The organism is Ruegeria sp. C10, assembly GCF_056537805.1.
In genome coordinates, this window is sequence record NZ_JBQFSC010000002.1 from 1 (window position 1) to 114534 (window position 114534).

A 114534-nucleotide genomic window follows, 5' to 3' on the forward strand; every position below is an offset into this window, starting at 1 on the left:
CGCACCTGCCTTTCCGACGACGCGAACGCGCCATGCAACGTTTCAGGCGGATGCGAAGTTTGCAGAAGCTCGCCGCCGTCAACTCCTCTGTCTACAACCACTTCAACGAGAAAGAGCGCTTGCCAGCCGAGGCACCTTCAAGCTGATACTCACCGCCGCTCTCGCCGAGTGGCGGGGTCTTTGTGACGAATGAAGGACAGCTATACTGGCCTAGCTGAGACTGGTTCGAATTCGCCTGACTGCACTGTTGCAGTTAAAAAACTGTTCCCCGGGTCGGTCGGTTGTTTTCGATATTGAACTTCATTCCGTCTAGCAATTCTTCAAGATCCGGGCGCGCAGCAGGGCCATTCGAAATGTCGACCAACATCAAACTGCCATCTGGCCGAATTCCGAATGCGCCGGGCTCTGCAAACAATGTGGTTGTCTCAGCCTCCGAAAGAGGGTCCGACACGTAGAGGCCAAGTGATCGCATCTGCGTTTCGGTCAATCCAAAGCCCAAGTTAAATGTCCAACCGAACTCTTCCTTGTCGGCCAAAGCCTTTTCTTTAGAGTCAGCAGAAACGACCACTACATCCATGACGCTGCTCCAATCAGCCAGCATGGCGTTCAATTTGTTGAGAAATCGCTTGCATCTGGGACAGTGACGCCCGCGATAGACGAAAAGCATCGTCCATCGATCTTTGGGCCGACCAATCTCTATTTCGCCACCGCAGACATCAAAAACACTGATCTGCTCGACGGGAGCATTCACTTTGGGTTTTTGCGACATGTCAGCTTCCTTTTTTCATTAAGAGAGAAACTCGAACCCAAGCTTAGCTTCAAGTGTCTGCCTTTAAACTTGAATGTACTTTATTCACCCAACCAAGCTTGGCAGTGTTAGTGAAATCGCGGGTACAAAAGTGATAAGCATTAATGCGAAGAGAATTGCCAAGTAGAAGGGCCATATTGTTCGCACGGCTTTCTCCATTGGCAATTTACCCACGGCGCAACCGACAAACAGGCACGATCCGACCGGTGGTGTGCACAATCCTAATCCCAAATTCACGAGCAAGATCATCCCGAATTGCAGCGGATCAATCCCAAGGCTGTTGGCAACGGGTAGAAAAATGGGTGTGCAGATCAGAATTAGAGCTGCCATATCCATAATCATTCCAAGCAACAACAAAACCGCATTTACCATCAGCAGGATGAGTATCGGATTTTCTGTCAACCCAGTAAGCAGATCTACGGTTCTGTCCGGAACTCTGTAAAAGGTCAGCATGTAGGCAAACGCACCAGCGCATGCGATTAATATCATTACCATCGCCGTCGTGCGCACAGCAGAAGAGACGGCAATACAAAAGTTTTCCCACGTTATGCTTCTGTAGACGATCAGAGTGACCACAAATGCGTAAATGGCCCCAAAAGCTCCGGACTCCGTAACGGTGAAAATACCCGACAACACACCGCCGACGATAATCACAGCCGTCAAAAGTCCTGGAATTGCACTGAAGAAGCTCACTACGAGCGCTGACCAACCCGGGAAAGTCTCAGCTTGATAACCTCTGCGCACCGCTACAAGGTACGCCGCCACAGCAAGGCAAAGGCACATTAAAACTCCTGGAACAACGCCCGCAAGAAACAGCTTCGAGATCGATATTCCACCCCCGGCTGCGATCGCGAAAATGATCATATTGTGACTGGGTGGAATAATTATACCGGCAATCGAGGACGTGACGGTCACGTTTACGGCGTAATCTGCATCGTAACCTTTCTCTTTCATCACAGGAACCAAGATAGACCCCAGTGCGGAAATGTCTGCGATGGCCGATCCTGAAATCCCCCCAAAAAGCATCGAAGAAAACACGTTTACAATTCCCAAGCCGCCGCGCACGGCCCCGACAGCGGCCGAAGCAAACCTGACGAGACGCATGGCTATCCCGCCGTGGAACATCAGTTCACCTGCAAAAATGAAGAAAGGGATCGCCATCAACGAGAATACATTGATCCCGGAGACGATCCGCTGAAATCCGATCATCAAGGGTAAGCCTTCGAACCAAAATGCCGAAATGGCCGCTATTCCAAGCGCGAATGCTACAGGCGTTCCGATCAGAACGCAGAGGGCGAACACGCCAAGCAACAGAAGTATTCCCATCATTCGCCTCTATTCGATGCTGTCATTGCGCTCGTCAAAACCGACATAGAGGCGGATTAGATGACCAACGGAAAAGAGTAATATAAGTCCTCCGCCAATTGTGAGAGGCAATGAACGCAAGCCTTCGGGGACTTGAATCAATGGGATTAGCGATCCCCACTTAAAGATCGTAAGTCGAGCTCCGAACCACAGCATCAAGGCGCCGAACCCAGCCATAAGCACGTCTGTGCAGATAACCAAAATGGTCCTCACACGTGGAGGAACTGCAGAACGCACGAGAGACACGGACAAGTGCGTGTTATCGTGTACACCTACTGCCGCACCGAGAAACGCAATTGTCATGACGAGAAGCAAGGCGACTTGCTCGACCCAGGTCGGCGTCGCATTCAGAACATAGCGACCAAATACTAGCCATCCGAATATGACCGTGATGACAACCAGTGCGACACCGGTCAAAACCCGGCACACGTCGGCGATCCAATCCAGGATCTGGATCATCTTGCGCACAGATGTCGGGGTCAGGGAAGTATAACTCATTGGCTCACAACTCTTGATCAGGCGTCCGGACCCGCTTGTGCGGGACCGGACAATATCAGACCCAATGTAGCTAAATCAGTCCGTCGCCTGGATAGTCTCGACAAGCGGGCGTAAATCGGGGTTCGTAGCAAAGTAGGCTTCGTAAACCGGGCCCATAGCCGCTTGGAACGGGGCTTTGTCTGCCACTTCATTCACGACCACACCAGCTTCTTCGACGGCTGTACGGCTGGCTGCTTCGCGCTCGGCCCACAATTGCCGCTGAAGTTTTGCAGATTCCTGAGCTGCCTCTCGAACCGCGGCCTGCATCTCAGGTGAAAGTGCGTTGAACGTGTCGGTATTAATGCAGATACATTCGGGTATGATCAGGTGCTGAGACAGCGAATAGAAACCTGCAACTTCGAAGTGGCCAGTTGACTCGTACGATGGCCAGTTGTTTTCGGCACCGTCGACGACACCGGTTTTCAGGGCCTGATAAACTTCGGCAAACGCCATTGGCGATGGGTTGCCACCAAGCTCAGAAATCATGCCTGTAAACAGGTCGTTGTTCATGACCCGAACTTTCATTCCCTCGACATCGGCAGGTGCGTTGATTGCCTTTGTTCCGTTGTAGAAGGAGCGAGCGCCAGCGTCATACCACGCAAGAGGTGTCAAGCCTTTGGCTGCCATACCCGCCGCAATTGCCTCGCCACCCTCACTGTCCAAGACGCGGAACATGTGCGGGACGTCTTTGAATATAAAGGGCAACGATACAACATTGGCCTCGGCGACAATCGGGCCAATTGGGCCCAGGTTAAAGTTGCCGACTTCCAATGCGCCTGCGCGGACCTGTTCAACCGCGTCGGGCTGACTGCCCAGTGTGCCCCCATGGAACATTTGAAGGCTGATTTCACCGCCAGTTTTTTCCGTAATGAGTTCTGCGAATTTGTCCATTGCGATGGTGTTTGGGTAACCATCCACGTGGATATTCCACCCGCGCCAATCCTCTGCGAAGGATGCGCTTCCGGTAATTGCGACCACGGTCGCGGCACTCATCAGCGTTTTAGTCAGTTTGATATTCATATTTTCCTCCCTAGAAAACAGACAGTTGACTCGATGCCCGGCGAAGGCCGGTTATGAAAAGAGCAGGCCTCCGTTGATGTCGATGTTCGCGCCCGTAATGAAAGCAGCGGCGTCTGAGGCCAGATAGGCGACCAGATTGGCGACATCCTCGGATGTGCCTTCGCGTTTAAGCGGCGTGGCGCCGGCCACGTTGGTCCGCACTTCGCTTTTTGTGAAGACATTGTGAAAATCGGTGTCGATCATGCCCGGGCAAACCGAATTTACCCGGATGTCCGGCCCCAGTTCTTTGGCCAATCCACGCGTCATCGTCATGACCGCACCCTTCGAGGCCGCATAGGCGACCGCGCCTGGGCCACCCCCGTCACGCCCCGCCTGACTCGCAAACCCGACGATCGCGCCGCCTTTTTTCATATGCGGCAACACGGCCTGAACAGTGCGGGCAAAAGAAGTGGTGTTCAGGTCCATGACATGGCACCAATGTTCCATATCCATCTCAGACAGGGTCTTCCGGGCCAGCAATCCGCCGGTCACGTGGGCAAGAATGTCGATCCGAGGTCCGAATGTCGCAATAGTCTCCGAGATCAGCCTTTCCACATCCGCACCGGAGGTCATGTCGCCCTGTATGGCAATCGCCTTACCTCCGGCAGCCGTTATTTCCTGAACCGCCGATTCCGCACCCGAAGATGAGCTGTGATAGTTGATCGCGATCGACGCTCCAGCCTTGGCCAGTTTCATGACGCAGGCGCGGCCAATGTCCCGTCCGCCGCCGGTTACGATCGCAACCTTCCCTGCCAGTTCCAAGTAAGGGCCAATCTGTTCAGCGTTCAATTCGGTCATTTTCCTGTCCCTTTGGGTCCCCGGTCATCCAGTCAGTGCGCCCGTTTTGGTCTTTGAGCCTTAACGAGCATTCAGCCGTGTTGCCTATTGTAGTCGACTAGGATACTAGTATTGTCAACAAATTTGTTTGGGAGCCACAAAAGGCTTCGCACGGCCCGTGCTAAATGGATTGGCTGGAGATACATTGAGGAGTATCGGAGGGTGAGGCCTAGTGGCCCAGAATGCCGCCGGTGTTGGTCACGCGCAGAAAAAGGCAGGAAATGCAAAGTATTACGGATAAAATCGAGCGGCGCACCACCACTGACATCGTATATGAGAGTTTGTACGAGGCGATCGTTTCACTGGAAATTCTGCCGGGAACAAAACTGTCCGAAGCAGATATTGCAAAAAAGTTCGAAGTGTCGAGGCAGCCGGTCCGCGATGCTTTCAACAGGCTTGAGGCGCAGGATTTGCTGCTGATCCGGCCACAGAAAGCCACGCGGGTACGTAGTTTTTCCATGGAACGCATCGGTCATGCACGCTTTGTTCGCCTCTCGGTCGAGTTGGAAGTGGTGCGCGCTGCATGTCGGAACTGGAAGCCCGAATATTCGAAGCTGCTGGAGGACAATCTCAAGCAGCAGAAAGACGTCGTTTCAAGGAACGAAGCCGAGAAGTTCCATCAGCTCGACTATGACTTTCACCAACTGATTTGTGAGTTGAGCGGCAACCCGCTGGCCTTCAACACGATTCAGGAATGCAAAAGAAAGATCGACCGCCTTTGCGTTCTAAGCCTTGGGCGCGAGAGCGAGGCCGACATTCTGGTTCGGGATCATGTTGAGCTGGCAATAGCGCTAGCAGACCGCGACGAGGCGACTGCGACCGAGATGATACGCCGCCATCTGGGCCGCATCGACAAGACCATCGAGGAGGTTCACTCGAAACATGCCGAGTATTTCGAGTAAATTGAACGCCGCCAACTGACTAAGGACCTCGCATTATGACCAAGAGCTATCCGATTGTATCACCTGCATCAGGTGTCACGCGCCAGGTTTTGGCGGATAATGAAGACCTCATGATGGTTTCATTCCGGTTTGAAGAAGGTGCCGAAGGCGTGTTGCACGACCATCCGCATGTGCAGTCGACTTTTGTGCGGTCCGGGCGGTTCAACTTTGTCATCGGAGATCAGGAGCGAGCGTTGGAGCCCGGTGACAGCCTGATCATTCCGTCCGGTGTAAGCCATGGTTGTGTTTGCCTGGCTGCCGGAGAGTTGATCGACTGCTTCACGCCCAGGCGGGACGATTTTCTGTAAGGCGTTTTCCGTCCGCGCCATGACCTTTGGCCACGTTCTGCGCATTGAGGCAGGGTAGTCTATTTTCGGTGGGTCGGGCAGGGCGATGCCATATTCTGCGTTAGAAATCGGATTAATGACGGGCGACGCCGCAGCTCAGGTTAGGAATTGCGTATCTCGCGGGCTGATCCGATACCGAGGATCAGGTCGGCGCATCGTTCGCCCAGCATCATGGCAGGTGCGTTTGTGTTGCCGGCGTTGATGTCGGGCACGGCTGACATGTCGCACACCCGCAAGCTCTCGATCCCGCGCACACGCATTCTGGCGTCCAGCACGGCCATTCCGTCGCCGTCCCGGCCCATTTTGGCAGTGCCCGCCGGGTGATAGTTGGTTTTTACGAATCTCTTACAATGTGCTCGCAGCGTCTGGTCGTCGTCCGCTATCGGAATGACGATTTCGCGGATCCTTTGTGCAAGCGGGCCCGACGTGAATGCCTGGCGAAAGAACCGCTGTCCCCGGATCATCTCCTGCATGTCGTCTTCATGCTTCAGAAGGTTGGGCGAGACCACTGGCATGGTGTGAGGATCGGCCGAGCGAAGCCGGACCTCTCCGCGTGATTTCGGTTTGACCACGACGGTCGTAACGGTCAGGCCAAAGTCATCCTGCACCTCGTCCAGAGCGTCGCGATCCAGATAAACAATTGGCACGCAAAAAGCTTGAATGGTTGGTTCTCCATCAGGAATCGACGGATTGACAAACGCGCCGGCTTCGACTCCGGCGGAAGTCACCGGTCCGCTGCCGAACAGTTTGAACTGGATGCCGTTGCGAAGCATCCGCCAGCCCTCACCTTGTTTGAAGTATCCGTAGGGACCGTTGGCAAAGGCGGTAATTGGAACTTCGGGGTGGTCGATCAGGTTCTGGCCAACCCCAGGCAATGGGCAGATCACGGGAATACCGTGATCGGCAAGATGTGCATCAGGTCCGATGCCTGATAGCATTAGGATTTTTGGCGTCACCAGAGCGCCCGCCGCAACGACAACTTCACCATCGCACCGGACCGTGTGGGCTCCGCGTTTGTCTCGATACTGCACGCCGACGGCCTTGTCGTTTTCGATGATGACTTTGCTGACCGTTGCGCCAAGCTGGATGGTCAAGTTCGGGTTCGTCTCGAGAGGGGTGAGAAACGCATAGGCCGACGAACTGCGCTTACCGGCGCGATTGGTGAACTGATAGAAACCGACACCGCGCTGCGTTGCGCCGTTGAAATCCGTGTTGAATGGTTCGCCAAGGGCCTGGACCGACTGAACGAACCAACGTGACATGTCGTCGATATGCCCCGGATCCGAGACCTGCACCGGACCGTTGCTGCCATGCAGGTCATTGTGAAGCCTGTTATTGTCTTCCATTCTACGGAAGTAGGGCAGCACATCATCCCATCCCCAGCCGACTCTGTCGTTGGTCTGTCGGAGCAGGTTCTCCCACGCATCATAATCAGAAGGGCGGCCACGCATATAGACCTGGGCATTCACAGACGACCCGCCACCCAGTACGTTGGCCTGCGGAATGTCATGCACGCGACCGTCCAGGTGGTCCTGCGGTTCGGTCTGGTGGTAGGTCATGAACTTGGACCCGTTGATCATCTTGAAGATACCCGGCGGCATGTCCAGCAACGGATGGCGGTGCGAATGCCCGGCCTCCAGCACCAGAACCCTGCACTTGCCCTGGTTGACCAGTCGCGCTGCAGCTGCTGCGCCGGCAGAGCCGCCGCCGATGACGATATGATCGAAGGTTTCCGTCATGATTTCGCCTTCAGGCCCGGCGTTTGGGTTCGCTGATCGAGTCGCGCTCCACCAGTTCGCATTCAAGCTTCACGAGAGGGTGTCGCTGACCATCCGTCGGACCGTGGAACAACTGTTCGATGACCCAGCGTCCCATCGCCCTAGTTGGAAGGATCATCGAGGTCAGGGGTGGCGACAGGTGTCGCGCGGTTTCGTCATCGTCAAATCCGATGACCGAGATGTCTTCGGGGATGGATAGGCCAAGTTCCTTGAGCGCCTCATAGCAGCCGATTGCCATTCGGTCATTCTGACAGAAAATGGCGGTTGGCTGAGAGGGCAGGTCCATCAATTCGCGCGTGGCTGCATAGCCTGCGCTGGGCAGCCAGTTGCCCTCGATGACCAAATCCTCGTCAAATGGGATGTCGGCGGAAGCAAGGGCGTTTCTGTACCCGGTCGTTCGCCCTGCGGCGCATTCCATGAACGGCTCGCCGGTGATGGTGGCGATTCGTTTGTGCCCCGCCTTGATCAGGGCGTTGGTCGCCGTATGTCCAGCAGCGACTTCGCCGGGGATCACCGCAGGAAAAGAGAGGTCGTCGCAAAAGCAGTTCAGCAGCAGAACCGGGGTTGCGGTCTGCCTGAGTATTTCCGGAACGACCACCCGCCGGGTGAAAACGGTTGCGTAAATGATGCCCGCAACCTGTTGGTCGAGGAAATACCTAAGCGTTCTGGGTTCGACCTCGGGGTCGTTTTGGGTTTCTGCCAGCAATACAAGATTTCCCGTGTCCCGAACGGCCTGTTTCACGCCATTAAACGCGTTTACCATTTCGGGGCTCGACGCCAGATCGTCCACGACAAAAGCGATGGTGCCGTCTAACGCCGAGGGTCGAGGCGCGCTGTCCTGGGGTTTCCTGAGTTGAGAGGGCATGGCGTATCCAAGCGTGTTGGCGGCATCCAGGACTCTTTGCTTTGTGTCCTCGGAGATTTTGACGGAATCGTTCTTGTTTAGAACCAGCGATACTGTCGTCTGTGAGCACCCGGCGACGCGTGCAATATCATGCATCGTTATGCGCTGCCGGCCCGCGACTCGTCCCACGCCCCTGTGCTGCCCGGTCTTGTTCGCTTGATCGTTCATCGCTCAACCTTTTTGTTCGCTTCCTTTTTATCGACTATGCGGAGAACACGCAACTAATATTAGTGAATAGTAATTAATATTAGTGTTGACGAAATAATATTATTAGTGTTTTGATCGGCAGTGCGGTCGCCAATGTGGTCTGACCGAGCAAACGCGGGAGGTGAAATTGCGGTCTGTGGTGGAGGAGTTGGGTCAGGTGGTTCGGCATTCGATGTTCATCGATGGCCGCTTTACCGACTCTGACGCGGACACGGTTGGTGTCGAGAACCCTGCAAATGAAGAGATCGTTGCGCAAGTTCCAGATGGCGGTGCCGCTCATGCGGATGCGGCCGTCGAGGCGGCCCATCGTGCTTTTAGCTCGTGGTCCTCGCGCCCGGCGATCGAGCGGGCGCGACTGGTTCAGCGGTTGGCCGAAGCCATTCGGATTGACGCCGGGCGTCTGGCAGCCTTGATCACGGTCGAGCAGGGCAAGCCGATCACGCAGGCCCGAAGTGAAGTTGATGCTGCTGTTACCTTTCTTTGCCATGCGGCTGAAGAGGCCCGGAGGATTTCGGGTGACATAGTGGCATCGGACAACAAGTCCGAGGAAATCCAGATCCGGCGTCATCCTTATGGCGTTGTTGTTGCGTTGACGGCCTGGAACTATCCGCTGGCATTGGCCGCCAGGAAAGTCGGGCCTGCGCTGGTCGCGGGCAATACTGTTGTTCTGTTGGGGCACGAAATCACGCCGCTGTCCGGTCTCGCGATCGCCGAGCTTGCCGAAAAGGTCGGGTTTCCGCCCGGTGTTCTGAATGTTCTGACAGGCAAGGGGCCGGTGGTAGGGCAGCGGTTGGTCGAACACCCCGATACCTCACTGATCACAATGACCGGCAGCACACGAGCCGGTAAAGAGATTTTTCGCGCCGCGGCCGACCGGATCAAGGTTGTCCGGCTCGAGCTTGGCGGTAAGGCTCCGTTCATCGTGATGGAGGATGCGGATATTGACGCTGCTGTTTCGGCCGCCATTGCCGCCCGGTTTGCCAATTGCGGCCAGATTTGCACCTGCAACGAGCGTATGTATCTGCATCGCGGCATTGCGGATCAGTTTCTTGAAAAATTCGTGTATGCGGCCCGCGCTTTGTCGATCGGGGATCCGATGGAGGACTGCGATCTGGGTCCCAAAGTAAGCAAGGCCGAGGTGTCCAAGGTCGACGAAATCATCAAGCGCAGCATCACGGAAGGTGCCACGGTCCATCTGGAAGGCGGGCCCCTGTTGGACAGCGCGCACCGCAAAGGACACTGGATGTCCCCGACGGTTCTTGAGGTCTCAGACAACGGCAATGCCGCGATGCAAGAGGAGGTATTTGGCCCTGTGGCGATAGCCATGCGAGTCGATGATTTTGATCAGGCGATAGACGTAGCGAATGACACATCATTCGGGCTGTCTGCCTATCTCTTTACGGCATCGCACCGGCGATTGATGGAGGCCCCGAGCCGTTTGAAGTTCGGCGAATTGTACCTGAACCGCTCCAATGGTGAGGCCGTACAGGGATTTCACACCGGTTGGGGTTTGTCCGGGGTTGGGGGCGAAGACGGCGCGTATGGCTTCGATGGCTATCTGAGGAAACAGACGACTTACATGAATTGGGCATGACCTAAAACTCGCGGTCAAAACGGAGGCGACCGCACCAATGGAGGAGGAATAACCATGAAACGCAGAACTCTTTTGATCTCGACGGTTGTCGCGGGTGCGCTGTTGGGCACCACGGTGATCGCGCAGGATCTGCCACCGCTTGAGCAGAAGGATCGCTACAAGGTCGGCTTTGCGCAGATGGAATCGAACAACCCGTGGCGCATTGCCGAAACGAAATCTTTCCATGACACAGCCGAGGCCTGTGGCTGGGATCTGATCGCGACGGATGCGGCCGGATCTGCGGCCAAGCAGGTTGCGGATGTGGACAGCATGATCGCCCAAGGCATCGACGTTCTGTTCCTGCCCCCGCGGGAAGAAAAACCGTTGATCCCAGCCGTTATGAAGGCCCGTGCAGCGGGAATCCCGACCTTTTTGGTGGACCGCTCGGTTGATCCGGCCGTTGCCAAGCCGGGCGAGCATTTTGTGGCGTTCCTTGGGTCGGATTTTATTGATCAGGGCAACCGGGCCGCACAGTGGCTGATGGAGAATTTCGACGGCGACAATGGCGTCATCGTCCAGTTGGAGGGCACGACTGGTTCTTCACCTGCAAATGACCGCAAAAAAGGTTTCGACGACGCGATTGCAGCGGATGACCGCTTTGAGATCGTGGCTTCTCAGACCGGTGACTTTGCGCGCGACCTGGGTCGTCAGGTGATGGAAACCCTGCTGCAGGCGCACCCCGATGTGAACGTGGTCTACGCCCACAATGACGAGATGGCAATCGGTGCGATCCAGGCTCTGGAACTGGCCGGCCGCAAGCCCGGCGAGGACGTGACAATCGTTTCGATCGACGGGACACGCGATGCACTTCAGGCTATTATCGATGGCAAGATGGGGGTGACGGTGGAAAGCTCACCCTTCTTCGGCCCTCTGGCTTGTGAAGTCATGAATAAATACGCGGCTGGCGAGGCGATCCCGGAATGGGTGAAAGTCGAAGATCGCATCTTTACCAAGGACAATGCGGCCGATCACATCGACGAAGCCTATTGATTCTCCCTGGTGGGTGGTGCTGGCCTGTGGTCGGCGCCGCCTGCAAGCAATCGGAGGAAGACATCTCATGAATGCGCTCGTCTCGATGTCGGGAATTGAAAAGTCGTTTGCCGGCGTACCGGCACTGAGCCAGGCCAACCTGGAAATCGCGCCCGGCGAGGTTCATGCGCTGATCGGCCAGAACGGTGCCGGAAAATCGACGATGATCAAGGTTCTGACCGGAGTTTACGATCGGGATGCCGGCGACGTTCATCTGGCGGGTGTGCCGAGCCGCATCTCCACTCCGCGCGAAGCGCAGGAATCCGGAATTGCCACCATCTATCAAGAGCTCAACCTGGTACCGCTGCGGTCAGTGACCGAGAACATCATCATGGGGTACGAGCCCAAACGTCTCGGCTTTCTGGTCGACTGGCGCGAGGGCAACAGGCGCGCACGCGAGGTGCTTACGCGCTTTGGCATAGATATCGACGTGACCGAGCCGTTAGGAAATTTCTCGACAGCGATCCAGCAGTTGGTTGCAATTGCGCGGGCTGTATCGCTGGATGCGAAACTTGTCATCATGGATGAACCTACGTCGTCGCTGGATGCCAGCGAAGTCGAGGTGCTGTTCGGTGTTGTGCGCGAGTTGAAGAAACAGGGCGTGTCTGTTCTTTATGTTTCGCATTTCCTCGATGAGCTGTTCCAAATATGCGATCGAGTCACAACGATGCGAGATGGGCGCACCGTCAGCAGGCGTAACGTCCAGGACACGACCAAACTGGAAATGATCGCGGACATGCTGGGCCGCAACAAGGATGAGATCGCGGCAGACGGTCTGACGGACTTCGCAGGCGCCAAGGCCAAGAAAGGCGATATCGTTTTGCGGGCGGACTCTGTTTCAACAGGCCCGCGGCTGACGCATTTCGATCTCACACTCCACCGCGGGGAAATCGTCGGGTTGGGCGGATTGCTGGGCTCTGGCCGGACCGAGGCGGCGCGCGCTTTGTTCGGAGTGGACGGGAAACGCAGCGGCGCAATCGAGTTGCATGGCACGGTCGGTCAACCGTCCGGACCGGGTGACGCGATCGCGAACGGCGTCGGCTTTCTGACCGAAGATCGCAAGGCCGAAGGGATCATTCCAGACATGTCCGTGCGCGAGAACATGACGCTGGCCCTGCTGCCGAAACTGGCCAGCCGTGGTCAGATCGACTTTGCCCGCGAGCGCGAAATCGTTCAGGCGTTCATCGACGATCTGGGCATCAAGGCAGCGCATATGGACCAACCAATTCGCGAGCTGTCCGGCGGCAACCAGCAGAAGGTGCTGCTTGCCCGTTGGCTGGCGACGCAGCCCGACATCCTAATACTCGACGAGCCGACCCGAGGCGTGGATGTTGGCGCCAAGCGAGAGATCCAATCGTTCATTCGGTCTTATGTCGAGAAGGGGTTTGGTGTCGTCCTCATTAGTTCGGAATTCGAAGAACTGGTGGAAGGCGCTGACCGCATCGTTGTCATGCACGAGGGACGCTCGGTCAAGGAACTGACCAACCCCGGGGTCACCGAGAACATACTGGTGCGCGCGCTTGCGCATCATGAAGAAGGAACTGGTTCATGGACCGCGCAATGAAGTTGCCGCAACGGGTCGCATCAATGCCCTTCCGCTTTCACGGCGGCATCGCCGCGTTGGTCGCCCTATTGGTATTCAACGCGTTTTTCACACCTAATTTCCTGCAACTGCAAACCCTGTTCGTAAATATCAGCCAGGTCGCTACGATCGCCATCGTGGCCATGGGGATGACGCTGGTAATCGCCACGGGTGGGATCGATCTGTCGGTTGGGGCGGTCATGGCGCTGGCGGGGGCGCTTGCTCCGCTGATCTTTCTGTCGGATCTGGGCGCTGCCAATCCGATGCTAGGCGTGACTTTGGCCATTGTCCTGCCGCTGTTCATTGCGGGGCTATGCGGGGTATTCAACGGCGTGATGGTTGCCGTGTTGAACGTGCAGCCCATCGTTGCGACGCTCATTCTCTTCATCTCTGGTCGCGGTATTGCCCAAGTCTTGACGAACGGGAACCTGCAGACGTTTTCAAACCCTTCATTCAGTTATCTTGGAACTGGTAAAGTGCTTGGTTTGCCGTTCCAGGGCTGGCTGGCGCTGGCCATTGCCTGTGTGCTGTTTTGGGTGATCACCAGAACCACATGGGGCCGTTACCTGCTGGCCATAGGGGGCAATGAACGCGCGGCCTATCTGTCGGGTGGTCCCGTCCGACGGGTCAAGATCGGGGCCTATGTCATCTGCGCGGTGCTTGCGGGCCTAGCCGGTTTGATCGTGGTTGCAATCAACTCGGCCTCGGACGCCGCGCGCAACGGCAATCTGATGGAGCTTGATGCCATCGCGGCCGCGGTTGTTGGCGGGGCTCTTTTGCAAGGCGGGCGAGCGCCGATCTTTGGTGCCATACTGGGTGCCGTCATCATCCAGTTGGTCAAATATACATTGTTGGCCAACGGGGTAGAGGACGAAGTTGCACTGATCGCCAAGGCCGTCATCATTATCCTGGCCGTTTGGGTCCAGCAGTTTCGGAGGACTTAATCGATGTTGGATGAAACGGCTTTTGACCTGCGAAAATACCTTCGACGTAATTCGGCCTCGGTGACGGTGTGGATCGCACTGCTGGCTTTGATTCTGTTCGGGCTGATGCGCTATGACAACTTTGGCAGCGCCTACAATTTCTCGTCTTTCCTGAATTACAACGCGATGTTCATCGCGATTGCGCTGGGCATGTGTTTTGTGATCATGACCGGCGGGATTGATCTGTCGGTCGGATCCGTGGCGGCCTTTACCTCGGTTGTTGCGGCCTATCTCAGCCCGTATGGGATTCAGGTTGCGTTGCCGGGGGCCGTTCTTGCCGGGGTTGGTTTCGGGGCGATCAACGCCTTTTGCATAATCATCCTTCGGATCCCGCCCTTCATCGCCACGCTGGCCACCATGCTGGCCGCAAAAGGCGGCGCATTGGTGATTTCGGGCGCCCAGACAATTTCGGTCGATTGGGGGTCGAACTTCACCAAGCTTGGCATGGGGCAGGCGTTTGGCCTGTTTCCATGGGCAATCGTCATCGTGGCCGGACTGACTCTGGCACTTTGGCTGGTGCTGGAAAGAACAACCATCGGGCGGACCGTCTTGGCGATCGGTGGCAGCGAGGATGCCTCGAACCTCATGGGCCTGAAGGTCAATCGCGCCAAGGCTTTTGTCTACCTGCTGTCGGGTGGCTGTGCAGGGCTGGCCGGAGTCTTTCTGGCCTCGGGTTTTGGAGCTGGGCAACCCCTTGAAGGCATCGGATGGGAATTGTCAGCCATCGCTTCCGTGGTTGTAGGCGGCACTTTGTTGACGGGTGGGATGGGATCGATCCCTGCGACGGTCGCCGGCGCGCTGTTGCTGGGGCTGGTCTTCAACGTTCTAAACTTTGAAAACGGTCAGGGCACCATCAGTTTCAGTGCCTATTGGCAAATGGTCATACGTGGAGGCTTTCTATTTGCGGTCATCCTTTTACAGTCTCGGGTTATTGCCAGGCAGCAGAAGGTCTTAGGTTAATGAATCGCATAGAAAGTGTATCAGCGCGGCTGTTCAACGTTCCGCTCGCCGAAGTCCTAGTCGATGCCAAACATGGGGATCACACGTTTTTTCAATTGATCACGGTCACCATTCAAACCTCGGATGGGGTCGAGGGGGTCGGGTATACCTATACCGGGGGAAAGGGTGGTCACGCCATTCTGGCGATGATCAAGCATGACCTGGCACCGTTCCTTGTTGGACAAGACGCCGAACAGATCGAAAGCCTGTACGATGCCATGCAGTGGCACGTGCACTACGTGGCACGGGGCGGGATCGCCTCGTTTGCCATCTCGGCCGTGGATATTGCACTGTGGGATATTCGCGGCAGAACGCAGAATGCGCCATTGTGGCAGATGGCCGGTGGAGCGTCGAAAAGGTGCAAGGCCTATGCCGGCGGGATCGACCTGAATTTCTCGTTGGAGAAACTGCTGCGTCAGACCGAAGGTTACCTTGCGCGTGGGTTCAACGCAGTCAAGATCAAGGTCGGTCAACCAGACCTGGCCGACGATCTTGCACGTGCCCGGGCGGTGCGCGAGATGCTGGGGCCGGACCGGTTCTTCATGGTCGATGCGAATTACTCTATGAGCGTTGAACAGTCCATCGTGGCTGCCAGAGGGTTCGCCGATTGCGATATTCTGTGGTTCGAGGAACCGACTATTCCAGACGATTACAAAGGTTATGGTCGGATTGTCGAAGCGACGGGTATTCCCCTTGCCATGGGTGAAAACCTGCACACCATACACGAATTTGAATACGCCTTTGATGACGCGAAACTGAGTTTTATCCAGCCCGATGCCTCAAACTGCGGTGGAATCACCGGCTGGCTGCGCGTGGCCGCGCTAAGCGCACAGCACGGCATTCCGGTTTGCAGTCATGGGATGCAGGAGCTGCACGTCAGCCTTGTTTCTGCGCAACCCAACGCAGGCTGGCTAGAAGTACACTCATTCCCGATAGACCAGTACACGACCCGTCCACTAGTTGTCGAAGACTGTCTGGCCGTGGCCCCGGATACCCCGGGAACCGGAGTGGAATTCGACTGGGACAAATTGAATGCGGAACACAAGGAGATGCATAGATGACGACCCAGACGATCACTGCCGCATACTACAGGGGCGATAAGAGCTTTGCAGTAGAGCAAGCCCAAGCGACAGATCCGGGTCCCGGCGAGGCTGCCATTCGTGTTGCCTATTGTGGGATTTGCGGGACGGATATGCACGTCTACCACGGCAACATGGATGCCCGCGTCGGCCTGAACCGGGTGATTGGGCATGAGATGTCAGGTGTGGTCGAAGCGGTGGGCGAGGGCGTCGATACGGTCGAACCCGGCCAGAAGGTCGTTGTCCGACCGCTTGATCATTGCGGAGGATGCCCAGCTTGCAAGCGGGGGCATCAGCATATCTGTCAGAATCTCAAGTTTCTCGGCCTCGACACCGATGGCGCAATGCAAGAGATCTGGAGTGTTCCGGCCCACACGTTGCACGTTCTGCCGGATGACTTGCGCATGGATCACGCGGCGCTGATCGAGCCGGTTGCCGTTGCCTGCCACGATGTGCGGCTGTCTGACCTGCAACCTGGAGAGGACGTTGTCGTTATCGGCGGCGGCCCGATTGGCATCCTGGTTGCCATGGTTGCGCGGGACGCGGGTGGAAATGTCGTGATTTCCGAAGTGAATCCGAACCGTCTTGCGATTGCTGAAAAACTTGGCTTTGACACGATCAACCCAATCGAAACCGATCTGGTGTCCACAATCAACGCGCGCACGGGCGACAAAGGGGCAGATGTGGTTTTCGAGGTGTCAGGAACGCAGCCCGGTGTCGATGCAATGACCGCCGTTGCCGCGACTCGGGCCCGGATCGTAATGGTCGCGATCCATGCTCAAAAGCCCCAGATCGACCTGTTCCAGTTCTTCTGGCGAGAGCTGCGACTGATCGGTGCTCGGGTCTATGAGCCAGAGGATTACGAGAAAGCCATTGCAGTTGTCGCTTCGGGCGGAGTGGACGCGGATGTTGTGATCACGGACGTCAGCCCTCTGGCAGACATCCAGGCCGCGTTCGAAGCACTGGATCGCAGCCCAACCGCAATGAAAAGCCTGATCGAAGTAGGACCGCGTTCATGAGTGTTTTGCAAAGTTTCGACCTGACGGGAAAGACGGCCCTTGTGACCGGGTGCAAACGCGGTATCGGGCGCGGTATGGCCGAAGCATTGGCATCGGCTGGAGCCAATATCATCGGAGTGTCCGCCTCGCTCGAGCTGTCTGGCTCGGATGTCGAAAAAGCCGTGACGGCGATGGGACGCAATTTCCGGGCCTACCAATGCGACTTTTCGGATCGCGCCGCGCTGCATGGGTTCATTGATCAGTTGAGGGCCGACGGACAAACCCCTGATATACTTGTCAACAATGCCGGCACGATCAAACGCAAACCCGCCGCCGAACACCCGGACGACTGGTGGGACGAAGTGATGGAGGTAAACCTGTCCTCGCAGTTCGTTCTGTCACGCGAGATCGGCAAGGACATGCTGGCGCGCGGCTCGGGGAAGATCATTTTCACGGCATCGCTGCTTACTTTTCAGGGCGGCATCACCGTTCCGGGCTATGCGGCCTCGAAAGGCGGGATTGGACAGCTGACCAAAGCCCTGGCCAACGAATGGGCCGGGCAGGGCGTAAACGTGAATGCGATCGCGCCTGGCTACATCGCGACCGACAACACCCAAGCCCTGCGGGATGATCCGGTCCGGTCGAAGTCGATCCTGGAACGAACACCCCAAGGCCGTTGGGGTACGCCTGTTGATTTTGCGGGACCGGTGGTCTTTCTGGCCTCCGCTGCGTCGGACTTCGTCAACGGTGAAATCCTTGTAGTCGACGGGGGCTGGATGGGGCGTTAGCACTGCCAACGCTCCATGTGATCCAAGGCATCACGTCCCGATGTAGTGCACCTTCAATCGGCGTGCCTTGGGTGCTTCCCGATGTTCGAACAGGTACAGGCTTTGTACGCGACCCAGCGGAAGCTGCCCCTGTTCGACCGGGATCGATACCTGAGTTTGCGTCAACAGCGCCCGCAGATGCGATGGAGCGTTGTCGTCCTCGGTCGGGCGGTGGTGATACTTGCCTGGTGACTTGGGTACGAGTTTCTCGAAGAACGTCTCGATATCCTTGAGCACATCGGGATCGGCATTGGCCTGCACCAATAGCGCGGCACCGGTGTGGACGCACCAAAGGGTCAACAGGCCCGAGACAAATTCGTGTTCGGACACCGCACGCTGCACGATCCCGCTGATGTCTATGAGGGATTTGCCCGACGTTTCAATGGACAGGTCAAAAAACTCTTGCTTCATCCAGCAGGCCCTTTCCTTGATTTCACGCGAACGCGCCCAGCTTTCTACACCCCATTTGGCATTCAGCAATGGGGATCAAACTTTTGATTTTGAACGCATATTGACTGCACGTTCATGCAAACAGGCTTTTGAACCTGTCCACACACAGACGAAAACCATCTTCGAAATTCCCGTTGCCGGGGTGATAAACGCTTTCGAAAGAAATGACGCCATCATAGCCGTCGGATCTGAGTGCGTCCGCGATGGGTTGGAACAATGGCGCAAGCTGACCTTCCCCCATGCGGCGCACTTCCAGTGTTGCCCGCGGCGTGTCGACCTTTACGTCCTTGATATGAATGTGACCCAGATAGCCGCCGCGCAGTTCTTCATAACCGTCCGGGTATGCCAGTTCATGGCACCAGCAGTTGTTTCCGGGGTCCCACAGCACTTTCAAAGAGTCTTTGGCGTCCAACTCGTCAATCAGCTTTCGGGCTGTATAGTTGGAATTGACCAGCGTGCCGTTTCCGGTTTCCACGACAAGCGTCACGCCCTCAGCTCTTGCCAGTTCAACCGCCGGCGCGATCAGCGGCGGCATCGAGTCCCATACCCCATGCGCTACGTTCCACTTCTCGGCGCCGTTTTTTCCCCACAGTATCTGCTCTTTTCGTTGAGTCATGATCCGAACCAGCGGAGACCCAACAACATGCGCCATGTCGATTACGCGTTTCAAGGCGTCCATATGCCGAGTGTGCAGGTCGTCGCCGGGCCTGTTGGCAGCTGTCATCCCCGCAAAGATATGGCGCGACAGACATGACACAGGCTTGCCCCGGTCGCGCAAAAGCGCGTCGAGCTCGGCAATTTGCTGCGGGGAATGATCCCCGACCTCCGCATCGCCAACGAATTGAAGCTCTGCATAGTCCAGGCCGTACTCGTCCATCACGTCCACGGCATGCCGCAGATCGCTGGAAATGCCGTCGCAAATTACACCCAATTTCATGTCCGGTCCCCTCAGCGATGCAATTCTGCGTCAACGATTTCTTCGATGACGCGAGTACACACCCAGTTGTCACCATTCGGGTATTTGGTTTTTCCTGCGTGAAAGATCTGCATAGCGGATGATGCTGTGTGCATTGGAACGCCCAACGCACCGGCGAGTGCCAGCGAGATCGTCAGATCCTTGTGCATGGTTGCGATATGGCTGCCGGTGGCCTCGAACTTGCGATCAATGATGTTTTCAAGGGCGGAATTCACGACGCCGCACCCCGCGCTGGATGAGGAGAACACATCAAGTAATGCCTGACCGCTGACACCGGCTTTGGCCGCCAGGGCCGCAGCCTCGAATGTGGCGGAAAAGATCGATCCGATCAGGGATTGCAGGCAGGCTTTCACGGTTTGCCCGTCGCCAGCGTTTTCTCCGACCCGATGAATGGTTGCCGATACTGCCTGCATGACTTCGGCGTTTCGGTCCAGCGCATCCGCAGCACCGGCAGCCATCATCGTCAATGTGCCGTTCTGCGCGCCGGGAAACCCACCTGAGACCGGCGTGTCGATTAAGTTAATCCCCGAGCCTTCCATATCCTGCCCGATGGCGCGGGCTTCGGCCGGGGTAATGGTCGCCGACAGGATGACCGTTCCGCCTTTGGCCATGTTCGCAACCAGCCCGTTTTCACCCAGAATGACATCGCGGGCCTGATCTCCGTTCATTACCATGACAAACACACTGGCGGCGTGTTGACCGACCCGTCCCACGCTGTCCTTGGGCCGGCCACCCATGTCAGCAAATGCCGTCATACGCGTCTCGCTCAGGTCGAAACCTGATGTTTCGAAGCCATTCTTGATCAGGTTCTTGGCAAGGCCGCTGCCCATGTCGCCAAGACCTATTACGCCTGCAGTATTCATTTGGGCTCCTCCCGATATTTCGCCGTTGCCGTATGGCAGGCGTTTCGAAAAATGATGCCTAATCGCATCGGTTTTCGCGGGAGTTTCACGCGTCTTGAACAGACGTCGGGCGAGTCCGGAAGACACCCCGCTGCCCGTTTACGTACCGTAATTAAACGAAGAATGCGGCGCTCAGGCAAGCAAAGAAGTGTTGCGGGCGAAAAGAAACCGCCTGATCCGACGCATTACGAGAACGCCGCCATGATGCCGCGCAGTTCCGCAAGCCCGCGCATACGCCCGATCAACGGATAGCCGGGAGTACTGTGTCCGCCCAGATCGCTCAGCAGTTCTTGTCCGTGGTCGGGCCGCATCGGAATTTGCCAGTCGCAACGCCCTTGGGATTTGCGGCGGCGCTGTTCGTTCATCAGTTCGCGAATTGTGCCGACCATGTCGGTGTCGCCCTCCAGATGCGAGGCCTCATAGAAGTCCGGTTTCTGGCTGTCTGATCCGGCGATGCGTTTGGTATTCCGCAGATGGACAAAGTGAATTCGGTCGCCATGCCTGCGCACGAAGTCCGGCCCATCAAATTCGGGGGAAACTCCCAGCGATCCGGTACACAATGTTGCGCCGTTCGCCAACAAATCAACCGCATCCAGAACGGCGCCGTAGTCATCGGTACTGGACATGATCCGCGGCAGACCAAGCAACGAGAACGGCGGATCATCTGGATGACAGCACAAGCGTAGTTCCAGTTCTTGGGCGACTGGGGCGACTTCTGACAGGAAGTCGATCAGGTTTGCGCGAAGCCGGTCACGGTCGATATGTGCATAGGTCTGCAACAAAGCGCGCACGTCCTGCACGCTCCACTGATCGTTGGCGCCGGGCAACCCCGCTGTGACATTATGCTGCAACTGGGCCTTGGATTTATCCGACATGCGCAAGAAGCGATCCTTGGCCGTTTGCTGGACGTCGCTGGAATAGTCTTCGGACGCGCCCGGACGTTCAAGAATATGTATGTCGAAAACAGCAAAATCGGTCAGGTCGAACAGCATGGCCGTTCCGCCGTGCGGCTGCGGTGCGCGAAGGGCGGTGCGCGTCCAATCCAGGATTGGCATGAAGTTGTAGCAAACGACTTTGATGCCACGGGCGGACAGGGACCTGAGGCTGGACTTATACGCCTGCAGATGTTCAGCCATGTCTGCGGACTGTGTTTTGATCGCCTCGGAGACGGGCAGGCTTTCGACAACGTCCCAACTGTACCCGGCAGTAGCCAGAACTGCTTGCCGATCGGCGATGCTTGGTTCATCCCAGGGCTGTCCCGGCGGGATGTGATGCAGCGCGGTGACGATGCCCTGAACCCCGACTTGATGGAGAGCGGCAAGGGCGATCGGATCATCGGGTCCGAACCAACGCCAGCATTGTTTCATGGCAGCCATCCTTCATACAGCGGGTGATCGGACCCGATGGGAAGAGCAACGCGCTGCCCGGTGCGCGCCGCGTGATAAATCGCTGTCACAAGGCCGATGGATGCAGCGCCATCCTTCAGCGTAACGGCCGAATTTGCCTCGGACCGCAGCGCCCTGCTGACTTCGGTAAAGAACCCTTCGAAACCTGTTGGCTCGTCAGTGGCGGCTGCAAGGGCCTCGTCGATAGCGGCTTGATTCACAGGGTCTCGCGCGACGAATGTCCAGGGCGTTTGACCCGGGGCATAGGGTTCGGTGCCAGAGGTGGCGGTCACCTTTTCAAAGACGAACCGCAGGCGGGTTTCGTCCGTGGCGGCGCCCAAGGTGATATTGCTTGTGCACAAAGCACCGGAAGTCATGCCAAAACAGATCGCGGCGCAGTCTTCGGTCTCGATCGGGTTGACCCGCGTTGTCGCCATTGCAGACACCCAGGCGATATCACCCGCAATATGAGTCAGCAGATCATGGTTGTGGATGGCATGGCCCAGCACTGCGCCGCCGCGTTCACCGGCCCATGTTCCTCGCCACGGCACTGCGTAATAGTCAGCCCCTCGGGACCAATGAGTTTCAAGCGCGGCAGTTTGGACCGCTCCGGTCAGGCCTGCGCGTTGCAAGTGGCGCAATTGGGCAAGTGACGGGCCCCACCGGTATTGAAACACCGGAAACACCTGCTTGCCCGCGTTGCGTGTGGCTGCCGTGATCCGATCCACATCTTGCATCGAGGTCGCAAGAGGCTTTTCGCAGACAACGTGTTTTCCTGCGGCCAGTGCCGCAAGGGTGGTCGGTACATGCAGATGGGGCGGCAGGCAGATGTCGATGACATCAATCGCCGGATCATCCAGAGCGTCCTGAATGTTGGTTAGTGCTCGAAAATCCGAGTTCTGCCGTATCTGTTCGATCCGGTCCGTATTCTGGTCGACCACGGCGGCTACGCGAAAGGTGCGGTCAAGCCGTTCCAGAGCGTCCAGATGTTGCGCACCGATACCAGCGCCAAGGATCGCAACGTTGATCATCTGCGTTCCGCCATTTCCTGCGCGTGCAGTGCCAGCTCCATGACCGTAAAGCAGTGGGTCTGTGTCATCGCGGTTTCGGTCCGGTTGCGGATGTCATCGGCCAGGCGCGCGAAGTAGGGAAGGCCGGCGTCGGCTGCGTCGATCTTTTGGCAGGTTTCACCATTGACGAGGATCAGATGGTCTGTCCCTGAGGCCCCACCCACATCGACGTATTTCCGCAACTCGATATATCCTTCGGTTCCGAGGATCGTCAGACGACCATCCCCCCAGTTTGGCAAGGCATCCGGCGTGAACCAGTCAACCCGGATGTACCCGGTGCCATTCTCGCTTCTTAGATTGAGTTCTCCGAAATCCTGCAATCCGGGATCTTTGGGGTTTGCGTAGTTCGCCACATAAGCGTTCGTGATTTCTGCGGTTTTCGAACCTGTGTAATGCAAGAACTGATCGATTTGATGCGAGGCGATGTCGGTCAGAATGCCGCCATAGCGGTCACGCTGAAAAAACCAATCCGGCCGGGTTGCCCGGTTCAATCGGTGCGGGCCAAGCCCAACCGTCTGGATCACGCGCCCGATGGCACCGGACTCGACCAACTCGGTCGCCCGGGTGCTGACGGGCGTTTCAAATCGTTCGGAAAAATTCACCGACCAGATTCGACCGGTGTCGGCGACAGCTCGCTTGATCTGGTCGAGTTGCTCGAACGTCGTGCAGCCCGGCTTGTCGCTCATGACATCCATGCCGTTTTGCATGGCGCGGATCGTCAACGCGACCCTATCTGCCGGTATTGCCGAAATCAGCGCCAGATCCGCCCCACAGGTTAGGGCGTCTTCCAGTCGGGCCAGCCGCGGAATATCGGGAAACCTTTTGACGTAGCCCGGTAGCGTTTCCGGATCGCCTTGTGTCCAGTAGCCAACGCAGTCCACGCCGATTTTACGCATGTTTTCCGTCATGCCATAGATATGGCGGTGGTCCAGGCCAAGGGCGACGCAGGTCAGGCTCATGAGATGACTCGTGTTTTCTGGCCGGTTCGATTGGCGATCTGCATCGCGTCTATGACGGCGTGGGTCAAAAGGGCACTGCGTCCGGTGGCCATGGGCAGCGTGCCATCGGCAACAGCCTTGGCAAAATCCTCGATGACCGCCTGATGCCAAGCATGGGTGAACGCCATGGGATCGGCCCCTCCGCCTGTGGCGGACGTTTCGCCAACCGTGGATTTATCACCATCGAAAGTCGTTAAGGTCAGGACACCTGACTCCAGATGCGCTTTGGCGCGTGTGCCTTGGATGGTAATGGACTCAGCGGCCCCGGGATATTCGGCAGTAGTCGCCATCATAGTGCCCACGGCGCCTCTATCCGTTTCAAAGACTGCACCTGCCCAATCCTCAGCTTCGAGATCGTGTAACGGAGTTTTTCTCATCATGGCTTGAATGTCCGAGATCGGCCCCAGCAGCCACATCGCAAGATCAAGCGTGTGGATTGCCTGCGAGATCATGACACCGCCTCCGTCGCGCGCATAAGTGCCGCGACCCGGCTCGTCATAGTAGCTCTGATCGCGCCACCAGGGGACACGGATCTCCACCGTGGCGATCGCGCCCAGCTCACCCTGTTCAATGGCTGATTTCAGCGCCTGCGAGGCGGCGCGGGCGCGGTGCTGAAAGGTTATGCCCAGCGGCACACCGGATACCTCGCACTGCTCGACGATGGCTGTCGCGGCGCCCAGCGTTCTCTCGATGGGCTTTTCCATCAGGATCGGTTTCGAAGCGCTCGAAAGAACCCGAACCAACTCTGAGCGCTGATCGGGCGGTGTTGCGATGATCGCAAAGTCGACGTTTGGGTCGTCTGCGATTTCCTCGATCGAGCCGAATGCGCGGGTGCCGTTTCGCCGCGCGAACTCAGCTGCTTTTTCAGAGTTGCGCCCGAGGACGCCGGCAAGACTGAGGCCTTGATCCGATGCTTGAATGGCAGCGACATGCGTACGCGAAACCATCCCCAAACCAATCAGCGCAATATTCATTCATTCCCCCGGATCACTCGGTCAGTCTGCGGGTTCGAACGGGAAAGATGCAACCATTAAAAACTGTGTTAACAATTGCGGGCAGCAGTATCGGAGGCAGAATTGACTGGCAATTTGAATGGCATGGCAGAAAACCTGTACTTGGGCATCAAGGACCTGCCAATCGTGTCTCCGCATGGTCACTGCGATCCGGGGTGGTTTGCAACCGATGAGCCGTTTCCCAACCCGGCAGAGCTGCTTGTGGTTCCCGACCATTACGTGTTCCGTATGCTCTATTCGCAGGGCGTTCCTTTGTCCGAACTTGGCGTTGGGGAAGAGGGGCGAAAGAAGGATCCCCGCGCCGTTTTTCGCACCTTTGCCAAACACTGGCATCTGTTTCTGGGAACGCCATCCCGGATCTGGATGAGCTACGTGCTGCACGAAACGCTGGGCGTGTCTGAGGCGTTGTCTTCTCGCACGGCTGACCTGATTTATGATGAGATCTCAGAAAAGCTGACGCGACCCGAATTTCGTCCGAGGGCTTTGTTCGACAGGTTTGGGATCGAGGTTCTGGCGACCACGGATTCCGCTCTTGACGCACTCGTGGAGCATCGGGAGATCCGTACAAGCGGTTGGGGCGGGCGGGTTGTTCCGACGTTCCGCCCAGACGGGGTTTTGGATGGGGCGGACCCGGAGTTCGTACAGAACCTGAACAAGTTGGCCGAGCTGACAGGCTGCGATCTGGACAGCTATGATGGCTACCTCAACGCGCTGCGAATGCGGCGGGCTTATTTCATCCAGCTGGGATGTACTGCCACCGACCACGGTATCGAACGCGTAAAGACCGAGTGGCTGGACGACCCGGAAGCGCTGTACCAGCGGCTGAGACGGCGGGAAGGTACCGAACAGGATGCTCGCCGGTTCTATGGGCATATGCTGATCGAAATGGCGCAGATGTCTGTCGATGATGGCCTGACAATGCAGATACATGCTGGCAGCAAGCGCAACACGAACCACGCGGTACTGCGAGACTTCGGACGGGACAAGGGGGCCGACATTCCAATCGCGATGGATTGGGCCACGGGCCTTGAGGCGCTATTGAACCGGGTCGGTAACTCGGCAGAACTGCGCATCATACTTTTCACATTGGACGAAAGCACCTATGCCCGTGAATTGGCCCCGATGGCGGGACATTGGCCGTGCCTTAGGATCGGGCCGCCTTGGTGGTTCCACGACAGCCCAGCCGGGATTGCGCGGTATTTCGATCAGGTCGTTGAAACGGCCGGATATTACAATCTGGCCGGATTCAATGACGACACGCGGGCTTTTCTGTCCATTCCTGCACGTCACGACCTGTGGCGACGGGGTGTGGCGTTTCATCTGGCGGAGCAGGTTGCGCGCGGCTATTTCGGTCGGGACAGTGCCGAGCATCTGGCGAGATTGCTGGCGGCCGATCTGGCGAAACAGGTTTACGGGTTGCAAAGCTAGATGGGTACAATTCTTCACTTCGGTCTTGGAAACTTCGCCCGGGCGCATTTGCTGGACTACACCGATCAAGCGGGCGGATGGGACGTTGTCGGCGTCAGTCTGCGTTCATCCTCGGTTCGGGATGGATTGGCCCGACAGGGTTTCGAGTACGATTTGTGCGTACAGGGGCAGGGAGTCCGGCGCATCAAAGCTCTGCGTGACGTTCTGGTCGCGCCCAAGGATCGCGCAGAGATATTCGATGTGATGGCGGATGCCGAGATCATTTCGGCAACCGTTACCGAGAAAGGTTATCACTTGGACGCCGCGGGCAAGCTGAACCTTCAGGATCCAGCGATTGCCGCCGATCTGGCAGGGCAAGGGCCTGCGACGCTGATCGGGTTTTTAGCTTATGGCCTTGCGGAACGGCGCAAGCCAGTAACGGTACTAAGTTGTGACAATCGCATGGAAAACGGCAAGACGCTCGAAACGGCAGTTGCCGATTTTGCGGAAGCAGCCGGTCTGGACGTGAATTGGGACTCTGTTTGCTTTCCCAACGCGATGGTCGACCGGATCACCCCGGCTACCACGGACGCCGTTCGCGCAATCAGCGGCGATCCTATGGCTGTTCCGACCGAGGCGTTCTCGGAGTGGGTGATCGAAGACAGTTTCGCCGGTCCGCACCCGGATTGGCCGGGTGTGCAACTGGTCGAAGACGTAGCCCCGCACGAGATGCGAAAGCTGCGCATGCTGAACGGTGCCCATTCCCTGTTGGCTTATGCCGGGTTGGAGCGGGGCCTGACCTACGTCCACGAAGCGGTTCGAGACCCGGTTTTGCGCCCGCTGGTTTCTGAGTTGATGAAGGATGCGGGCGCAACGCTGCCCGCTGCACTGCAAGCACAGGTTCCGGATTATGCCGAGGCTTTGTTGCGCCGCTTTGAAAACCCCGAGCTGGCGCACCGTCTGGACCAAATCGCGATGGATGGCAGCCAGAAGCTGCCGTATCGGTTTGTTCCCACACTCCGTGAGACCGGCTCTCAGGCGGTGATTGCAGGGATGCGGGCCTGGATCTCCTATTGCATGTCCGAGATCGCAAAGGGCAGGGCGCTGAACGATCCTTGCGCGTCGGAAATTGCCAAGGCCGTCAAGCAGCCGGACCCGGTAGCGCCGCTTTTGGGTCTCGTTGGGGCTGAGGATCTCGCGCCACTTATCCGGGAATGATCGCGCCGCGGAATTGAACAACGGTGGAAGCCAAATTGTGTCCAGCCATCAGGGCGTCGGCCTGTGATTTCCCCATCAGCAAGGCCGCGAGGTACCCACCGTTGAAACTGTCGCCCGCCGCTGTCGTATCCAGCACGTTTTTGGCAGGTTCATAGGTTTGGTCAGTGTTCTGACCGATGGACAAAGGGCCATTCTCTCCGCGTTTCAACGCACCGACACCGTGATGATCGGCAAAGCGTGCAGCCACCTGGTCCGCGCTTTCCCCGAACAATGCCATCTCGTCGTCAATGGACGGCAGGGCAATGTCTGCACGTTGCCAAAGCCGTTGGTTAATCTGCCGAGCGTGTTGGACGCTGTCCCAAAGAAGCGGACGAAAGTTGCTGTCATATACCAACCGAACGGAAGAGCCTTCGAGCCAGTCCAGAAGCGCAAGCCTGACTGCATGCGGAAGAATCGCCACGGAAATCCCTGACAAGTACAGCACGTCGTAACCGTTCAGCGGGCTGAAGTCGTGATCGGCAAAAAGCTGACGGGCGGCCGCCTCGCTGCGCCAATAGGTAAAGCTGCGTTCACCGTCCGCAGATGTAGTGATCGCGTATAGTCCCGGAGAGGCGCTCGGAATGATGCGGATGCCGGATGTTCCGATGTCATGACTGGCGATGAAGTCCACGATACGCCTTGAGAACGGATCGTCGCCTAGACATGTCACATACTCCACCTGCAGGTCATGCGCGGCACGGTGCATGTAGATGGCCGTGTTCAGCGTATCCCCCGCGACGCCCACCTTCGCGCCGGTTTCCAGCATGGACAATTCGATCATTGCTTCGCCGATGCAGGCAATTCGCGTCATTTCTTTTCTCTTTTCCAGATGATGAGACCGGCAGCCATGATCAGCGCAGCCCCCGCCAACGTGAATGCGTCCGGTACCGTGTCAAAGAACAGATAACCCCAGATTGCCACGTAGATTAGGAACGAATAGGTGAATGGCATCAACTGGTTCGCCGTTCCAAACCGATGCGCGTTCGTCAGCAGCTGATGCCCGCACCAGCCAAACACACCAAGGCCGATCAGTACAATCAGGCTCCACGTGTTTTCTGGCTGGACCCAAAACCAGATGGCGAACGGCAACAGGACCACCGTACCGGTAAGCCCGAGGTAGAATTGCATAGTGTCAACGGCAACAACCCCGGACAGCCTGCGCGTCATAATCGAGTACAAAGCCAAAGCGGTGGCATTGTATACGATCAGCAGCATGGTCGGATGAAAGGCCGAACCAAACGGCCGTACGACAACCAACACCCCCAGAAAGCCCAGGATGATAGCCGCCCAACGCCATGGGCCCACGCTTTCTTTCAATACAAAGACGGACAGAAAGCACACGATGACCGGGCTTGAGAACATGATTGCCGACACAACGGTCAGTGGCAAAAACCGTAGGGCATAAAAATTGAAAACGGTCGCCGAGATCAGCAGCAAGGCCCGGCTTATCACCTGCCATGGATGGTCAGTCTTGAACCGACCAGCCTCTATCCCGCCCTTGGCGATCACGCCCACTGAGATCGCGAAGTGCCCCGCATAGCGCATGAACGCCAACTGAAATGCTGGCACTCCGGCCAACGCCAACCACTTGGCCCCAAGGTCAACCAACGAAAAGAACAGCCACGCCATCAGCATCAGCACAATGCCAAGGCGCGGCAGGTCAGCGGTGGGGTTGGCGGAGACGGCCATCGATCAGGTGTTGAAACGCTTGACGTAGTAGTCAACCATCTGGCTTACCATGTCATCCGCCTGACCGTGGTCGCGGGCGTCATTCAGCGCCGAAAGCGCGCCCTGCGACATCACGCTGGTAACGCCCGCCTCGCGCGCCATTCGGTCATAATACCCGAGGTCTTTTGCCGCGTTCTTGATGGCAAAGGCCAGCTGATTTGGGTCGCTCTCAACGCCATAGGCTTTGACGAAATCCATCATTCCGGAATGCAGCGGCCCTGCGGCCATCACATCATACAGCTGCTTTCGGTCAACACCGGTGATGTCAGCCATGGCAAAGGCTTCGGCCATCGCGTTCGCAACGGTCATTCCGAAGAAGTTGTTGATCAGCTTGATCGTGTGTCCGGACCCAACGGGGCCAAGGTAAAAAACGTTTTCGCCCAAATCTTTCAGTATCGGCTCGGCCTTGTCAAAGGCAGCCTTGTCACCAGATGTCATGATGTTGAGCTTGCCTTCCAGCGCGTGTGAAGGTGTCCGGCCAAGCGGTGCATCAAGATAGCTTCCGTCGGCTGCAGCAACCTCCTCGGCCAAGGCGCGTGTGCTGCCAGGAAGCGAGGTGCCAAAGTCGATGACAATCGCGCCGGACTTCAATCCCGCAATCACTCCATCTGCACCGTGCATTCGGCTCTCGACCTGTTCGGAGGTGCCCATGCACAGCATCACGATGTCGCTGGCCTGAGCCAGTTCTTGGGCGTTTTGCATCTCGCGGGCGCCTCGGTCAATCGCGGCGTCCAGGTACGTGCGGTCGCGGTTTCCCAATACAGCGACCGAATATCCTTGGTCCAACAGTCGGCTCACCATGGCTCCGCCCATTAGTCCTAAGCCGATAAACCCGATTGATGGTTTGCTCATTGGTTTCCCTTTCCGTGAATGTGTCTGGTTTTTATTCTTGTGTTTGTTGCGGGCGGCTTTGCTTTTTTAATGCTCATATTGCCCGGTGGATAATCATTGGTTTTTGGGTGGTCCGGCATTTGGCCGGGCCGCATGTCCATCAGGCCGGCGCCCGCGCTCGGGTCGTTCGCGCCTTTAGCCCCTGTTCAATCCGTGATGTGACCTCGAGCGTTCGGGCTGCATCCTCGACGTCAATCAGTGGAGGAGCGCCATCGATCACGTCAAGGAAGTGATCCAGCTGCACCTCTAGCGGTGCGCGTTGTTGTTCCGGTCGTGTAAGTTGGTCTTTTTGGGCCGCAGTGCCCCAATCCTGTCCGCGCCACAGGGTCATGGAGGGAAAACTCACAGCGCCACTGGTTCCCGTGATCCAGATCATGTCCTGATGGGTCGTGCCGATGTTCGGGTTTTCGCCGGTTCCGGCCTCAAACCCCCAGGGGCTGGGTGCGGTATCGGCAAAGCTGATAGTGCCCGTCGCGCCGTTTTCGAATGCGATCGCGACAGCCCCGCTTTCGATCCTATCCGACCCGCGGATGGGCGCTCCGGGCAGGGCGACGACATCCGAGATTTCTCCGATCACAAAGCGCAGGACATCGATATCATGCACCAGATTGATCATGACTGGGCTGCCATCGGAAGTCCGCCAGTTCTGTTCAAAATAGCTGTCGGGTTTGCGCATGGCCCACAGCAACGAGACATTGATGACTTGTCCGATCGTACCTTGCGCGATCACCTCCTTCAGGTGTTGCAAGATTGTATGATACCGCCGATGGTGGCCTACAAGACTGCGGACATTGGCCTGGCGAACGGCCGTCTTCAGGCGCAGTGCATCATCGACCGACGCGGCAACCGGCTTTTCGATCAGCATGTGCCAACCGCGGGATGCGGCCAGAATGCCATGTTCGGCATGCAGGCGGGTCGGAGTGGCGATGATGACGCCATCTACCGGGTCCTGCACCTCGTCCATACTAGCAAAACGCGGCGCGTCGATCTGGATCGAGCCATCTGGATCGGCCAACCCGACCAACATGCAGCCGGGATGCTCAATCACGGCGCGGACGTGGCGGATACCGATTAATCCGCCGCCGGCTACAAGGATCCGTTTCACATCACCGCTCCGATTTGCCAGGGAACAAATTCGTAGTCACCCAAGCCCTGCGCCTCGGACTTGGTCCGCGCGCCAGAGGCGACTTGGAGCAGCCGTCGGTATATTTCCTGTCCTTTTTCTTCGACGCTGGCGCCTTTGCTCAGAATGTCGCCCGCATCCACGTCCATGTCCTCGGGCATGCGTGCTGCCAATTCAGAGTTGGTAGCGATTTTCAGCGTGGGTGCCGGTTTGGACCCAAATGCAGAGCCGCGTCCCGTGGTGAAGCACACAAGGTTGCACCCAGCCGCGATCTGACCGGTCACCGAGGCCGGGTCATATCCGGGGCTGTCCATGAAGGTGAAGCCTTTGGCGGTGATGGGTTCGGCGTATCTGAATACACCGGTCAAAGGGGTGGTGCCGCCCTTCGCCGCTGCCCCCAGCGACTTCTCTAGGATGGTCGTCAGACCCCCTTGCTTGTTGCCGGGGCTTGGGTTGTTGTCCATCGAACCGTGATTGCGAGCGGTATAGTCCTGCCACCAATCGATCAGTCCGATCAGTTTTTCCCCAGTTGTGCGACTAAGGGCGCGGCGGGTCAAAAGGTGTTCGGCTCCGTAAATTTCGGGTGTTTCCGCAAGGACACCTGTGCCGCCTTGCGCAACCAACAGGTCGCAGGCATGTCCGAGCGCCGGGTTCGCGGTCACGCCGGACCAAGCGTCCGAGCCACCGCATTGCAGCGCAACCATCAGTTCGGACGCCGGGGCTTCGCTGCGCCTCGCCTCGTTGGCAATGGGAAGCATCTGGTTGATCTTGTTGATGCCCATTTCCACGGTCCGACGCAATCCGGCGACGTTCTGGATGTTCATCGTTTGGAAGGTGGGACTTTGCTTCAGCCCATACGCGTCCAGCAGCCAGTCGATCTGGTTCATCTCGCAGCCCAGACCGACCATCAGAACGGCAGCGTGGTTGGGGTGTTTTGCAAACCCCCACATGACCCGTTGAAGGGCTTCGAAACCGTCGCCGGAATCGGCCATTCCGCAGCCTGTTCCATGGACAAAGGCCACCACGCCGTCGATGTTCGGAAACTTGGCCAGCTTGTCCGGCGTGAAGTGATTGGCGATCATGCGGGCCGCAGTCGCCGAACAGTTCACTGTGGTCAGAACCGCGATGTAATTGCGTGTGCCGACCCGACCGCTGTCCCGGTGGTAGCCCATGAATGTATCGACCGAGGTGGCAGGTTTGGTGGGCCTGTGATCCGTCGCAAACTCGTAGTCCACACTGGTGTTCCGGAACTCGACATTGTGGGTGTGCACATGGTCGCCGGGTTCGATCGGTTGGGTGGCGTAGCCGATGATCTGGGCGTACTTTCTGACCGGATCGCCGAGTGCAAGATTCCGTGTGGCGACCTTGTGCCCCGAGGGGATGCGTGCATTGGTCGTGATATCCTCGACCATACTGCCGGCCTCCAGGTGCCGAGTTGCAACCACCACGCTATCTGTTCGATCTAAACGTACAAAAGTCATAATCAGCTTTCCTGGCGGCAGCAGCTAGGCGCAGAACGGTGAGTCCGATGTCCACCGGTGAATATCTATATGCGGCTTGCCGGACAGTCTTGCTCGAGCCGCCTCCCAATTGGACTTGCAGACGCGCCAATCTCGCAGCTCGGTTTCGGGGCGCGATCTGGACCTCGCGATGAAGCTGGGGAAATGATCTCGACCGGTCGGCTGGCCTGCCGCGCTAAAGCGGATGTCGAACGACCAGCGGAACCGGTCCGTTTTATTGATCAGCGAAGCGTGTGGCGTCAAAGGGTGAAACAGGATGATCCCGCCGGCCTTGACAGGAAGGGGCACGGCGCGGCCTTCATCAATGAACCCGTCGGCAATGCCTGTCTGCGTCCGGGCACAATGTGGCAGGATAGATTGGTCTTGTGCCATTGGCAGCACTTGCAGGCAGCCGTTTTCGACGGTTGCATCGTTGACGGCAATCCACACCGTGACCATGTCGGTCTGATCAGCATCCTCCAGCGCAACCGCTCGGTCCTGATGCCAGTCCGTTGCGGTGATGTGCGCGCGCACCTCGTCCTTGGACAGCTTCAGGGCAGGGGGCTTCAGCCGAACGTGCTGGATTGGATTGCTCACCAACTCTGGCCCGATCAGCTGCTCGACGATGTCAAGCATGGGACGGGCCGTCAGCAAGTCGAACACCGCGGGCCCAATATGGAACGGTGTGTCCGCCATGATCCGATCGCCGGGCAGCGAGATGTCCAGCGGCTGGAAATAGTCGCATCCGGCCTGATAGGCGGACAGAAGTTTGTCCCAGAAGGTCATTCCGGACGGCTCGTCCTTGACCAGCCCTTTTTCGTACCAACAGTCATAGAGCCGGTTCAGGACATCCGAGTATTCCGCTTGCACCCGACCCAGGACATCGCCGGGAATTACATCCTCAACCACGAGGTATCCATCGGTCTGGAACTTGCCAATCTGATCTTGTGTCAGCATGGGTGCAACCTCACAACAGCAGCGCGATGATGCCCGGCCAGATCAGAAGAACGGAAAGTGCCAGCAACTGGATCCCGATGAATGGCAGGAAGCCGCGGAAGATATCCGTTAGGCTGATATGCGGCGGGGCCACCGACTTCAGGTAGAACGCGGCCGGGCCGAAAGGGGGCGAGAGGAAGCTGACCTGCATGTTCATACAGAACACGACGCCGAACCAGATGGCGACATGACTCGGCTCCAACTGGCCAAAGACTCCGATTTCCTCGATAGGAAGGCGCAGGACGATCGGCAGAAAGACCGGAATGATCAACAGTACGATGCCGACCCAATCCATGAATGCGCCCATGAACAGCAAGATCAGCATCATTACCAGAATGACCAACATGGTCGGCAGCTCCTGGCCGACGATCAGGTCGGCCACGTATTGGGGCCCGCCAGCAATGGTGTAGGCACCCGCCAGCGCGGCGGCCCCGATCGTAACCCAGATGATGGTGCCTGTGGATTTTAGTGTCCGCATCAAGCTGTCCCAAACCAGCTCGAACGACCCTTCGCCCCGTAGGATGGCGATGATCAGGACGGCGAAGGCGCCCATACCAGCAGCCTCGGTGATGCCTGTGATCCCGCCATAGATCGAGCCGAGCACGACGCCGATTACAACCAGCGGCGCGACGAGACCCTTGCCCATTTCCCAACCGATTTTTGCGCGCTGTCTGCCAAAGACGAAGAAAATCAGCAGAAGGGCGACGATCGTGATACCGGCAAACCAGGGCAGGTAGTCAGCTGTCCCCAATCGCGCTGGTTCGCCCTGGCTGGCAGCGTTTGAGCCTGACAGCTCGAAAAAAGCGGCCCGAATAAACAGAACGGTGGAAAATCCGGCGACGACGATGCTCATGAAGGCACCAAACAGTTTGCGTTTCTCGGCTGGTTCGGGGTCGTTCGGGTCCGGTTCCGGCAGCGGAGCGTGATGAGGATTCAACCGCGTGCGGATGATGATGTACAGGATGATCATCGAGGCCAGCATGAAGCCGGGAATGAAAGACGCGGTGAACAGTGACTTGATCGAGGTTTCGGTGATCAGCCCGTAGATGATCAGAACGATCGAAGGAGGGATCATGGTGCCCAGCGACCCAGAGGCGCAGATGACGCCGATCGCGAGATTCTGATCGTAGCCCAGGCGCAGCATCTGGGGCAGAGCGATAAGGCCCAGCAGGACAACCTCACCGCCGATGATGCCGGACATGGCTGCCATGATCACCGCCATGATCGAAGTCACGATCGCGATGCCGCCGCGTGTTCTGGACAGCCAGACATTCAGCGACGAATACATGTCGCGCGCGATCCCGGACCGCTCTAGCAGCGACGCCATGAAGATAAACAATGGCACGGATATGAGCACGTAGTCCGTTAAGAGCCCGTATATCTTCTGCGCCAGGATATAGAGCGGCCCAGTCCCTGGCCGACCGGTGAGAATCCCGTCGCCGAATGAAAACGGGTTTAAAAGCAGTGTCGGTTCGAACTTGAGCACAAGAACCAGAACCGCAAGCGAAGCCGAGGCCAGACCCAAGGGCATCCCGATCGCCAGAAGCACAATCAGGGCGACCATCAGGATGAGTGAGATTGTTCCAATGTCCATCAGTCTTGTCCCACCGCCCGTTTGATCATTTCAATTTCGTCTTCGTCCGGTTCATCTGTGTGGATTTCCGGTTCTTTGTTCCAATCCGCGACCAGGTTCAAAATTGCTTGCATTGCGACGAGCGTAATCACGATCAGCACCATCGGCTGCAACGTCGCCGGGATCGGCGGATTGAAGGCAGAGCCATAAAGCTCCCATTTGTAGAGCTTGTTGACGAACACCTGTTTGTAGCTGCCGTAGACAAGAAAGAAGGCAAATAGCACGATCAGTATAGTCGAAACCGTATCAAAAACGCGCTGAAGCCAACGTGGAACTGCGTCGTACATCAGGAATATTCGAATGTGACTGCGTTGCTGCATGGCGTAGTAGCCAGACATCAAGAACACAAAACTGGCGAACCAGAGTGTCATTTCGTTCGCCCACTCGGTCGGCTTCTCCAGTATGTAGCGCATGAAGACTTCGTAGAGCATGACGACAGTCATGATTGCGATCATCATCATCGTCACTCGACCTATGAACAGGGCGAAACGGTCCATTACCGTCGAGCCTTCGAACTCCATCGTCGCCGGGCGTACGGTCTTGGTACCAATCACTGCAAGAAACGGTAGAAGGACGAGCGCGGCCATGTCGATGATGTCGACATACCCCCCGAATACGCCAGACAATTCGGGCGTAACGTCGCTGCGAAGATATATTTCAGTTACCTGACTTTTGAGGGATTCAGAGGTGTAAGGCAGCCAGTCCAATAGGAATGCGGGAAGATGCCAAACAAGCCAGCTGGCTGTTGCGACGAAGGCCAACGGTATGAGCCATTCAATTAGTCCGCCTGAGTTCTTGTGCATCGCGTAACCCTCGTCCTTATCCTTCGATCCTGTAGTGATCGATAAAGTCTCGGTCCGGCTCGACACCCAATCCGGGGCCAGTCGGGATCATGACTCGGCCGTTGTTGGCCTTGACCTGATTTTGAATTTCCAGCGGTTCGGTCAGCAGATCGTCCCGAAACTTGTTGTCCGTTGTGTCGAACTCCAGCATCGGCTCCCATGGATGCAAGCCGCCTGGAATTGCGGGCATGGCCGCTAGTAAATGCAGATTAGTTGCGACGGCGATGGCGCTACCCCAGACGTGATTTACGACCGGAGTGAAATGTGCGTGGCATAGAGACAGTACCCTGAGATACTCTGAAACACCGCCCAAAGCACAAACCTCTGGCTGCGCGATATCGATGCCACGGTTTTCAAGAAGATTGCGCCATGCCCAGCGATTGAATACCGCTTCTCCGCCCGAGATGTTTACTTTAAGCGAAGTGCGCAGTTCGCGGTATCCGTCAATGTCTTCTGGCGCGACCGGTTCTTCGAACCAATATGCGTCCAGTTCTTCCAGCGCCCGACCGACAAAGAACGCGTCTGAAGTCGTATAGGCATGGTTTGCATCGACCATAAAAGGAAAGTCGTCACCAACTCCGCGTCGAACTGCTTCGCACAGCTTCACATCAGGCTTCGGGCCAAAGCCCGTTTTCATTTTGGTGGCGGTAAATCCCATTGCCTTGATCTTTGCGGCTTCATCCTCAAAACGGCTTGCAAGACTAGATATCGGTTCATCCCGGAGCATCATGCCGTAGCCGTAGCAAGGAACGCTTGCGCGATGAGCCCCGCCGACAAGCTTGTGGAGGGGGAGGCCAGAAATTTTGCCGGCGATGTCCCAAAGTGCGATGTCCACCCCGGACAAAGCCTGTATTGGCATTCCGCTTTGGCCATGGTCTCGCAAAAGATTGTACACCTTGTGCCAGATCACGTCTTTGTCCAAAGGGTCCATGCCAAGGACCATTGGTTGGATTACCTTTTCCACGATGGATTTGTTCGCAATGGCTACGTTTCCGGGACCAAAGCACTCCCCCCAACCGGTTACCCCTTCATCTGTCTGAATCTCGACCAGATGGGTTGTACGCTTGTCATAATACTGTTGCGAGTAGCCCAGAACTTCCGGCATGTCGTACTGCAGTACATGACTTATTATTCTGGTGATTTTCATGAAGTTCTGGATCCCGGCGCCGATCCGGAGAGGCCGCAAGTGCGGCCTTTCCGTGTGTCGTAGTTCGATCGAAGCCTGATTATTGCATTGCGCCCAGGTCACGCAGGAAGTTGATGTGGCTTTCCAAAAGTGCCTGTGCTTCAGGTGTCGTTGCGAACTCAGTCCAACCGACCTGAACGGCCGCGCGATACGCTGCCAGGTCTTCAGGCGACCATTCGTACAACTGAACACCTTTTGCCTTCAGGTCTTTTGCAGTCTGAGCGTTCTGCACCTCATTGATTGTGGCATTGTGCAATGCCAGGCTATCCATTGCGACTTCCATGATCTTCTTGTGATGCGCGGGCATCGCTTCCCAGACGTCTTTGCGACAAGCTAGGTGATCTGCAGGCATCGAGTGGAAACCGGGATAGTTTGTGTGACCTGCGATTTCGTACAGACCGAGGCCCACATTGTTCGTCAGGTTCGCAGCATCCGCACCATCAATGATGCCGGTTTCCAAAGCCGTGAAAATTTCGTTGAAATCCATCACGATCGGAGAAGCACCAAGTTCCGCAAAAACCTTGGTAGCAAGGCCTGGAGGCGAGCGGAACTTCCAATCTTTGAAGTCTTCCACTTTTGCAATCGGCTTGGTCGAAGACAGCGACTCTGGCCCGGGAATCCACCATCCGATGAATTCCATGTCGTAGCCGTTGTATAGATCATTTACGGCTTCTCTTCCGCCGCCATGAAGAAGCCAAGCCATTTGCTGATATGGGTTCTGATATCCGCCGAGCAGGTCGCCCGCAAACTGGAAGGCCGGGTTTTTACCGGTCTGATAGCCGCCGCCCGTCATGTCGCAATCCAGAATTCCTGTAGCTGCGGCATCGAAGGTTTCAACTGATTTGACCACCGAAGAGGAATAGAACATTTCAACTTCGATTTCGCCGTTCGACATTTCCTGAATGTCTTCAACGAATTTTGCAGCCATCTGGCCTGACAGAGTTTCGGGCGAAAAATGGGTTTGAATTCTAAGCTTCGTTGTTTCAGCCATCGCGAAACCGGCTGCCATTGTCGTGGCTACGGCCGCCAGGGCCGCTGTCTTGACTATTTTCATATTGTCCTCCCAGACGTTGAGCGTGCGCGGTGTGGAAGATCTTGCCGCCTCCTTTGCTGTCGCGCAGGTAAACGTTAAGCCGAAGAATCGAATGCAACAAGAAAAAATTGAAATTTCTAAAAATTTCGAGATTCTTGCGATAATTCGAAAATAAGGTTAGGACGCTACTTGGACAAAACTTGAAGGTGCATACTGGAATGAACGACGAAATAGATATTTATCAAGATCTTAAGATGCGCCTGATCTCTAATGGATTCGAGCATGGAGCGAAGGTGCGGGCTGAAGAACTTCGTAAAGTGTATGGCTGTTCTGCGAGCGCCGTTCGTGAAGTCCTTTTTCGTTTGGCCGCTGTTGGTTTGGTGGACTTTCAGGAACAAAAAGGTTTCCGCGTGCCAATGCGATCGCCGCAGAAGCTTATCGAATTGACGCACGTCCGTGTTCTGTTGGAGGCCGAAGGCACCGCAATGTCGATCCGTAACGGCGGGGTGGATTGGGAAGCAAGATTGACGGCCGCACATCACAAACTCAGCCATATCGAAAAACGCATTCACGCCACAGACGACCCGAGCGGCCTTATCGAGATATGGTTTGCCTCGGAAAAGGAATTTCACCAAACACTTATTTCTGCCTGTGGCTCGGAAACCTTAAAACAAATGCATAGCCGAGTTTATGCGCAATTCAGACAGCAGTTGATGGTGGCAGACCGGAACTTTGAATTCATTTCTCAGAACATAAGACACCATGCCGATATACTTGAAGCAGCATTGTCAGGGGATGAGCAGTTAACACGAGAGAAAATTCACGACCATCTGGAACGCCATCTAACTGGAAAGACGATGGGCGACTAAAGCCGAAAATCGTCTTCCAAATACACCTGAATTATATCGTCGAAGCTTGATTCCGCCTCGAACCCCAACTCCTGAGCGCGATCTGTTTGAAAGTCTCGCGGCCAATTCTTGACTATTCGTTCGATTGTCTCGTCGGGTTCTTGCCTGATTAGGTCAACCGCTTCTTGGCCGGCCACTTGGCGCAGAGCTTCGATTTGTTCGGCGACGGTGCAACTTACGCCAGGCATGTTCAATGCGCGTCTGTCATTCAAAAGCTGTGTGTCCATTGTTGCTGCATGGGTCAAAAAAGTCGCAGCGGCGCGGGGGCTGGCGTGCCAGTGGCGAACGGTTTCGGCAACTGGCAAGACAGCCTCATCCCCATTCAATGGCTCTCGGATTATACCCGAAAAGAAGGACGAAGCGGCAGCGTTGGCTTTGCCCGGGCGCACACACAAAGTGGGCAAGCGCAAGGAAATACCGTCGATGTATCCTTTCCTGCTGAAATCCGTGATCATCAATTCAGCCGCCGCTTTCTGCGCTCCGTAACTTGTCAAAGGTGCCGAGAGGAACTCATCGCTTATCTTTTCGGGGAATGGTGACCCGAAAACTGCTATGGACGAGGCAAAAACCAGACGAGGTGTGTACTCGTTTCCTGATGCCTCGTGTTCATCCTTAAGTGCGTTCAGCAGTGCCCACGTTGCCATAAGGTTTACATCCCAACCCAACGCAAAGTCTGTTTCAGCTTGGCCTGAAACGATAGCTGCAAGATGAAAAATGACGTCTGGCCGCTGCGTAGCAAAAGACTTAGCTATGCCTGACGCAGTCAAGTTCCCCACAATTTGATTACCTGCCGCACTTTCGGGCGGGAACGAGAGATCGAACAGTGAGACTTGGGCATCGGCTCCAAAGGTTTCTTGGGTCGACACGCGATGGGCCAGTTTCTGGCCCAGCATTCCTCCGCCGCCTATAATCAGGATCCGCGTCACAGCATTCCGTTCCGTTTTTTGAGTTCTAGATACAAAGCCGAATGATCCAGTTCGGCCCCATCCATTTCGTCTATCAGATATTCGAAACGGTCGCGCACAGATCGGGTGCTAGGTAGCTCAACGCCAAGGCTTCGTGCTTCCTCCAGCGTGTTGTCCAAATCCTTGAGTTGAAACTTAGACAAACCTCCGGGTGCAAAATTTCCATCAGACATGCGTTCGCCATGTTGTTGCAAGATAATACTATCCGCAAAGCCCCCCTTCAGTGCGGCCCTCAACGCGGTGGGGTCCGCACCACCTTGCTGAACCAGCAGAGTCGCTTCGGCGACAGCCGATATTGTTACAGCGACAATTGTTTGATTGGCCAATTTGCACAATTGACCAGAACCACTTGGGCCAACATGTACAGGCCGGCCCATTGCTGTCAGAACTGGTCGCACGCGCTTCATAACGTCCTGATCGCCACCGACCATGATCGCAAGGGTGCCAGCTTCGGCACCTTTGGTGCCACCGGAAACCGGGGCGTCCAGATGCAGCACCCCCATCGAGGAAAGCTGCGCGGATTGCTCTCTTGCGTGTTCGGGTTTGGCGCTCGACATATCAATCCAGATCATCCCCGGTTTGAGTCGCTCGCGGAAAGCCTCGTCAGCAAGTAGCGCGCCGGTCGCATATCCATCCGAGAGCATGGTTATTATTACGTCTGCACCCGAAACCGCCAGCGGGGCAGTTTCCACCAATGTCGCGCCTTCTGCTGTCAACGGTTTTGCCTTTTTCAAGCTGCGGTTCCATACAGTGAGCGGAAACTCGGCGCGCAAAATATTCCGCGCCATAGGAGCTCCCATCAGGCCGGTTCCCAACAGAGCCACTTTGAACTGCTTGCTCATCATCTACTGTCCTTCCGAAGGTGCGCCACGCATGGTTATGGCCAAACCAAAATCAAAGTCATACGCTAACGGCTCTGTGCCCACATGCCAGAAGTCGTTGCAAATCCGCCAAGGTTTCTTTGCTTCTCGGTTGATCTGTGGGACGAAGTAACACTTGTCCAGTCGCCACTTTTGAGGTCGGAATATTTATATGTCAGAAAGACTTAAGGGAAAAAGCGTCTTGGTCACAGCCGCCGCACAGGGGATCGGACTTGCAAGCGCAATTGCAATGGCAAGAGAGGGTGCAAAAGTCTATGCGACGGATATTAACCCTGAAAAACTAAATTTGATTCGCGGTCGGAATCTCGAAAATCTCGAAATATTCGAGATGGATGTGACGAATAATGACAGCATTCATCATGGGGTCGCGCGAGCGAAGCCGGACGTTTTGTTCAACTGCGCAGGGTTCGTGCATCACGGAACTATTCTGGGTGCAACCGATGAAGAGTGGGATTTCGCAATGGACCTTAATGTGCGCTCAATGGTGCGCACGACAAAGGCTGTATTGCCGGGAATGTTAGAGCGCGGAGGAGGCTCGATAATCAATATGTCTTCCGCGCTGGGTTCCATAATCGGTGCGCCAAATCGTTTTGTATATGGAACGACAAAAGCCGCTGTTGTCGGGCTGACGAAATCGGTAGCCGTGGACTTCATAACAAAAGGAATCCGGTGCAATTGCATTTGTCCGGGAACAGTCGATAGTCCCAGTTGGCGTGACCGCGTAGATGCGTTGGGAGAGCAATTGGGCAGCAGAGAAGAGGCCCTTGCACAATTTGTGGCGCGTCAGCCTATGGGGCGTGTAGCGAAAGCAGAAGAGATTGCTGCATTGGTCGTCTATCTGGCGAGCGATGAAAGTGCATTCACCACAGGACACACGCATATAATTGACGGGGGTTGGTCAGGCCAATGAGAAAAGTATCAAAAAACGATTTGCGATCTCGCAAGTGGTTCATGAATTCTGAGAACCTTGAGATGACGGCATTGTATCTGGAAAGATACCTGAATTACGGATTGACCCGTGAGGAACTGCAATCAGGCAAACCGATCATTGGCATTGCTCAGACCGGCAGTGATTTGAGCCCCTGTAATCGGCATCATATCGAATTGTCCAAACGTGTTCGCGATGGAATCATCGCCGCCGGGGGAACGTGCATCGAAATACCGGTCCACCCGATACAAGAGACAGGTAAACGGCCAACGGCGTCACTCGACCGCAACCTGGCTTATCTGTCCTTGGTTGAGAGTCTATTCGGGTATCCGATTGACGGCGTTGTTCTGAACATTGGTTGCGACAAGACCACGCCCGCGCTTCTTATGGCCGCTGCGACCGTCAACATCCCAGCGATCGCCCTGTCGGTCGGCCCCATGCTCAACGGCTGGTGGAAAGGTGAGCGCGCCGGATCGGGAACGGTTATTTGGAAAGCGCGCGAAGACCTTGCGGCTGACGAAATCGACACCGATGAGTTCATGGAAATCGCAGCCGCCGCAGCACCTTCGGTGGGTTATTGCAATACGATGGGAACAGCAACGACCATGAATTCGCTTGCTGAGGCCTTGGGTATGCAATTGCCCGGATCAGCCGCCATACCAGCCCCGTACAGAGAGCGCGGTCAAATCAGTTATGAAACGGGTAAACGCATTGTGGACATGGTCTGGGAGGATCTACGCCCCAGCGATGTGATGACACGTCAGGCTTTTGAGAATGCGATTGTTATCAACTCTGCGATTGGTGGATCGACGAATGCGCCGATCCACCTGAATGCAATCGCTCGGCATCTTGGTGTTCCGTTGACCAACGATGACTGGCAGAAACTTGGCCACGACGTTCCACTGTTGGTTAACATGCAGCCTGCGGGTGAGTATCTGGGCGAAGATTACCAACAGGCCGGAGGTGTACCCGCCGTTGTCGGAGAGCTTCTTGATGCTGGATTGCTGCCGCATCCCGATGCGATAACGGTGAACGGTAAGACGATGGGCGATAACTGCTCGACGCGCCGGTCTCAGAACAGCGACGTAATCAAGCCTGTAAGTAGCCCGGTTAAGCGACAGGCGGGGTTCATCAATCTCTCAGGCAACCTGTTCGAGAGTGCGATTATGAAAACATCTGTGATCTCAAAGGCATTTCGAGAGACCTACCTGTCGAACCCGGATGATCCTGATGCATTTGAGGGCAGGGCGGTTGTGTTTGATGGGCCTGAGGACTTTCACCATCGGATCGATGATCCTGCAGAAAACATCGACGCAAACTGTATACTGATTATGCGCGGAGCGGGACCAAAAGGATACCCTGGTGCTGCAGAGGTCGTGAACATGCGGCCGCCCGCATATTTGTTGAAACAGGGCATAGAAGCCCTTCCTTGCATCGGTGATGGACGGCAATCCGGTACATCAGGAAGTCCGTCTATCCTGAATGCCTCACCCGAAGCTGCAGAGGGTGGTGGGTTGGCCTTGGTGCGAAATGGCGACCGACTGCGCATCGATCTTGGAAAAGGCACAGCGGATATGCTGGTTTCGCTTGAAGAGCTGCATGAACGCGCCCGCGATCTGGAGGCAAAGGGTGGTTATTCAACCCCGCCCAACCAATCCCCCTGGCAGGAATTATTCCGCGAAAAAGTAGATCGGTTGGATCGCGGTATGACGCTCAAGGGTGCAGAAAACTACCGCGATATCGCGCGAGGCTTCATGCCACGCGATAACCACTAAAAGGAACAGAAATGAAACTTGTTCGTTACGGAGCCAAGGGCTCGGAAAAGCCAGCCCTGGTCGACTCTGAGGGTCAATTGCGGGATCTGTCCGCTCATATCAATGATATCACGGGGGATATGTTGGATGACGGAACGCTTGATAACCTGCGGTCATTGGATCCGAACAACCTGCCAATTGTAGAGGGTGACCCTCGTATCGCTCCGTGTGTCGGTGACATCGGCAAATTTCTTTGCATCGGTTTGAACTACTCAGACCATGCTGCAGAAACCGGCGCAGATATTCCCGAGCATCCGATACTTTTTTTCAAGGCGAACTCGGCTGTCATAGGTGCCTATGATGATGTTGTTATGCCGCGGGGGTCTACACATACCGACTGGGAATGCGAACTGGGGGTCGTCATTGGTAAGACGGCCAAATACGTTTCCAAGGCCGACGCACTCGAATATGTTGCGGGCTATTGCATCGTAAACGACGTGTCGGAAAGGCATTTTCAAACGCAACTGACCGGTCAATGGACCAAAGGAAAATCCTGCGACACATATGGCCCTACCGGCCCGTGGTTAGTGACCCGGGATGAGGTGCCGGATCCCCAGAATCTTGGTATGTCACTGTATGTAAACGGTCAGCGCATGCAAACCGGGAATACCGCCACGATGATCTTTTCCGTTGCCGAGATCATTGAGCATCTAAGCCAACTTTTTACACTGCACCCCGGTGACGTCATTTCAACCGGAACACCGCCCGGTGTTGGAATGGGGATCAAACCGGAACCAGTTTATCTGAAAAAGGGCGACGTCATGGAGCTTCGTATCGATGGGCTTGGTGTTCAGCGGCAAAAGGTCGGCCAAGATGACTGAATTGTTGCAAATCGGAGGGATCACTGAACGGATGCGAGAACGCCTGTCCTCAGTGTTCAATATTCAACAATTGGACGATTTCAACGCGGAAGGTATTACGCATATCGTAACGAACGGGCATGATGGCGTTCCGCATGACCTAATGATTTCACTCAGTAATCTGAAGATGATCAGCGTCTATGGAGTCGGCTACGACGCCGTCGACGCTAATGCTGCGGCTGAGCGTGGGATTGTTGTGACGCACACGCCCAATGTGTTGAACAAAGAAGTCGCAACCACCGCCGTTCTGCTGTTGCTGTCATGTTATCGAGAGCTCATACGTGACGATGATTACGTCCGGTCCGGGCGATGGGAAGTTGAAGGTAATGCCCCTTTGACGCGATCAGCGGACAATCAAAAAATAGGCATTCTTGGTCTTGGTCGCATTGGTCAGGCGATTGTTGATAAGTTGGAGCCGTGGGCACCCGAAATCTCATATCACACCCGCAATCAAAAGGATGTCCCGTACCGATATTTCGACAATTTGGTTGAAATGGCAGAGCATGTGAACGTTCTCATATGCATCACGCCTGGCGGCCGGTCGACCAATAGGCTGGTCAACGCTGAGGTGTTGCGCGCGTTGGGGGCAGGCGGCACTCTGATAAACGTTAGTCGAGGTTCGGTTGTCGACGAAACTGCCTTAATTACTGCATTGCAAAATGGTGAGCTCGGGTGGGCAGGGCTTGATGTCTTCGAGGACGAACCGCGCGTTCCAAAAGCATTGCGCGAGTTGTCCAATGTCGTTCTGCTCCCTCACGCTGGTAGCGCGACTTTTGAGACGCGTGCAGCAATGGGTGACCTGACTGTCGACAATCTGCTGCAACACCATAAGGACGGATCGGTGATCACAGCTGTGCCGGAATGCAGAGATCTGTAATAGGCCAATCTGAAAAGTGTTTGAGTTTGCTGTCGCGGTTTTCTTTCTGCTGATTACGCCGGGCCCGGGTGTTCTAACAACTGCGGGTATCGGATCAGCATTTGGTTTTCGAGCTGGACTCGCCTTTGTGGCTGGTCTGATGCTGGGCGGGTTCATCAACATGATGTTAGTTGTCTCTGGAGTCGCTGCGGTTGCTTTGGCTGTACCGGTGCTTAGAACTTTGTTGCTATTCGCCTCTGTCGGGTATCTGGTATTTCTCGCCTGGCGTATTGCCAGCGCCGGCTCAAAGGTCGGATTTTCTCCTGCGGTTTCGCCGCTTGGTTTTGCGAACGGTCTGACACTTCAGTTCATCAATCCCAAGGCTTACGTGGTCGGCACAGCATTGTTTTCAGGGTTTGCCTTTTTGCCCGATGCGCCCGTTTGGGAGGTCGTCATAAAAATCGTAGTATTCAATATGATTTGGGTTCCAGTGCACATGATCTGGCTGGGTGCTGGCGCAAAGCTGGGTAGCCTTGATTTAAGCGAGAGATCGCATCAAAGGATCAATATTGCGATGGCCGCTTCATTAATGGTGGTTGTGGTGATTGCCTTGGGGTCGGCGCTATGAACGATATCTAAGTCGGTCTTACTTAGCAGGCGATTGGAAGCTGCAGATCAAAGTGACGCCGTTATTCCACCATCGACATAGAGAGTATGACCATTGACGAAACTGGATGCAGGGGAAGCAAGGAAAATGGCGGCGCCGACAAGTTCTTCTACATTGCCCCAGCGACCGGCCGGGGTACGTTTCTCAAGCCATGAGCTAAACTCTGGGTCGGCAACCAAGGCGGCGTTCAAAGGTGTATCGAAATATCCAGGCGCAATGGCATTGCAGTTTAGACCATACTTAGCCCAATCAGTTGCCATTCCTTTTGTAAGATTGGTCACGGCGCCTTTTGTCGCCGTGTAAGGCGCAATACCCGGTCTTGCTAATGCGGATTGAACCGACGCAATGTTAATGATCTTACCAGACTTTCTTTCAATCATGTGCCGTGCCACAGCCTGACCGACGTGAAAGACGGACGCTACATTTGTCTGTAGCAGGCGCTCGAAGGCATCAGCGGGGAAATCCTGTAACTCCGTCCTATGTTGCATTCCGGCGTTGTTTATCAGGATGTCTATTGGGCCGACTTTTTCTTCAAAGTCGTCCACAGCAGATCGGACACCTTCATGATCGGTTGCATCGAACGAAAGTTCGCGTACCGAGGCACCTGTTTCGCTCAGCTCGGATGCTGCTGACGCTAGTTTAGTGGCATCGCGCCCGTTCAAAACGACCTGCGCACCGGCGGCAGCCAAACCACGAGCCAACGCAAATCCGATGCCTTGGCTAGAGCCTGTTACGAGCGCGCGTGTTCCCTCTAGGCTAAACATTTCAAGCGTCATGCAAAAATCCCTTGGTTGTCAGCACCGACTATCCGTATCTTTTGGCAATCTGTATAGGGAGTCCGTGCAATGTCTACGGCCAGTGTTGCTGTTGTTATCCATGCCGCAAAAGATCTGAGGTTGGAAAACCGGGATGTGCACGACGTGGGGCCAGACGAAGTCTTGATTGCCATGCGCGCGGGAGGGATTTGCGGCTCTGACCTGCATTATTACAACCACGGTGGTTTTGGTGCGATCAAGTTGCGTCAGCCGATGGTGCTTGGACACGAAATCGCCGGGGAAATAGTGAAAGTTGGATCAAGTGTGCGGGGGCTACACCTAGGTCAGCTGGTTGCAGTTTCTCCATCCCGACCTTGCCAATCCTGCAGTTATTGTCTGAACGGGCAGCAAAACCACTGTCTTGATATGAAGTTCTATGGCAGCGCGATGCCGTTCCCGCATATCCAAGGCGCTTTTCAAAGCAAACTCGTAGCGAAAGCCAGTCAATGCGTTCCAGCAGATGGGTTAAGTCCTGCGCAGGCCGCTATGGCCGAACCTTTGGCGGTCTGTTTGCACGCGATTAAACAAGCTGGGAGCCTCTTAGGTAAAACGGTTCTTATCACGGGATGCGGTCCAATCGGCTGCCTCACGATCTTGGCGGCGCGTCGTTCTGGGGCGGCCAGAATAGTGGCGACGGATATCTCGGACCAGACCCTCGCTCTGGCGCGTGGATGCGGGGCAGACGATGTCATCAACACCTACACCGATCCACAAAAACTGGAGCAGTTTGAAAACGACAAGGGTCAGGTTGATGTACAACTGGAGTGTTCCGGGGCTCAATCGGCTCTGGCTTCTGGCGTCGCATGCTTGCGACCGGGTGGAACATTGGTTCAGCTTGGTCTGGGCGGAGATATGACTGTGCCGATGCAGGCGTTGACTGCAAAAGAGATAGTGCTTTGCGGGTCTTTCCGTTTCCATTCCGAGTTCTCAGTCGCGGTCGAGATGATGCGAAGCGGACTAATTAACGTCGACCAGTTGGTAACGCATTCCTTCGAAGTTGGCGAGGCTGTCACTGCCTTTGAGGTCGCGTCTGATCGAAGCCAATCAATGAAGGTGCAGTTAACGTTTTCAGAAAATGACGATGGATAGACGAATGAGTGATATTGCAAAGACTTATGAAAGAGACGGTTTCGTAGCTCCGCTGGATATCCTGACGGCTTCTGAGGTCCAAGCGCTGCGCAATGATTTTGAGAAAGCTGAGCATATTCTCAGAGACGACCCAGATAAACTCAAGCTTCTATATTCTTATCCGGACAGGCTGATACCATCATTCGATGCACTACTTCGCCATCCGAAGCTGATTGATGCTGCTTCAACGGTGTTAGGGCCGGACCTCATGGTTTGGAGCGGTGCACTTTTCGTAAAAGAAGCGCGATCATCGAAGATAGTCTCGTGGCACCAAGACTTGACCTATTGGGGATTGGATGATGCTGAAGAGGTTACCTGTTGGGTTGCGATTTCAGAAGCGTCTGAGCAAAGCGGGTGTATGAAGTTTGTTCCTGGCAGCCACAAGAGCCGTATCGTGCCTCACGTGGACACTTTCAGCGAAAACAATCTGTTATCACGTGGGCAGGAAATCGCAGTCGATGTGAACGAAAAAGATGCAGTTGCTGCCGAATTGCGTGCGGGGCAGGCATCCATGCATCACGGGCATCTCTTTCACGCATCCGGGCCCAATAACACAGACGATAGACGCATTGGTGCGGCGTTGCGTTTCATAAAGCCTTCAATGAAACAGCAGAATGGCGTGAGAACTTTGGTTGCGCTAGTCGCAGGGCGAGATGATTTTGGGCATTTCTTACTTGCGTCCTCCCCTCAGGGCTTTTTGCATGAGAACGATTTCGTTTTGTGTCAAAGGGATGCAGACCGCAAGAAACAAATACTCTTCGCCGGAGTGAAGTGACGCCCTTGGCATGCCAAGAACCATTGCTACATCGACCCGGAAGCAGACCTGAATCGCGAAAACCAATGAACATTCAAAAGGGTCTTGTCATAAGAACTTGGGGTGAGCGGGCAGGGGTGTTGCGTAGCTTGTGCCCATGACTAATCCTGCCTCTTACAAGTATTTCAAAACCAGCCCCGAGATCATCCGCCTTGCGGTGATGTTATACATCCGCTTCTCGCCTTCACTTCAGAATGTCGAAGTTCTGCTGCACGAGCGAGGCATCGACGTGAGCCACGAAACTGTCCGATATGGGTGGAACAGGTTCGGTCCGATGATTGCCTCTGAGATCCGAAGTAAGCGGGTGCAACAACTGCGCGCATTCTCGAAATGGAAGTGGCATGTGGATGAGGTTTTTGTGAAGGTCAATGGCAAGAAACATTACCTCTTGCGGGCCGTAGATCATGAGGGCGAAGTGCTGGAAGCAGTTGTCACCAAACGTCGAAACAAAGCTGCACCATTGAAATTCCTCAAGAAATTGATGAAGCGATGCGGTAAAGCGGAAACCGTCGTCACGGTTCGCTTCGCCGGACACAGAGTCGCGGTCAGAGAGCTGGGCACGATCGAAAAACAACCGACGGGCAGGTGGCTCAACAACCGCATCGAGAACTCGCACCTGCCGTATCAACAACGCGAGCGCGCGATGCAGGGTTTAAGGCGCATTCGAAGTTTACAGAATTTCGCTTCCGACCATTCCTACGTATACAACCACTTTAACCAGGAAATATCCCTCACCAGCCGAGACTCCTTCAAGCTGACGCGAACCGCCGCTCTTGACGAGTGGCGTCAACTTTGTTCCGGATAGGTTCACGATTTTGAGTCAAATTGAGACTGGTTCGAATTTGTCTGACAGCACCAATGGAGTTTGAAGCCTAGGACCCACCCAGCGTTTCGTTGTAAGATGATACTCGGATATTCGCGCTATTATTTGTCGTGCGGTTATCCACGCTTGGATTGCCAGAATCCACTCATCTGACGAATGACGGGCTTCATGATCCGCGCCGCTAGTTGTGGAAATGGGGCAATTTTCTGAGATTGGTTGTTCAATACAAGCCAGAATTGGACGCGCAAAAGCGGATGAACCTAACTATACCACGCAGCTAACTGCGAGGTGTTTGGCGAAGTAATTTGGGAACCACTTCCTCAACGAACAGGGCGACGATTGGCTTCATGTTTGCGATGCGCAGGAACAAGACAGCTGCGCTTGTTGTGATTTGCGCTACTGATCAGAGATACGGATTTCGCCGTTTGGTCGATAAATCTGCAGTGGTGCGGGGTTATCTCACAGAGAAACCAACTTGCCTGAAACTTTTGTTGACAATATCTATTCGGCTATTAATTTTAGCAACTAAAATAAAGATAGGTGGGTTCAAAGATGTATCTTGGATTGGACTTGGGAACATCTGGTCTTAGAGGGATTCTTGTCGACGACGCAGGTTCCGTCGCAGGTAGCGCTGAGTCCATTATCCTTACGTCTTCCTCAAAACCCGGATGGTCCGAACAGTCCCCTTTGGATTGGGTGGAAGCTTGCAAAGAAGTCGTCAGTCAGCTTCGGGCTGCACACGGAAACGCGTTTTCTGCGCTGCGCGGCATTGGTTTGAGCGGGCACATGCACGGTGCGACTCTTTTGGATGCCAATGGTAACGTGTTGCGACCGTGCATTCTGTGGAACGACACGCGGGCATCTAAAGAGGCAGAAATTCTTGATCAACTGCCGGGTATGCGTTCGAGTTCAGGCAATATCGTTTTTCCGGGGTTCACGGCCCCCAAGTTGGAATGGGTCCGCGCAAATGAGCCTGACCTGTTTGCTAAAACTGCCAAGGTCCTGCTACCGAAAGACTACCTGCGACTCTGGCTGACCGGAGACTACGTCAGCGATATGTCTGACAGTGCCGGAACTTCATGGCTGGACGTTGGTGCGCGGCGATGGTCGGAAACCGCACTGGAACAGAGTCACATGAACATCGAACAAATGCCTCGACTGGTCGAAGGCAGTGATCCGGGCGGGGAGCTGCGGTCCGAGTTGGAGCAAGAGTGGGGAGTGTCTGGACCGGTCGTGATTGCAGGGGGAGCAGGGGACAATGCCGCTGCCGCCTGTGGGATAGGCAGTACAAGCGATGGAACTGGCTTCTTGTCCCTCGGAACCTCAGGTGTGTTGCTGGTGTCCAGAGACATCTATGCTCCAGCGCCAGAAACGGCGATACATTCTTTTTGTCATTCTGTCCCTGACAGGTGGATTCAGATGGGTGTTATCCTTTCTGCGACAAACAGTTTGAACTGGCTTTCCCGCAATCTGGGCCAGTCCGTTGGGGACATGATCGCCTCGCTGCCTGCCGATCTGGATGGCCCATCAGAGATCACGTTTCTGCCTTATCTTTCAGGTGAGCGGACGCCTCACAATGACAGTGCAATCCGTGGTGCGTTCCTGGGTGTGGATATCTCCTCGGAGACCACTGATTTGACGCGGGCTGTCATGGAAGGCGTCGCCTTTGCAATGCGGGACTGTTTGGAGGCCCTCAAGAGTACCGGAACAAAGCCAACCAGCCTTTTGGCCGTTGGCGGCGGTGCGCGATCTCGGTATTGGTTGAAAAACCTGGCCACCGTGCTCAATACGCCCCTTGCCTTGCCCCGGGGCAGTGAATTTGGTGCCGCCATCGGCGCCGCCCGCCTGGCAATGTGCGCCGTCAATGGCGCAAACCCGGACTCTGTGATGATGTCGCCCAAAATCGACACGGTGATCGAGCCTCGTGGGGATCTGATCGATGCATTCGAAAATGAATACCAACGTTACCGGCAATATTATTCGGCCTTAGCACCTTTTGCGAAACGATGAACAAAAGGCGGGACATACCTCCTCAAATCGAACGAGCCGTCCTGAATGATGGCGACATGCGCGTGTCGCTACTCAGCTACGGGGCGACAACTCAAGGTTGGTGGTACAAGGGGATGCCAATGATCCTTGGATACGAGAACCCGCGGGACTACGTGACCGATAATAATTATCTGGGCGCAATCGTTGGGCGTGTCGCCAACCGGATCGGAGCAGCGCGTTTTGACATGGAAAATGTTCGGTATGAACTGGACGCAAACGAGGGTCGGAATTCCTTGCACGGTGGGCGGGCAGGCCTATCGTATCAGAATTGGGCTCTTGAGCAGATGACAGCAAACGAGGCCATATTGCGCCTCACTTCCCCGGAGGGTGCCAGCGGTTATCCAGGAACCGTCAGATTTGAAGTGCGAGTAAGGCTGGACTATCCGCGTCTGGTTTATTCGATTTCAGCACAGCCGGATCGGCCGACACCCGTAAGTATAGCGCAACATAATTACTATAGCCTGGGTTGCGTAACGGGCATTTCAGAACATTGTCTGCGGCTGACTTCAAACCGTTATCTTGAAGTTGACAATCAGGGTATTCCCTCGGGCAAGATTGTGGACGCAAGAGATAGTGGTATGGATTTTTTCGCGCCGAAAGCGATCAGTGCCGTTTTGACGGATTTGGACAACTACTTCGTTTTCAACAGCGCACGAGAGAAGGGGCTTCCGGTCGCCGACCTTACTACACCCACGGGTTTGAAGCTATCTGTATGGTCAGACCAGGCAGGGGTGCAAATTTACTCCGGGGCTCACCTCACGGAACCCTTTTACAAGAGCGCTGGCGTGTGCATCGAGCCATCGGGTTATCCCAACGCGCCCAACATCCCCGAGTTCCCGTCGATCATATGCGCTCCTGAAGCCCCTTACGAGCAGACATTGATTCTGCAGATTTCAGAGGGTGTGACATGAGGCTTGTTACACCGATTGTTGCTTTTAGCGTGGTAATTGCGTCCACTACGGTGGCAGCGGCTCAGAACCTTGGGCCAATCCCAGAATTTGTTGAACCTGGCGTGAAAGAGGTCCAACTTGGGCGACTGCTTTTCTACGACCCGATCTTGTCCGGGAACAGGAATATCAGCTGCGCGACTTGTCATCACCCCAAACTCGGCACGTCCGATGGGCTCTCGCTTGGGATCGGTGAAGGTGGTGCGGGTCTGGGGGCAAAGCGGAGATTCGATGCGAAAAACCCGCCGGAGCAACGAATCCCGCGCAATTCGCCGGGTCTTTGGAATCTTGGCGCAACCGAGTTCACAGTCTTCTTTCATGATGGGCGCCTTGAAACTGATCCGACACGCGCGAACGGTATCAGGACGCCGCTGGGCACTCATATGAGGTCAGGTTTCAAATCCGCTCTGGCAGCTCAGGCAATGTTTCCGGTGCTGTCTCCTGATGAGATGGCAGGCCACTATTCCGAGAATGACGTCAGCCAGGCTGTACGCCTCGGGTTGCTTACTCAGGAAGGCGGGGCGTGGGATTTGATAGCGGCTCGCGTCGCGGCCATCCCGGAATACGAACAGCGTTTTTCTCAGGTTGCACCAGGAGATACGATCACCTTTTCCGCTATTGCGAATGTAATAGCTGATTTCATTGCCTTCGAATGGCGCGCTGTCAATAGCCCGTTTGACCTTGCGATGCGGGGGGAATCTGAGTTGCCGGAAGATGCTCAGCGCGGCATGCAGTTGTTCTACGGGAAAGCAGGGTGCAGCATCTGTCATTCGGGCTGGTTCCAAACAGACCACAAATTTCACTCCATAGCGATGCCGCAGATAGGACCCGGAAAAGCGGCGCGGTTCGAAAGCCATGTCCGGGATGATGGGCGCCTACGCGTAACTGGTGACGCAGAGGATGCGTTTGCGTTTCGCACGCCCTCGTTACGCAATGTAACGCTGACGGCCCCGTACGGGCATAACGGTGCCTATGCGCAGCTTGAAGATATCGTGCGCCATCATCTCGACCCAGAGGATTCCCTGCGTTCGTACTCCTTGGAAATGGCTGTGCTCCCTGACTTTCCGGGTGCAAAGGATCAGCTTCCATTGTCGAACCCAGAGAATTTGGATGCGATTGCCAGAAGCAGCGACCTGTCAAGGCTAAGTCTGACGGATCAGGAGATCAGCGCGCTACTGAGCTTTCTGGCCAGTCTGGAAGATCCCGCGGAACGTCTTGGTGTTCCAGATCAGGTTCCAAGTGGACTGCCGGTTGACCAATGATCATCGCTCAATTTGAATGATCTGATTTGATTGGATTTCCTGCCATCCTCCTTCTTCGCCATCAGGCCAAATAACCCGAACTTCGATTGCCTTCGCATCCCCCAGTCCAAAATGATGAAGCCCTGCGATACCGCTGGTGTGCCCTCCACCGATTGTGATTTCCCGGGTTACCACACCTGACTCGGTCCTGGCCTCGATAAAGCCGCCGACCGCGAAGCGGTTTGGTTTATCTTGGGAAATGTCCAGCATCACCCAATTCCCGGTGTGGGGCTGGTTTTGATAGACCTCAAGTTCCGAGCCCCGGTTAATCACCACCAGATCAAGCCAGCCGTCATTGTTGAAGTCAGCCAAAGCCGCGCCGCGCGACTTGGCCATAGAGGCAACGCCAGCCTCGACTGAAGCTTCTTGAAATTGACCATTCTCCAGTTGTAACAGTAGGTTGTTGGGGTCATTCAATGCTGCATCTGGCATCTGCTCGACATTTCCCTTGGCGACAAAGATATCGTCTAGACCGTCGTTGTTAACGTCGCCAAATTGCGCATGCCATCCAGTTGATGGGCGACCGTCGTCTCCAATATGTGGCCTGTGAGCGGTTGTGCCTTTGCTGTAAGTGGCGTCTCGCCAGGTTGGGCCGCCAGCTTCGGGGTCAAAAACTTGAAATTTTTGGTCACCCATAGAAGTCAGGTAAACTTCGGGGAAGCCATCGCCTGTTAGATCTCGTGAAGCGATGCCCATGCCCCAGATCGAATATGCCAACCATCCGTCTTCTTTCGAATAGGGGCGTGGAGTTTTTTCCATTGCCCACAATTGCTCGTGGCCGCCACGTACATAGTAATGGCGATCGTTACTGACCCGCAGATCCGCTTGCCCGGTGCGGGACCAGTCAGAAAAGAGAATGGACAGCGCGCAATAGCCTGGTTCGAGATGTTCCGGTGGCTGGTAACTGCCGCCACTGGGCCGGTATAGGACCGTGGGTCCGCAAGTCTCAAACGGGCCGTCGGGATTGTGACGATCAACATAAGTTCCGTAGGCCAATGTTGGCAGAGTCTGATTAGCTTCCCAGGTGGCAGAGAACCCGGTTGTCCAATGATCCTCTGATCTGAAGCCAAGGGAGCTGAAAGGGCGGAACTTGCAATCAGGCTCACCTTTTATAAGAAGATCGGGGCCGACGCGCAAAACAGCCAGATCCATAACGCCATCACTGTCGACATCCAGCGGGTAGGCCCCAGTTACGTCGACCATGGAAAGCAGCTCGGGGGTATCAGCACGAAATGAAACGCTTTCGTGCGATGTGTTTCTAAACAGTTTGGATGTGTTGGTGCCGCCCGCTGCAAAGAGTTCGGGCAACCCATCACCGTCACAATCGAAAACGGCGACTCCGCCGCCAACAAAGTGCTCCCAGCCGCCGTCATAGATATGAGCGCCTATGTCAATCTTTTGGAATTGCGGAGCTTGAGTTTCTGCGCTGGCCGCAGATGCAAAAGCGAATAGGATACAAAGCTCAGGGCGCATTTGTCGACAGCTCCTTTACCTTGAGGATCGAGACCTGCTCAATCCCGTACGCCGCAGCTCCCTTGGCCCACATAAGGTCGCCCCAGTGATGGGCTGTGATTTCCGGCAAGGGGGTATCGACATTCACGACGCCACTGCGAATTCGGGTTATCACCTCGTCCGAATTCAGGTGTTCTAAGTCCATCTGAGCTCCGGACAAAATAATGCGTTCGGGATCAAACAGATTGATCAGATTGGATATTCCCAGACCAAACATCTGGCCCGCGCGGGCCAGAACGGATTTCGCCCTTTCGTCTCCGGATCGAGCATTTTCGTGGATCTCTTTAATGGTTTCCGTTCCAATGCGTTGATCGGCGACGGTTGCTTCCCGGATCAGTGCATAGTCCCCGACATAGGCCTCAAGGCAACCCCGCTGGCCGCACTGGCAAAGCGCGCCGTCCAGTTGGACTTTTGTGTGGCCAAATTCCGCTCCGCAGCCTCTTTCCCCGCGATATAGCTTACCGTCCAGGACAATTCCAAGCCCAACGCCGTGTTCGATCGTGACGACAAGAAAGTTCTTAAAACCCTTGCCTAACCCAAAGAGTTGTTCCGCCTTTGCTACCAGGTTGGCGTCGTTTTCTATAAAGGCGGGGCAGGGCAGCTCTGTTTCCAGAAATTGGCTAAAATCGACGTTTCTATCGGTAAGTGAAGAGGACCAGTGTACAAAGTTCCTTTCTGCGTCCACGAGACCGGCAACCCCAATTGACACTCCGGATAAGGTGTCGAGGGTCTCGTTGATCTGAGCGCAGGCCTCATCCAAGGCCTTGCGAATAGTTGCCACTAATGCGCCTGGCGTCATCCGGACGTCGTCCAACGGATGTTTGTATGACGTGACCTCGTTGCCTTTGAAATCTACAAGGATGACCGAGATCATGTGGCGCGCCACTTTGAGGCCCGCAACAAGGTAAGAGCGGCCATCCAGCTGAAGTAAAACTCTGGGCCGACCCCTTTTGGCGGATTTGGATTGCGGTTCGGATTCGATCTCTTTGATCAGCCCCGCAGATATGAGGTCGGCTGTGGCTGCAGTAACCGTCGCAGGGCTGGTCTGCAAAGCGCTGGCGATATCTATCCTGGAGATCGAGCCTCTTGTCCGAATATGTTCCAACACCCGCAGGCGCGTAATGTTCCGCTGGTCCGCGGCATTTTGAGAAGCTTTGCTTTTCAGCATCTTGGCCTCACGAATCTGGTTCTTACCTCAATCTATTTGGATTTCGCCTGTCCTAACAGACTAAATATTTTACCGGCTGAAATAAATATGGTATTCAAGTTTGTGAGAGCCGCGAATCGAAATGCGATGGCTCGGCAAATGGGAGGAAATCATGAAGAGAATTCTCAGCTTTTCGGCTGTGGCCACTTTGTTGGCTTCGACCGCATTCGCAGAGCCAGTGGTCGGCGTGAGCTGGTCGAACTTTCAGGAGGAGCGTTGGAAAACAGACGAAGCGGCCATCAAGTCGGCACTTGAAGCAGGCGGTGCCGAGTACATTTCGGCAGACGCGCAATCGTCCTCCGCAAAGCAGCTATCGGACATCGAAAGCCTGATCGCCCAGGGTGTGGACGCGCTTATCATCCTAGCGCAGGACGCGCAGGCCATTGGTCCCGCGGTTCAGGCCGCGGCGGACGAAGGTATTCCTGTGATAGCCTATGACCGTCTGATCGAGGACGACCGAGCATTTTATCTGACCTTCGACAACGTGGAAGTCGGCAGAATGCAGGCTCGGGCTGTCTTTGAGGCCATGCCCAAAGGCAACTACGTGATGATCAAAGGCTCTCCTACTGATCCGAACGCAGATTTCCTGCGCGGGGGTCAGCAAGAGATCATCGGAGCAGCCGTCGACAGCGGTGACATCGTGATCGTTGGTGAAGCCTACACAGATGGTTGGTTGCCCGCGAACGCGCAGCGGAACATGGAACAAATCCTGACCGCGAACGAGAACAACGTGGATGCAGTCGTTGCGTCGAATGACGGTACTGCAGGCGGTGTTGTTGCGGCCCTAACAGCACAGGGTATGGAAGGCATTCCGGTGTCAGGTCAGGATGGCGACCACGCAGCGTTGAACCGCGTTGCGCTGGGCACTCAAACCGTTTCGGTATGGAAGGACGCTCGTGAACTCGGAAAGGCCGCTGGCGAAATCGCAGTCGCACTGAGCGGAGGGACAAGCCCTGCTGACGTCGAAGGCGCAGTGAGCTGGACATCCCCTGGTGGCACCGAGATGAACTCGGTCTTCCTCGCGCCCGTTCCGATCACCAAGGACAACCTATCCGTTGTTGTGGACGCTGGATGGATCCCATTGGAAGATCTGTGTCAGGGCGTTGAAAACGGACCTGCTCCCTGCAACTAAACTTCAAAGTCCCTGGCCCCGTCTGGGCCGGGGACTATTGCTGAATTTGAAAGATCGGAAATGACCGAAACTTCGTCTCAGCCGGTACCTGAAAAAGCGAAACCCAGCCTGTTCCAGCAACTGGAACTGGATATGCGGCTTTTGGGAATGATCGGCGCGTTTGTCATCCTGTGCATCGGGTTCAACATCTTCACAGATGGGCGCTTCCTGACCCCTCGTAACCTGTTCAACCTGTCCATCCAAACGGTTTCGGTCGCCATTATGGCATGCGGGATGGTATTTATTATCGTCACGCGGCACATCGACTTGTCGGTTGGTGCACTGCTGGCAACAACCTCGGCCGTGATGGCGATGACGCAAACCGAGCTTTTGCCACAAGTCCTTGGGATGGGTTTGAACAATCCAGCAACCTGGGCGATCACCATTGTTGTTGGGCTGTTTGTCGGCACGCTGATTGGTGCGTTTCATGGCTGGATGGTCGGATACCTGACGATACCAGCCTTCATCGTCACGCTTGGTGGATTTCTGGTTTGGAGAAATGTGGCTTGGTATTTGACCAGCGGTCAGACGATTGGTCCTCTGGATAGTACATTCTTGATGTTTGGCGGGACCAACGGGACATTGGGAACGACGACAAGCTGGCTGTTCGGCTTGTTTGCTACCGCAATCGCGATCTGGGCTTTGCGGAGCAGTCGTCGCGCAAAGGCGGCACATGGATTCCCCGTCAAACCTGTCTGGGCCGAAGCCACTCTGGCCGGGATAATCGCAATCGCCATCCTTGGGTACGTTTACATCGTAAACAGTTACGCCATACCAACGCGGCGGCTGCAACGTATGTTCGAAGCGCGCGGAGAGACAATGCCAGAGGGGCTGGTCGTCGGATACGGCATACCGATTTCTGTACTCATCCTAATCATCGTGGCTGTCACGCTGACAATTGTGGCGCGAAAAACCCGGTTTGGTCGGTACATCTTTGCCACTGGCGGCAACCCGGATGCGGCAGAGCTTTCGGGTATCAACACTCGGCTGCTGACCGTGAAAATCTTTGCTTTGATGGGTTTCTTGTGCGCCGTGTCCGCGGTGGTCGCCTCGGCTCGCTTGGCGAACCATTCGAACGACATTGGTACGCTCGACGAACTTCGGGTCATAGCAGCTGCAGTGATCGGAGGAACCGCATTGTCGGGCGGCATCGGCACCATCTATGGCGCGATCCTGGGTGCATTGATCATGCAGGCGCTGCAATCGGGCATGGCAATGGTTGGCGTTGACGCGCCGTTTCAGAACATCGTCGTCGGCAGCGTCCTCGTGTTGGCCGTCTATATCGACATCGTTTACCGCAACCGACTGGGGGCAAAGTGATGCAAGCTCAGGATACGCAGAAAAAACCTTCTGGCACTGGGCGCGGTTCAGGCGCGCCGCCATTGGTCGAGATGCGCGACATCTCGATTTCCTTCGGTGGGATCAAGGCCGTCGACCATGTGTCGGTCGATCTCTATCCGGGTGAAGTCGTTGGCCTGCTTGGCCACAACGGGGCCGGAAAGTCCACGTTGATCAAGGTATTGTCCGGCGCGTATCAGATGGACCACGGCGAGATTCTGATCGATGGCAAGCTGGTCGAGATTGGCAATCCTCGTGACGCCCGGGCGAACAATATCGAAACGATATATCAGACGCTCGCCTTGGCCGACAATCTGGACGCGACATCAAACTTGTTCCTGGGGCGCGAGATGACGACGCCTTTTGGTTTGGTCAACGACGCAGCCATGGAGGCCGAGTGCCGAAAGATCATGGCACAGCTCAACCCAAACTTTCAAAAGTTCAATGACCCGGTCTCCGCCTTATCGGGTGGGCAAAGACAGTCTGTGGCGATTGCTCGGGCCGTCTATTTCAATGCCCGCATTCTGATCATGGATGAACCCACTGCGGCGCTTGGGCCGCATGAAACCCAGATGGTGGCGGATCTGATCCACCAGCTGAAGGCGCAAGGAATTGGGATATTTCTGATCGATCACGATGTGCACGCCGTCATGGAACTGTGCGACCGCGCCTCGGTCATGAAGAACGGAAAACTGGTTGGGACGGTCGATATTGCAGATGTCACTGACGACGATCTTTTGTCGATGATCATTCTAGGCAAGCAGCCAGCGCAAAAAGCAGAGTAGGGGGCAGAAATGCCAAGTGGATTTTTTGAAGGGATCGAGAAGGTCCAGTTTGAAGGCGTGGACAGCAAGAACCTGTTGGCCTTTCGTCACTACGACCCGGATGAAATAATCATGGGCAAGCGTATGGAGGACCATCTGAGGTTTGCAGTGGCCTGGTGGCATTCATTCGCGTGGGAGGGCGGAGACCCCTTTGGTGGACCTACGTTCGAACGCCCATGGTATCCTCAGGACGATATGGGCCGGGCCCGTCAGAAGGCAGATATTGCATTCGAATTGTTTGAGCTTTTGGGGCAGCCATTCTTTTGCTGGCACGACGCTGACATCCGGCCCGAACAGGGAAATTTTGCCGATAACCTGCGCACATTAGAAGATATCACCGATTATATCGGTGAAAAGATGCAGGTGTCTGGCACCAAGCTGCTTTGGGGCACGGCCAATATGTTCAGCCATCGTCGCTGGATGTCTGGTGCCAGTACCAATCCTGATCCCGACGTTTTTGCGTTTGCAGCTGCGACAGTGAAATCCTGCATGGATGCGACTCATAAGCTCGGCGGAGAAAACTACGTTCTATGGGGTGGCCGAGAAGGCTATGAAACCCTGCTGAACACGGATTTGAAAACCGAGTTGGACCACATGGGCCGTTTCTTGAACATGGTCGTTGAATACAAACACAAGATTGGGTTCAAAGGAACTATTCTCGTGGAGCCCAAGCCTCAGGAGCCGTCTAAACACCAATACGACTACGACGCCGCGACTTGTATTGGATTTCTCAGGAAGTACGGGTTGGAGGACGAGGTCAAGTTGAACCTCGAGCAGGGGCATGCGATCCTGGCCGGACACAGTTTCGAGCATGAAATTGCGGTCGCCGCTGCCGAAGGGATGCTTGGCTCGATCGACATGAACCGAAACGATTACCAATCCGGATGGGATACGGACCAGTTCCCGAACAACACGCCAGAGGTTGCTTTGGCATTTTACTACATCCTGAAGGCTGGTGGCTTTACAACTGGGGGCACAAATTTTGACGCCAAAACACGTCGGCAATCGCTTGATGCAAAAGATCTTGTTGCAGCCCATGTCGGCGGAATGGACATTTGTGCACGAGGCTTGAAAGCTGCGGCTGCTATGATTGAAGACGGTGGCTTGGAGGACGCGCTGACGGAACGGTATTCCGGTTGGAACACGCCGGAAGCAGTGTCTATGTTGGGTAGCAGTCTGGAAGAGATTTCTGCCCGGGTTCTGCAGGAAAATACCAACCCGAAACCACAATCTGGGCGTCAGGAGATTCTGGAGAATTATGTGAACAGGTTTGTGTGACCAAGGAAAACTGCAATCGGGGAACTGTCAAAAAAATCTTGTCAGAAGAACTTTACTTGGGCGGGGTAGGGGTGTTGCGTAGCTTTTGCCCATGACCAGACCTGCCTCTTTCAAATACTATAATAACCGGTTCTGAGATCATCCGCTTGACTGTGATGCTGTACATCCGATTCCCGCTCTTGCTTCGGAATGCCGTAGATCTGTTGCACGAGCGAGGCATCGACCTGAGTCACGAAACCGACTGCTACTGTTGGAACAGGTTCGGTCCAATGTTTGCCTCTGAGATCCGAAGATAGCGGATGCAACAACTGCGCGCACTCTCGATAACGAAGTGGCACGCCGACGAGATTTTGTGAAGGCGAATGGCAAGAGACATTGCCTCTGGCGGGTTGTTGATCACGAAGGCGAGGTGCTGGAAACCGTTGTCACCAAACGCCGAAACGAGTAGCCGCTTATTTCGGGATCAAGATCAGTGGTTTTGGGGCTGGGTAAACAGCCTACTGTAGTCACTGCAGTGATCAGTCACCATTTAGTGCGAACAAAGGATTACAGCGGGCATTGACGCTTAGCTATCGTCGGACAAGCGCCAGATGTCTTGCTGTCCAAACCCACGGATTGTTCGCGCGCCGACATTCTCAAGGTCAAACTGATCTTTGAGGACCTGCGCGACTTCGTCCTGGACTGAAATCTGCATCGGGTCAGAGAATTCCTGAAGTCTGGAGGCCAGATTCACAGCCGGACCAAAGATATCGTACACATACTTCTGGATGCCAACGACCGACCCGACTACCGATCCCGTGGCCAGTCCAATTCTGCACCGCCACTGATGCGGATGGCTCAGGTTTCGGCGGGTCAAATAGCGTACGAAACGAATGGCTGTGTTTGCGATTGCCTTGGCGTGATCCGGAGTCGGATCGGGCAGACCAGCGACGGTGATATATGCGTCTCCGATTGTCTTGATCCGTTCGCAACCGAATTGCTCACCTATGCGATCAAACGCGCTGTAAATATCGTTCAGCTCAGTGACGGTGACGCTTGGGTCCTGCGAGGCGACCATATCCGTGAACCCCACGAAATCGAGCATCAGGACGGAGACGGGGTCATAGAGTTGTGGCGTGACCACGCCGAAAGTCTTGTACTCTTCGTAGACCGACCGGGGCATCAGATTTAGCAGCAGTTTTTCAACCTGCTCCTTTTCCCGCTTCAACTCGCGGGTGTTCCGTTCGACCATCATCGAATAGGAGTCGATCATGGACTCCAGCTCTTTGATACGGGTGATGTTCTGACATACCAGAACCAGCACATCGTCGTGCGCGACCGTGAAATCGAGTGCGATCACCAGTGTGCGGCGTTTCTTTTTGAACGTGATTTCTGATGTATGCCGCCCGGTGCCGGACAGGCTTGTTTGCACTGTGTCGATATCCAGATCAGGAAAGAGCTGCTGCAATTGGTCTGAAGGGCCATCGGCACTGAACCACTCGTCAAACGTATCATTGCGGAACCCAAACTTCAGCGATTGACGGTCCAGTAGGGCAACGCCCACACCAATCGCGCGAAGGAGCTGTTCATTGATGGCTTCGATGGTCATGATTTATCCAACAATCAAGGGGCGACGTTTACTGAATTCCGCGACAACGATATCGATATCCTCGGCATCCACGCCGTGTCTTTGCAAAGCATCACGGAGCACGACCTCCAACTCGTCGAAATGGTCATCCGTAATTGCGAGATGAGAGTGTAACTGGCGCAGTTGATTGTCGGTGTAGGAGGCCGGACCACCAAGGAGCGACGCTATGAACTTGGTCTGATGGTCGACCATGCGGCTCATATCCACGTTGTCGAAGAAGGGTCCAACCTCGTCATTGTCCAGCAGGATGTCATAGAACGAGAACACGATCTTGCTGATCTGTGAAAACCCACCGTATTTTTCATAAAGTGTGCGCTCGGCCATAACAAAATCCCCCTTAAACAAACTAATACCAAGAAAATGGTGGATCGACTACACCGGGTAATCTTCATCGTTCTTTGACGGTTGGGTCAAAGAACGATGAGCCAGTGATTCACGATCTCAGCCGCGCTGCATGACAATTTCAGCGTACTCGGATGAGATGCAAAGTGTGTCATTGCCTGAGATATCGAACTTCTCGATCAGGGCCATGATATCGCGCTGCAGCGCCTCTTGTCCCGGTGCGTCCAGTGCATCGAAGGCCTTTTGCATCGGACCATAGAAAGTCCGAAAATACTCTAGGAAGTGTTCGGCTGAACGGTAGCGGAACATGAAGTTCTTGCGTCGGAACGAAACGATGGTGCTGTGCGATCCGAAGGATTCTTCAATCCAGTCCCGGCTGCCCCACAAAGCCGGAGAGCTTACGCCAGCAGGCGGAGGCACATGTTTACCAATCGTTTTGAACAGAAGACCGATGAAGCTGTCCGGCGTCCAGTTGGCCAGACCAATCTTGCCGCCGCGTTTGACGACCCGTTGCAGCTCTGCTGCTGATTGTTGTTGGTTCGGTGTGAACATCACGCCGAACGTCGAAACCACCGCGTCGCAGGATTGATCATCGAAAGGCAGGTTTTCGGCGTCGGCAACCTTGTAGGTCACGAACAGACCTTCCGCTTTGGCGCGCTGGCTGCTGGCGTCCAGCAGGGCTTCTACATAGTCGGTCGATGTAACATCACAAAAGCGCCGGGCGAAGGCCAGGGTGGCATTACCATTCCCGGCGGCGACATCCAGTACCTTGGAACCGGGCATCAGATCCATGCTTTCAGCCAGTTCTTCACCCGTAATTTGAAGGGTGACACCCACTTTGCTGTAGTCGCCGGAGCCCCAGGCGACGTTTTGCTTTGCTTTGATTGCCGCAAAGTCTGTGGTGGCGTTGATCGATGTTTGAATACCCATGATATTGCTCCTTTTGATGTAGCAGTGGTTTGATGAAGGCCGCATTGCTAAATGCGGCCCCGGTCAGGCAGCTTGACGTTCTGGCCAGCTGACAGTTTCAACGGGCCGCTCCACATTGGCCACGTGTTCGAAAATCCTTGCGTTGATCCATTCGGGCTGGAAGACCGGCGCCATATGGCCCAGCTCGGGCAGCAACGCGATCCGCGCATTGGGCAAAGCCTTCGCGATCTCAACTGAGACGTGCTGCGCAATCTCAGGTGACTCCAAACCAGTCATTACCAACGTCGGTATATCAAGCTTGGACAGGTCCTTCAGTTGCCAGGTTTCAGCAAAACCTTTTGCAAAATCAGACATGACTGATGGGATCATCCCAATGAACCGGTCTCGGGCCTGCGCGGGCAGCGAGTTCCAAAACCCCTTCTCGTTCCAGAAATCCAAAAAGTGATGCATACCAGCAGCGGCATCGCCATCCGCTGCTGCGGCGCTCACCACACCCGCGAGAAGCTGGATTTGCCCGAACAGTTTCTTGCTGACATCATTGCCAGCCTGCAGAAAATGAAAGGCTGCAGGCTCATATACCGTCAGGCTTTTGACAAGATCAGGACGCATCAACGCGACCTTGATGGCGACGCCTCCGCCGTTGGAATGCCCAACCAGATGCACGGGGCGTCCCAGCGCTTCGATTTCGCGGATTACCGGTATGGCAGAAAACGCCGCACCGTTTTGAGAGTTATCTCCAGTCAACGGGCTACGACCGTACCCGGGAAGATCAACAGCGTGAACACTAAAGCGACCTTCCAGATCCGCCGCCAGTTGGTTCCATTGCCCACTATTGGACGCCGAAGAATGCAACGCAAAAATAGGCGCGTTAATCATTTCAGTAGTTCTAAATGAAATAGTCATCGTTTTTACCCAATCGCACTTAAGATGGGCAATAACTGACCTTTCTATGTTTCATTGTGATGTCTGGAAGCGGTGCCAAGTGTTTCAGTTGTTGCTCTGTGAAGCAGGTCACACAACTTGCTATCCGGCTCAAAAACAAACAGGTTTATCGGCCGGTACTTGGCTGAGTTGGCACCTATTGAAACAATTGAAACACGCGATGCTGATTTTGAAATGGCATTGAAACAATGGTATCCTAAAAATTCAGGATGACGATGGGCATGACGAACGAATTTGAAGAAATCGAGAAGGCGAGGGACCTTCTTCGTGATGCGATCGAATCTCTCAAAGAAGGGTTCGCCCTCTATGATGATGATCGCCGCCTTGTCCTGTTCAATCAACGATATGCCGAGATGAACAAGGGGGTTGCCGATCTGCTGCAACCCGGACTGGACTGGGAAATCCTGATGCGCGAGACGGCGCGCCGGGGAATTTACGCCGAGGCCATCGGCAATGAACAGCAGTGGGTTTCGGACCGGTTGGCTAATGGGGTCGAGTTCATCCAAGACTTTGAGCTGATGGAAACGGATGGGCGCACCTACCTGGTTTCTGTTCATCCCACCAAGTTCGGCGGATTTGTCGTCACGCGTGAGGATATCACCGAACGCAAACAAGCCGAGGTCGAAGAGCGCGACGGCGATCTATTGATCCGAAAGGTGCTGGATGCCAGTTCGGCAATCGTAACTATGGCGCGGATTGGTGATGGACAGATCTTGTATCGCACGCCTGCTGCGCTGCAGATGTTCGGACCTTCCAAATCTGCAAAACAGCATTATCAAAAGCCGGAAGAGCGCGCGGATTTTGTAACCCAGCTTCTGGCCGATGGTCGTGTCGATGACTACAAGCTCGACTTGATTAATGCGGCTGGCAAAACCTTCCCTGCGTCGATTTCGTCTCAATTGATCGATTACAAAGGCGAAGAAGTCATCGTGACCAGCGTGATCGATCTAACCGTCCAGAAAGAGGCTGATGCCTTGATCCGTCAGGTCATGGAGGCTTATCCAGCAGCCATCAACATGACGCATGCCGACACCGGCGAGGTGCTGTTTGCTACGCCCGAGATAAAGGCGCTGTTTGGTGATGCAGAAAGTTCGAAATCCTACTATGCGGATCCGAATGAGCGCCAACGGTACCTGAAAGACCTCCGGCAAGCGGGGGCGCTTAAGGATCGGCGTATGGAGTTCGTCGATGCAAGCGGACGAAAGTTCTGGGGGGCGGATTCTTCACGGCTGATCGAGTTCAATGGTGAAGAAGTAATCGTTTCCAATACCCGCGATCTGACCGATGAATTGGCCATTGAGGCTGAGCTTGAAAAGCAACGAGAGCTGCTGTTCCAGAACGAAAAGATGTCTGCGCTTGGCGAACTACTCGCCGGTGTGGCGCATGAGCTTAACAATCCATTGTCGGTTGTTGTGGGTCATTCGTTGATGTTGAAGGAAGAAATTTCCGACCCCGATCTCGGTGTCAGGATTGAAAAAATCGGCAATGCTGCAGAACGCTGCGCGAAGATTGTAAAGACCTTTCTGGCGATGGCGCGTCAGCAGCCCAGCAAGATCGAGCAGGTTGATGTTCCCAGCCTGATCGAAACAGCTGCGGATGTCGCCGGGTACGGTAGCTCATCAGGTGAAATTCGCATTGAGCAAAGTGTGCCAGCAGACCTGCCTGCAGTTGCCGGGGATGCGGACCAGCTTACGCAAGTCGTCTTGAATCTTATCATCAATGCCGAGCAGGCCATGACCGCATCCGGCATCGGCGACCAGATCATGCTGTCTGCCGAGGTCAAGCCTGCCATCGGAATGGTTGAGATCACGGTTCAGGACAATGGCCCCGGTATCCCCAAAGCCATACGCGCACGTATCTTCGAGCCGTTCTTCACCACAAAGGAGGTGGGTGACGGCACCGGGATCGGGCTTGCTTTCTGTCACCGGATCATTCTGTCCCATGGCGGTCAGATCAGGCTTGATCAGGCCGCAGTGTCCGGCACCTGCTTCCGGATAACTCTGCCCGTCGCAAAGATGCAAAATGATGTGGCTGAAGAAAAACCCGAACCCGCCGCGAATTTTGCCAAGCACCGTGCATTGGTCGTGGATGATGAGGTCGAAGTGGGTGAGATCAATGCCGAGATACTGCGGAAGGATGGCTTTCACGTTGATTTCGTTACCTCAGGGGAAGAGGCGCTCAGGCAACTGCAGTCCGCCAATTACGATGTACTCCTAAGTGATATGAACATGCCCGGTGTTGACGGACGCAAGATTTATGAGGCGCTGGTGGCGCGTTTTCCGAAAATGCTGACCCGGACAGCATACATCACCGGGGACACCATGGGTGAAAGCTCATTGGGACTGCTGAAGGAATCCGGTCTGCCCTATCTGGAAAAACCCGTCTCGCCTTCGGAACTGAGAATACTTGTCGGAAAGCTGCTCGCCGATCAGAAGGATCAAACGGATGAATGACCAGAAAACCCATATCCTGGTTTGCGATGACGAGATCGACGTGCGCGAGATGCTTCAGGAATATCTGAGCAAACGCGGGTACGAGGTTTCTGCAGCCGCTGGCGGAGAAGAGCTCCGGTCTGTCATCTCCTCTCGTGCTGTTGATGTCATGATCATGGATATCAATATGCCAAAGGAAGACGGTCTTTCGATCCTCAGATCGCTTCGTCCTGAAAACACGACGCCCGTGATCATGTTGACTGCAGCAGGCGATGTAGTGGACCGGATCATCGGGCTTGAGATGGGGGCAGATGACTATCTTGGAAAGCCGGTTGATCTTCGGGAACTGGAAGCGCGGATCAAGGCCCTATTGCGCCGAGGGGCCATCAACGAAAGTCTGCCTGCAGATGCCTCCGAAGGCAATTTGGCCCTTTTTGGCGACTACACGCTGGATAAAGAGGCAGCCAAACTTCTTGCGCCGGATGGATCCGAGGTCCCGCTAACGGCGATGGAGTATAGTCTGCTCAAGGTGTTTGCTGAAAACAAAGGGCGTGTTTTGAACCGTGATCAGTTGCTAGAACAAGCGCACGACCGGTCCTGGGATCCGTTCGATCGCAGCATTGATATCAGAATATCCAGACTGCGCCGGAAGCTTGAAACCAACCCGGAAAAGCCGGAAATCATCAGAACCGTGCGGGGTATAGGTTATGTTTATGATCCCAAATAGGGTTTGCCGTTCCGGACAAGCAAATTGCGAGTAGCACCGTGGAAACCAAGCTCGTCACGACCATAATTGCTGACATTTCTGACAGCACTCCGTTCTACGAAGAAATGGGGGACGATCAGGCGCAGCAGTTGATTCAGTTTGAAATCGATCGATTGCGCGAGGTTCTACTTGGGTTTGGCGGAGTTCCTGTGGGGCAAAAAGGCGATGATGTCTTGTCCTATTTCAAGGAACCCGAGGCCGCCGTAAACGCGGTTGTAGAGATGATTCAGAAACCGCCCGGAACATTACTGTCGGTCCACGCGGGTGTTCATCAAGGTCCCGTTGTTATTGGCGATAATGGGATATTTGGCGAAACAGTAAATCTGACCGCACGTTTGGCGGCCGCGGCCAATCCGGGTGAAGCTTGTGTCAGCGAAAGCGTCGCCAAGGATCTAAGCCCCGAAAGTCTCCAGATGCTCACCCCAATCGGATCGCTTCGCCTGAAAGGTGTGAGTGACCCGGTCAAAGCCTATTCAATCGTGGCCTCAACGGACGGGTTAAGCACCGTGATGCATCTGCCGACGCAGACGGCCAGCGGATCTGAGGGCATGCAGCAGAATGAAAGCTTTGCGCTCATTCTTTATCACGACGATCATACCTGGCGGTGTCGGGAAGGCGGGGAGCTAACGATCGGCAGATCCAGTCAATGCGATGTCATCCTGCCTGAGCCGTGGGTTTCGCGACTGCATGCGGTACTCAGCATGAAAGGCGGGAAGCTGATGCTGGCGGATCGCAGTTCGTCGGGAACTTACGTACAATTCGAGAATGCGCGTGAAATCCAGCTTAAGCGCGAGAACATAATGCTGGCCGATAGCGGGCTGATATCGCCTGCACTATCAATTTTGCACTCTGATGCGCGCCCATTAGAGTTTGAGGTCGTCCGCCGATAAACGACGTGGCACGCCTGAATTCTGGCTTCTGTGGTGAAAGTCTCAGAAAGAAACTCGCGATTGTGCTAGAATCGGCACCAATTGCGTATTTCAACCAAGATTGGGAGGGAATGATGTCATTGAATACTTCAGGAAACCAGCTTCGTCAGGGCGCTCTGATCCTGGGTGCAGCTACACTCTTGTTCGGTGCTGATGCAACTGCCCAGTCAGCGATGCCCAATGCCTGCCCTGTGGATGGGTGTGAGGTGCAGATTGTATCGGTCGCCAAAGAGGGTGACGAACTGCTTGTAAACTACGATGCGAATTTCACTCCGGACGTATCGAAGAACCATTTCCATACATGGTGGGGCGAAAGCTATTCCGTTGAGCAAGTCGGCAGAAATGCCCAAAGCGAATTCAATGCCGTTCAAGGCAGGTGGCATCGGCACGATGATTACCCAAGCTATGTGACGAAGGAGGCGGCCTCGACATCGGCGCGCGAGGGAGGGACGACACTGTGCGTTACTGCTGCCGATAGGGACCACAACATATTGGATGCGACCAAGTATCATTGCGTGGATGTGCAAGAGCACCTCTGAAGCGCCAAGAATATCATGACTTTTCCCGCGTTCATCGGCCGTTACGCTGTTGACCGTGAAATCGCGAGCGGTGGGTTCGCGGCGGTTGTCCTTGCGCGGGATGACGAGTTGGAGGTTCCGGTAACCCTCAAGATTCTGCACGCCAACCTTGCGACCAATGACAAAGTCATCACCCATTTTCTCGAAGAAGCCCGTCTGTTGCGGCGCATTCGATCTCCGCGCGTTGTCTCCGTGCATGACGTGGGGCGTTTGGAGGACGGGCGGCCCTATTTTGTCATGGACTACGCGGATCGCGGCACATTGGCCGACCGACTAAAGCGTCTAAGCCCCGCTGCTTTGGCCAAACGCGAAGGTGTGGAAATACTGATTGATGCAATGGCAGATGGCTTGTCTGCGGTTCACGACGCGAATGTCGTGCATCGGGACGTCAAACCCGCAAATGTCCTTCTGCAACGAGTGAAGCGGTCCAAAGACGATAACAGCACGACGGTTTCTGATGCTTTGGTCGGCCTAGACGAGAGGGTTTTTCTGGCGGATCTCGGTATTGCAAAGGATTTAGCGATCGGTGTGACCGGCGCGACCATGATGGCTGGGACACCGCTCTACCAAGCGCCAGAACAAGCTGAGCACGGGCAACCCGTGACGCCGATGACCGACATTTATTCGGCCAGCGCGCTGATGTGGCATGTCCTGACGGGAAAGGCGCCGCCGCCATTCCATCGCGTTACCGAGTATCTTTCCAGCCTGCCAGAAATGTGGCGTGATTGCATTGAGCACGGGATGGCAATGGACCCGCAGGCGCGTTTTCTGGATATGGTGTCCTGGCGCAGTGCAATGAATGATGCGTTGGATCGTGACCGGCGAGAGGCCGCATCCGAAGCTGTGACGCAGATATCGGAAAGTAGGGTGGAATGCCCCTACAAAGGGCTCGCCGCGTTCCAGCCAGAGGATTCCGACTATTTCTTTGGACGCGAGGATCTTGTTGAGGAACTTGTGACCCGGCTTCAACAGAGCCGGATATTGGTTCTGGGTGGCTCATCCGGCAGTGGTAAATCATCCGTTCTGCGAGCAGGGCTGCTGCCAGCGATCGCTGCCAACGCGATATCCGGTAGCGAAAACTGGCGCGTTTGTGTTTTTACTCCCGGGCGCGATCCAATGACCGATTTGTACTTTCAACTCATCGGCGACAATTCTCACCTTACGGCTCAGGTCTCGCTCAACGACTTCATCGCCTATCCGAGTGCGGCGCGCCGATTGGCCACCGCGAATGAAGGAGAGTTGTTGATCTGCATTGATCAGTTCGAAGAATTGTTCACGCTGGTCAAACATGAACGCAGAAGCAAGTTCATCGAAGCTTTGTCAGCCATGACGGACCCTGCAGATAGCCGCGTTCGTATCGTGCTGACAATCCGTGCGGACTTTTATGCATCGTGTGCAGAGATACCGTGGCTTGCGGATCGAATCTCGGAAAACCAGTTTTTGGTCGGGCCGATGACACGGCCCGAGCTGCGCCGCGCAATCAGCGAACCGGCACATGCAGCTGGTTTGCACATGGACAGGTCCCTTATTGATGCGATCGTTGATGAGGCCGGGCGCGAAGCGGGTTCGCTCCCGCTGGTGGCGCATTCTCTGTATGAAACATGGAGCCGACGTAAAGGTGCGGTCATGTCTCTGGACGGCTACCGTCAGTCCGGTGGTGTCACAGGGGCAATCAGCCAGACAGCGGAGACACTTTTTACAGACGTTTTTGACAAAGTTCAGCAAGAGGCAACCCGGCGGCTATTCTTGCGTCTGGTTACGCCCGGCGAGGGGACACCGGACACACGGCGGTTGTTGCCGATCGATGAGATCGAGCGCGACTCGGACCCGGAAACAACGCGGCGGGTCGTTGAAGCTTTGACAGATGCGCGGTTGCTGACGCTGGATGACAAAAATGTTCAGATTGCGCATGAGGCGCTGCTGCGTACATGGCCGCGACTTAATTCATGGATCGAAGAAAGCCGCGATGATCTGCGCATGCGTCAGCGTATTCAGCATGACGCTGCAGAGTGGGATGTTGAAAATCGCGAGCCCGATTTACTTTATCGCGGCACAAGGTTGTTGTCGGCTGAAGAATGGTCGGTGAAGAACCAGAATATCCTCGGTGCGTTAGAGCGGGAATTTCTGGGCGCTGCACGAGACGCGCGTGACCAAGCGCAGGCTGCATCCAAGATGCGCCGGCGTCGGCGTCGACGTATCAATCAAGTTGCCGTTGCTGCCCTTGCCTTGCTGGCCATTGGCGCAACGGTTTCGTCTTTCTTGGCTATCCGCGCGTCCAACCTTGCCGAAAGCAACAGACGGATGGCCGTTGCCGCAACAGCTGAAGCCAATGAAAGGTTCGCAAGGGCGCTAGGCGCTGCGGCGAACGGGTTGTCGGATACAGATCCCTTGCTAGCCCTGTCACTCAGCGCCGAAGCGATTGTCCGAGCCGAAACTGCTGGTTCGACATCAGAAGCGAGGGCGGCGATGCTGATGGCTCGGCAAAATCTGGGTGAGGGTGGGCTTGTCCCACTGGGCAGCCCGTTTACGGTTGGTGACGCGCAGACGATGGCTATTGATGCATCCGGTACGCGTGTTGCGGTTGGATTGCGTGATGGGCGCATCGTGGTTCATAGGGCTGAATCCGGCGGAGCGGTTATTGCTGAACTGGTGGGGCATTCCGGCGGGATAAGGGATGTTGCATTCTCTCCCGATGGAGAGTTGTTGGTTTCAGCGGCAACGGATGGGGATGTCCGCCTTTGGAATGTTGGTTCGGCCAGATACGGCCCGATCACGACACTGTTCTCTGGCAATGACGTCGCATTTGGCGTGGCCTTTGATTCCACCGGCAAGCGTATCGCGTCGGCGACCGGTGACGGGACCGTTCGCCTCTGGAACGTTTCCAATGGAATGCAAATTGGAGAGCCATTGGCGAAAATGCCGCTGGGCTTCAAAAAGGTCGCGTTTTCGCCCGTTTCAGAAGGACTTGTTGCCGGAAATGTCGATGGTGGCATATTCGGCTGGGTCGACGCAAAGGCTACGTCTGCATTTCCGCCGATACCGGGCGGTCCGCTGGGGCCTGACCCCGATCACCTGTCCTTCAGCCGCGACGGGAGAACATTCGCGGTATCCCATACGAACGGGAAGGTCACGACGATTGGTTTTCCGGATGGTTCTCCAATTGTTGATCGTTTTTCAGATAGTACCGACATCGTAGCAGCAGCATTTACCGCGCCGGACAATCTGCTGGTGGGGGCAGGGGCAGACGGAACGCTGCGATTGGAAAATTCAAACATGGAACGTGTTGGCGATGTGGTGCAAGCGCACAGTCAGAGGGTTGTGGACCTTGAAGTCGCCCAAAATGCCCCGTTGCTGGCGACTTTGGGCCGGGATCAGCAGGTACGTCTCTGGCGGATTGGGACCGACCCCGGCGGCAAAGACACGCTTGTTTTGCAGAACGGGGCAAAGGCGCTGGGCATCGCTTATACGCCGGATGCAAAGTCTATAGCCATCGGTGACAGTGAGGGGAACATCTGGGTCTGGAAGATGGGGGCTTCCATGAAACCCATGCAGCTGAAGGGGCATGAAAGCCAGGTGTGGGCGATCTCTTTCTCGCTGGATGGCAAAACCATGGTGACTGGTGATCGCGAAGGCGGCTTGAAAATCTGGGACATGGCTGCCATGCGGCTGAAAAATCAACTCGATCTGGGGCAGGCTCCCGTCTGGTCGATCATGCCGGGGTCAGGTCCCGAGGTCTTTGTGGCGACAGGAGATGGAGTGCTGCAAATCGATATCTCAGAGGCTGATTTGGTCAAGAGCTTTGCGCCAGCTGACATTCAGGCAAATCGTGTCGCCGTCTCTGAAGATGGCGGCATGCTGGCAGCGGCCTCGGTGGATGGAAAGGTCTATATTTGGTCGATTGGCGACGGTCAGTTGATCAGAGTGATCGAAGCTGATGACAATACGCTTTGGAGTGTTGCTTTCAGTCGTGATGGCACACAGGCTGCAACTGCTTCCAGCGATGAGGTGGTCAAGGTCTGGGATGTTGAAACCGGCGAAGAGCTTGCCGCTTATGGTGGCCATAAGGGTGGGGCGACGGATGTTGCCTTTTTGGCGGATGAGGCAACCTTGGTGGCAATCGACCGATCTGGGGAACTGCATTGGTGGGATACCGCGACGCACCGTCGGCTCATGCCTGTCGAAAAGATCCATGCAGGCCCGACCTGGCGTATCGCGCTGGCACCAGACGGAAATTCTTTTGCGACAACCAGCGAAGCTGGTGATGTTCGGGTTTGGGACAGGTTGAGCTTAGAGGTCGCATGTGCGTTGGGCAGTCCAACCTTCGATGAAGGGCGCAGGGTTCAGTATTTGGGAAGCGATGAGCCAACAACGACCTGTGATGCCTTCGCGAATTGATCACATGGCGAGTATTGAAAAGCACGGGCGGGCGCTTGGATTTGAAGCGGAACTAAGCAGGCGTGATCAGATTATGGTCGGTTCACAACGAAATCCGGCATGATCTGCGCCTGTGTGATTGCGTCATCGACGTCATGCCCTGCGAAAAAACCGTACCCCGAAATCAGGGCCGAGGCGATTCCGGCAGCATGGGCCCCCAATATGTCGGTATGCAAGCTGTCACCAACCATAAGCACGCGAGTTTTATCGACTCGGCCAAGTCTCTTGAAAGCCAGGTCAAAAATATTCTCAAATGGTTTGCCGAAGAATTCGGGTACAACGCCGGTTCGATCGGCAAGACGATGCGCGAACAGACCGGGTTCGTTTGAAAATCCGTGCTCGCGTGGTGCGACTATATCCGGATTTCCAACCAATACCGGACGCGGGCGTTTTAGCAGGGCTGCTTCCATATGGGCCTGACGTGCCTCGGTCCAGACGGCTGAGCCGATCATCAGAAACCCCTCAACCGACTCATAGGGCTCGGGATCGTCATCGAGATAAGTCAGGTTCAAATCTTCCAGATCGCGAAGGCCGGTGCTGGGTGTTGCCATCAAACCCCAATGCAGCGCGCGTTGACCGCCTAGCTCAGCCAGCAGTGTTGCGCGGCTTGTGATGATATCCTCTGACGCAAAATCATATCCCAGCCGGGCGTATTTCTCGACGAGCGCCGCATGAGGGTGACCAGCTGCATTCGAGACGACCAGAACGCGTTTACCCATGGCTTTGAGCTGATCAATCCGCGCGGCTGTACCGGGAATTGCAGTCTCGCCGATATTGAGAACACCGAACGCATCCAGAAGGAATACATCGAAGCCTTCAGCAATATCCATCAAAGTGTTCGCATGCTGATAGGATTGAATAGCTGGTTCAGCAGCCGGAAGCCGATGCCGAACGGCCTCGTAGGCGTCGAAAGCCTCTTGGGTCGTGAAGCGGCTCAAATAATTGCCCCTCGTACTTTGGCAGACACCCATTCGCTGATCATGACGGCAATCAGAATGACGATCAGGATAAGGCTGACCTGCGGCCATGCCAGAACGTTCAGCGACGCCGACAATTGCAGCCCGATGCCGCCTGCGCCCACAAGGCCAAGAACCGTAGACTCGCGAATATTGATGTCCCAGCGGAATACGGCGATCCCGGCAAAGGCGGGCAATATTTGCGGGACGATTCCATATGCCATGACCTGCCAGCGGGATGCGCCGGTGGCGGTGATGGCTTCGACTTGGGTGTGATCAATTTCCTCGATGGCTTCATAGAGAAGCTTGGCGCAGAAGCCGATCGAACGAATGGCTATGGCGATAACACCTGCGAATACTCCGGGTCCAATGATTGCGATTAACAAAAGCGCCCAGATTAGCGAGTTGATCGAGCGGGTTGAGACGATGATCAGTAACGCGATGGGGCGGATGAACACGGCCGACGGCGTGGTGTTGCGGGCGGCCAGAAAGGCGACTGGTACGGCAAGGAACAGCGCAATGATCGTACCAAGTGTGGCGATGTTCAGCGTGTCCCAGATCGGGCGGCCTAAGTGCGTGATGTAGTCCCACTTTGGTGGTGTCGCGCGGGTCCAGATATCGTTCGCGATCCGGGGTGCGTCCCACACAAAGAACCATGTCGTCGAGGCCGAGATGATCTGCCAGCAGTAGACAAAGACCGCCACACCCAACAGCCAGCAAAACCAACGCACAAGGCTTTGACCGGTCGTGCGTCTGCGCCAGATTTGCGTACCTTCATGTTCAAGCACTGGCATTACTGGACCCTCGCGCGGATGATACCCGAGAGGTATTCGAGCGCCATGACGATCCCGATGATCAGGATCAGAATGGCTGCCGCAGTGTCATACTCATAACGGTCAAACGCCGTATTCAGCGTTGCCCCAATGCCGCCGGCCCCCACAAGCCCAAGAATTGCACTTTCGCGAAAGTTGATATCGATCCTGTACATCGACAGCCCGACCAGTCGCGGCATGACCTGTGGCTGCACGCCGTAGTTGATCCATTGCATCCATCGCGCGCCCGAGGCTTTGATCGCCTCGGCCTGCACTTTGTCCATGGCCTCGATGTCTTCAGCCAAGAGCTTGGACAGGAAACCGATAGTGGCGAAGGACAGTGTCAGGAAGCCGGCCAAAGGTCCGAACCCAAAGATGGCAACCAGAAGAATGGCGACGATGATCTCTTGCAGGGCGCGGCTGATCGCAACAATGCCTCGGCAGATCACATAGACCGGGAGAGGCGCAATATTGCGTGCAGCGCCCAGTCCGATCGGGATCGATATCAGGATGCCCACCACCGACGCTGCAACCGTCATCACGATGCTCTCAAGAAGACCGCTCCAGATATCGCTCCAGCGCGATATGAAATCCGGGCTTGTGAAAGCAAGGACAAAAGCCCAACCGCGATCCAAGCCTTCATAAACCCGGCCCCAATCCACCTCGATGGTCATAAATGCCGCAATCAGATAGGCGACGAATCCAACGATCAAGGTCCAGCGCAGTAAGGCGTTTTTGACGAAGGCCGGTTTCCGCCAGCCTTTGCCCAGCAGGTCATCAAGTTCGGGATGGCTCATTCCGCGGCCTCGATCTCTTCGTCGTCTTCAACTTTCTCTATGGTCGCTTCCCAGTCTTCTTCGCCATAGATTTCGGTCAACTTGTCAGGCGTAAGCCCAGAGGGGAGGCCGTCAAATACGATTTCACCAAAGCGTAGGCCAACGACGCGCGGTACGAACATTTGCGCAAGGGCCACGTCATGAATGTTGATTATCGCGGCTAATCCGCGTTCCTGACACAGCTCGGTAATCAAGCGCATGATCTGACGGCTGGTTTTTGGGTCCAGTGAGGCGGTCGGTTCATCGACCAGCAGAAGCTTGGGATTTTGGATTAGCGCCCGGCATATTCCAACCCGCTGACGCTGACCACCTGACAGTTCGTCCGCGCGTTTGTCGGCCATATGCAACAGACCCACGCGATCCAGCAGGCGGAATGCATCATCCACGTCAGACTGGGGGTAACGTCGCAGGAAGCTCCGCCAAAACCCAACATATCCCAGCCGTCCCGACAGTACATTTTCCATGACGGTCAGGCGTTCAACCAGTGCGTATTCCTGAAAGATCATCCCCATTTCACGACGTGCTTTCCGCAGCGCGCCCGAGCCGAGTTTGACCAGGTCCACGTCGTCCAGCAGAACCTCGCCACTTGTGGGTTCAACCAAACGATTTATGCAGCGAATCATGGTGGATTTGCCAGCACCAGAAGGCCCGATCAGCGCCAGAACCTGGCCCTTTGGCACATCTAGATCGATCGCCTTCAGGGCCTGATCGCCGGTTTTATAAGTTTTTGTAAGCTTTTGAAGCCGCAGCATTTATGCCCCCGGTTCGGGTGGTAACGGGCCCCGCAGGGCCCGTTGGATGTAGTATCGATTACTGGCAGGCGTAGGAAACGCCGTTAGCCGCGTCAATCTTGCGGATGACGTCCCAGAACTCCTGATAGGTCATCTCAAGGAACTGACCTTCATTCGATTTCGAGAACTCAGCCTCAAGCGTCGTTCCCTCCCAGTCGAAGCTGAAGAAGGCATTGCGGATTTTCTCCTGCAGTTCCGGCGTCAGGTTGTACACGGTTCCAAAGCCTGTCGTCGGGAAGGTCTGCGACTTGTAGATCGTAATGACGTCGTCTTCGTTGATCACATCGCGCGAGATCATCCGCGACTTGACCGAATTTGCGATCGAGGCGGCCAGATAGTCCTTGTTTGCGACACCCAGGATCGAGTTGTCGTGTTTGCCCGAATAAACCGGCTCAAAATCGCGTTCGGGCAGCAGATCAAAGTCGCTTTTCAGGATCGCCGAGGGCGCTTTGAAGCCCGAGTTCGAAGTAGGGGAAGTAAAGGCCAATTGCTTGCCCTTGATATCCTCAACCTTTTCGATGCCTGAACCGGGATAGGTGATGATCTCCATCTCGTATCCGAAGTTTCCGTCTTTCGACGCCATGATCGTGAAGGGCCTAAATCCGGCGCAGTTCACGGCCAACGGGTTTGAACCGGTATTGAAGCCCGCAATATGCAGACGCCCCGAACGCATGGCCTCAATCTGGGCCGCGTTGTTCTGAACTGGAAAGAAAACAACGTCTTTGCCAGTTTCCGCTTTCAGATGATCAAGAAAGTCCGACCAAGCAGTTTTGTATACGGCAGGGTCTTCAACCGGGGTGTAGGCAAAGATCAGGGTATCAGGATCAATCTGATCGGCAGGATCAGCGGGGATATCCGCGATCAGATCGCCATCGGCATCGCAGAACCGCGCATCCAGATCACCGCGCGGGCAGTCTTGCGCCGAAGCCGTGCCCGACAGTGACAAGAGCGCGATTGCGGAAGCTCCGATCAGTAGTTTGATATCAAATTTCATTTCTTCCTCCCAGTCATGCGTGGCTTTTCTGTCCACGGTTTGTCGTTCTTTGTAAGGACTGCTCAGCGACAAGAATCTTCACCCCGGCGTCGTTGATCGCGCCAAGCAAATCCCCTGTTGGTTTGGTATCAGTTACGATTGAATTCAGCCCGTCAAGGTCGCCCACACGGGTCAAACCTTTGCGGTCGAATTTCTCGGACCCGATCAGAAGATGTCGCGTCGCGGCGCGTGCCAGCATCATCCGTTTGACGGTTGCGAAACCGCGCACGGTCTCTGATGGCCCTTCTTCTGACAGGCCGGACGCGCCAATCATGCAGCGATCGACGTTGAAACGAGACAGGAAATCCAGTGTATCTGTCCCGATCGTGGCGGACTCGGCGGTCAGATATTCGCCTGGGCATAGAATGACTTCAACGGGTGCGTGACCAAGGGTCATGGCCACCGGTATCGAATTCGTAATTGCCGTGCAGTGAATGCCCCGATACGCCAACATACGGGCCATCTCGATCGTGGTTGAGCCGGAATCGATCATCACCGTCTCGCCTTCCTGAATCAGGTCGGCTGCGCATTTGCCGATCTTTTCACGCTCATCAAGGCGGGCGTGGGTGCGCTCATCCAGACTTGGATAACGTCCTTGTATCGGGGCAGAGGCACCGCCATGCGCCCGCGAGATCAGCCCATCATCAGCTAGGGCATCAAAATCCCTGCGCACCGTTTCCGCCGAAACATTGAAACGCTGCGCCAATTCGCTGATCCGGACGTGCGGGCGAAGCTTCAACTCCAACAATATCTCACGGCGGCGGTCGGATTTCTTGAACCGACTCTGGCCCTTGTTGGTTTTCTTATCGCGCGTTTCCGCTTTGGGCATCTGGCAATCCGACTCGGTTTCAATCTCACTTTTGTGGCGTTTCAGTCGTTTTGCAACAATTTCTGTTGCAAAGCCCACGATTCATTGTGAGACTTCAAAGAACTGTTTCTATTTCGAGGCGTAGCAATCGAAGTGCACCGGCGTTCTGGATGTAGCCACCTTGTTCAACAGCACTTATGTGTTGCCATTGCCCTTTGCGTAGTGCCAGAGCTAAGGGCGCGCGCATGAGCAAGACCGAATTCACAGATCAGATCGGTGCGCTTCCGGTGCGATGGGACAAATCCGACAAACTGCGGGTTCTCATGGTCACTTCGCGTGACCGGGGGCGGTGGGTCATCCCCAAAGGTTGGATGATGGATGGTAAGAAGCCTTGGCATGCCGCTGAAATCGAAGCTTTGGAAGAGGCTGGAGCGGTTGGCTTTATCTCCAAGAAATCGATCGGGTGCTTTCACTATGACAAGCGATACGAGGGTAAAAGCAGCGTGCCTTGCCGCGTAACGCTTTATCCGTTGATTGTGGAACGGCTCAAACGCCGTTGGAAGGAACGCGACGAACGCAAGCGCCACTGGTTCTCACCTGCCAAGGCCGCAAAGCTTGTCGAAGAGAAAGAACTGGCGCGTTTGTTAAAGAGCCTGTCAGATAATCAAGAGACGTTGGCTGTTATCGAAAAATTGCGAAAGGCCGCATGAGGAAGGGCATATAAGAGCCGGGAAATCCGGACGCAGTGAACTTAAAGGGAGAGAAATCAATGAAGAAATTTACATCCACAACGTTGGGATCGCTTATTGCCCTTGCCGCATCGATGTCAGCGGCACAGGCTGACAAGTTGACACTTTATTGTTCTGCGCAAGAGGATTGGTGCCAGCTTATGGCGCGCAGTTTTGAGGATGCGACCGGCATCGACGTTAATATGACCCGTAAATCCTCGGGTGAGACATTTGCTCAGATCCGTGCAGAAAGCTCCAACCCAAAGGGTGACGTTTGGTGGGGCGGAACGGGGGATCCGCATCTGCAGGCCGCAGAAGAGGGCCTGACGATGGAATACATGTCGCCGATGCGTGACCAGCTTCATGATTGGGCGATTTCTCAGGCGGAAAGCGCGGGTAACAAGACCATCGGCATCTATTCAGGTGCGCTTGGTTACGGCTACAATGCCGATCTTGTCGCCGCGAACAACCTTCCCGAACCTGCTTGCTGGAAGGACCTTCTGAAGCCCGAGTACAAGGGGCACGTTCAGATGGCGAACCCGAACTCATCAGGTACGGCCTACACCACCCTGGCCTCGATGGTGCAAATCTTCGGCGAGGACGAAGGATTTGAGTTCATGAAGGGGCTACATTCGAACATCAACCAATACACCAAGTCGGGCTCGGCACCGATCAAGGCTGCTGGTCGAGGCGAGAATACAATTGGTATCGTTTTCATGCATGACGCAGTAAAGCAGGCGGTATCGGGTTTCCCCATCAAGGTCGTCGCGCCATGTGAGGGAACTGGTTACGAGATCGGTTCAATGTCGATCATCGAAGGCGCGCGCAACGAAGAAGAGGCCAAAAAGTTCTATGACTGGGCGTTGTCGCCCGATGCGCAGAACCTCGCCCTTCAGGTAAATGCCTTCCAAGTGCCGTCAAACAAAGGTGCTGAAACTTCGGAAAGCGCGCCTGACATGAGCCAGATCAAGCTGATCGACTATGACTTCAAGAAATACGGCTCGTCGGATGAGCGCAAGCGCTTGCTGCAGAAATGGGACGAAGAGGTTTCGGTACTGCCGCAGTAAATGACTGACGACACGACAAAAACGACCCATCCGGTTCTGATCTTCTGGGTCATCGCCGGGTGGGTCGGATTCTGCCTGCTGCCGTGGTACATGGTTGACGGTGGCCTGTGGTCGTTCGAGTGGCCGCTGGACGGCTACCCTTTCGACGAAGATTATGCGCCTGCTGCCTTTCTAATCGGGCAGGGTGAAAAGCTGTGGCTTGCTCCGCTTCTTATTGCACTCCTGCTGCCACTTCTGGTGTTAAGACGCGCCAAATCAGATCCGCTTTATGCCCGAATTTTGATCCTGTCAGGGGCGCTGGGCTTCGGCTGGCTGATCGCACAAGGGTTCAGCATCGGAATCCGAGGCTACAATTTCGATTGGCTGGAAGCCTTGTTCGGAGAGCTCGGTGATCGGCAATTCGGCATGGGCTATGGCGCGATGATCTGCGCGTCGAGTTTTCTGTTCCTTCTGACCCAGGGTGTCGCCGCACGTGGGGCGATTAACGGAGACGTCTTCGTGGTCAGCGCCATCGGTGGTGTGATCACCATCGTCACCGCGTTTGTATTCTTTCCTATCGCCAAGATGCTGTTCGCTGCTTTTGTGACGGAAGAGGGCGCGTACTCCATCGCAGTGTTCTTCTCGAAATTCTTTGACGACCGGCTTTGGGGGCTGGGATGTTTCTGGGGCGCACGATGCGGGGCGGCATGGAACTCACTGTTTCTGGCCATCCTCGTCGGCTTCATCACCACTGCGCTCGGCTTGTGCTTTGCGCTTGTCGTGACCCGCTCGGGCTTTCGGTACAAGCGCGCGTTGCGCGCACTGACGGTTCTGCCGATTATCACGCCACCGTTCGTGATCGGCCTAGCGCTGATCCTGCTGTTTGGATTGTCGGGTTCAGTAACGCAGTTCTTTGCCGAATTGTTCGGCACCCAACCCACTCGCTGGCTGTATGGCATGCCGGGTGTTCTGATTGCGCAGACGTTGGCATTTACACCCATCGCCTTCCTTGTACTGATTGGCGTCGTTGAAGGGGTGTCTCCCTCGATGGAAGAAGCGGCACAGACACTGCGCGCCAGCAGGTGGCAGACGTTCAAAACTGTGTCCCTGCCGTTGATGCGCCCGGGCCTTGCTAATGCTTTCCTTCTGGGCTTCATCGAAAGCATGGCCGATTTCGGCAACCCACTTGTGCTAGGTGGCAATTTCGATGTGCTGTCGACCGAGATTTTCTTTGCAATTGTTGGTGCGCAATATGATCAAGGCCGCGCTGCGGTTCTGGCCATGGTGCTTCTGTTCTTCACGCTTTCAGCCTTCTACGCGCAGCGAGCCTGGCTGGGTAAGAAAAGCTACACCACAGTCACGGGCAAAGGTGACGCTGGCGTACATCCATTGATGCCAACCGGCCTTTCCATCCCGGTGCTAACCGTCGCCCTTGGCTGGGCGGTGTTTACCATCGTCGTCTACGCCATGATCGTCTACGGCAGCGTGGTTGAACTGTGGGGAGTCAATAATTCCCTGACGTTCAAGCACTACGTCACTGCCTTCTCGGTTCGGTTCGAGTCGGAAGGAATTCGCTGGACAGGGGCCGCATGGGACAGTTTCTGGACCACCATAACAATCGCCGCAATCGCCGCGCCGCTTACGGCTGCAGTTGGGCTCGTGACGGCCTATCTACTAACCCGGCAGAGTTTCGCAGGCAAAGACGCTTTTGAGTTCGGCACCATGCTGTCTTTTGCCATCCCCGGTACCGTGATCGGTGTCAGCTACATTCTCGCCTTCAACGTGCCACCGATCGAGATCACGGGCACGGGTGTCATCCTTGTTGTGAGTTTCATCTTCCGCAATATGCCGGTCGGTGTCCGAGCCGGCATCGCCAGCATGTCGCAACTGGATCGCAGCCTTGACGAGTCCTCGCTGACACTTGGTGCAAATTCGTGGCAGACTTTCCGGCGGATCATCCTGCCACTACTGCGCCCGGCAATTCTTGCGGCGCTTGTGTACAGCTTCGTGCGGGCCATGACGGCGATTTCGGCAGTGATCTTTCTGGTCAGCGCGGAATATGACATGGCGACCAGCTATATCATCGGGCGGGTCGAGAATAACGACTATGGTCTCGCCATCGCCTATTCCACCACTCTGATCTTTGTGATGCTGTCAGTGGTTGCCCTTATGCAGTTGATCGTGGGCCGGACCAAGATCGGGCGACGAATGACGCAGTCGCGGACAAATGTTTAGGAGAGTTTGACATGAGCCTGCAGTCCAAAGCCGCGCCGGTTCGGTTCGAGTCCGTGACAAAGATGTTTGGCAAGGATGTCGTTGCCGTTGACAACATTAACCTGCATGTCGAAGCCGGAAAGCTGGTCACGCTGTTGGGCCCGTCGGGCTGCGGCAAGACGACGACGTTGAGGATGATCGCGGGGCTCGAAATGGCCACCTCGGGAAAGATTACCATCGGGGATCGCGATGTGACCAAACTGCCCGCGACGGACCGCGACGTATCCATGGTGTTCCAGTCCTACGCGCTGTTTCCTCATATGAGCGTGCTTGAGAACGTGATGTATGGCCTCACGTTCTCGGGCTTTGCTAAAGACGAGGCCCGCCGCCGCGCGTTGGACGGTTTAGAGCTGGTTGGCCTGAAAGGTTTTGACGGCCGCCTCCCGTCAGAACTGTCTGGTGGCCAACAGCAGCGCGTCGCTGTAGCGCGGGCTTTAGTGTTGGAACCACAGGTGCTGTTGTTTGATGAACCGCTTTCGAACCTCGACGCGAAATTACGCCGCCAGGTGCGTGAGGACATCCGGGCCATTCAGCAAGACCTTGGCCTGACCGTCGTCTACGTGACACACGATCAGGAAGAGGCTCTGGCAGTATCGGACGAAATCGTCGTGATGCGGAATGCCGCGATTGCCCAGATTGGCACGCCTCGCCAGCTTTATGACGCCCCAAATGATCGCTTCGTTGCGGATTTTATTGGTGAGGCCAATCTGCTTGCCTGCCAGATCATCTCGGTCGACGGCGACATGGCCACCATCGAGATCGAAGGCTACCGCCATACCTTGGCATCCCGTGGCTTGACCGAAGGGCCTGCGACCGTCGCCATCCGGCCTTCTCGACTTGTGATCGGGGCCGCGCAAGGAGTTGCAGCGACCGTCTCCAAAGCCACCTATGTGGGTGTCCGAATGGAGTACACTCTGACCGGTGCGTTCGGACAGGTCTTTGCAGTCCATGACGATGTCGATGCGCCGCTAGAGCCGGGTACAGAAGTACAGATGGCCTTCGCCGAGAAAGGTCCGGTGCTTTTGCCCGAATAGATGCCCTGTCTTCTAATCATCACGCACCCCGAGGTCATCATTGACCCGAACATCCCCATTCAGGACTGGGGGCTTAGCGCGGAAGGCCGCCGCCGCGCTGCGGCCTTCGCAACCAGCGGAATTTTTGCAGAAGTTACCCACCTATGGGCCAGCACCGAGCAAAAGGCCCGCGAGACGGCCGACATCCTGGCCGCGCCCCGAAGCCTGCGGATAAAACAAGATGCCGCACTTGGCGAGAATGATCGAAGCGCCACCGGTTTTCTGCCGCGTGACCGGTTCGAAGCTGCCGCTGACGCATTCTTTGCCGACCCCAACACCAGTTTTCGCGGCTGGGAAACTGCCGTTGCCGCCCAGCGGCGTATAAACCAAGCAGTAACTTCAATTATCGAAACGCATGATGGCAGTGACCTCGCCATCGTTACCCATGGGGCCGTCGGGACCCTTCTGTGGTGCTCCTTGTCGGGCCGCCCCATTGATCGGAGGTATGATCAGCCCGGGCAAGGCCATTATTGGCAAGCCGATCTAACGGACCTTAAACCGCTGAGCGGATGGCGCTCAATCGACTAGATTGTCAGGCCTGCCACGCGTTCTCCGAGATTTCACACAAAGTATCAAACACATCCGGAGTACCAGCGATCACCCGACCGCCGTTGCGGATCATTACACCTGCGTCCTGATCTTCGACCACGCCGCCTGCTTCCGCGATCATCAATTGACCAGCCAGACAATCCCAGGCGTTCATATGTTCTTCGACATAGCCAAGCAGCCGGCCCGCTGCGACATAGGCCAATGACAGCGCGCCACTGGCGTTTCTGTGAAACATGGCCCCACGCTCGATCAGGTTCGCGACGATTGGAACAATGTTACGGTTATCCACCCGGTTTGAATAACCGACTGCCACCGTTCCTTGATGCAGCGCGACACCCGAAGCGACCCGCATTGGCGCATTATTCAGTGTTGCCCCGCCTCCGCGCGAGGCTACGAAGGTCTCATTGATATTTGGGTCATGGATTACACCGATCTCGGTATTTTCCTCAGCGACGCCCGCCAGAACGATGGTCCAGGCCGGAATGCCATTGACGAAATTCGTGGTGCCATCGATTGGATCGATCACCCAGTCAAATCCGCTTGAACCTTGTGTTTCACCATGCTCTTCGCCAAATATGCCATCGTTGGGCCAAGCCTCGGCGATCCTCTGGCGGATGAAGGTTTCGACATTCCGGTCTGCCTCGCTGACCCAATCCTGTGCGCCTTTTTGATCGACGATCAAACCGCCCCGGTCGGAGAAATATCTGAAGGCGATTGTGCCAGCTTCCTTGCAGATCGCGATCGCGAAGTCTTTGCGTTCTTTGAGGTAATCCATTGGGAATCCAAATCATATCTGTTGTTGGCCAAAACTGTGCAGGCTTGGTGATGGAATGGCAAATACCAAATGCTGGTGAACTCGGTCCGGGGCAGCCATTGACAGGCGTGCCTTCAACCGCATTTCGCGTCTTCAAAACGGGGCGCGCAGGTTTCGTGCTAAACACGATGCTGTAAGAATACGTCGCCGGGAACGATTTTGGCATTGAAGAAAATGGTAGCCCGTAGGGGAATCGAACCCCTCTTTCCAGGTTGAAAACCTGGCGTCCTAACCGATAGACGAACGGGCCATTTAGACCAGACAAGCACAAGTGGTAGCCCGTAGGGGAATCGAACCCCTCTTTCCAGGTTGAAAACCTGGCGTCCTAACCGATAGACGAACGGGCCACGCTGGCTTGTGGAGGGCCTTTTACGGTTTACCTTCCCCCCCCGCAAGACGAAAAACGCAAGGCTGTGAAACTTTTTTGGCCGTTCCTGAGCGGCGTTGAAACGGTAGTCAGACAGCTTCTGCCGCGTCTTCCAGCCGCAGCTGCACGCTCTGTCGTCCGCCCCAGGTATTCACCTCAAGCCGACCCGCGAAATGGAACCGCGCGCCGCCGTGATTAGACAGGCGATCCCCCAACGGGCCGTCGAACGCGCCAAAGGCGATGGCATCCAGTCCGCCAGACATTCCATCCGAAAGTGACAGCTTCAAATGTGTTTCGCCCACGCGTTTAGCAAAGCGCACTTGCAGATCAGGCAGCGCATAGCGCGGGGCAGGGGCACCGGCCCCGAAAGGACCCGCTTTCTCTACCTGTTCGATCAGATCGACTGTCGCGGCCCCGGGCATCAGCGCCCCGTCCAGTTTCAAGTCGGCGGGACCGCCTTGGCCTGCACCCTGCTTGGCCAGAAGCTCGGACAGGCGCGACATTGCAGGCTCCAACTGATCACGCATCACCGTGAGACCGGCCGCCATCTTGTGGCCGCCACCCTTGACCAGCAGCCCTTCGGCAGCCAGTCGCTGGATCGACGCGCCCAGATCAACGCCCGAGATCGACCTGCCTGAACCTTTGCCCTCATCCCCGTCGAACCCGATCACGATAGCGGGCCGGTTTGCCGACTCTTTCAGCCGCGATGCAACGATACCTACCACGCCGGGATGCCAACCGTCGCCTGCGGCCCAGACCAGCGGCCCATCCAACCCACGGTCCTCGGCTTGCGCCAAAGCCGCCGCGCGGACCGCGTTTTCGATCTCGCGCCGTTCCGAATTCAGGGCATCCAGCCGCTCGGATAAGGCTTCGGCCTCAGTGATCGAGTCCGTGCTCAGCAGCCGCGCGCCAAGATCAGCTTGACCAATGCGACCGCCTGCATTGACGCGCGGCCCCAGAAGAAACCCCAGATGATAGCTATTGGGCGCGGTATCCATGCGCGCCACGTCTGACAACGCGACCAAACCAGGCCTTTGCCTTTGGGTCATCACTTTCAGGCCCTGTCGAACCAGCGCCCGGTTGGCGTCGATCAACGGCGCAACGTCCGCGACCGTGGCCAGCGCCACCAGATCGAGCATTGCCATCAGATCCGGCCCCTTGGCCCCGGCCTCACGCAACTGACGACCCGCCTCGACCAGCATCAGGAACACCACCGCAGCAGCGCAGAGATAGCCTAGATCGCCGCTTTCGTCCTGTCGGTTCGGGTTCACCACGGCGACGCAATCCGGCAGGGTTTCTGCACCCAAATGGTGATCCAAAACGATCACATCCGCACCCTTCGCCGCCGCGATAGGTTCGTGGCTCAGCGTTCCGCAATCCACGCAGATGATCAGGTCATGGCTAGCCGCAAGCGCCTGCATTGCAGGCACATTTGGCCCATAGCCTTCATCAATCCGGTCAGGCACATAAAGCGTCGCGGCAAGCCCCATCTGGCGCAGCCACACCAACAACAACGCAGCCGAACTGCCCCCGTCCACATCATAGTCAGCAAACACTGCGATCTTTTGGCGCTTGCTCACAGCCTGTAGAAACCGGGCCGCAGCGACTTCCATATCTTTCATCGATTGCGGGTCGGGCAGCAGTTCCTTCAACTTAGGTTCCAGGAAACCGGCGGCCTCCATCACCGGAACACCACGCCGTGCCAAAACCTGACAGACGGCGCGAGGCAGATCTGTCTGCTGCGCCATCATTTCTGCTGACCGCTCGACCTCAATCCCCGGTCCGATCCAGCGTCGCCCCGTCAGAGATTGCTCTACGCCTAGAAATGCCACATCTCACCTCATGCACTAAGGCCGGACCCCTGCGGATCCGGCCTCTTGGTCTTTTATGAATACTCTTGCTGAAGGCGCTGGCGCAAGCCGCTATGCTTCGTTGTGTGGCCACATCGGCGTGCGGTAGGACATCCGCCGCACCGAGCCCGTTTTTGATCGCATGAGCAGCGTCGTTGTTTCAACCCAACCCGGTTCCCGCTTGATGCGCGGCAGCAGTGAACCTCCGGTGACCCCAGTAGCAGCAAAGATTACATCCGCCGTTACCATCTCGTCGCGCGCATAAACACGGTCCAGATCGGTGATGCCCGCCTTGGCCGCCCGGCCACGTTCGTCGTCATTACGGAACAACAGGCGGCCAAAGATCTGACCGCCCATGCATTTCAGCGCGGCTGCGGCAAGCACACCCTCGGGCGCACCACCTTGACCCATATACATGTCGATGCCGGTCACTTCGCTTTCGGCGCAATGCATCACACCTGCGACGTCGCCATCTGTGATCAGGCGGATCGACGCACCGGTATCGCGGACTTCAGCAATCATCGCTTCGTGGCGAGGACGCTCCAATATGCATACGGTAATATCCGCAGGCTCACAGCCTTTGGCCTTGGCCAGCGCTTCAACTCGCTCGCGCGGGCTCATGTCCAAGCTTACGACACCTTCGGGAAAGCCCGGACCAATGGCCAGTTTGTCCATGTATACGTCCGGAGCGTGTAGCATTGAGCCGCGCGGGCCCATGGCAATGACAGTCAGCGCGTTGGGCATATCCTTGGCGGTCAGGGTTGTGCCTTCAAGCGGGTCCAGCGCAATGTCTACGCCCGGGCCGTTACCAGTGCCAACCTCTTCGCCGATATAGAGCATTGGCGCTTCATCACGCTCGCCCTCACCAATGACAACGACACCCTCAATGTCCAGAAGGTTCAGTTGTTCACGCATAGCGTTGACGGCAGCCTGATCGGCAGCTTTCTCATCACCCCGGCCAACCAGAGAGGCGGACGCCAGCGCGGCCTGTTCTGCCACCCGTGCAAGGCCCAGAGACAGCAGGCGGTCGTTGAAATCGATCTTGGCAGCGTTCATCTTCGAATATCCTTTGGTCAGCTAAGGCGTTTTATCCGGCATAGCCTGCGCGCAGCATAGGCCGCAAGGGGTCAGACTTGTTCGATACGCAGGGCGACGGGTTCTCCGGCCACCACATCGGTGGCGCGCAGGCCATCCAGTGCATGGTCCAGCGTTGCCCGCGTGGTTTTGTGGGTCACGATCAGCACGGGCGCTGTGCTTTCTGTGTGCCCATACTGCCGCATCCGGTCGATCGAGACGCCAGCATCGCCCAGAATCGCCGCGACCTTTGCCAGAGCGCCGGGCTTGTCCAGAAGACCGAGCCGCAGATAGTAGGGTGCAGGTAAGCCAGTAACGGCGGAGGCTGCGTCTTGCAGGGTCGTCGCGGGGCGGCCAAATGTCGGTATATGCAAGCCTCGCGCCAGATCGCAAACGTCGCCCATCACCGCGCTGGCAGTGGGACCTTCACCGGCACCGGGGCCGCGCAGAACGATTTGTTCAACTGCGTCCCCATCCAGCACAACCATGTTTGTTCCGCCTTCCAACTGACCTAGCGGAGAATTACTTGGCACTAGACAGGGTTGCATCCGCTGTTCCAGTCCGCGCGCCGTTCGCTGTGCTACACCCAACAGCTTGATGCGATACCCCATGTCGTGGGCCTGATGGATGTCATCGAGGCTAATATGCTGAATGCCCTCGATCTCAATCCCGTCGAAATTCGGCTTGGTGCCAAAGGCAATCGAAGACAGCAGCGCGAGTTTGTGCGCCGCGTCGATGCCGCCAACATCCAGATTCGGATCGGCTTCGAGATAGCCAAGCTGCGCGCATTCCTCGAACAGGGCGTTATAGCCCAACTCCTGCGATTGCATCCGGGTCAGAATATAGTTGCAGGTACCGTTCATGACGCCCATGACACGCGTGATCTCGTTACCCGCCAGTCCTTCGGTCAGAGATTTGATTACCGGAATACCACCCGCGACAGCCGCTTCGAAGCGAATTACACGCCCTGCGGCTTCGGCCAATTCCGCCAGTTCCTGCCCATGAATCGCCAGCAGTGCCTTGTTTGCGGTGACGACATCCTTGCCACTGTTCAGCGCCGCCTCGACCGAAGCTTTCGCGGCGCCGTTCTCGCCGCCCATCAGTTCGACAAAAACATCGATGTCTTCGCGTTTGGCCAATGCAACGGGATCGGTTTCCCATGCATAATCCGAGAGGTTTACGCCACGGTCCTTGCTGGCATCACGGGCCGAAACTGCGGTGATCTCGATGCGACGCCCGGTGCGGGCGTGCAACAAATCGGCATGACGACGCACAATTTTGACCACACCCACGCCAACGGTTCCCAATCCGGCAATTCCAAGCCTCAGCGCCTGTGTCATTCCCTTGGGTCCTTTCTGCTCGCAATACCGCCCGCGATGGCGAAGTGTCCTTTGCGGGCTGCCTTAGCGGGTTCGAGGCAGGGGTGCAATCCGTCTAATCTTTTGGAGCTAGTGGCGTGGCCGAAATCCTAGTTAATCTCGGCATTCTGCAGCGCTTCGGCCTTTTCCGCCAACGCTTCACTGCGTGCTGTCAGGTCTTCTTCTACCTCTTCCGCTTCGCTGATTGGATCGGTCGGAGGGCCGAGGGCGGGATCTAAAGCAATAAGCTTGGGGTAGGGTGCCTTGCGCAATGCGGCGGTTTCGCTGCCTTCCAACTCAGGGATATTTGCGCAGCCGGCGGTGGCCAGCACAAAGAGAATGGGCAGCAAAAGCTTCATCGCAGTCCTTCGGGTCGCAGCGTGTATCCCGTGATGCACGTTTTGTCGGAATGGTTCAAGCGGGGTTCTATCTGAACGTCTGTTCAGATACGATCGAAGCATGGCGCGTACACAAGGTTCTCATTCCGATATCACCGGCCCCCGTATTCGCGAGGCCGCACTGGGGCTGTTTGCCCGTCATGGCTATGCTGCGGTTTCAATGCGGCAGATCGCAGGCGAGGTGGGGGTGCAGGCTGGGGCACTCTATAATTACACGCCCGACAAGCAGAGCCTGCTGTTTCGGCTGATGCGCGATCACATGCAGGATCTGATGGCCGCCTATGACGATCTCGACCGGTTTGATAATCCACAAGATGCGTTGCGTCAGTTTGTCGGGTTCCACATCCGTTTTCACCTGCAGCGTCCCGACGAGGTGTTCATCGCTTACATGGAGCTGCGCAATCTGAACCCCGAAAATTTTGCCGAAATCGAGGCCCTGCGCCGCCGTTACGAGGACTCGTTAGAGCATATTCTGCGTAACGGGCAGCAATCGGGTCAATTTTCGGTCTCCGATACCAAGATCGCCACATTAGCGGTGATTGCCATGCTGAATGGTGTGATCACTTGGTATCGCAGCGGTGGCCGCCTGTCGCTGGATGAGGTCGAGCAGGTGTACTGGGACATGGTCCGCAAAGCGGTTACCGCCTGACCAGCCCTTAGTGGGCCGGGCGGATGAACGTTCCGTTCCGCAACTCCCGAAACGCTTGCTGTAATTCTGCCTGCGTATTCATCACGATCGGGCCATGCCACGCCACGGGTTCATCGATCGGAGCGCCCGAAATCAAAAGAAACCGTACACCCTCGGGCCCGGCCTGAACCGTGATTTCGTCTCCGGTCCCGAACCGAACCAACGTCCTGTCTCCTGACATGTCGCGGATGTTGACCTCTTGCCCGGCAACTTCTTTTTCCAAAAGAACACCGGTTGGCCGAGACGCATCCGCAAAGGCAGCGCTGCCTTCAAAGATATAGGCGAAGGCCCGGCGGTATGTGTCGATCGGAATGGTTTTTTTCACCCCTGCCGGTATGCTGATATCCAGGTATTGCGGATCGGCAGCGATACCGTCCACTGGGCCCGTACGTCCCCAGAATGTACCGACAATCACACGGACCTTTGTCCCATCATCATCGATGATTTCTGGAATATCAGTGCTTTGAACGTCCTGATAGCGCGGGGTGGCCATTTTCTGATCTGATGGCAGATTGCCCCACAGCTGGAACCCATGCATCTGACCGCTGGCCGACCCCTTGGGCATTTCCTGATGCAGGATACCTGACCCGGCGGTCATCCACTGGACATCTCCGGCACCCAGCGTGCCGCTATTGCCCAGCGAGTCGCTGTGTTCGACTGTACCGGACAGGACATAAGTGATCGTTTCGATGCCCCGATGCGGATGCCACGGAAAACCGGCCATATAGTCCAAAGGGTTGTCATTCCGGAAATCATCAAACAGCAGGAACGGGTCCAGTTCCGACGGGTCCTGAAACCCAAACGCCCGGTGCAATTTGACGCCCGCGCCTTCCATTGTCGGGACCGCCTTGCGGAATTCCAAAGTTGGTCTGAGTGACATAAAAGCCTCCTGATCCTTTGACCGGAACTTATGCGTCGGCCTGAGGCAGTCAATTTGCGCAGGAACACTGAAGCTGTGCGAAGATGCTCAGACAGGTGACGCGGTGCTGTCCTTTGCTTATCAAAGCGGTTAAAGCGGGCGGACAATCAGGAGAACAACATGCAAGAAGAAGTGCTGGCCACGGTCGCGGCCTCGGCACCGCGGCGCTGGACTGGGGTAGGGATGCTGGTCACGGTCGGGGCGTTGGTCATTTACGTCGCGTTGGCATCGCCGCCTGAGTTAGGCTGGCAGGTCTTCTTACTGGTTTCCGGGGCAGCTGCGTTCTGGTTAGCCCGTCGCATGTGGTACGCGACCGAAGACAGGATCGAGCTGACCCAATCCCAATTGCGCACAGGCTCAGGGCAGGTGATCTGCAATATCGAGGATGTCGAAGGCGTAGACCGGGGCGTGTTCGCATTTAAGCCATCAAATGGCTTCTTGGTAATCACTCATGCACGAAGCTCAAACCAGTGGGCGCCCGGTCTTTGGTGGCGTGTCGGACGAAGGATTGGCATAGGCGGCATGACAGCCGCCGCCGAGACCAAATACATGTCGGAAATGCTGTCGGCGATGCTTGCTGAAAAGAGTTAGACACCCAAGCAAGCAGGGTCGGTATTGACGATCTGGTCGAAAACACGCGGGTGTGTGAAGACCAGATTATCCATTTCAAAGTCAGCAAATTTGAATGCCATCTGGAATGGCGCTTTATATGTATTGTTGGTTTCGACCAGGATCATTGAGCCGTTATCAGGCATTACCGGAAGCCGTTGTTTGATTTTCACGATCTCTGCGTCGGTCCATTTCTGATATCCAGTGCCCCGCACGCAGGACCATAGAACATCGTGGAGATCGTTATCACCATCATAGGTCAGATAGGTCACACGCATCGAGACCGGTGCTCTGGTATCAACCATGTTTTCCAGAAGGTCGTACATAGTGTTGATATACGCGGCGTTAACATCTTCAGCTTCGCGTGAGAGTACATCCGCAACTGCGTAGGCTCCTTTGATGTTGATCGCGCTTTGGCGATAGCTGTCATAATAGGTGTATGACGCAAACATTGACCAGAACAGCAGCGGCAATATCAGCATTGCCTCGACCGATAAGGCGCCGTCTTCTCGTTTGAGAAAGCGGTTCAGCAGTGCCTTGGGAAGGTTGCGATTTTCTTTGTTAGTTCGAGGCATCGGCCACATCCACTGTTGTGTCAGATGAATCGTCAGGATCAGCTGATGAACCACCAAATGGTTCATGAACAAATACGGTCGTCGCCTGCAATTCCCATTGGCCGTCGTTGTCCTGCTTCGCAATACCGCTCAGCATCGAAAGCCCAAAAACAGGCGAAACCTCAAGACAGGCGCGGATAATCATAAGCTCATTTGAAGTCCCTTGTTCAAAAACAACTTCGTCCGGCTTACGAATTGTCTCCGGAGTGTCGACGCAATAGGGGGTTGGATCCAACTGATTGCCGACCCGCGGATCAATAGACTTCATCTCGAGCGCAAGGTTTTCCGAGCAATTGGTTATCAGCGCTTCGTCACAGATCATTTTCTTCAGCAGCGCGTGATCCCATTCATCTTCCCCTTCAGGAAGGCGATTAAGCCGGACTTCCCGAATTGTCATATCCAGAGATCGTTCAAGATCGGCATGGTGGAAGGACTGCAATCCCAGATCCATGCCTGAATAAGCGACATACAGGAAGAATGGAAACCAGAAGATAAACTCGATAGACGAGTTTCCATCCTCATTCTTTCGAAATCTCCGAAGCCGATTCCGCAGTGTCTTTGTCATTGGGTCAGCCTCAGGTTTTGAATGGAGGTGCTGATTGAATCGAAGACGCGTTCAATCTGATTGCCGGTCGCTTCATAGTAACGGGCAGGTTTGATCGCGCAGTCTTTCAGCATCTGCTTAACACCGTAGGGTGCCTCAAAAGCGATCGAGAAGATGATGACATTATCTTCTTCAGCTTCTTCGCAGAGATCTACAACATTTGGATTTTTGGTCGAAGGACCAATTTCGGTCGTAGAGTCAGCTGCAAATTCTTCGCCGCGATCCCAGCCATAAGCGTGACGCAACATATTCCGAATTGCGTATTTTTCAGTATGCGCCCAGACATCAGGCCATTCCAGTTCTACCGGATCGGAATCTGTTGAAAGCCCTTCGGAGTCTTCGCGTGTTTGCGATCGATCCATCGAATAGCAGGTGCCGTTGTAGTAATCCGTACAGCGGTAGCGCATATAAGTCCCATTGCCATGGGCATGATCTTGGTATTTGTCGCGGGTCCAGCGCCTGTACGAACTGTCCCGCACAGTTGTGGCGACATTAGGCCAAGCCCAGCGGTCATACTCTTCATCGTAGATAGAATACGTTTCGGCATCTTCATTCCAATAGATGTCCGAGGGGCCGTCATTATAAGGCGGATTCACTTTGTGCTGATAAGTGTTTTCGCCATCCGTCATCAGCACCAGAACCTTGAGGGTGTCCGTGGTCTTGTTAGGGGCTGGCCGAATTGCGAACGAGTCCGGAATTTCTGAACTGTCTGCAATCTGAGCGATCAGCGGTTGGATACTATCGTCAAGCAAAGTTAGACCCCACTTGAGGCCCACATCGATCGAAGTCCAGCCGCTTGCCACAAGATTCTGGATCTGACCTTTCAGAATGTCAGGATCATTCTGGATTACCGTCATCTCTCGCCGATCTGTGGTGGTTTCAAGACGGCACGTATTGCTGGTTACCAACGTGTCGCTGAACCTTTTGTCGCTGGAGCCATTATCCTTGAAATGAAGAGTTTGCGGGACATAATCCCCTTTTGTGATGATGTTTCCTTCGTCGTCCACGATGTCGTAATAGTTGAAATCGGTCGTTGTGTAGTCCGAAGCCTGGAAATCGATGCAATTGGCCCTTTCGTTAGCCCCGATCGTGTTCAAAGCATTCATAAGGTAGTCAGGCACCGACACCTGTTCCGAGTAGGGCACGATTGAGATCGACAATCTACCATCTTCAGATTTCAGGATCATCTCATCGATAAAGTCCTCAGCGGCACTTTTGAGGTTGGTCAGCTTTGTCCCGCGCATCGAACCCGAGACGTCCAGAACCAATGAAATTTCGACGTTACCAATCGATTCTTCGGCGATGCTGGTGGCGGTTGTATCAATGTAATCGACGCCACTCCATTTCATGAAGTGTGTCTCAATGCTCATGTCGGCGCTGGCTTCGACTTTCCGCTTTCCTTCAAGTTCTGCAACCTGAGTCACGGTTCCGTCGTCGTTTGTCGTGCATGTCTCGGGCTCGACCTTGATATTTTTGATGATATTCGTATCGAAACCTTCTTTGCGAATGTAATCATTCACCACGACCCGTGGGCAAAGCTCTTGGTCCAGGTCAGCTGCGGCAAGGACCGCGCGGTCCAGTGCGTATTGTAGCCTTACCCTTTCGCGATCATACCGCATGACGTCGACCGCGAACCCGGCCACGGTGAAGACTATCACGATCAGGAAAAGGGCAAGGATCGTCATCGTGCCTTCTGTCGAAGAAACAAAGTGCCGCAAGTGCCGCGAACAACTGTTTTCGCGGCAGAGACGGTTGAATTGGGCCTTCAAATCAAACTTGCGCATAATTGGTTCCTCGGTCGATCAGACACACTGATGCCAGCACTTCGCAACTTTAATAATTTACCCACGGATCGTGGCGAGATTTGGGCGCAGTGGACACTATGCTGCTCGTTTTTAACGAGATTCAGCTTTATTCCCGGTGTTATTGGTGGTTTTGTTTCGCGCCTTTGGACAATCGCGCGGCTTTCGTTAACGCCCGACTCACCAATGGAGCTGAAAAGTAAAGTTCACAAACTGATGAAAATACGTGCAGTTACTGATTGCGGTATTTGGCAAGCAGTGCGACAAAAAGTCATGACGTATCTCGTCTACCGGCACGGAGGATTTTATGACCGGCATTAAAGAACCCAGCTTTCGTGAGAGTGTTGATTTGATGTTCAACAGAGCGGCGTCTCTGATGGATTTGCCGCCCGGGCTAGAAGAGAAGATACGGGTTTGTAATGCCACCTACACCGTTCGGTTCGGGGTTCGTCTGCGGGGGCAGATCCACACCTTTACCGGATATCGTTCGGTTCATTCGGAACATATGGAGCCGGTAAAGGGTGGCATTCGCTATGCCTTGGCGGTTAACCAGGATGAGGTCGAAGCGCTCGCTGCGCTCATGACTTACAAGTGTGCACTGGTCGAAGCGCCCTTTGGTGGCTCGAAAGGGGGCCTTTGCATTGATCCTCGCCAGTATGAAGAACATGAGATGGAACAGATCACGCGTCGTTTTGCCTATGAGCTGGCAAAGCGCGATCTGATCAACCCATCTCAGAACGTCCCTGCGCCCGATATGGGAACCGGCGAGCGCGAAATGGCGTGGATGGCTGACCAATATGCGCGGATGAATACGACCGATATCAACGCGCGAGCCTGTGTGACAGGTAAACCGCTGAACGCGGGGGGCATCGCGGGCAGGGTCGAAGCAACCGGGCGCGGCATCCAATACGCGTTGCGCGAATTCTTCCGAAACCCGGAAGACGTCAAGAAGGCGAACTTGTCAGGCACGCTGGACGGAAAGCGCGTCGTCGTGCAGGGATTGGGTAACGTGGGCTATCACGCAGCCAAGTTCCTCAGCGAGGAAGACGGGTCGCGTGTGGTCGGCATCATCGAATGGGATGGCGCACTGTACAATCCCGATGGCATCGACGTAGAAGCCGTGCGGCAGTGGATCGTCAAGCATGGCGGCGTGAAGGACTATCCCGACGCCACACATTCCGCCGAGGGCGGCGCGGTACTTGAAGCCGAGTGTGACATCCTGATCCCGGCGGCGCTGGAGGGGGTAATAAACCTGTCCAACGCCGAACGTATCAAAGCACCGCTGATCATCGAGGCCGCCAACGGACCTGTCACGGCGGGTGCGGATGAGATTCTGCGCAAGAAAGGTACGGTGATCATCCCTGACATGTATGCAAACGCTGGTGGTGTGACCGTGTCCTATTTCGAATGGGTCAAGAACCTCAGCCACATCCGATTTGGCCGGATGCAACGGCGTCAGGAAGAAGCCCGGCATGAGTTGATCGTCAGCGAACTGGAACGGTTGGATCGGTATCTGGGTGACGCTTGGTCGATGTCTCCGGATTTCAAGGCCAAGTACCTAAAGGGCGCTGGCGAGTTGGAGCTGGTGCGTTCTGGTCTCGATGACACGATGCGCATTGCCTATCAGTCGATGAGCGAAGTCTGGCATGATCGCGCGGATGTCGACGATCTGCGCACGGCGGCCTATATCGTTGCGATCGACCGCGTCTCAAAAAGCTATCGCGCCAAGGGCCTCTGAGCGCACAGACAACAGAAGATTCTTGAGTGGCCAACCATCGGGTTGGCCATTTTTCATTTAGGTCGAAGTCGTCAGAGTGTGTGGATTGGTCGCCCAGCGACAAGTTTTCGTCGAAAACAGGAGTGGAACCGGATTCCGGCGTTGTTACTGCTGGGTGAAGTTGGTTTGATGCCGACACACCTGTAGGGAGTTCTGAATGCGTTTCTCCGGCTTACGTGTCCTGAAAGAGGGCCTGACCGGCAACAAAGGCTGGACGCCGCACTGGCGCGAGCCTGAACCGAAATCCGAATATGACATCGTCATTATCGGCGGCGGAGGTCATGGGTTGAGCACGGCCTATTATCTGGCCAAGGAACATGGTCTGACCAATATCGCTGTTCTGGAAAAGGGCTATATCGGTGGGGGCAATGTCGGGCGCAACACCACCATTGTGCGCGCGAACTACTTTTTGCAGGGCAATTCTGAGTTCTACTCGCACTCATTGAAGCTGTGGGAAGGTCTTGAGCAGGATCTGAACTACAATGTCATGCACTCGCAACGCGGGATCATCAACCTGTTCCATTCGGACGGGCAGCGTGATGCCGCTGCGCGCCGGGGCAACATGATGATCAGTCAGGGTGACGATGCTATCCTGCTCAATCGCGATGAATTGAGGCGGATGGTGCCCTATCTGAATTTCGATGACCTGAGGTTCCCTCTGTATGGCGGTCTCTACCACCCGCGCGGAGGTACAGCGCGACACGATGCAGTGGCCTGGGGCTATGCGCGCGGAGCGGACCAGCGCGGCGTGGATCTGATCCAGAACTGCGAAGTGACTGGTATTGATATCGAGAATGGCGTGGTGCGCGGTGTTCAGACCTCGCGTGGGCCGATCCGGGCCAAGAAGGTGGCGATGGTTGCTGCCGGGCGTTCAGGTCAGGTGGCGGCGATGGCTGGAATGAGGCTGCCGATTGAAAGCCATGTCTTGCAGGCCTTCGTGACCGAGGGTCTGAAGCCCTGCATCGATCATGTGGTGACGTTTGGCATGGGGCATTTCTATATCAGCCAGTCAGATAAGGGCGGTCTGGTCTTTGGCGGTGATCTGGATTTTTACGCCTCCTATGCGGCGCGAGGTAATTTACCTACCGTCGAAAGCGTGATGGAGGCCGGGATGGCGCTGATGCCGATGATCGGCAAGGCGCGGGTGCTGCGATCCTGGGGCGGGATCATGGATATGTCGCCCGATGGCTCTCCGATCATAGACCGAACGGATATTGATGGGCTCTATCTCAATTGCGGCTGGAACTATGGTGGCTTCAAGGCGGTTCCGGGTTCGGGGAATGTGTTTGCGCATCTGATTGCGACGGATCGGTATCACGAGAATGCCACCGGCTTCCGACTGGATCGTTTCCGCACCGGGCGCGGGATTATCGATGAAGAGGGCAAGGGCTCTCAGCACAATCTGCATTGAGGGGCGCGATGTTGGATTTGGGTATTATTGAAAAGATCAAGAAGGGCGCGCGGCTATGAGGATCACCTGTCCATATTGCGGCGAGCGGGATCGGCGCGAATTCTATTATCGCGGGGCGGCAGTGGATCTGGACCGACCGGCCCCGGATGCCGGTGAGGCGGCTTGGGATGATTTTGTCTACCAACGGGAAAACCCGGCAGGGCCGACACGAGAGCTTTGGTATCACGAAGGCGGGTGCGGTGCATGGATCGTGGTCACACGAAACACGGTCACGCATGAGATGATCGACGCGCAGCCGGCATCGGAGGAGCGGGCATGAGGATCGATGGAAAGGGTCTTATCGATCGCACGCAGTCGATTCCGTTTGTTTTCGATGGTGCCAGCTATAGCGGCTATGCGGGCGACACCCTGACCTCAGCGCTTTTGGCGAATGGCGTACGACTGATGGGGCGTTCGTTCAAGTACCACCGGCCTAGGGGTGTGCTGAGCGCAGGCAGCGAAGAGCCGAATGCGCTGATGACCGTGGGGGCAGGCGCAGGTCAAGAACCAAATATTCGCGCCACGATGCAAGAGATCTATCCGGGACTTGAAGCGCGCAGCCAGAATCGCTGGCCCAGCCTGAGTGTCGATTTGATGGGGATCAACGATCTGGCTTCCCCGTTCTTGGGCGCGGGTTTTTACTACAAAACCTTCATGTGGCCGAAAAGCTTCTGGGAAAAGCTATACGAGCCGATCATTCGACGTGCCGCCGGATTGGGTGCACTATCGGGCGAAGACAATGCCGACAAGTACGAAAGCGCTTATGCCTTTTGCGATCTGCTGATTATCGGGGCAGGGCCTGCGGGGCTGATGGCCGCACTGGTCGCTGGTCGTGCCGGCGCGGACGTCATTCTGGCCGACGAAAACAGTCGCGTGGGTGGGCGTCTGCTGGCCGAGACCTATGAGGTCGACGGAAAACCGGGTCCCGTTTGGGTTGACGAAGTGCTGGCCGAGTTAGCCGCGATGGACAATGTCCGCATCATGACCCGGACCACTATCGCAGGCGCCTATGACCAAGGTACCTTTGCGGCGTTGGAACGCGTTTTTCACCATACGGATCACCGCCCCAACGGGGCGCCGTTGGAAACCTATTGGCGGATCGTGGCCAAGCGGTCAGTTCTGGCGGCAGGCGCGCTGGAGCGCCCGGTCGCATTCCGCAACAATGATCGCCCGGGGATCATGACCGCTGGCGCGGTGCGGGCGTATCTAAACCGATGGGGTGTCAGCCCGGGCCGCAATGTGACGATCTTCGGAAATACTGACGATATCCATCGCACTGCGCGTGATTTGTTGGATGCTGGTGTCCATGTGGCGGCTGTGATCGATAGCCGCCATGACGCGCCCTTGTCTGACGACTACGAGGTTCTACGCGGGGCGCAAGTTTGTAACAGTTCGGGCCGTAAAGGGCTGGAGGCGATTACAGTGCGCCGCGCCAGTGGAGAAGAACGGATACACACGGATTGCCTTGCCATGACAGGGGGCTGGAATCCTTCGGTTCATCTAACGTGTCATATGAATAGCCGCCCGATCTGGAAGCGTGAGATCGAAGCCTTTGTGCCAACGCCAGGGGCCGTGCCGGGCATGGTGACAGCGGGTGCGTGCAACGGATCTTTCTCAACTACAGCCTGCCTTCGTGAAGGGATTGAGGCAGCCAAAGGCGTGCTTGGCGATCTTGGCTACAAGGCCTCGAAGATTGTGCCACCGCAGGCCGAGGATACGCCATACGAGATCACGCAGCTTTGGGCCGTTCCCGGCAAAGGGCGCGCGTGGCTGGATTTCCAGAACGATGTTACAGTGAAAGACGTCAAACAGGCCGCAACTGAGAACTTCCGGTCAGTCGAGCACATGAAGCGCTATACGACGCAAGGTATGGCGACGGATCAGGGCAAGAATTCGAACGTGGCAGCGTTGGCCATTCTGGCGGACGTCACCGGGCGCGCGATACCCGAAACCGGAACCACGACGTTCCGCCCTCCGTATTCTCCTATCGCCATTGCCGCGCTGGGCGCTGGGGCTGAAGGCAAGGCTTTCAAACCGCAACGCTTTATCACTTCGCACAAAGCGACCGTAGCGCGGAAAGCTCCGTTGGTTGAGGCCGGGCTGTGGTATCGGCCCAGCTATTTCCCAAAGGATGAAGAAACCACGTGGCGGCAATCCTGTGACCGTGAGGTCAACATGGTGCGTCAGGCCGTCGGGGTGTGCGATGTCTCGACGCTTGGCAAGATTGACATACAGGGGCCGGATGCGGGGGCGTTTCTGGACTTCGTTTATACGAACATGTTCTCGACCCTCAAAGTTGGCCGAACGCGATATGGCCTGATGTTGCGTGAGGATGGATTCGTCATGGATGATGGCACCACCGCGCGGCTGGGAGAGACGCATTACCTGATGACTACCACCACGGCAGGTGCTGGCGACGTAATGAAGCATCTGGAGTTCGTTCATCAGGGACTGCTTCCTGATCTGGATGTCTCGTTCATCTCGGTCACTGAACAGTGGGCACAGTTTGCCGTGGCCGGACCAAAATCGCGTGAATTGTTGAACGATCTGCTGGACACACCTCTTGATGAAGAAAGCTGGCCCTTCATGGCTTGCGGATCGATCTCGGTGCTGGGTGTGCAGGGGCGTTTGTTCCGGATCTCGTTCTCGGGCGAGCATGCATATGAAATCGCCGTGCCTGCGCGCTATGGCGCGAGCCTGTTCGATGTTTTGACCGAGCGGGCTGAGACACTGGGCGGTGGTCTTTATGGGATGGAGGCACTGAACGTTCTTCGCATCGAAAAGGGCTTTATTACGCATTCCGAGATCCACGGACGGACAACTGCCTATGATATAGGCATGGGTCGGATGGTGTCGCAAAAGAAGGATTGCATCGGCAAAACTATGTCGCAACGTCCAGGGCTTGAAGAGCCGGGGCGCGAGCGGTTGGTCGGGCTCAAACCCATTGGCGAAAGCAAGGAATTGCTGGCGGGTGCGCATCTTTACCGGGAAGAGGCCGAGCCGGTGCGCATCAATGATCAGGGCTATCTGACCTCCGTGTGTTATTCCCCGACGCTGGAAACGATGTTGGGCTTGGGCTTCTTGGCGGACGGGCCTGAGAGGTATGGAGAAATCGTGAAAATGGTCGATCATCTGCGCGGCGTGACAACCCTGTGTGAAGTGGTGAACCCGGTTTTCTTTGACCCCGAAGGAGGGCGCGTCCGTGGATAATCTGACCGCCAAAACACCCTGCGACGGGTTGCTGCCTTTGACTATCGGCTCAGTAACGCTCAGCGAAGAGGATGTAGGGGCGATCCATTCGATCTCACCTTTCAAGGGTAAGCAAAAGGCGCTATCCGAAGCTTTGAAAGCAGCGCTCGGGATGGCCTATCCATCGGCCAATCGCGCAACGGGTAAGGCTGGCGCGCGGGCGATCTGGTTCGGCCCGGCGCATGCGATGCTGATCGGGCCGTCTCCTGATGCGACCCTGACCGAGAATGCGGCCATTGTGGACCAATCAGATGCCTGGGCTGTGGTCCGGTTAGAGGGTGCTGATGTCGAAGACGTACTGGCGCGCGTAGTGCCTGTTGATCTGCGTAAGGCGAACTTCAAGCGCGGCCACTCCGCCCGGACCCTGCTGTTCCACATGACCGCTTCGATCACGCGCGTTGGGGAGAACACGTTTCAGATCATGGTCTTCCGATCTATGGCTGAGACACTGGTTCACGATTTGAAAAGGGCGATGGAAGGCATCGCCGCGCGCGGGTAAGCTGCGCTGATAGAAACGAATCTTCGGAGATCCCCATGTTGCGTATCGCCATCGTTGCGGCCGTGCTGGCCACGCCAGTGGTTGCACAGGAAACCAAGGAACAGAGCTGCAAGTATCAGGCCGACGTTGTTGCCGCGATACAGAAAGCACGACTTGACCGGGTCAAGGAACGCGATGTGGCGCAGGCGGTGGCCGACAGTGGTCCTACCTGGCCCGAGAACTACAATGCCGCTGTTCCGCTGATCACGCCTTGGGTATATGAGCAAAAGATGCGCGACGTGCGTAAGAAGGATCTCGGAGCTGCGTGGCTGGAGTTGTGTTTACAACAATAATCCACAGTCAGATCATTTCTCTGTGGACAACCGCGCGCCATCCCCTTGGCGCGCGTTTTCATTTCTGGCAGGTTTGACCCATGTCTTTGCCCCCCGGATTTCTGGATGAACTGCGCACGCGCCTCAGCCTGTCTCAGGTTGTTGGGCGTAAGGTCATGTGGGACCAGCGCAAATCCAATCAGGGCAAGGGGGATATGTGGGCGCCTTGCCCATTTCATCACGAAAAGACCGCCTCGTTCCACGTCGATGACCAAAAGGGATTCTATTACTGCTTTGGCTGCCACGCCAAAGGGGACGCGATCAGTTTTGTGAAAGAGACCGAGAATGTCTCTTTCATAGAAGCCGTGGAAATTCTGGCGCGCGAGGCTGGGATGCCGATGCCCGCGCGCGATCCCAAGGCGCAGGAGAAACAGGACCGCCGCTCGCAACTGGCCGAGGTGATGGAGCAGGCGGTGCAGTTTTTCCGCCTGCAACTCAAGACCGGCGCAGGGGCGGCGGCGCGCGACTATCTGGGGCGCCGAGGACTGGATGCGCAGGCGGTGAATCGGTGGGAGATCGGGTTCGCGCCGGACGGCTGGCAGGCGTTGTGGGATCATCTGACCGGTAAGAACGTGGCTGAGGAATTGATCCTCGGAGCAGGGCTGGCCAAGCCGTCGAACAAGGGTAAGAAACCCTATGACACATTCCGCAACCGCATCATGTACCCGATCCGCGACCCGCGCGGGCGGTGCATTGCGTTTGGTGGCCGGGCGATGGATCCCAATGACAACGCCAAATACCTGAACTCGCCCGAGACCGATCTGTTCGACAAAGGCCGCAGCCTCTACAACCATGGCCCCGCACGACAGGCGGCAGGCAAGGGGCAGCCTTTGGTTGTGGCCGAGGGCTATATGGACGTGATCGCTTTGGCAGAGGCCGGGTTTGGCGCGTCGGTTGCGCCATTGGGGACGGCGATCACCGAGCATCAGTTGCAACTACTTTGGCGCATCTCTGACGAGCCGATCATCGCTTTGGATGGCGATACGGCAGGGCTGCGCGCGGCGATGCGGGCGGTCGACTTGGCATTGCCGTTGCTGGAGGCGGGCAAATCCTTGCGTTTTGCCCTGATGCCCGAAGGCAAGGATCCCGACGATCTGTTGCGCGCCGAAGGTTCGGGGGCGGTGCAGGGTGTGCTGGATGCTGCAATCCCGATGGTCAAACTGCTCTGGCAACGCGAGACGGAAGGCAAGGTCTTTGACAGCCCCGAACGCAAAGCGGCGCTGGATAAATCCCTGCGAGAGAAGATCAAGCTGATCCGCGACCCCTCGATCCGATCGCATTACGGGCAGGAAATTAAGGACCTGCGCTGGCAATTGTTTCGCCCGCAGCGACAATCGCAAAATCGTCCGTGGCAACCGCGCGGAAAATGGCAACCTCAGGCGCAGCCTGCCACGCCCGGCGCGCGGGCGTCGTTTCTGGCCTCAGCTGAGGATGCGGATATTCAACTGCGCGAAGCGGCGATTCTCGCCATTGCCATTCTGAATCCGCAGGTTGCTGTGCAATTCGAAGCTCAGCTGGAAGAAATGGATTGCCACGACCCTGATCATGCGGCCTTGCGGGGGGCAATCCTGCGTCATGCGATTGACGATCCCGATAACCTGCAAGACCACATCATGCAAACTTTGGGGCCGGAACCCCTTGAAAACCTTCTGGCCCTTCGCCATGTCGCAGTGATCCCCTGTGTGTACAAACCGGGCGACGTTGAAAAGGCCGAGATGACGCTGGCCGAGGAACTCGCAAAGATCAAAGCGCTCCAGGGGTTGGATGCTGAGATTGCCGAAGCGGCAGAGGAATTGTCTGATCTGGCCGATGAGGCGCTGACATATCGGCTGGCGCAAGCCGCCGAAGAGCGCAACCGTACAAGCCGCAGCCAGAACGAAGACAGGGCCGTTTTCGACATCGCCGACAATGGTGCGCGAATCAACCGCGACGAGAAAGACGCGTTTGAGGCCATCACGTCTGGCATCAAATTCGAACGGAAACACCGATGAAGTGGTGTTTTCGTAAGGCACTGGAAAAGAAAAACGGGTAAACGGGTGGCCGAATCACTTCTACGCGCTAATGATTCGGTTCAAACGAATCACCCATCCCTGCAGGAGCATTGAATGGCCGCCAAGGATACGAACGAAGACCGCAAATCCGACGAGCAGGAACAGGAAATCTCGCTGGACATGAGCCAGGCCCAGGTCAAGAAGATGATCGCCGAGGCTCGCGAGAAAGGTTACATCACCTACGACCAGCTCAATCAGGTTCTGCCGCCTGATCAGGTCAGCTCGGAACAGATCGAAGATGTTATGTCGATGCTGTCCGAGATGGGCATCAACATCATCGAAGATGAAGAAGCCGAAGAAGAAGAAAACAAAGGCTCGACCGAACTGGTCACCACCGAAGGTCCGCGCGAGGTTGCGCTGGCTGGTGCTGCAACCGAAAAGCTGGATCGCACCGATGACCCCGTACGCATGTATCTGCGCGAGATGGGTTCAGTCGAACTGCTGAGCCGCGAGGGCGAGATTGCTATCGCCAAGCGGATCGAAGCCGGTCGGAACACCATGATCGCTGGTCTGTGCGAAAGCCCGCTGACCTTCCAAGCGATCACCATCTGGCATGACGAACTTTTGTCCGAAGACATTCTGCTGCGGGACGTCATCGATCTGGAAACCACTTTCGGCAACCAGATGGATGAAGACGGCGAGGTTGAAGAGCCGGTTGTCGATACCTCATCGGTGCAGGCGGCCAAGCCTGCCAAGGATGAGGGGCCGGAGCTTGACGCTGACGGCAACCCGATTGCCAATGATGATGACGATGATGACGACGATCAGGCCAACATGTCCCTGGCCGCGATGGAAGCAGCGCTGAAGGATCAGGTGCTGACCACGCTGGAACGCATCTCGACCGATTTCGCAATGCTGTCCGAAATGCAGGACAGCCGGATTTCTGCGACGCTGAATGAGGATGGCACTTTCAGCGAGAAGGACGAAGAAACCTATCAGAAGCTGCGCGCTGAGATTGTTGAACTGGTGAATGGTCTTCACCTGCACAACAACCGGATCGAAGCTCTGATCGACCAGCTCTATGGCATCAATCGCCGGATTATGTCACTGGACAGCTCGATGGTGAAGCTGGCGGATCAGGCTCGCATCAACCGTCGCGAGTTCATTGATGCTTATCGTGGGCGCGAGCTGGATCCGAACTGGTTGGCCGAAATGGCCGAGAAACCGGGTCGGGGTTGGCAGATGTTCATCGAACGCTCGACCGAAAAGGTTGAGGAACTGCGCAACGACATGGCTCAGGTTGGCCAATATGTTGGTCTCGATATCCCTGAATTCCGCCGCATCGTGCAGCAGGTTCAAAAGGGTGAGAAAGAGGCGCGGCAAGCCAAGAAGGAAATGGTCGAGGCCAACCTGCGTCTGGTGATCTCGATTGCCAAAAAGTACACGAACCGCGGCCTGCAATTCCTTGATCTTATTCAGGAAGGTAACATCGGCCTGATGAAGGCGGTGGACAAGTTCGAATACCGCCGGGGCTATAAGTTCTCGACCTATGCAACCTGGTGGATCCGTCAGGCGATCACGCGTTCGATCGCGGATCAGGCGCGCACGATCCGTATCCCGGTGCATATGATCGAAACGATCAACAAGCTGGTCCGGACAGGTCGTCAGATGCTGCACGAAATCGGCCGCGAGCCAACGCCGGAAGAACTGGCCGAAAAGCTGCAAATGCCGCTTGAGAAGGTGCGCAAGGTGATGAAAATCGCCAAGGAGCCGATCAGCCTTGAGACACCAATCGGTGACGAGGAAGACAGCCAGCTGGGCGATTTCATCGAAGACAAGAATGCCGTGCTGCCGCTGGACAGCGCCATTCAGGAAAACCTCAAGGAAACCACCACACGGGTTCTGGCCTCTCTCACCCCGCGTGAAGAGCGGGTTCTGCGGATGCGCTTTGGCATCGGCATGAACACCGACCACACGCTGGAAGAGGTCGGTCAGCAGTTCAGCGTGACGCGCGAACGTATCCGCCAGATCGAGGCGAAGGCGCTGCGTAAGCTGAAACACCCGAGTAGGTCGCGTAAATTGCGGTCCTTCCTGGATCAGTAAATCGAAAGGCGCCTCATCCCGAGGCGCTTTTTTCTTTCGCCCGCTCACAATGACTGAACTTCAAATCAAATTGGCGGGAATTCGCAAGGAGTCCGGCGATGCCATCTTTATATCGCCGCTGTCCACTCATGGACAGGCCGGGGCGAGGTGATTGGGCTGATGACCCCCGGCCACGTTGTAGCTTCATGAAAGCGGATGAGAGACACGTTTGCGAAAAGCAGTCGGGGCCTGACCCGTCCAACGTTTGAAGGCGGTGGAAAACGCAGCCTGATCGGAATAACCGAGCGAATACGAGATCTCGGACAGATGCATACCGTTCTTGATAAAGGTCTGCGCCAGGTCACATCGTAAATCTTCAACAATCTCGCGATATGAAGTGCCTTCGTCAGCCAGGCGGCGAGCCAATGTTCGAGGGCTTAGGCCGAGCTGGGAGGCGGCGTCGTCCACCTGTACGATTCCCCCCGGCATCGCATCTGTGATCAACCCTTCGATCTGTGCTCGGGTTTTCTGTCTTGGCGACTGTCTTTCGGCCAGCAGGCGTTCGCCAAATTCAACCAAATGCGCGCGCAGGCTAGGGTCGTAAGTTGGGATCGGTGTTTCCAGCGAGGGCAGCGACAGGATGATTTCCAAGCGTTCGGCCCCGAAGGTAACTGGGAAACCTCCGATCTTCTGGTAGGTGGCTTGGTGTTGCCCAACTGTGTGCTGAAACCGTATCTCAATCGGATTCAGATTCAACTGAGTCAACGCCCGCATCCGGGCGATGGCGCCAAACAGCAGGAACTCGGTCCGCCGATGATAGCGGGAAAAGCTCGGGTCTTTCCAATCGGCCTCAAGCGAGGCAGCGTTACCTGAAAGGCGCAGATTGAAGGCCAGGGCCGGGTCGATAATGCCATGAAACCGCGCCGTATTCTCGATCACCTGCTTCAGATCACGAGAGTATTTGCTGATATAGGCCGTAATGCTGGAAGAAGAACTGAATTCCAGACCCGCCCGCGCGCCAAAGGTGATATCGCCAAGTGCATCGCAGGCGTGTCGGACAAACAGCGCTTCTTTGTGGGCGCTGTACCTTTTGGCAGGCGGTTCAATATCGCTGCGGGTCAATGCGCAGTCACTCAGGACCTGTTCCACCACGGTCGCGCTTGCGTGATCCTCAAGGGTCCGTGTCAGCAATTGAATGCGTGAAATGTCGACGTCCATCACCCAGCCCAAAAAACGCGTTACTGTAATATCGTTACCCTAGCGGCAAACCGTGGCAATGCGCCAGCCTCGGTGCTGATACCCAGGAATTGACCGCAACTCACAAAGATATGGCAGAAATGGCCATGTCCGTAGCCTTGGCCAATAGCTACATGACCGGTGTTGTCGGGTCAGCGCCTTTTGGGGAAAAGGTCAGAGCCTGAGCGAGCGGTCCACCAAGCCGTTTCAACGGGTTCCCCGGCACGCCCCTCTCATTCTTCTGGTCAGTCATGTCGCATTGCTGCGGCGCATTCGACGTGACAGCATCACGGGGAACCTTTTGTTATTTCTTGATCTCTCGTGGCTGATGATCTTTCCATCGATACAGATTTGATCGTCTTCGACGGTGAATGCGTGCTGTGTTCAGGGTTTTTTCACTTCATGTTGCGCCATGATCGAGATCAGAAATTTCTATTTGCAACTGCGCAGTCACCGCTTGGGCAGCAGCTTTATACTCTCCTGAACCTGCCGACAGACGAATTTGAAACCAATTTGGTGATCGTCAAAGGAAAGGTGCACCAAAATCTCGACGCATTTGCCGCTGCGATGCGTGCATTATATGTTCCGTGGCGGGTATTGTCCTTGTGTCGATACCTGCCGAGGTTTCTGAAGAACCCGCTGTACCGGATGATTGCCCGTAACAGATATGCGCTATTTGGGCGGCGGGATGAGTGCCTGGTTCCTGATCCTTCTCTCAGATCGCGGTTTGCCCAAGATGGATTCTGATCGTGATCCATTCCTGCAGGCGCTGGGTATAGATGAAGCTGTGCCTGGATTGGTCAGGGATTTGCACAGCGGGGAAGGTCGCTACTCTGGTCGATGCAGCATTCAGCGTGGCCGAGGCGTTTTGGTCGCTCTGGCACTTCGCATCGGACGATTTCCACCTGCGGGCGAAGATTTGCCGGTCACCCTTACGATCCGAAAGTCCGGCGCATATTGGCAATGGGAACGGGATTTCGCAGGCCACAAAACGCGTTCACGGATCACTTTTGATCCGCTGTGTGGCATGGTGCGGGAACAGATCGGCGGGCTGACAATATGGTTGCAGCCGGTGCGAACTGATAAGGGGCTGACCATTGAGATCCGCCGCCTCGCTTTATTTGGCATTCCGTGTCCGGGGTTTCTTTTGCCACCTTCCGGATCGACCGAGGCTGAGGACGCACAATTGAGGTTTCGCTTTGACATTTCGGCGACAGCACCGGGATTGGGGCGCTTGATCCGCTATGAGGGATGGTTAGAGCCTGTTCACGAACCACGTGGGTCAAGCTGACATGATCGTTAGTTCGCTGTGCTGACGATGGCGACGCACTAGTCTATATTTCACATGGAAACAGGAAGATGGTCACAATGAAACAGACAATACTTTGCGCATTTGCAGCACTGCTTATGACCAGCTCTGCGGGCGTTGTCGATGCAGCGCCGAACGGTTATCGAACAGAACCGATGAGCGGCACAGACTTCGAGGTCATTCCAAGGACACGTCAGGATACTGATGGATATTGGTGCGCCGCTGCTGATTTTGCCCGCCGGAAATTGGGTGCTGGGTGGCAGCAACAAATCTACGTTCTGCGCGGCTATGGCCCCAGCGTGACAACGGGACGCCGGACGGCGGTACAGTTCACACTGAAACAACCCGCCAATGTCCCGCAGAAAGGCAGCTTTTCGGTCACAGCCGGGTTCCAGCCGGGTGACAGCATGTCGGTACAGGGCGCAAATGCACGGTGCGGCGTCCGTCCGTTTATCAATTGACCTGCGATGCAGACAGAATTCTCGATCCAGACACAGGGCGTGGGGCTCTATGAGATTACCGCCCCTGTGCGCAGTTGGCTGAGGCCGGTTTCGGACGGTTTGCTGACGCTCTTTGTGCGCCACACTTCTTGTTCGCTGCTTATTCAGGAAAACGCCGACCCCGAGGTGCAGACTGATCTGCGCGCATTCTTTGATCGGCTGGTGCCGCAATCGGATCATCCGTCGATGGCTTATCTGCGCCACACCTATGAGGGGCCGGACGACATGCCAGCCCATATCAAGGCCGCGATGATGCCTGTATCGCTGTCGATACCGGTGTCAGATGGGGTACCTGCGCTGGGCAAATGGCAGGGGATATATCTGTTTGAACACCGCAACGCGCCGCATGAAAGAAAGGTCGCTGCGCATTTTGGGTGACGCTTTATATTGGGGTGGAAAATTCCGACTACCCAAACCCTAGAGGCTGTCCTATAGTTGTGGATAAGTAAGCCGCAGCGCTTACAAAAAGTGGCCAGCTAGGGACGAGGAGACGGCGGATGCGCTGCCCGTTTTGCGGAAATATCGATACTCAGGTCAAAGATTCACGCCCGGCAGAGGATCACGTCGCGATCCGTAGACGACGGTTCTGCCCGGCCTGCGGCGGACGGTTCACCACCTATGAACGCGTGCAACTGCGTGATCTGGTCGTCATCAAAACCAACGGTAAGCGCGAAGACTTCGACCGCGACAAGCTGGAACGCTCGATCCGTATTTCGATGCAGAAGCGGCCCATTGATCCCGATCGGATTGATCAGATGATCTCCGGTATCGTGCGCCGTCTTGAAAGCATGGGGGAAACCGATATCCCTTCGAATAAAATCGGTGAAATTGTAATGGAAGCGCTGGCCCGGATTGATACGGTCGCATATGTTCGCTTTGCGAGTGTGTACAAGAATTTCCAGGCGGCCGATGATTTCGAGGAGTTTGTCCACGAGTTGCGCCCGCCGCAACCTTCGACGGATGAGTGAGCGATACAGATAAGCGATATATGGCGCTGGCCCTATCATTGGGGCGGCGCGGCCAAGGCACCTGCTGGCCGAATCCGTCCGTCGGGTGTGTCGTCGTGCGCGATGGACGCATCGTTGGTCGCGGCTGGACGCAGCCCGGGGGTCGTCCGCATGCAGAACCTATGGCTCTGACACAGGCGGGTGAGGCCGCGCGAGGTGCCACCGCTTATGTCTCGCTTGAACCCTGTTCACACTACGGAAAGACGCCGCCCTGTGCCGAAGCGCTGATTGCGGCCGGTGTTACCCGTGTGGTCTCGGCGATCGAAGACAGCGATCCTCGGGTCGCAGGGCAAGGGTTTGCCATGTTGCGCGAGGCCGGGATTGAGGTCACCACCGGTGTTCTGGCGGAACAGGCAGCACGCGACCACGCAGGGTTTTTCCTGAAAACCGAGCAGGGCCGCCCGTTTGTGACTTTGAAACTGGCCAGCAGCTTTGATGGACGGATTGCTACGGAAACCGGGCACAGTCAGTGGATCACAGGTCCAAATGCTCGCCGCGCGGTGCATGCGATGCGTGCGCGCCACGATGCGGTGATGGTTGGGGCAGGGACAGCGCGCGCCGATGACCCGTCGCTGACGGTTCGTGATCTGGGCGTGCAGCATCAGCCGGTGCGCGTGGTGGTCTCGCGCCATCTGGATTTGCCCTTGATGGGGCAACTTGCGCGAACCGCGTCCGATATCCCTGTCTGGCTCTGTCACGGCCCCCACCCAGACCCCGAGCGTACGCGCGCATGGGAGGGGTTGGGTGCCCGTTTGATCCCTTGTGCGCTGGATGGTCATCACGTGGATGCGGCTGATCTGTTGCAGCAGCTTGGGCAGGCCGGATTGACGCGTGTCTTTTGCGAAGGCGGATCAGCATTGGCTGCATCTTTGCTAAAGGGCGATCTGGTCGATGAGTTGGTCGGTTTTACAGCGGGGCTGACCATCGGGGCCGAAGGTCTGTCCGCGATCGGGGCTCTGAGGCTTGATACTCTGGATACTGCCCCCCGATTTGATCTGATCAAAACACAGGTCGTAGGCGGCGATATCCTACATCGCTGGGCGCGCGTGACGCACTAGCCTTTAGCGCCACCAATGCGCATGCGTTGCCAGCGCGCCCTGAAATTTGGACAAGATGCGATTTACGGGTCCGGTAGGGGATGGCGTACCCTGCGCAAGCCGTTCGACCGCGATTTCGACGGGGCAGGTCTGTCCCGTCACCGGATCGAGATAGCGGGGGTAGTCAATCAGCGTTGCGTGCACCAATCCCATCAGCGAAGGCCGCGCGCCACGTCGCGCAGGCACTGCCCCCAGATCCGTTGTCAGCCCCCAACCGGCGTAGAACGGAGCGCCGAGTGTGGTGACCCGGACGCCGCGCAGCAAAGCCTCGAACCCCAGCAGAGAGGTCATAGTCCAGACCTCATCCACCTGTCCAAGCAGGGTGGCAGGATCGGTGCCTTCTACAATGACATCGGCCAGATCAGTTTCGATCTTGCCGTCGCGCAGACCAGCTTCGACATCCGGATGAGGTTTATAGATCAACACAGCGTCGGGATTGGCCTCGCGCGCCGCGCGCAGCAGGTCCAGATTGGTGCGGATATTGCTTGTTCCCAGCCGGATCGAGGCGTCATCTTCAACCTGACCTGGCACTAGAACGCGACGCCCCTTCGGTAGGTCCGGGGCGGGGTGGCCGATGTTGTACTTGCTTAGGCCCTCGGTCAGCAGCCGGGCTGTCAGCCGCTCGGCGCGGAGCCTCTGATCAGGGCGCAAGGTTTCGCGCGTGGTGATCCATTCTTCCAGGCGGCTGGGATGCGTTGGATCGTAGTAAATGCCGATATCATCGGTCACCAGCGACAGCGGTGGAACCAGCTCCGCGCCCAACCCACGGGATCGTAAAAAGCCATCCTCAATCCGGGTTGCATTCAGCGTCTCACCGGCCCGGCTGGCCCAGACCATATGGGGTTGTTTGGTGTTCTCTGGCTGCTCGGCCACGAAACGCACCTTATGGTGCTGGCCGAAAATGCGTTGCAGGTGGCGGCGTTTCCATACCCGCATCCCGGAGGCGGTCCAGCCTTTGTGGTCCTGCCGCCAGGCCCGGGTTTGCGCCTCAAGCGTATCGAGCACGTATTCCAATTCGCACAGGCGATCATGGTAGGGATCATACCAACGCGGATACAAGATCATCGCAGCTGCAAAAAGCTGCGCCCGCGTAAGATTCCGTTGGCGACGGAGCAGGGGTGCATCATCTTGCGTCAGCCCCCACCCAGCGTAGAATGGTTGCCCGAACACGCGAGGTTTGTGCCCGGCCAATATCGCCTCAAATCCCATCTGCGAGGACAGCGTGTAAACCCCGATGGCCCCTTCAAGCAGCGACCATGGACTGATGGGGCTGTTGAGGATCGATATTCTGTCACTCAGATCCTGATCGGAAAAGTATCCCTTGCGGTGGCCTGCCGTGGTTTCGGGGTGGCTTTTGATGAGGATGCGCGCGCCGGGGTTTTCCTCTTGCGCGATTACCAGCATCTCGCGGAACCGTGCATAGTCGCCGTTGCTTGCGGTGACGGCAGCATCTCCCTGCGTCTGGTCGATCACTAGAACGTAGCCAGGATCGGGAGGCGTCAGATCAAGGTCAAAGGCCGAGTATTTGCTCAGATGCAGCTCTCGAATGCGCGCGATTGCGCCTCGCGCGCGATCCAGCAGGGCGGTGTCATCCA

The 114534-nt window shown here is 55.9% G+C and carries 104 protein-coding genes, 2 tRNA genes and 3 pseudogenes (1 of these 109 only partly in view); 57 read left to right on the forward strand and 52 right to left on the reverse strand.

Features of this window, described 5'->3' with window-relative positions; translation table 11 throughout:
* Positions 1 to 193, forward strand: a pseudogene (locus ACR0DE_RS08375) (IS6 family transposase); the annotation flags it as partial.
* A gap of 60 nt (positions 194 to 253) precedes the next feature.
* Here ACR0DE_RS08375 and ACR0DE_RS08380 read toward each other — a convergent pair.
* From ACR0DE_RS08380 to ACR0DE_RS08400, 5 genes are all read right to left on the reverse strand, one after another.
* Positions 254 to 769, reverse strand: a complete 516-nt coding sequence (locus tag ACR0DE_RS08380) for a redoxin domain-containing protein (protein ID WP_170396117.1) — start codon at positions 767 to 769, stop codon at positions 254 to 256.
* Positions 770 to 853: 84 nt separating this feature from the next.
* Entirely contained in the window at positions 854 to 2134 is a 1281-nt protein-coding gene (locus tag ACR0DE_RS08385; RefSeq protein WP_480752604.1) for a TRAP transporter large permease, read from the reverse strand.
* Positions 2135 to 2143: 9 nt separating this feature from the next.
* The gene (locus ACR0DE_RS08390) at positions 2144 to 2671 is read right to left on the reverse strand and encodes a TRAP transporter small permease (protein ID WP_480752606.1); all 528 of its coding nucleotides are present in this window, start codon (positions 2669 to 2671) and stop codon (positions 2144 to 2146) included.
* A 75-nt stretch (positions 2672 to 2746) separates the two neighbouring features.
* A complete protein-coding gene (locus ACR0DE_RS08395; RefSeq protein WP_480752608.1) occupies positions 2747 to 3730 on the reverse strand; it encodes a TRAP transporter substrate-binding protein in 984 nt (327 codons plus the stop codon).
* A 51-nt stretch (positions 3731 to 3781) separates the two neighbouring features.
* The gene (locus ACR0DE_RS08400; protein WP_480752609.1) at positions 3782 to 4567 is read right to left on the reverse strand and encodes an SDR family NAD(P)-dependent oxidoreductase; all 786 of its coding nucleotides are present in this window, start codon (positions 4565 to 4567) and stop codon (positions 3782 to 3784) included.
* 260 nt (positions 4568 to 4827) lie between these two features.
* Between ACR0DE_RS08400 and ACR0DE_RS08405 the strand changes: the two genes are divergently transcribed.
* Positions 4828 to 5508 (forward strand): GntR family transcriptional regulator, encoded by a 681-nt coding sequence (locus ACR0DE_RS08405; protein WP_170626565.1) that lies wholly within the window; start codon positions 4828 to 4830, stop codon positions 5506 to 5508.
* A 35-nt stretch (positions 5509 to 5543) separates the two neighbouring features.
* Positions 5544 to 5855 carry a cupin domain-containing protein gene (locus tag ACR0DE_RS08410; RefSeq protein ID WP_170396125.1) on the forward strand — a complete coding sequence of 104 codons (312 nt, stop codon included), beginning with the start codon at positions 5544 to 5546 and terminating at the stop codon, positions 5853 to 5855.
* 140 nt (positions 5856 to 5995) lie between these two features.
* On the opposite strand, the gene ACR0DE_RS08415 is transcribed toward ACR0DE_RS08410, so the two are convergent.
* Together ACR0DE_RS08415 and ACR0DE_RS08420 are read right to left on the reverse strand one after the other, a co-directional pair.
* The gene (locus tag ACR0DE_RS08415) at positions 5996 to 7633 is read right to left on the reverse strand and encodes a GMC family oxidoreductase (RefSeq protein ID WP_480752612.1); all 1638 of its coding nucleotides are present in this window, start codon (positions 7631 to 7633) and stop codon (positions 5996 to 5998) included.
* A gap of 10 nt (positions 7634 to 7643) precedes the next feature.
* Positions 7644 to 8744: a LacI family DNA-binding transcriptional regulator gene (locus ACR0DE_RS08420; protein WP_480752615.1), complete on the reverse strand. Its 1101-nt coding sequence runs from the start codon at positions 8742 to 8744 to the stop codon at positions 7644 to 7646.
* A gap of 175 nt (positions 8745 to 8919) precedes the next feature.
* Between ACR0DE_RS08420 and ACR0DE_RS08425 the strand changes: the two genes are divergently transcribed.
* The 8 genes from ACR0DE_RS08425 (at position 8920) to ACR0DE_RS08460 (ending at position 17874) form a co-directional block, all read left to right on the forward strand.
* Complete coding sequence (locus tag ACR0DE_RS08425) at positions 8920 to 10377, forward strand: aldehyde dehydrogenase family protein (RefSeq protein ID WP_480753765.1); 1458 nt, start codon at positions 8920 to 8922, stop codon at positions 10375 to 10377.
* A gap of 54 nt (positions 10378 to 10431) precedes the next feature.
* Positions 10432 to 11406 carry an ABC transporter substrate-binding protein gene (locus tag ACR0DE_RS08430; protein WP_170733471.1) on the forward strand — a complete coding sequence of 325 codons (975 nt, stop codon included), beginning with the start codon at positions 10432 to 10434 and terminating at the stop codon, positions 11404 to 11406.
* A 67-nt stretch (positions 11407 to 11473) separates the two neighbouring features.
* Positions 11474 to 13009 (forward strand): sugar ABC transporter ATP-binding protein, encoded by a 1536-nt coding sequence (locus ACR0DE_RS08435; protein WP_255612040.1) that lies wholly within the window; start codon positions 11474 to 11476, stop codon positions 13007 to 13009.
* Positions 12994 to 13971 carry an ABC transporter permease gene (locus tag ACR0DE_RS08440; RefSeq protein ID WP_170396131.1) on the forward strand — a complete coding sequence of 326 codons (978 nt, stop codon included), beginning with the start codon at positions 12994 to 12996 and terminating at the stop codon, positions 13969 to 13971. The genes ACR0DE_RS08435 and ACR0DE_RS08440 overlap by 16 nt, the downstream gene beginning before the upstream one ends.
* A gap of 3 nt (positions 13972 to 13974) precedes the next feature.
* Complete coding sequence (locus ACR0DE_RS08445; RefSeq protein WP_170403549.1) at positions 13975 to 14970, forward strand: ABC transporter permease; 996 nt, start codon at positions 13975 to 13977, stop codon at positions 14968 to 14970.
* Positions 14970 to 16070, forward strand: coding sequence for a mandelate racemase/muconate lactonizing enzyme family protein (locus ACR0DE_RS08450; RefSeq protein ID WP_480752617.1), 1101 nt, complete (start codon positions 14970 to 14972; stop codon positions 16068 to 16070). The genes ACR0DE_RS08445 and ACR0DE_RS08450 overlap by 1 nt, the downstream gene beginning before the upstream one ends.
* Complete coding sequence (locus tag ACR0DE_RS08455; RefSeq protein ID WP_480752619.1) at positions 16067 to 17107, forward strand: zinc-dependent alcohol dehydrogenase; 1041 nt, start codon at positions 16067 to 16069, stop codon at positions 17105 to 17107. Before ACR0DE_RS08450 ends, ACR0DE_RS08455 begins: the two co-directional genes overlap by 4 nt.
* On the forward strand, positions 17104 to 17874 hold the full coding sequence (locus ACR0DE_RS08460) for an SDR family oxidoreductase (RefSeq protein ID WP_170396139.1): 771 nt from the start codon (positions 17104 to 17106) through the stop codon (positions 17872 to 17874). The genes ACR0DE_RS08455 and ACR0DE_RS08460 overlap by 4 nt, the downstream gene beginning before the upstream one ends.
* Positions 17875 to 17904: 30 nt before the next feature.
* Here ACR0DE_RS08460 and ACR0DE_RS08465 read toward each other — a convergent pair whose 3' ends face one another.
* The 7 genes from ACR0DE_RS08465 to ACR0DE_RS08495 all read right to left on the reverse strand — a co-directional run bounded on the left by ACR0DE_RS08465 (position 17905) and on the right by ACR0DE_RS08495 (position 24668).
* Entirely contained in the window at positions 17905 to 18324 is a 420-nt protein-coding gene (locus ACR0DE_RS08465) for a secondary thiamine-phosphate synthase enzyme YjbQ (protein ID WP_480752621.1), read from the reverse strand.
* A 112-nt stretch (positions 18325 to 18436) separates the two neighbouring features.
* A complete protein-coding gene (locus ACR0DE_RS08470; protein WP_480752623.1) occupies positions 18437 to 19300 on the reverse strand; it encodes a sugar phosphate isomerase/epimerase family protein in 864 nt (287 codons plus the stop codon).
* Between the two features lie 11 nt (positions 19301 to 19311).
* Complete coding sequence (locus ACR0DE_RS08475) at positions 19312 to 20202, reverse strand: NAD(P)-dependent oxidoreductase (RefSeq protein WP_480752625.1); 891 nt, start codon at positions 20200 to 20202, stop codon at positions 19312 to 19314.
* Between the two features lie 224 nt (positions 20203 to 20426).
* Positions 20427 to 21608: a mannonate dehydratase gene (gene uxuA / locus ACR0DE_RS08480; RefSeq protein WP_480752627.1), complete on the reverse strand. Its 1182-nt coding sequence runs from the start codon at positions 21606 to 21608 to the stop codon at positions 20427 to 20429.
* Positions 21605 to 22657 carry a Gfo/Idh/MocA family protein gene (locus ACR0DE_RS08485; protein WP_480752629.1) on the reverse strand — a complete coding sequence of 351 codons (1053 nt, stop codon included), beginning with the start codon at positions 22655 to 22657 and terminating at the stop codon, positions 21605 to 21607. Before ACR0DE_RS08485 ends, uxuA begins: the two co-directional genes overlap by 4 nt.
* Positions 22654 to 23655 carry a Gfo/Idh/MocA family protein gene (locus ACR0DE_RS08490; RefSeq protein WP_170626574.1) on the reverse strand — a complete coding sequence of 334 codons (1002 nt, stop codon included), beginning with the start codon at positions 23653 to 23655 and terminating at the stop codon, positions 22654 to 22656. The genes ACR0DE_RS08485 and ACR0DE_RS08490 overlap by 4 nt, the downstream gene beginning before the upstream one ends.
* The gene (locus ACR0DE_RS08495) at positions 23652 to 24668 is read right to left on the reverse strand and encodes a Gfo/Idh/MocA family protein (protein ID WP_480752632.1); all 1017 of its coding nucleotides are present in this window, start codon (positions 24666 to 24668) and stop codon (positions 23652 to 23654) included. Before ACR0DE_RS08495 ends, ACR0DE_RS08490 begins: the two co-directional genes overlap by 4 nt.
* A 123-nt stretch (positions 24669 to 24791) precedes the next feature.
* Between ACR0DE_RS08495 and uxaC the strand changes: the two genes are divergently transcribed.
* Together uxaC and ACR0DE_RS08505 are read left to right on the forward strand one after the other, a co-directional pair.
* Positions 24792 to 26135 carry a glucuronate isomerase gene (uxaC, locus tag ACR0DE_RS08500; RefSeq protein WP_480753767.1) on the forward strand — a complete coding sequence of 448 codons (1344 nt, stop codon included), beginning with the start codon at positions 24792 to 24794 and terminating at the stop codon, positions 26133 to 26135.
* On the forward strand, positions 26136 to 27332 hold the full coding sequence (locus ACR0DE_RS08505) for a mannitol dehydrogenase family protein (protein WP_480752634.1): 1197 nt from the start codon (positions 26136 to 26138) through the stop codon (positions 27330 to 27332).
* On the opposite strand, the gene ACR0DE_RS08510 is transcribed toward ACR0DE_RS08505, so the two are convergent.
* The 10 genes and pseudogenes from ACR0DE_RS08510 to ACR0DE_RS08555 all read right to left on the reverse strand — a co-directional run bounded on the left by ACR0DE_RS08510 (position 27319) and on the right by ACR0DE_RS08555 (position 38323).
* Entirely contained in the window at positions 27319 to 28182 is an 864-nt protein-coding gene (locus ACR0DE_RS08510) for a sugar kinase (protein ID WP_480752636.1), read from the reverse strand. The two genes, ACR0DE_RS08505 and ACR0DE_RS08510, sit on opposite strands and share 14 nt — an antisense overlap.
* Positions 28179 to 29060, reverse strand: coding sequence for a DMT family transporter (locus ACR0DE_RS08515; protein ID WP_480752638.1), 882 nt, complete (start codon positions 29058 to 29060; stop codon positions 28179 to 28181). Before ACR0DE_RS08515 ends, ACR0DE_RS08510 begins: the two co-directional genes overlap by 4 nt.
* Positions 29061 to 29063: 3 nt before the next feature.
* A pseudogene (locus ACR0DE_RS08520) lies at positions 29064 to 29984 on the reverse strand (NAD(P)-dependent oxidoreductase); the annotation flags it as partial.
* 106 nt (positions 29985 to 30090) lie between these two features.
* Positions 30091 to 31095: a Gfo/Idh/MocA family protein gene (locus ACR0DE_RS08525; protein ID WP_170733458.1), complete on the reverse strand. Its 1005-nt coding sequence runs from the start codon at positions 31093 to 31095 to the stop codon at positions 30091 to 30093.
* Positions 31092 to 32594, reverse strand: coding sequence for a UxaA family hydrolase (locus ACR0DE_RS08530; RefSeq protein WP_480752639.1), 1503 nt, complete (start codon positions 32592 to 32594; stop codon positions 31092 to 31094). Before ACR0DE_RS08530 ends, ACR0DE_RS08525 begins: the two co-directional genes overlap by 4 nt.
* Before the next feature lie 24 nt (positions 32595 to 32618).
* Positions 32619 to 33569 carry a phytanoyl-CoA dioxygenase family protein gene (locus ACR0DE_RS08535; protein ID WP_170817988.1) on the reverse strand — a complete coding sequence of 317 codons (951 nt, stop codon included), beginning with the start codon at positions 33567 to 33569 and terminating at the stop codon, positions 32619 to 32621.
* A gap of 10 nt (positions 33570 to 33579) precedes the next feature.
* Complete coding sequence (locus ACR0DE_RS08540) at positions 33580 to 35202, reverse strand: TRAP transporter large permease (protein WP_170403499.1); 1623 nt, start codon at positions 35200 to 35202, stop codon at positions 33580 to 33582.
* The gene (locus ACR0DE_RS08545) at positions 35202 to 36044 is read right to left on the reverse strand and encodes a TRAP transporter small permease subunit (RefSeq protein ID WP_255612041.1); all 843 of its coding nucleotides are present in this window, start codon (positions 36042 to 36044) and stop codon (positions 35202 to 35204) included. Before ACR0DE_RS08545 ends, ACR0DE_RS08540 begins: the two co-directional genes overlap by 1 nt.
* 16 nt (positions 36045 to 36060) lie before the next feature.
* A complete protein-coding gene (locus ACR0DE_RS08550; protein ID WP_480752641.1) occupies positions 36061 to 37230 on the reverse strand; it encodes a mandelate racemase/muconate lactonizing enzyme family protein in 1170 nt (389 codons plus the stop codon).
* A 79-nt stretch (positions 37231 to 37309) separates the two neighbouring features.
* Positions 37310 to 38323, reverse strand: a complete 1014-nt coding sequence (locus ACR0DE_RS08555; RefSeq protein ID WP_170396175.1) for a TRAP transporter substrate-binding protein — start codon at positions 38321 to 38323, stop codon at positions 37310 to 37312.
* Between the two features lie 197 nt (positions 38324 to 38520).
* Here ACR0DE_RS08555 and ACR0DE_RS08560 point away from each other — a divergent pair, with 197 nt between their 5' ends.
* Entirely contained in the window at positions 38521 to 39171 is a 651-nt protein-coding gene (locus ACR0DE_RS08560; protein WP_170396177.1) for a GntR family transcriptional regulator, read from the forward strand.
* On the opposite strand, the gene denD is transcribed toward ACR0DE_RS08560, so the two are convergent.
* A complete protein-coding gene (gene denD / locus ACR0DE_RS08565) occupies positions 39168 to 40136 on the reverse strand; it encodes a D-erythronate dehydrogenase (RefSeq protein WP_480752643.1) in 969 nt (322 codons plus the stop codon). The genes ACR0DE_RS08560 and denD overlap by 4 nt on opposite strands.
* A complete protein-coding gene (locus ACR0DE_RS08570; RefSeq protein WP_480752645.1) occupies positions 40133 to 41017 on the reverse strand; it encodes an NAD(P)-dependent oxidoreductase in 885 nt (294 codons plus the stop codon). The genes denD and ACR0DE_RS08570 overlap by 4 nt, the downstream gene beginning before the upstream one ends.
* A gap of 190 nt (positions 41018 to 41207) precedes the next feature.
* Between ACR0DE_RS08570 and ACR0DE_RS08575 the strand changes: the two genes are divergently transcribed.
* From ACR0DE_RS08575 to ACR0DE_RS08595, 5 genes are read left to right on the forward strand one after another with little or no spacing between them, the layout of a single operon-like run.
* Positions 41208 to 41966, forward strand: a complete 759-nt coding sequence (locus ACR0DE_RS08575; protein WP_170423960.1) for an SDR family oxidoreductase — start codon at positions 41208 to 41210, stop codon at positions 41964 to 41966.
* Positions 41963 to 43759, forward strand: a complete 1797-nt coding sequence (locus tag ACR0DE_RS08580) for an IlvD/Edd family dehydratase (RefSeq protein ID WP_170423958.1) — start codon at positions 41963 to 41965, stop codon at positions 43757 to 43759. Before ACR0DE_RS08575 ends, ACR0DE_RS08580 begins: the two co-directional genes overlap by 4 nt.
* Before the next feature lie 11 nt (positions 43760 to 43770).
* The gene (locus tag ACR0DE_RS08585) at positions 43771 to 44619 is read left to right on the forward strand and encodes a fumarylacetoacetate hydrolase family protein (RefSeq protein WP_480752648.1); all 849 of its coding nucleotides are present in this window, start codon (positions 43771 to 43773) and stop codon (positions 44617 to 44619) included.
* Positions 44612 to 45535, forward strand: coding sequence for a 2-hydroxyacid dehydrogenase (locus ACR0DE_RS08590; protein ID WP_480752650.1), 924 nt, complete (start codon positions 44612 to 44614; stop codon positions 45533 to 45535). Before ACR0DE_RS08585 ends, ACR0DE_RS08590 begins: the two co-directional genes overlap by 8 nt.
* 16 nt (positions 45536 to 45551) lie before the next feature.
* A complete protein-coding gene (locus ACR0DE_RS08595) occupies positions 45552 to 46142 on the forward strand; it encodes a LysE family transporter (RefSeq protein ID WP_170403474.1) in 591 nt (196 codons plus the stop codon).
* A 47-nt stretch (positions 46143 to 46189) separates the two neighbouring features.
* On the opposite strand, the gene ACR0DE_RS08600 is transcribed toward ACR0DE_RS08595, so the two are convergent.
* Entirely contained in the window at positions 46190 to 46957 is a 768-nt protein-coding gene (locus tag ACR0DE_RS08600) for an SDR family oxidoreductase (RefSeq protein ID WP_170565707.1), read from the reverse strand.
* 69 nt (positions 46958 to 47026) lie between these two features.
* On the opposite strand from ACR0DE_RS08600, the gene ACR0DE_RS08605 reads away from it, so the two are divergent.
* From ACR0DE_RS08605 to ACR0DE_RS08630, 6 genes are all read left to right on the forward strand, one after another.
* Positions 47027 to 48085: an L-idonate 5-dehydrogenase gene (locus tag ACR0DE_RS08605; protein WP_480752653.1), complete on the forward strand. Its 1059-nt coding sequence runs from the start codon at positions 47027 to 47029 to the stop codon at positions 48083 to 48085.
* A 4-nt stretch (positions 48086 to 48089) separates the two neighbouring features.
* Positions 48090 to 48899, forward strand: coding sequence for a phytanoyl-CoA dioxygenase family protein (locus tag ACR0DE_RS08610; RefSeq protein ID WP_480752655.1), 810 nt, complete (start codon positions 48090 to 48092; stop codon positions 48897 to 48899).
* A 136-nt stretch (positions 48900 to 49035) separates the two neighbouring features.
* Entirely contained in the window at positions 49036 to 49743 is a 708-nt protein-coding gene (locus ACR0DE_RS08615) for an IS6 family transposase (protein WP_480752657.1), read from the forward strand.
* 570 nt (positions 49744 to 50313) lie between these two features.
* Positions 50314 to 51771, forward strand: coding sequence for a xylulokinase (gene xylB / locus ACR0DE_RS08620; RefSeq protein WP_170396198.1), 1458 nt, complete (start codon positions 50314 to 50316; stop codon positions 51769 to 51771).
* A complete protein-coding gene (locus ACR0DE_RS08625) occupies positions 51768 to 52721 on the forward strand; it encodes an aldose epimerase family protein (protein WP_480752659.1) in 954 nt (317 codons plus the stop codon). The genes xylB and ACR0DE_RS08625 overlap by 4 nt, the downstream gene beginning before the upstream one ends.
* Positions 52718 to 54019, forward strand: coding sequence for a cytochrome-c peroxidase (locus ACR0DE_RS08630; protein WP_480752660.1), 1302 nt, complete (start codon positions 52718 to 52720; stop codon positions 54017 to 54019). The genes ACR0DE_RS08625 and ACR0DE_RS08630 overlap by 4 nt, the downstream gene beginning before the upstream one ends.
* Here the strand turns inward: ACR0DE_RS08630 and ACR0DE_RS08635 are convergent, their stop codons facing one another.
* Together ACR0DE_RS08635 and ACR0DE_RS08640 are read right to left on the reverse strand one after the other, a co-directional pair.
* Complete coding sequence (locus tag ACR0DE_RS08635) at positions 54020 to 55531, reverse strand: CRTAC1 family protein (protein WP_480752663.1); 1512 nt, start codon at positions 55529 to 55531, stop codon at positions 54020 to 54022.
* Positions 55521 to 56738, reverse strand: a complete 1218-nt coding sequence (locus ACR0DE_RS08640; RefSeq protein WP_170626595.1) for an ROK family transcriptional regulator — start codon at positions 56736 to 56738, stop codon at positions 55521 to 55523. Before ACR0DE_RS08640 ends, ACR0DE_RS08635 begins: the two co-directional genes overlap by 11 nt.
* A gap of 151 nt (positions 56739 to 56889) precedes the next feature.
* On the opposite strand from ACR0DE_RS08640, the gene xylF reads away from it, so the two are divergent.
* The 5 genes and pseudogenes from xylF to ACR0DE_RS08665 form a co-directional block, all read left to right on the forward strand.
* Positions 56890 to 57909 (forward strand): D-xylose ABC transporter substrate-binding protein, encoded by a 1020-nt coding sequence (gene xylF / locus ACR0DE_RS08645; protein WP_155150139.1) that lies wholly within the window; start codon positions 56890 to 56892, stop codon positions 57907 to 57909.
* Between the two features lie 60 nt (positions 57910 to 57969).
* A complete protein-coding gene (locus tag ACR0DE_RS08650; protein ID WP_480752666.1) occupies positions 57970 to 59268 on the forward strand; it encodes a sugar ABC transporter permease in 1299 nt (432 codons plus the stop codon).
* A complete protein-coding gene (locus ACR0DE_RS08655) occupies positions 59268 to 60071 on the forward strand; it encodes an ATP-binding cassette domain-containing protein (RefSeq protein ID WP_480752668.1) in 804 nt (267 codons plus the stop codon). Before ACR0DE_RS08650 ends, ACR0DE_RS08655 begins: the two co-directional genes overlap by 1 nt.
* Before the next feature lie 9 nt (positions 60072 to 60080).
* Complete coding sequence (gene xylA, locus ACR0DE_RS08660; RefSeq protein ID WP_480752670.1) at positions 60081 to 61388, forward strand: xylose isomerase; 1308 nt, start codon at positions 60081 to 60083, stop codon at positions 61386 to 61388.
* 91 nt (positions 61389 to 61479) lie between these two features.
* Positions 61480 to 61830, forward strand: a pseudogene (locus tag ACR0DE_RS08665) (DDE-type integrase/transposase/recombinase); the annotation flags it as partial.
* Between the two features lie 123 nt (positions 61831 to 61953).
* On the opposite strand, the gene ACR0DE_RS08670 reads toward ACR0DE_RS08665, so the two are convergent.
* The 4 genes from ACR0DE_RS08670 to ACR0DE_RS08685 form a co-directional block, all read right to left on the reverse strand.
* Entirely contained in the window at positions 61954 to 62976 is a 1023-nt protein-coding gene (locus ACR0DE_RS08670; RefSeq protein ID WP_480752672.1) for an adenylate/guanylate cyclase domain-containing protein, read from the reverse strand.
* 3 nt (positions 62977 to 62979) lie between these two features.
* Complete coding sequence (locus ACR0DE_RS08675) at positions 62980 to 63339, reverse strand: group I truncated hemoglobin (RefSeq protein ID WP_170403431.1); 360 nt, start codon at positions 63337 to 63339, stop codon at positions 62980 to 62982.
* A gap of 117 nt (positions 63340 to 63456) precedes the next feature.
* Positions 63457 to 64287: a class I SAM-dependent methyltransferase gene (locus ACR0DE_RS08680; RefSeq protein WP_170597879.1), complete on the reverse strand. Its 831-nt coding sequence runs from the start codon at positions 64285 to 64287 to the stop codon at positions 63457 to 63459.
* A 63-nt stretch (positions 64288 to 64350) separates the two neighbouring features.
* The gene (locus ACR0DE_RS08685; protein ID WP_480752674.1) at positions 64351 to 65163 is read right to left on the reverse strand and encodes an alpha/beta fold hydrolase; all 813 of its coding nucleotides are present in this window, start codon (positions 65161 to 65163) and stop codon (positions 64351 to 64353) included.
* A 287-nt stretch (positions 65164 to 65450) separates the two neighbouring features.
* Here ACR0DE_RS08685 and ACR0DE_RS08690 point away from each other — a divergent pair, with 287 nt between their 5' ends.
* From ACR0DE_RS08690 to ACR0DE_RS08710, 5 genes are all read left to right on the forward strand, one after another.
* Positions 65451 to 67682, forward strand: coding sequence for an ATP-binding protein (locus ACR0DE_RS08690; protein ID WP_480752676.1), 2232 nt, complete (start codon positions 65451 to 65453; stop codon positions 67680 to 67682).
* The gene (locus ACR0DE_RS08695) at positions 67675 to 68388 is read left to right on the forward strand and encodes a response regulator (RefSeq protein ID WP_170396223.1); all 714 of its coding nucleotides are present in this window, start codon (positions 67675 to 67677) and stop codon (positions 68386 to 68388) included. The genes ACR0DE_RS08690 and ACR0DE_RS08695 overlap by 8 nt, the downstream gene beginning before the upstream one ends.
* A 38-nt stretch (positions 68389 to 68426) precedes the next feature.
* The gene (locus ACR0DE_RS08700; RefSeq protein WP_170612495.1) at positions 68427 to 69317 is read left to right on the forward strand and encodes an adenylate/guanylate cyclase domain-containing protein; all 891 of its coding nucleotides are present in this window, start codon (positions 68427 to 68429) and stop codon (positions 69315 to 69317) included.
* A gap of 113 nt (positions 69318 to 69430) precedes the next feature.
* A complete protein-coding gene (locus ACR0DE_RS08705; RefSeq protein WP_170396227.1) occupies positions 69431 to 69895 on the forward strand; it encodes a hypothetical protein in 465 nt (154 codons plus the stop codon).
* Between the two features lie 15 nt (positions 69896 to 69910).
* The gene (locus ACR0DE_RS08710; protein WP_480752680.1) at positions 69911 to 74329 is read left to right on the forward strand and encodes a WD40 repeat domain-containing serine/threonine protein kinase; all 4419 of its coding nucleotides are present in this window, start codon (positions 69911 to 69913) and stop codon (positions 74327 to 74329) included.
* A 71-nt stretch (positions 74330 to 74400) separates the two neighbouring features.
* On the opposite strand, the gene ACR0DE_RS08715 is transcribed toward ACR0DE_RS08710, so the two are convergent.
* The 6 genes from ACR0DE_RS08715 to ACR0DE_RS08740 are packed head-to-tail and all read right to left on the reverse strand — an operon-like array spanning position 74401 to position 79625.
* The gene (locus ACR0DE_RS08715) at positions 74401 to 75339 is read right to left on the reverse strand and encodes an HAD-IIA family hydrolase (RefSeq protein ID WP_480752683.1); all 939 of its coding nucleotides are present in this window, start codon (positions 75337 to 75339) and stop codon (positions 74401 to 74403) included.
* Positions 75303 to 76118: a phosphonate ABC transporter, permease protein PhnE gene (gene phnE, locus ACR0DE_RS08720; RefSeq protein ID WP_170612489.1), complete on the reverse strand. Its 816-nt coding sequence runs from the start codon at positions 76116 to 76118 to the stop codon at positions 75303 to 75305. Before phnE (ACR0DE_RS08720) ends, ACR0DE_RS08715 begins: the two co-directional genes overlap by 37 nt.
* Positions 76118 to 76933 (reverse strand): phosphonate ABC transporter, permease protein PhnE, encoded by an 816-nt coding sequence (gene phnE, locus ACR0DE_RS08725; protein ID WP_170403405.1) that lies wholly within the window; start codon positions 76931 to 76933, stop codon positions 76118 to 76120. Before phnE (ACR0DE_RS08725) ends, phnE (ACR0DE_RS08720) begins: the two co-directional genes overlap by 1 nt.
* Positions 76930 to 77724 carry a phosphonate ABC transporter ATP-binding protein gene (phnC, locus tag ACR0DE_RS08730; protein WP_170396238.1) on the reverse strand — a complete coding sequence of 265 codons (795 nt, stop codon included), beginning with the start codon at positions 77722 to 77724 and terminating at the stop codon, positions 76930 to 76932. The genes phnE (ACR0DE_RS08725) and phnC overlap by 4 nt, the downstream gene beginning before the upstream one ends.
* A 58-nt stretch (positions 77725 to 77782) precedes the next feature.
* Entirely contained in the window at positions 77783 to 78757 is a 975-nt protein-coding gene (gene phnD, locus ACR0DE_RS08735; RefSeq protein WP_170396240.1) for a phosphate/phosphite/phosphonate ABC transporter substrate-binding protein, read from the reverse strand.
* Between the two features lie 13 nt (positions 78758 to 78770).
* Positions 78771 to 79625, reverse strand: a complete 855-nt coding sequence (locus ACR0DE_RS08740; protein WP_170403399.1) for a DeoR/GlpR family DNA-binding transcription regulator — start codon at positions 79623 to 79625, stop codon at positions 78771 to 78773.
* A gap of 224 nt (positions 79626 to 79849) precedes the next feature.
* On the opposite strand from ACR0DE_RS08740, the gene ACR0DE_RS08745 reads away from it, so the two are divergent.
* From ACR0DE_RS08745 to ACR0DE_RS08765, 5 genes are read left to right on the forward strand one after another with little or no spacing between them, the layout of a single operon-like run.
* On the forward strand, positions 79850 to 80314 hold the full coding sequence (locus ACR0DE_RS08745) for an NUDIX hydrolase (protein ID WP_170396245.1): 465 nt from the start codon (positions 79850 to 79852) through the stop codon (positions 80312 to 80314).
* A 59-nt stretch (positions 80315 to 80373) separates the two neighbouring features.
* A complete protein-coding gene (locus tag ACR0DE_RS08750) occupies positions 80374 to 81399 on the forward strand; it encodes an ABC transporter substrate-binding protein (protein ID WP_170733432.1) in 1026 nt (341 codons plus the stop codon).
* Positions 81400 to 83613: an ABC transporter permease gene (locus ACR0DE_RS08755; RefSeq protein WP_480752687.1), complete on the forward strand. Its 2214-nt coding sequence runs from the start codon at positions 81400 to 81402 to the stop codon at positions 83611 to 83613.
* Between the two features lie 11 nt (positions 83614 to 83624).
* Positions 83625 to 84686: an ABC transporter ATP-binding protein gene (locus ACR0DE_RS08760; protein ID WP_170511858.1), complete on the forward strand. Its 1062-nt coding sequence runs from the start codon at positions 83625 to 83627 to the stop codon at positions 84684 to 84686.
* Complete coding sequence (locus ACR0DE_RS08765) at positions 84687 to 85253, forward strand: histidine phosphatase family protein (protein ID WP_170663743.1); 567 nt, start codon at positions 84687 to 84689, stop codon at positions 85251 to 85253.
* Between the two features lie 4 nt (positions 85254 to 85257).
* On the opposite strand, the gene ACR0DE_RS08770 is transcribed toward ACR0DE_RS08765, so the two are convergent.
* The 7 genes from ACR0DE_RS08770 to ACR0DE_RS08800 form a co-directional block, all read right to left on the reverse strand.
* A complete protein-coding gene (locus ACR0DE_RS08770) occupies positions 85258 to 86049 on the reverse strand; it encodes an inositol monophosphatase family protein (RefSeq protein ID WP_480561316.1) in 792 nt (263 codons plus the stop codon).
* 214 nt (positions 86050 to 86263) lie between these two features.
* A tRNA-Glu gene (locus ACR0DE_RS08775) sits at positions 86264 to 86338 on the reverse strand.
* Positions 86339 to 86360: 22 nt separating this feature from the next.
* Positions 86361 to 86435 (reverse strand) — tRNA-Glu (locus tag ACR0DE_RS08780).
* 109 nt (positions 86436 to 86544) lie between these two features.
* Positions 86545 to 88287, reverse strand: a complete 1743-nt coding sequence (recJ, locus tag ACR0DE_RS08785) for a single-stranded-DNA-specific exonuclease RecJ (protein WP_480735793.1) — start codon at positions 88285 to 88287, stop codon at positions 86545 to 86547.
* 90 nt (positions 88288 to 88377) lie between these two features.
* The gene (glpX, locus tag ACR0DE_RS08790; RefSeq protein WP_170422349.1) at positions 88378 to 89361 is read right to left on the reverse strand and encodes a class II fructose-bisphosphatase; all 984 of its coding nucleotides are present in this window, start codon (positions 89359 to 89361) and stop codon (positions 88378 to 88380) included.
* A gap of 71 nt (positions 89362 to 89432) precedes the next feature.
* Positions 89433 to 90719: a homoserine dehydrogenase gene (locus tag ACR0DE_RS08795; protein WP_480752689.1), complete on the reverse strand. Its 1287-nt coding sequence runs from the start codon at positions 90717 to 90719 to the stop codon at positions 89433 to 89435.
* Between the two features lie 128 nt (positions 90720 to 90847).
* Positions 90848 to 91096: a hypothetical protein gene (locus ACR0DE_RS08800; RefSeq protein WP_170396262.1), complete on the reverse strand. Its 249-nt coding sequence runs from the start codon at positions 91094 to 91096 to the stop codon at positions 90848 to 90850.
* A gap of 100 nt (positions 91097 to 91196) precedes the next feature.
* On the opposite strand from ACR0DE_RS08800, the gene ACR0DE_RS08805 reads away from it, so the two are divergent.
* Entirely contained in the window at positions 91197 to 91784 is a 588-nt protein-coding gene (locus ACR0DE_RS08805; RefSeq protein ID WP_170512799.1) for a TetR/AcrR family transcriptional regulator, read from the forward strand.
* Positions 91785 to 91791: 7 nt separating this feature from the next.
* On the opposite strand, the gene ACR0DE_RS08810 is transcribed toward ACR0DE_RS08805, so the two are convergent.
* A complete protein-coding gene (locus ACR0DE_RS08810) occupies positions 91792 to 92703 on the reverse strand; it encodes a pirin family protein (RefSeq protein WP_480752691.1) in 912 nt (303 codons plus the stop codon).
* Positions 92704 to 92862: 159 nt separating this feature from the next.
* Between ACR0DE_RS08810 and ACR0DE_RS08815 the strand changes: the two genes are divergently transcribed.
* On the forward strand, positions 92863 to 93333 hold the full coding sequence (locus ACR0DE_RS08815; protein WP_170565779.1) for a hypothetical protein: 471 nt from the start codon (positions 92863 to 92865) through the stop codon (positions 93331 to 93333).
* Here the strand turns inward: ACR0DE_RS08815 and ACR0DE_RS08820 are convergent.
* Genes ACR0DE_RS08820 through ACR0DE_RS08830 form a run of 3 tightly spaced genes read right to left on the reverse strand, consistent with a single transcriptional unit; the run spans position 93330 to position 96254 of the window.
* Positions 93330 to 93926: a TadE/TadG family type IV pilus assembly protein gene (locus tag ACR0DE_RS08820; RefSeq protein ID WP_170422339.1), complete on the reverse strand. Its 597-nt coding sequence runs from the start codon at positions 93924 to 93926 to the stop codon at positions 93330 to 93332. The genes ACR0DE_RS08815 and ACR0DE_RS08820 overlap by 4 nt on opposite strands.
* Positions 93913 to 94530: a TadE/TadG family type IV pilus assembly protein gene (locus tag ACR0DE_RS08825; RefSeq protein WP_170396272.1), complete on the reverse strand. Its 618-nt coding sequence runs from the start codon at positions 94528 to 94530 to the stop codon at positions 93913 to 93915. The genes ACR0DE_RS08820 and ACR0DE_RS08825 overlap by 14 nt, the downstream gene beginning before the upstream one ends.
* Entirely contained in the window at positions 94527 to 96254 is a 1728-nt protein-coding gene (locus ACR0DE_RS08830; protein ID WP_255612046.1) for a pilus assembly protein TadG-related protein, read from the reverse strand. Before ACR0DE_RS08830 ends, ACR0DE_RS08825 begins: the two co-directional genes overlap by 4 nt.
* 129 nt (positions 96255 to 96383) lie before the next feature.
* Between ACR0DE_RS08830 and ACR0DE_RS08835 the strand changes: the two genes are divergently transcribed.
* From ACR0DE_RS08835 to rpoD, 9 genes are all read left to right on the forward strand, one after another.
* Positions 96384 to 96692, forward strand: a complete 309-nt coding sequence (locus ACR0DE_RS08835) for a hypothetical protein (protein ID WP_170396276.1) — start codon at positions 96384 to 96386, stop codon at positions 96690 to 96692.
* Positions 96679 to 98109, forward strand: a complete 1431-nt coding sequence (locus tag ACR0DE_RS08840) for a Glu/Leu/Phe/Val family dehydrogenase (RefSeq protein ID WP_480752694.1) — start codon at positions 96679 to 96681, stop codon at positions 98107 to 98109. Before ACR0DE_RS08835 ends, ACR0DE_RS08840 begins: the two co-directional genes overlap by 14 nt.
* Positions 98110 to 98305: 196 nt before the next feature.
* Complete coding sequence (locus tag ACR0DE_RS08845; RefSeq protein WP_170396279.1) at positions 98306 to 99559, forward strand: sarcosine oxidase subunit beta family protein; 1254 nt, start codon at positions 98306 to 98308, stop codon at positions 99557 to 99559.
* Between the two features lie 55 nt (positions 99560 to 99614).
* Entirely contained in the window at positions 99615 to 99878 is a 264-nt protein-coding gene (locus tag ACR0DE_RS08850; RefSeq protein ID WP_170396281.1) for a sarcosine oxidase subunit delta, read from the forward strand.
* Positions 99875 to 102808 (forward strand): sarcosine oxidase subunit alpha family protein, encoded by a 2934-nt coding sequence (locus ACR0DE_RS08855; protein ID WP_480752700.1) that lies wholly within the window; start codon positions 99875 to 99877, stop codon positions 102806 to 102808. Before ACR0DE_RS08850 ends, ACR0DE_RS08855 begins: the two co-directional genes overlap by 4 nt.
* Positions 102801 to 103346: a sarcosine oxidase subunit gamma family protein gene (locus ACR0DE_RS08860; protein WP_170612465.1), complete on the forward strand. Its 546-nt coding sequence runs from the start codon at positions 102801 to 102803 to the stop codon at positions 103344 to 103346. The genes ACR0DE_RS08855 and ACR0DE_RS08860 overlap by 8 nt, the downstream gene beginning before the upstream one ends.
* A 35-nt stretch (positions 103347 to 103381) precedes the next feature.
* The gene (locus ACR0DE_RS08865) at positions 103382 to 103678 is read left to right on the forward strand and encodes a hypothetical protein (RefSeq protein WP_170396287.1); all 297 of its coding nucleotides are present in this window, start codon (positions 103382 to 103384) and stop codon (positions 103676 to 103678) included.
* An 80-nt stretch (positions 103679 to 103758) separates the two neighbouring features.
* The gene (dnaG, locus tag ACR0DE_RS08870) at positions 103759 to 105708 is read left to right on the forward strand and encodes a DNA primase (RefSeq protein WP_480752707.1); all 1950 of its coding nucleotides are present in this window, start codon (positions 103759 to 103761) and stop codon (positions 105706 to 105708) included.
* Positions 105709 to 105822: 114 nt separating this feature from the next.
* On the forward strand, positions 105823 to 107811 hold the full coding sequence (gene rpoD / locus ACR0DE_RS08875; protein WP_480752711.1) for an RNA polymerase sigma factor RpoD: 1989 nt from the start codon (positions 105823 to 105825) through the stop codon (positions 107809 to 107811).
* A gap of 183 nt (positions 107812 to 107994) precedes the next feature.
* Here the strand turns inward: rpoD and ACR0DE_RS08880 are convergent, their stop codons facing one another.
* Positions 107995 to 109008, reverse strand: coding sequence for a helix-turn-helix domain-containing protein (locus tag ACR0DE_RS08880; RefSeq protein WP_170396293.1), 1014 nt, complete (start codon positions 109006 to 109008; stop codon positions 107995 to 107997).
* 339 nt (positions 109009 to 109347) lie between these two features.
* On the opposite strand from ACR0DE_RS08880, the gene ACR0DE_RS08885 reads away from it, so the two are divergent.
* From ACR0DE_RS08885 to ribD, 6 genes are all read left to right on the forward strand, one after another.
* Positions 109348 to 109773 (forward strand): DCC1-like thiol-disulfide oxidoreductase family protein, encoded by a 426-nt coding sequence (locus ACR0DE_RS08885; protein ID WP_170396296.1) that lies wholly within the window; start codon positions 109348 to 109350, stop codon positions 109771 to 109773.
* On the forward strand, positions 109763 to 110317 hold the full coding sequence (locus ACR0DE_RS08890) for a DUF4166 domain-containing protein (protein WP_480561321.1): 555 nt from the start codon (positions 109763 to 109765) through the stop codon (positions 110315 to 110317). Before ACR0DE_RS08885 ends, ACR0DE_RS08890 begins: the two co-directional genes overlap by 11 nt.
* A 77-nt stretch (positions 110318 to 110394) precedes the next feature.
* Positions 110395 to 110796, forward strand: a complete 402-nt coding sequence (locus ACR0DE_RS08895; protein ID WP_255612048.1) for a hypothetical protein — start codon at positions 110395 to 110397, stop codon at positions 110794 to 110796.
* 6 nt (positions 110797 to 110802) lie between these two features.
* Positions 110803 to 111213 (forward strand): secondary thiamine-phosphate synthase enzyme YjbQ, encoded by a 411-nt coding sequence (locus tag ACR0DE_RS08900; protein WP_480752716.1) that lies wholly within the window; start codon positions 110803 to 110805, stop codon positions 111211 to 111213.
* Positions 111214 to 111332: 119 nt separating this feature from the next.
* Complete coding sequence (nrdR, locus tag ACR0DE_RS08905; protein ID WP_039534475.1) at positions 111333 to 111803, forward strand: transcriptional regulator NrdR; 471 nt, start codon at positions 111333 to 111335, stop codon at positions 111801 to 111803.
* On the forward strand, positions 111800 to 112900 hold the full coding sequence (gene ribD, locus ACR0DE_RS08910) for a bifunctional diaminohydroxyphosphoribosylaminopyrimidine deaminase/5-amino-6-(5-phosphoribosylamino)uracil reductase RibD (RefSeq protein ID WP_480752718.1): 1101 nt from the start codon (positions 111800 to 111802) through the stop codon (positions 112898 to 112900). Before nrdR ends, ribD begins: the two co-directional genes overlap by 4 nt.
* A gap of 3 nt (positions 112901 to 112903) precedes the next feature.
* On the opposite strand, the gene ACR0DE_RS08915 is transcribed toward ribD, so the two are convergent.
* A protein-coding gene (locus ACR0DE_RS08915) for a capsular polysaccharide biosynthesis protein (protein ID WP_480752722.1) crosses the window boundary here: on the reverse strand, positions 112904 to 114534 show its 3' portion. It continues 367 nt past the right edge of the window; the window shows 1631 of its 1998 coding nt (coding positions 368-1998); its start codon lies beyond the right edge, outside the window — the gene reads right to left on this strand; its stop codon occupies positions 112904 to 112906.

Excerpts from the sequence above, each read along its gene's own strand:
- ACR0DE_RS08380 (WP_170396117.1), bottom strand. The coding sequence starts at position 769 with ATGTCGCAAAAACCCAAAGTGAATGCTCCCGTCGAGCAGATCAGTGTT.
- ACR0DE_RS08385 (WP_480752604.1), bottom strand. The coding sequence starts at position 2,134 with ATGGGAATACTTCTGTTGCTTGGCGTGTTCGCCCTCTGCGTTCTGATC.
- ACR0DE_RS08390 (WP_480752606.1), bottom strand. The coding sequence starts at position 2,671 with ATGAGTTATACTTCCCTGACCCCGACATCTGTGCGCAAGATGATCCAG.
- ACR0DE_RS08395 (WP_480752608.1), bottom strand. The coding sequence starts at position 3,730 with ATGAATATCAAACTGACTAAAACGCTGATGAGTGCCGCGACCGTGGTC.
- ACR0DE_RS08400 (WP_480752609.1), bottom strand. The coding sequence starts at position 4,567 with ATGACCGAATTGAACGCTGAACAGATTGGCCCTTACTTGGAACTGGCA.
- ACR0DE_RS08405 (WP_170626565.1), top strand. The coding sequence starts at position 4,828 with ATGCAAAGTATTACGGATAAAATCGAGCGGCGCACCACCACTGACATC.
- ACR0DE_RS08410 (WP_170396125.1), top strand. The coding sequence starts at position 5,544 with ATGACCAAGAGCTATCCGATTGTATCACCTGCATCAGGTGTCACGCGC.
- ACR0DE_RS08415 (WP_480752612.1), bottom strand. The coding sequence starts at position 7,633 with ATGACGGAAACCTTCGATCATATCGTCATCGGCGGCGGCTCTGCCGGC.
- ACR0DE_RS08420 (WP_480752615.1), bottom strand. The coding sequence starts at position 8,744 with ATGAACGATCAAGCGAACAAGACCGGGCAGCACAGGGGCGTGGGACGA.
- ACR0DE_RS08430 (WP_170733471.1), top strand. The coding sequence starts at position 10,432 with ATGAAACGCAGAACTCTTTTGATCTCGACGGTTGTCGCGGGTGCGCTG.
- ACR0DE_RS08435 (WP_255612040.1), top strand. The coding sequence starts at position 11,474 with ATGAATGCGCTCGTCTCGATGTCGGGAATTGAAAAGTCGTTTGCCGGC.
- ACR0DE_RS08440 (WP_170396131.1), top strand. The coding sequence starts at position 12,994 with ATGGACCGCGCAATGAAGTTGCCGCAACGGGTCGCATCAATGCCCTTC.
- ACR0DE_RS08445 (WP_170403549.1), top strand. The coding sequence starts at position 13,975 with ATGTTGGATGAAACGGCTTTTGACCTGCGAAAATACCTTCGACGTAAT.
- ACR0DE_RS08450 (WP_480752617.1), top strand. The coding sequence starts at position 14,970 with ATGAATCGCATAGAAAGTGTATCAGCGCGGCTGTTCAACGTTCCGCTC.
- ACR0DE_RS08455 (WP_480752619.1), top strand. The coding sequence starts at position 16,067 with ATGACGACCCAGACGATCACTGCCGCATACTACAGGGGCGATAAGAGC.
- ACR0DE_RS08460 (WP_170396139.1), top strand. The coding sequence starts at position 17,104 with ATGAGTGTTTTGCAAAGTTTCGACCTGACGGGAAAGACGGCCCTTGTG.
- ACR0DE_RS08465 (WP_480752621.1), bottom strand. The coding sequence starts at position 18,324 with ATGAAGCAAGAGTTTTTTGACCTGTCCATTGAAACGTCGGGCAAATCC.
- ACR0DE_RS08470 (WP_480752623.1), bottom strand. The coding sequence starts at position 19,300 with ATGAAATTGGGTGTAATTTGCGACGGCATTTCCAGCGATCTGCGGCAT.
- ACR0DE_RS08475 (WP_480752625.1), bottom strand. The coding sequence starts at position 20,202 with ATGAATACTGCAGGCGTAATAGGTCTTGGCGACATGGGCAGCGGCCTT.
- uxuA (WP_480752627.1), bottom strand. The coding sequence starts at position 21,608 with ATGAAACAATGCTGGCGTTGGTTCGGACCCGATGATCCGATCGCCCTT.
- ACR0DE_RS08485 (WP_480752629.1), bottom strand. The coding sequence starts at position 22,657 with ATGATCAACGTTGCGATCCTTGGCGCTGGTATCGGTGCGCAACATCTG.
- ACR0DE_RS08490 (WP_170626574.1), bottom strand. The coding sequence starts at position 23,655 with ATGAGCCTGACCTGCGTCGCCCTTGGCCTGGACCACCGCCATATCTAT.
- ACR0DE_RS08495 (WP_480752632.1), bottom strand. The coding sequence starts at position 24,668 with ATGAATATTGCGCTGATTGGTTTGGGGATGGTTTCGCGTACGCATGTC.
- uxaC (WP_480753767.1), top strand. The coding sequence starts at position 24,792 with ATGGCAGAAAACCTGTACTTGGGCATCAAGGACCTGCCAATCGTGTCT.
- ACR0DE_RS08505 (WP_480752634.1), top strand. The coding sequence starts at position 26,136 with ATGGGTACAATTCTTCACTTCGGTCTTGGAAACTTCGCCCGGGCGCAT.
- ACR0DE_RS08510 (WP_480752636.1), bottom strand. The coding sequence starts at position 28,182 with ATGACGCGAATTGCCTGCATCGGCGAAGCAATGATCGAATTGTCCATG.
- ACR0DE_RS08515 (WP_480752638.1), bottom strand. The coding sequence starts at position 29,060 with ATGGCCGTCTCCGCCAACCCCACCGCTGACCTGCCGCGCCTTGGCATT.
- ACR0DE_RS08530 (WP_480752639.1), bottom strand. The coding sequence starts at position 32,594 with ATGACTTTTGTACGTTTAGATCGAACAGATAGCGTGGTGGTTGCAACT.
- ACR0DE_RS08535 (WP_170817988.1), bottom strand. The coding sequence starts at position 33,569 with ATGCTGACACAAGATCAGATTGGCAAGTTCCAGACCGATGGATACCTC.
- ACR0DE_RS08540 (WP_170403499.1), bottom strand. The coding sequence starts at position 35,202 with ATGGACATTGGAACAATCTCACTCATCCTGATGGTCGCCCTGATTGTG.
- ACR0DE_RS08545 (WP_255612041.1), bottom strand. The coding sequence starts at position 36,044 with ATGCACAAGAACTCAGGCGGACTAATTGAATGGCTCATACCGTTGGCC.
- ACR0DE_RS08550 (WP_480752641.1), bottom strand. The coding sequence starts at position 37,230 with ATGAAAATCACCAGAATAATAAGTCATGTACTGCAGTACGACATGCCG.
- ACR0DE_RS08555 (WP_170396175.1), bottom strand. The coding sequence starts at position 38,323 with ATGAAAATAGTCAAGACAGCGGCCCTGGCGGCCGTAGCCACGACAATG.
- ACR0DE_RS08560 (WP_170396177.1), top strand. The coding sequence starts at position 38,521 with ATGAACGACGAAATAGATATTTATCAAGATCTTAAGATGCGCCTGATC.
- ACR0DE_RS08570 (WP_480752645.1), bottom strand. The coding sequence starts at position 41,017 with ATGAGCAAGCAGTTCAAAGTGGCTCTGTTGGGAACCGGCCTGATGGGA.
- ACR0DE_RS08575 (WP_170423960.1), top strand. The coding sequence starts at position 41,208 with ATGTCAGAAAGACTTAAGGGAAAAAGCGTCTTGGTCACAGCCGCCGCA.
- ACR0DE_RS08580 (WP_170423958.1), top strand. The coding sequence starts at position 41,963 with ATGAGAAAAGTATCAAAAAACGATTTGCGATCTCGCAAGTGGTTCATG.
- ACR0DE_RS08585 (WP_480752648.1), top strand. The coding sequence starts at position 43,771 with ATGAAACTTGTTCGTTACGGAGCCAAGGGCTCGGAAAAGCCAGCCCTG.
- ACR0DE_RS08590 (WP_480752650.1), top strand. The coding sequence starts at position 44,612 with ATGACTGAATTGTTGCAAATCGGAGGGATCACTGAACGGATGCGAGAA.
- ACR0DE_RS08600 (WP_170565707.1), bottom strand. The coding sequence starts at position 46,957 with ATGACGCTTGAAATGTTTAGCCTAGAGGGAACACGCGCGCTCGTAACA.
- ACR0DE_RS08605 (WP_480752653.1), top strand. The coding sequence starts at position 47,027 with ATGTCTACGGCCAGTGTTGCTGTTGTTATCCATGCCGCAAAAGATCTG.
- ACR0DE_RS08610 (WP_480752655.1), top strand. The coding sequence starts at position 48,090 with ATGAGTGATATTGCAAAGACTTATGAAAGAGACGGTTTCGTAGCTCCG.
- ACR0DE_RS08615 (WP_480752657.1), top strand. The coding sequence starts at position 49,036 with ATGACTAATCCTGCCTCTTACAAGTATTTCAAAACCAGCCCCGAGATC.
- xylB (WP_170396198.1), top strand. The coding sequence starts at position 50,314 with ATGTATCTTGGATTGGACTTGGGAACATCTGGTCTTAGAGGGATTCTT.
- ACR0DE_RS08625 (WP_480752659.1), top strand. The coding sequence starts at position 51,768 with ATGAACAAAAGGCGGGACATACCTCCTCAAATCGAACGAGCCGTCCTG.
- ACR0DE_RS08630 (WP_480752660.1), top strand. The coding sequence starts at position 52,718 with ATGAGGCTTGTTACACCGATTGTTGCTTTTAGCGTGGTAATTGCGTCC.
- ACR0DE_RS08635 (WP_480752663.1), bottom strand. The coding sequence starts at position 55,531 with ATGCGCCCTGAGCTTTGTATCCTATTCGCTTTTGCATCTGCGGCCAGC.
- ACR0DE_RS08640 (WP_170626595.1), bottom strand. The coding sequence starts at position 56,738 with ATGCTGAAAAGCAAAGCTTCTCAAAATGCCGCGGACCAGCGGAACATT.
- xylF (WP_155150139.1), top strand. The coding sequence starts at position 56,890 with ATGAAGAGAATTCTCAGCTTTTCGGCTGTGGCCACTTTGTTGGCTTCG.
- ACR0DE_RS08650 (WP_480752666.1), top strand. The coding sequence starts at position 57,970 with ATGACCGAAACTTCGTCTCAGCCGGTACCTGAAAAAGCGAAACCCAGC.
- ACR0DE_RS08655 (WP_480752668.1), top strand. The coding sequence starts at position 59,268 with ATGCAAGCTCAGGATACGCAGAAAAAACCTTCTGGCACTGGGCGCGGT.
- xylA (WP_480752670.1), top strand. The coding sequence starts at position 60,081 with ATGCCAAGTGGATTTTTTGAAGGGATCGAGAAGGTCCAGTTTGAAGGC.
- ACR0DE_RS08670 (WP_480752672.1), bottom strand. The coding sequence starts at position 62,976 with ATGACCATCGAAGCCATCAATGAACAGCTCCTTCGCGCGATTGGTGTG.
- ACR0DE_RS08675 (WP_170403431.1), bottom strand. The coding sequence starts at position 63,339 with ATGGCCGAGCGCACACTTTATGAAAAATACGGTGGGTTTTCACAGATC.
- ACR0DE_RS08680 (WP_170597879.1), bottom strand. The coding sequence starts at position 64,287 with ATGGGTATTCAAACATCGATCAACGCCACCACAGACTTTGCGGCAATC.
- ACR0DE_RS08685 (WP_480752674.1), bottom strand. The coding sequence starts at position 65,163 with ATGATTAACGCGCCTATTTTTGCGTTGCATTCTTCGGCGTCCAATAGT.
- ACR0DE_RS08690 (WP_480752676.1), top strand. The coding sequence starts at position 65,451 with ATGACGAACGAATTTGAAGAAATCGAGAAGGCGAGGGACCTTCTTCGT.
- ACR0DE_RS08695 (WP_170396223.1), top strand. The coding sequence starts at position 67,675 with ATGAATGACCAGAAAACCCATATCCTGGTTTGCGATGACGAGATCGAC.
- ACR0DE_RS08705 (WP_170396227.1), top strand. The coding sequence starts at position 69,431 with ATGTCATTGAATACTTCAGGAAACCAGCTTCGTCAGGGCGCTCTGATC.
- ACR0DE_RS08710 (WP_480752680.1), top strand. The coding sequence starts at position 69,911 with ATGACTTTTCCCGCGTTCATCGGCCGTTACGCTGTTGACCGTGAAATC.
- ACR0DE_RS08715 (WP_480752683.1), bottom strand. The coding sequence starts at position 75,339 with ATGGGTGTCTGCCAAAGTACGAGGGGCAATTATTTGAGCCGCTTCACG.
- phnE (WP_170612489.1), bottom strand. The coding sequence starts at position 76,118 with ATGCCAGTGCTTGAACATGAAGGTACGCAAATCTGGCGCAGACGCACG.
- phnE (WP_170403405.1), bottom strand. The coding sequence starts at position 76,933 with ATGAGCCATCCCGAACTTGATGACCTGCTGGGCAAAGGCTGGCGGAAA.
- phnC (WP_170396238.1), bottom strand. The coding sequence starts at position 77,724 with ATGCTGCGGCTTCAAAAGCTTACAAAAACTTATAAAACCGGCGATCAG.
- phnD (WP_170396240.1), bottom strand. The coding sequence starts at position 78,757 with ATGAAATTTGATATCAAACTACTGATCGGAGCTTCCGCAATCGCGCTC.
- ACR0DE_RS08740 (WP_170403399.1), bottom strand. The coding sequence starts at position 79,625 with ATGCCCAAAGCGGAAACGCGCGATAAGAAAACCAACAAGGGCCAGAGT.
- ACR0DE_RS08745 (WP_170396245.1), top strand. The coding sequence starts at position 79,850 with ATGAGCAAGACCGAATTCACAGATCAGATCGGTGCGCTTCCGGTGCGA.
- ACR0DE_RS08750 (WP_170733432.1), top strand. The coding sequence starts at position 80,374 with ATGAAGAAATTTACATCCACAACGTTGGGATCGCTTATTGCCCTTGCC.
- ACR0DE_RS08755 (WP_480752687.1), top strand. The coding sequence starts at position 81,400 with ATGACTGACGACACGACAAAAACGACCCATCCGGTTCTGATCTTCTGG.
- ACR0DE_RS08760 (WP_170511858.1), top strand. The coding sequence starts at position 83,625 with ATGAGCCTGCAGTCCAAAGCCGCGCCGGTTCGGTTCGAGTCCGTGACA.
- ACR0DE_RS08765 (WP_170663743.1), top strand. The coding sequence starts at position 84,687 with ATGCCCTGTCTTCTAATCATCACGCACCCCGAGGTCATCATTGACCCG.
- ACR0DE_RS08770 (WP_480561316.1), bottom strand. The coding sequence starts at position 86,049 with ATGGATTACCTCAAAGAACGCAAAGACTTCGCGATCGCGATCTGCAAG.
- glpX (WP_170422349.1), bottom strand. The coding sequence starts at position 89,361 with ATGAACGCTGCCAAGATCGATTTCAACGACCGCCTGCTGTCTCTGGGC.
- ACR0DE_RS08795 (WP_480752689.1), bottom strand. The coding sequence starts at position 90,719 with ATGACACAGGCGCTGAGGCTTGGAATTGCCGGATTGGGAACCGTTGGC.
- ACR0DE_RS08800 (WP_170396262.1), bottom strand. The coding sequence starts at position 91,096 with ATGAAGCTTTTGCTGCCCATTCTCTTTGTGCTGGCCACCGCCGGCTGC.
- ACR0DE_RS08805 (WP_170512799.1), top strand. The coding sequence starts at position 91,197 with ATGGCGCGTACACAAGGTTCTCATTCCGATATCACCGGCCCCCGTATT.
- ACR0DE_RS08810 (WP_480752691.1), bottom strand. The coding sequence starts at position 92,703 with ATGTCACTCAGACCAACTTTGGAATTCCGCAAGGCGGTCCCGACAATG.
- ACR0DE_RS08815 (WP_170565779.1), top strand. The coding sequence starts at position 92,863 with ATGCAAGAAGAAGTGCTGGCCACGGTCGCGGCCTCGGCACCGCGGCGC.
- ACR0DE_RS08820 (WP_170422339.1), bottom strand. The coding sequence starts at position 93,926 with ATGCCTCGAACTAACAAAGAAAATCGCAACCTTCCCAAGGCACTGCTG.
- ACR0DE_RS08825 (WP_170396272.1), bottom strand. The coding sequence starts at position 94,530 with ATGACAAAGACACTGCGGAATCGGCTTCGGAGATTTCGAAAGAATGAG.
- ACR0DE_RS08830 (WP_255612046.1), bottom strand. The coding sequence starts at position 96,254 with ATGACGATCCTTGCCCTTTTCCTGATCGTGATAGTCTTCACCGTGGCC.
- ACR0DE_RS08835 (WP_170396276.1), top strand. The coding sequence starts at position 96,384 with ATGCCAGCACTTCGCAACTTTAATAATTTACCCACGGATCGTGGCGAG.
- ACR0DE_RS08840 (WP_480752694.1), top strand. The coding sequence starts at position 96,679 with ATGACCGGCATTAAAGAACCCAGCTTTCGTGAGAGTGTTGATTTGATG.
- ACR0DE_RS08845 (WP_170396279.1), top strand. The coding sequence starts at position 98,306 with ATGCGTTTCTCCGGCTTACGTGTCCTGAAAGAGGGCCTGACCGGCAAC.
- ACR0DE_RS08850 (WP_170396281.1), top strand. The coding sequence starts at position 99,615 with ATGAGGATCACCTGTCCATATTGCGGCGAGCGGGATCGGCGCGAATTC.
- ACR0DE_RS08855 (WP_480752700.1), top strand. The coding sequence starts at position 99,875 with ATGAGGATCGATGGAAAGGGTCTTATCGATCGCACGCAGTCGATTCCG.
- ACR0DE_RS08865 (WP_170396287.1), top strand. The coding sequence starts at position 103,382 with ATGTTGCGTATCGCCATCGTTGCGGCCGTGCTGGCCACGCCAGTGGTT.
- dnaG (WP_480752707.1), top strand. The coding sequence starts at position 103,759 with ATGTCTTTGCCCCCCGGATTTCTGGATGAACTGCGCACGCGCCTCAGC.
- rpoD (WP_480752711.1), top strand. The coding sequence starts at position 105,823 with ATGGCCGCCAAGGATACGAACGAAGACCGCAAATCCGACGAGCAGGAA.
- ACR0DE_RS08880 (WP_170396293.1), bottom strand. The coding sequence starts at position 109,008 with ATGGACGTCGACATTTCACGCATTCAATTGCTGACACGGACCCTTGAG.
- ACR0DE_RS08890 (WP_480561321.1), top strand. The coding sequence starts at position 109,763 with ATGGATTCTGATCGTGATCCATTCCTGCAGGCGCTGGGTATAGATGAA.
- ACR0DE_RS08895 (WP_255612048.1), top strand. The coding sequence starts at position 110,395 with ATGAAACAGACAATACTTTGCGCATTTGCAGCACTGCTTATGACCAGC.
- ACR0DE_RS08900 (WP_480752716.1), top strand. The coding sequence starts at position 110,803 with ATGCAGACAGAATTCTCGATCCAGACACAGGGCGTGGGGCTCTATGAG.
- nrdR (WP_039534475.1), top strand. The coding sequence starts at position 111,333 with ATGCGCTGCCCGTTTTGCGGAAATATCGATACTCAGGTCAAAGATTCA.